The sequence below is a fragment of the Martinezella multihospitum genome (assembly GCF_900094585.1).
In the GTDB taxonomy this organism is placed as follows: Bacteria; Pseudomonadota; Alphaproteobacteria; order Rhizobiales; family Rhizobiaceae; genus Rhizobium; species Rhizobium multihospitium.
Genome location: NZ_FMAG01000002.1, coordinates 640,713 through 752,200 on the forward strand (window position 1 = coordinate 640,713; position 111,488 = coordinate 752,200).

Annotated in this window: 113 protein-coding genes and 1 tRNA gene (2 of these 114 cut by a window edge); 50 read left to right on the forward strand and 64 right to left on the reverse strand. The window is 60.0% G+C overall.

The window, feature by feature from the left end; all coding sequences use genetic code 11:
- A protein-coding gene (locus tag GA0061103_RS09950) for a lysylphosphatidylglycerol synthase domain-containing protein (protein WP_092710338.1) crosses the window boundary here: on the forward strand, positions 1-563 show its 3' portion. 406 nt of this gene lie to the left of the window's left edge; only the last 563 of its 969 coding nucleotides appear in the window; its start codon lies beyond the left edge, outside the window; it ends in the stop codon at positions 561-563.
- Positions 564-579: 16 nt separating this feature from the next.
- Here GA0061103_RS09950 and GA0061103_RS09955 read toward each other — a convergent pair whose 3' ends face one another.
- Genes GA0061103_RS09955 through GA0061103_RS09970 form a run of 4 tightly spaced genes read right to left on the reverse strand, consistent with a single transcriptional unit; the run spans position 580 to position 2,962 of the window.
- A complete protein-coding gene (locus GA0061103_RS09955; RefSeq protein ID WP_167376572.1) occupies positions 580-1,824 on the reverse strand; it encodes an RNA polymerase sigma factor in 1,245 nt (414 codons plus the stop codon).
- 10 nt (positions 1,825-1,834) lie between these two features.
- Positions 1,835-2,212: a YciI family protein gene (locus GA0061103_RS09960; protein WP_092710346.1), complete on the reverse strand. Its 378-nt coding sequence runs from the start codon at positions 2,210-2,212 to the stop codon at positions 1,835-1,837.
- 17 nt (positions 2,213-2,229) lie between these two features.
- A complete protein-coding gene (locus tag GA0061103_RS09965; protein ID WP_092710348.1) occupies positions 2,230-2,592 on the reverse strand; it encodes a YciI family protein in 363 nt (120 codons plus the stop codon).
- A gap of 10 nt (positions 2,593-2,602) precedes the next feature.
- On the reverse strand, positions 2,603-2,962 hold the full coding sequence (locus GA0061103_RS09970; protein WP_092710350.1) for a YciI family protein: 360 nt from the start codon (positions 2,960-2,962) through the stop codon (positions 2,603-2,605).
- Between the two features lie 156 nt (positions 2,963-3,118).
- Here GA0061103_RS09970 and GA0061103_RS09975 point away from each other — a divergent pair, with 156 nt between their 5' ends.
- Complete coding sequence (locus GA0061103_RS09975) at positions 3,119-3,349, forward strand: hypothetical protein (RefSeq protein ID WP_092710352.1); 231 nt, start codon at positions 3,119-3,121, stop codon at positions 3,347-3,349.
- Positions 3,350-3,365: 16 nt separating this feature from the next.
- On the opposite strand, the gene GA0061103_RS09980 is transcribed toward GA0061103_RS09975, so the two are convergent.
- The 4 genes from GA0061103_RS09980 to GA0061103_RS09990 form a co-directional block, all read right to left on the reverse strand.
- Positions 3,366-3,692 (reverse strand): hypothetical protein, encoded by a 327-nt coding sequence (locus GA0061103_RS09980; protein ID WP_092710355.1) that lies wholly within the window; start codon positions 3,690-3,692, stop codon positions 3,366-3,368.
- 41 nt (positions 3,693-3,733) lie between these two features.
- Entirely contained in the window at positions 3,734-5,236 is a 1,503-nt protein-coding gene (locus GA0061103_RS09985) for an AMP nucleosidase (RefSeq protein WP_092710357.1), read from the reverse strand.
- Positions 5,237-5,354: 118 nt separating this feature from the next.
- Positions 5,355-5,531 carry a hypothetical protein gene (locus tag GA0061103_RS35015; protein WP_167376563.1) on the reverse strand — a complete coding sequence of 59 codons (177 nt, stop codon included), beginning with the start codon at positions 5,529-5,531 and terminating at the stop codon, positions 5,355-5,357.
- Positions 5,532-5,734: 203 nt separating this feature from the next.
- The gene (locus tag GA0061103_RS09990) at positions 5,735-6,073 is read right to left on the reverse strand and encodes a DUF2147 domain-containing protein (protein ID WP_092710360.1); all 339 of its coding nucleotides are present in this window, start codon (positions 6,071-6,073) and stop codon (positions 5,735-5,737) included.
- 464 nt (positions 6,074-6,537) lie between these two features.
- Between GA0061103_RS09990 and GA0061103_RS09995 the strand changes: the two genes are divergently transcribed.
- Complete coding sequence (locus GA0061103_RS09995) at positions 6,538-6,801, forward strand: sel1 repeat family protein (protein ID WP_092710362.1); 264 nt, start codon at positions 6,538-6,540, stop codon at positions 6,799-6,801.
- 214 nt (positions 6,802-7,015) lie between these two features.
- On the opposite strand, the gene GA0061103_RS10000 is transcribed toward GA0061103_RS09995, so the two are convergent.
- Positions 7,016-8,128 carry a pyridoxal phosphate-dependent aminotransferase gene (locus GA0061103_RS10000; RefSeq protein WP_092710365.1) on the reverse strand — a complete coding sequence of 371 codons (1,113 nt, stop codon included), beginning with the start codon at positions 8,126-8,128 and terminating at the stop codon, positions 7,016-7,018.
- Between the two features lie 178 nt (positions 8,129-8,306).
- Here GA0061103_RS10000 and purN point away from each other — a divergent pair, with 178 nt between their 5' ends.
- Positions 8,307-8,906, forward strand: a complete 600-nt coding sequence (gene purN, locus GA0061103_RS10005) for a phosphoribosylglycinamide formyltransferase (protein WP_092710368.1) — start codon at positions 8,307-8,309, stop codon at positions 8,904-8,906.
- A gap of 127 nt (positions 8,907-9,033) precedes the next feature.
- On the opposite strand, the gene GA0061103_RS10010 is transcribed toward purN, so the two are convergent.
- Complete coding sequence (locus GA0061103_RS10010; protein WP_092710371.1) at positions 9,034-9,786, reverse strand: SDR family oxidoreductase; 753 nt, start codon at positions 9,784-9,786, stop codon at positions 9,034-9,036.
- Between the two features lie 97 nt (positions 9,787-9,883).
- Between GA0061103_RS10010 and GA0061103_RS10015 the strand changes: the two genes are divergently transcribed.
- Positions 9,884-10,792, forward strand: a complete 909-nt coding sequence (locus tag GA0061103_RS10015; protein ID WP_092710373.1) for an AraC family transcriptional regulator — start codon at positions 9,884-9,886, stop codon at positions 10,790-10,792.
- Between the two features lie 16 nt (positions 10,793-10,808).
- Here GA0061103_RS10015 and GA0061103_RS10020 read toward each other — a convergent pair whose 3' ends face one another.
- A complete protein-coding gene (locus GA0061103_RS10020; RefSeq protein WP_208603504.1) occupies positions 10,809-11,207 on the reverse strand; it encodes a PilZ domain-containing protein in 399 nt (132 codons plus the stop codon).
- A gap of 310 nt (positions 11,208-11,517) precedes the next feature.
- On the opposite strand from GA0061103_RS10020, the gene GA0061103_RS10025 reads away from it, so the two are divergent.
- Both GA0061103_RS10025 and GA0061103_RS10030 read left to right on the forward strand, forming a co-directional pair.
- Entirely contained in the window at positions 11,518-11,952 is a 435-nt protein-coding gene (locus tag GA0061103_RS10025) for a glyoxalase superfamily protein (RefSeq protein WP_092710378.1), read from the forward strand.
- 64 nt (positions 11,953-12,016) lie between these two features.
- Entirely contained in the window at positions 12,017-13,384 is a 1,368-nt protein-coding gene (locus tag GA0061103_RS10030) for an MATE family efflux transporter (protein WP_092710381.1), read from the forward strand.
- Between the two features lie 244 nt (positions 13,385-13,628).
- Here the strand turns inward: GA0061103_RS10030 and iolB are convergent, their stop codons facing one another.
- From iolB to GA0061103_RS10055, 5 genes are all read right to left on the reverse strand, one after another.
- Positions 13,629-14,426, reverse strand: coding sequence for a 5-deoxy-glucuronate isomerase (iolB, locus tag GA0061103_RS10035; RefSeq protein WP_092710384.1), 798 nt, complete (start codon positions 14,424-14,426; stop codon positions 13,629-13,631).
- 74 nt (positions 14,427-14,500) lie between these two features.
- Entirely contained in the window at positions 14,501-15,418 is a 918-nt protein-coding gene (iolE, locus tag GA0061103_RS10040; RefSeq protein WP_092710386.1) for a myo-inosose-2 dehydratase, read from the reverse strand.
- A gap of 67 nt (positions 15,419-15,485) precedes the next feature.
- Positions 15,486-17,336 (reverse strand): 3D-(3,5/4)-trihydroxycyclohexane-1,2-dione acylhydrolase (decyclizing), encoded by a 1,851-nt coding sequence (iolD, locus tag GA0061103_RS10045; protein ID WP_092710389.1) that lies wholly within the window; start codon positions 17,334-17,336, stop codon positions 15,486-15,488.
- A 126-nt stretch (positions 17,337-17,462) separates the two neighbouring features.
- A complete protein-coding gene (locus tag GA0061103_RS10050) occupies positions 17,463-19,397 on the reverse strand; it encodes a bifunctional 5-dehydro-2-deoxygluconokinase/5-dehydro-2-deoxyphosphogluconate aldolase (RefSeq protein ID WP_092710391.1) in 1,935 nt (644 codons plus the stop codon).
- 179 nt (positions 19,398-19,576) lie between these two features.
- Entirely contained in the window at positions 19,577-20,449 is an 873-nt protein-coding gene (locus GA0061103_RS10055; RefSeq protein WP_092710394.1) for a MurR/RpiR family transcriptional regulator, read from the reverse strand.
- 233 nt (positions 20,450-20,682) lie between these two features.
- Here GA0061103_RS10055 and GA0061103_RS10060 point away from each other — a divergent pair, with 233 nt between their 5' ends.
- From GA0061103_RS10060 to GA0061103_RS10070, 3 genes are all read left to right on the forward strand, one after another.
- The gene (locus tag GA0061103_RS10060; RefSeq protein WP_092710396.1) at positions 20,683-21,801 is read left to right on the forward strand and encodes a Gfo/Idh/MocA family protein; all 1,119 of its coding nucleotides are present in this window, start codon (positions 20,683-20,685) and stop codon (positions 21,799-21,801) included.
- A 144-nt stretch (positions 21,802-21,945) separates the two neighbouring features.
- Positions 21,946-23,163 carry an NAD(P)/FAD-dependent oxidoreductase gene (locus GA0061103_RS10065; protein ID WP_092710399.1) on the forward strand — a complete coding sequence of 406 codons (1,218 nt, stop codon included), beginning with the start codon at positions 21,946-21,948 and terminating at the stop codon, positions 23,161-23,163.
- A gap of 129 nt (positions 23,164-23,292) precedes the next feature.
- Positions 23,293-23,382 (forward strand) — tRNA-Ser (locus GA0061103_RS10070).
- Between the two features lie 68 nt (positions 23,383-23,450).
- Here GA0061103_RS10070 and GA0061103_RS10075 read toward each other — a convergent pair.
- On the reverse strand, positions 23,451-24,365 hold the full coding sequence (locus GA0061103_RS10075; protein ID WP_092710401.1) for a LysR family transcriptional regulator: 915 nt from the start codon (positions 24,363-24,365) through the stop codon (positions 23,451-23,453).
- A 119-nt stretch (positions 24,366-24,484) separates the two neighbouring features.
- On the opposite strand from GA0061103_RS10075, the gene GA0061103_RS10080 reads away from it, so the two are divergent.
- From GA0061103_RS10080 to GA0061103_RS10095, 4 genes are all read left to right on the forward strand, one after another.
- Complete coding sequence (locus GA0061103_RS10080) at positions 24,485-25,213, forward strand: SDR family oxidoreductase (protein ID WP_092710404.1); 729 nt, start codon at positions 24,485-24,487, stop codon at positions 25,211-25,213.
- A 68-nt stretch (positions 25,214-25,281) separates the two neighbouring features.
- Positions 25,282-25,533 (forward strand): Atu4866 domain-containing protein, encoded by a 252-nt coding sequence (locus GA0061103_RS10085; protein ID WP_245304736.1) that lies wholly within the window; start codon positions 25,282-25,284, stop codon positions 25,531-25,533.
- 542 nt (positions 25,534-26,075) lie between these two features.
- Positions 26,076-27,137: a porin gene (locus GA0061103_RS10090; protein ID WP_092710407.1), complete on the forward strand. Its 1,062-nt coding sequence runs from the start codon at positions 26,076-26,078 to the stop codon at positions 27,135-27,137.
- Between the two features lie 448 nt (positions 27,138-27,585).
- A complete protein-coding gene (locus GA0061103_RS10095; protein ID WP_092710409.1) occupies positions 27,586-28,680 on the forward strand; it encodes a porin in 1,095 nt (364 codons plus the stop codon).
- A 126-nt stretch (positions 28,681-28,806) separates the two neighbouring features.
- Here the strand turns inward: GA0061103_RS10095 and GA0061103_RS10100 are convergent, their stop codons facing one another.
- Both GA0061103_RS10100 and GA0061103_RS10105 read right to left on the reverse strand, forming a co-directional pair.
- Complete coding sequence (locus tag GA0061103_RS10100; protein ID WP_092710412.1) at positions 28,807-29,700, reverse strand: alpha/beta fold hydrolase; 894 nt, start codon at positions 29,698-29,700, stop codon at positions 28,807-28,809.
- A gap of 126 nt (positions 29,701-29,826) precedes the next feature.
- Positions 29,827-31,764, reverse strand: coding sequence for a lytic transglycosylase domain-containing protein (locus GA0061103_RS10105; RefSeq protein WP_425349489.1), 1,938 nt, complete (start codon positions 31,762-31,764; stop codon positions 29,827-29,829).
- Between the two features lie 331 nt (positions 31,765-32,095).
- Between GA0061103_RS10105 and dapA the strand changes: the two genes are divergently transcribed.
- On the forward strand, positions 32,096-32,980 hold the full coding sequence (dapA, locus tag GA0061103_RS10110; RefSeq protein ID WP_092710419.1) for a 4-hydroxy-tetrahydrodipicolinate synthase: 885 nt from the start codon (positions 32,096-32,098) through the stop codon (positions 32,978-32,980).
- Between the two features lie 133 nt (positions 32,981-33,113).
- The gene (smpB, locus tag GA0061103_RS10115) at positions 33,114-33,593 is read left to right on the forward strand and encodes an SsrA-binding protein SmpB (protein ID WP_047627242.1); all 480 of its coding nucleotides are present in this window, start codon (positions 33,114-33,116) and stop codon (positions 33,591-33,593) included.
- A 166-nt stretch (positions 33,594-33,759) separates the two neighbouring features.
- On the opposite strand, the gene GA0061103_RS10120 is transcribed toward smpB, so the two are convergent.
- Entirely contained in the window at positions 33,760-34,344 is a 585-nt protein-coding gene (locus tag GA0061103_RS10120) for a LabA-like NYN domain-containing protein (protein WP_092710422.1), read from the reverse strand.
- A 311-nt stretch (positions 34,345-34,655) separates the two neighbouring features.
- On the opposite strand from GA0061103_RS10120, the gene rpoZ reads away from it, so the two are divergent.
- The 11 genes from rpoZ (at position 34,656) to recO (ending at position 44,012) form a co-directional block, all read left to right on the forward strand.
- Complete coding sequence (gene rpoZ / locus GA0061103_RS10125; protein WP_075852112.1) at positions 34,656-35,054, forward strand: DNA-directed RNA polymerase subunit omega; 399 nt, start codon at positions 34,656-34,658, stop codon at positions 35,052-35,054.
- Positions 35,055-35,154: 100 nt separating this feature from the next.
- Positions 35,155-37,377 carry a RelA/SpoT family protein gene (locus tag GA0061103_RS10130; RefSeq protein WP_092710425.1) on the forward strand — a complete coding sequence of 741 codons (2,223 nt, stop codon included), beginning with the start codon at positions 35,155-35,157 and terminating at the stop codon, positions 37,375-37,377.
- 192 nt (positions 37,378-37,569) lie between these two features.
- The gene (locus tag GA0061103_RS10135; RefSeq protein ID WP_015339295.1) at positions 37,570-37,719 is read left to right on the forward strand and encodes a DUF3563 family protein; all 150 of its coding nucleotides are present in this window, start codon (positions 37,570-37,572) and stop codon (positions 37,717-37,719) included.
- A gap of 221 nt (positions 37,720-37,940) precedes the next feature.
- Entirely contained in the window at positions 37,941-38,528 is a 588-nt protein-coding gene (locus GA0061103_RS10140; protein WP_092710427.1) for a DUF2062 domain-containing protein, read from the forward strand.
- 39 nt (positions 38,529-38,567) lie between these two features.
- On the forward strand, positions 38,568-38,972 hold the full coding sequence (gene acpS / locus GA0061103_RS10145) for a holo-ACP synthase (RefSeq protein ID WP_015339297.1): 405 nt from the start codon (positions 38,568-38,570) through the stop codon (positions 38,970-38,972).
- 114 nt (positions 38,973-39,086) lie between these two features.
- The gene (lepB, locus tag GA0061103_RS10150) at positions 39,087-39,833 is read left to right on the forward strand and encodes a signal peptidase I (RefSeq protein WP_092710430.1); all 747 of its coding nucleotides are present in this window, start codon (positions 39,087-39,089) and stop codon (positions 39,831-39,833) included.
- A complete protein-coding gene (gene rnc / locus GA0061103_RS10155) occupies positions 39,830-40,549 on the forward strand; it encodes a ribonuclease III (RefSeq protein ID WP_092710433.1) in 720 nt (239 codons plus the stop codon). The genes lepB and rnc overlap by 4 nt, the downstream gene beginning before the upstream one ends.
- Positions 40,550-40,686: 137 nt before the next feature.
- Complete coding sequence (gene era / locus GA0061103_RS10160) at positions 40,687-41,631, forward strand: GTPase Era (RefSeq protein WP_092710435.1); 945 nt, start codon at positions 40,687-40,689, stop codon at positions 41,629-41,631.
- An 85-nt stretch (positions 41,632-41,716) separates the two neighbouring features.
- Complete coding sequence (locus GA0061103_RS10165; RefSeq protein WP_092710438.1) at positions 41,717-42,472, forward strand: Crp/Fnr family transcriptional regulator; 756 nt, start codon at positions 41,717-41,719, stop codon at positions 42,470-42,472.
- Positions 42,473-42,664: 192 nt separating this feature from the next.
- Positions 42,665-43,174, forward strand: coding sequence for a response regulator (locus GA0061103_RS10170; protein WP_245304717.1), 510 nt, complete (start codon positions 42,665-42,667; stop codon positions 43,172-43,174).
- Between the two features lie 58 nt (positions 43,175-43,232).
- Positions 43,233-44,012 (forward strand): DNA repair protein RecO, encoded by a 780-nt coding sequence (gene recO, locus GA0061103_RS10175; RefSeq protein WP_092710443.1) that lies wholly within the window; start codon positions 43,233-43,235, stop codon positions 44,010-44,012.
- 28 nt (positions 44,013-44,040) lie between these two features.
- On the opposite strand, the gene GA0061103_RS10180 is transcribed toward recO, so the two are convergent.
- From GA0061103_RS10180 to GA0061103_RS10190, 3 genes are all read right to left on the reverse strand, one after another.
- Positions 44,041-44,889 (reverse strand): MOSC domain-containing protein, encoded by an 849-nt coding sequence (locus tag GA0061103_RS10180; protein ID WP_092710445.1) that lies wholly within the window; start codon positions 44,887-44,889, stop codon positions 44,041-44,043.
- Positions 44,890-44,898: 9 nt separating this feature from the next.
- Entirely contained in the window at positions 44,899-45,552 is a 654-nt protein-coding gene (locus GA0061103_RS10185) for an HD domain-containing protein (protein WP_425349484.1), read from the reverse strand.
- A gap of 70 nt (positions 45,553-45,622) precedes the next feature.
- Positions 45,623-48,382 (reverse strand): DUF2339 domain-containing protein, encoded by a 2,760-nt coding sequence (locus GA0061103_RS10190; RefSeq protein ID WP_092711238.1) that lies wholly within the window; start codon positions 48,380-48,382, stop codon positions 45,623-45,625.
- Between the two features lie 294 nt (positions 48,383-48,676).
- Between GA0061103_RS10190 and GA0061103_RS10195 the strand changes: the two genes are divergently transcribed.
- The 3 genes from GA0061103_RS10195 to GA0061103_RS10205 all read left to right on the forward strand — a co-directional run bounded on the left by GA0061103_RS10195 (position 48,677) and on the right by GA0061103_RS10205 (position 50,577).
- The gene (locus GA0061103_RS10195; RefSeq protein ID WP_092710448.1) at positions 48,677-49,015 is read left to right on the forward strand and encodes a hypothetical protein; all 339 of its coding nucleotides are present in this window, start codon (positions 48,677-48,679) and stop codon (positions 49,013-49,015) included.
- Between the two features lie 146 nt (positions 49,016-49,161).
- Complete coding sequence (locus GA0061103_RS10200; protein WP_092710450.1) at positions 49,162-49,674, forward strand: superoxide dismutase family protein; 513 nt, start codon at positions 49,162-49,164, stop codon at positions 49,672-49,674.
- 270 nt (positions 49,675-49,944) lie between these two features.
- A complete protein-coding gene (locus GA0061103_RS10205) occupies positions 49,945-50,577 on the forward strand; it encodes an EF-hand domain-containing protein (protein WP_245304719.1) in 633 nt (210 codons plus the stop codon).
- A 57-nt stretch (positions 50,578-50,634) separates the two neighbouring features.
- Here GA0061103_RS10205 and GA0061103_RS10210 read toward each other — a convergent pair whose 3' ends face one another.
- The 7 genes from GA0061103_RS10210 to GA0061103_RS10240 all read right to left on the reverse strand — a co-directional run bounded on the left by GA0061103_RS10210 (position 50,635) and on the right by GA0061103_RS10240 (position 54,777).
- Positions 50,635-51,168, reverse strand: coding sequence for a tyrosine phosphatase family protein (locus tag GA0061103_RS10210; protein ID WP_092710456.1), 534 nt, complete (start codon positions 51,166-51,168; stop codon positions 50,635-50,637).
- Positions 51,165-51,782 carry a YfbR-like 5'-deoxynucleotidase gene (locus GA0061103_RS10215; RefSeq protein ID WP_092710458.1) on the reverse strand — a complete coding sequence of 206 codons (618 nt, stop codon included), beginning with the start codon at positions 51,780-51,782 and terminating at the stop codon, positions 51,165-51,167. Before GA0061103_RS10215 ends, GA0061103_RS10210 begins: the two co-directional genes overlap by 4 nt.
- Complete coding sequence (gene ygfZ / locus GA0061103_RS10220) at positions 51,779-52,618, reverse strand: CAF17-like 4Fe-4S cluster assembly/insertion protein YgfZ (protein WP_092710461.1); 840 nt, start codon at positions 52,616-52,618, stop codon at positions 51,779-51,781. Before ygfZ ends, GA0061103_RS10215 begins: the two co-directional genes overlap by 4 nt.
- Positions 52,619-52,691: 73 nt before the next feature.
- A complete protein-coding gene (locus GA0061103_RS10225) occupies positions 52,692-53,450 on the reverse strand; it encodes a hypothetical protein (RefSeq protein WP_092710464.1) in 759 nt (252 codons plus the stop codon).
- A gap of 16 nt (positions 53,451-53,466) precedes the next feature.
- Positions 53,467-53,724 (reverse strand): hypothetical protein, encoded by a 258-nt coding sequence (locus GA0061103_RS10230; RefSeq protein WP_034507811.1) that lies wholly within the window; start codon positions 53,722-53,724, stop codon positions 53,467-53,469.
- Between the two features lie 104 nt (positions 53,725-53,828).
- Positions 53,829-54,263: a TIGR02301 family protein gene (locus GA0061103_RS10235; protein ID WP_092711240.1), complete on the reverse strand. Its 435-nt coding sequence runs from the start codon at positions 54,261-54,263 to the stop codon at positions 53,829-53,831.
- A gap of 94 nt (positions 54,264-54,357) precedes the next feature.
- On the reverse strand, positions 54,358-54,777 hold the full coding sequence (locus GA0061103_RS10240; protein WP_092710467.1) for an NUDIX hydrolase: 420 nt from the start codon (positions 54,775-54,777) through the stop codon (positions 54,358-54,360).
- Between the two features lie 164 nt (positions 54,778-54,941).
- Here GA0061103_RS10240 and GA0061103_RS10245 point away from each other — a divergent pair, with 164 nt between their 5' ends.
- Together GA0061103_RS10245 and GA0061103_RS10250 are read left to right on the forward strand one after the other, a co-directional pair.
- On the forward strand, positions 54,942-55,262 hold the full coding sequence (locus tag GA0061103_RS10245; protein ID WP_092710470.1) for a YnfA family protein: 321 nt from the start codon (positions 54,942-54,944) through the stop codon (positions 55,260-55,262).
- Positions 55,263-55,305: 43 nt separating this feature from the next.
- A complete protein-coding gene (locus GA0061103_RS10250) occupies positions 55,306-56,070 on the forward strand; it encodes an SOS response-associated peptidase (RefSeq protein ID WP_092710472.1) in 765 nt (254 codons plus the stop codon).
- Between the two features lie 76 nt (positions 56,071-56,146).
- Here the strand turns inward: GA0061103_RS10250 and GA0061103_RS35020 are convergent, their stop codons facing one another.
- The 6 genes from GA0061103_RS35020 to GA0061103_RS10275 form a co-directional block, all read right to left on the reverse strand.
- Entirely contained in the window at positions 56,147-56,287 is a 141-nt protein-coding gene (locus tag GA0061103_RS35020; RefSeq protein ID WP_015339320.1) for a hypothetical protein, read from the reverse strand.
- Between the two features lie 327 nt (positions 56,288-56,614).
- Complete coding sequence (gene pssA / locus GA0061103_RS10255; RefSeq protein ID WP_075852135.1) at positions 56,615-57,475, reverse strand: CDP-diacylglycerol--serine O-phosphatidyltransferase; 861 nt, start codon at positions 57,473-57,475, stop codon at positions 56,615-56,617.
- 20 nt (positions 57,476-57,495) lie between these two features.
- A complete protein-coding gene (locus tag GA0061103_RS10260; RefSeq protein ID WP_092710475.1) occupies positions 57,496-58,194 on the reverse strand; it encodes a phosphatidylserine decarboxylase in 699 nt (232 codons plus the stop codon).
- 306 nt (positions 58,195-58,500) lie between these two features.
- Positions 58,501-59,199: an acid phosphatase gene (locus GA0061103_RS10265; RefSeq protein ID WP_092710478.1), complete on the reverse strand. Its 699-nt coding sequence runs from the start codon at positions 59,197-59,199 to the stop codon at positions 58,501-58,503.
- 132 nt (positions 59,200-59,331) lie between these two features.
- On the reverse strand, positions 59,332-61,218 hold the full coding sequence (locus GA0061103_RS10270; RefSeq protein WP_092710480.1) for an ABCB family ABC transporter ATP-binding protein/permease: 1,887 nt from the start codon (positions 61,216-61,218) through the stop codon (positions 59,332-59,334).
- A 205-nt stretch (positions 61,219-61,423) separates the two neighbouring features.
- Positions 61,424-63,490, reverse strand: a complete 2,067-nt coding sequence (locus GA0061103_RS10275) for a LysM peptidoglycan-binding domain-containing protein (RefSeq protein ID WP_092711242.1) — start codon at positions 63,488-63,490, stop codon at positions 61,424-61,426.
- A gap of 155 nt (positions 63,491-63,645) precedes the next feature.
- Here GA0061103_RS10275 and GA0061103_RS10280 point away from each other — a divergent pair, with 155 nt between their 5' ends.
- On the forward strand, positions 63,646-64,269 hold the full coding sequence (locus tag GA0061103_RS10280) for an LOG family protein (RefSeq protein ID WP_092711244.1): 624 nt from the start codon (positions 63,646-63,648) through the stop codon (positions 64,267-64,269).
- A gap of 128 nt (positions 64,270-64,397) precedes the next feature.
- Here the strand turns inward: GA0061103_RS10280 and rarD are convergent, their stop codons facing one another.
- The 12 genes from rarD to radA all read right to left on the reverse strand — a co-directional run bounded on the left by rarD (position 64,398) and on the right by radA (position 76,443).
- Positions 64,398-65,309 carry an EamA family transporter RarD gene (gene rarD / locus GA0061103_RS10285; protein ID WP_092710483.1) on the reverse strand — a complete coding sequence of 304 codons (912 nt, stop codon included), beginning with the start codon at positions 65,307-65,309 and terminating at the stop codon, positions 64,398-64,400.
- 108 nt (positions 65,310-65,417) lie between these two features.
- Positions 65,418-67,034 carry a citramalate synthase gene (gene cimA, locus GA0061103_RS10290; protein WP_092710486.1) on the reverse strand — a complete coding sequence of 539 codons (1,617 nt, stop codon included), beginning with the start codon at positions 67,032-67,034 and terminating at the stop codon, positions 65,418-65,420.
- 182 nt (positions 67,035-67,216) lie between these two features.
- Positions 67,217-68,176 (reverse strand): prolyl aminopeptidase, encoded by a 960-nt coding sequence (pip, locus tag GA0061103_RS10295; RefSeq protein WP_092710489.1) that lies wholly within the window; start codon positions 68,174-68,176, stop codon positions 67,217-67,219.
- Entirely contained in the window at positions 68,173-68,649 is a 477-nt protein-coding gene (locus tag GA0061103_RS10300; protein WP_092710491.1) for a GFA family protein, read from the reverse strand. The genes pip and GA0061103_RS10300 overlap by 4 nt, the downstream gene beginning before the upstream one ends.
- Positions 68,642-69,133 (reverse strand): GFA family protein, encoded by a 492-nt coding sequence (locus GA0061103_RS10305; RefSeq protein ID WP_092710493.1) that lies wholly within the window; start codon positions 69,131-69,133, stop codon positions 68,642-68,644. The genes GA0061103_RS10300 and GA0061103_RS10305 overlap by 8 nt, the downstream gene beginning before the upstream one ends.
- Positions 69,124-69,612 (reverse strand): GFA family protein, encoded by a 489-nt coding sequence (locus GA0061103_RS10310; RefSeq protein WP_092710495.1) that lies wholly within the window; start codon positions 69,610-69,612, stop codon positions 69,124-69,126. Before GA0061103_RS10310 ends, GA0061103_RS10305 begins: the two co-directional genes overlap by 10 nt.
- Positions 69,609-69,929, reverse strand: a complete 321-nt coding sequence (locus GA0061103_RS10315) for an endonuclease domain-containing protein (protein ID WP_245304737.1) — start codon at positions 69,927-69,929, stop codon at positions 69,609-69,611. Before GA0061103_RS10315 ends, GA0061103_RS10310 begins: the two co-directional genes overlap by 4 nt.
- Positions 69,930-70,177: 248 nt before the next feature.
- Positions 70,178-71,644 (reverse strand): cysteine--tRNA ligase, encoded by a 1,467-nt coding sequence (cysS, locus tag GA0061103_RS10320; RefSeq protein ID WP_092710499.1) that lies wholly within the window; start codon positions 71,642-71,644, stop codon positions 70,178-70,180.
- 224 nt (positions 71,645-71,868) lie between these two features.
- Positions 71,869-72,609: an SDR family NAD(P)-dependent oxidoreductase gene (locus GA0061103_RS10325; protein ID WP_092710502.1), complete on the reverse strand. Its 741-nt coding sequence runs from the start codon at positions 72,607-72,609 to the stop codon at positions 71,869-71,871.
- Positions 72,610-72,678: 69 nt separating this feature from the next.
- Positions 72,679-74,163 carry an amidophosphoribosyltransferase gene (purF, locus tag GA0061103_RS10330; RefSeq protein ID WP_092710505.1) on the reverse strand — a complete coding sequence of 495 codons (1,485 nt, stop codon included), beginning with the start codon at positions 74,161-74,163 and terminating at the stop codon, positions 72,679-72,681.
- A 164-nt stretch (positions 74,164-74,327) separates the two neighbouring features.
- The gene (locus GA0061103_RS10335; RefSeq protein WP_092710507.1) at positions 74,328-74,948 is read right to left on the reverse strand and encodes a CvpA family protein; all 621 of its coding nucleotides are present in this window, start codon (positions 74,946-74,948) and stop codon (positions 74,328-74,330) included.
- A gap of 91 nt (positions 74,949-75,039) precedes the next feature.
- Positions 75,040-76,443 carry a DNA repair protein RadA gene (gene radA, locus GA0061103_RS10340; protein WP_092710510.1) on the reverse strand — a complete coding sequence of 468 codons (1,404 nt, stop codon included), beginning with the start codon at positions 76,441-76,443 and terminating at the stop codon, positions 75,040-75,042.
- A gap of 151 nt (positions 76,444-76,594) precedes the next feature.
- Between radA and GA0061103_RS10345 the strand changes: the two genes are divergently transcribed.
- Positions 76,595-77,230: a LysE family translocator gene (locus GA0061103_RS10345; protein ID WP_092710512.1), complete on the forward strand. Its 636-nt coding sequence runs from the start codon at positions 76,595-76,597 to the stop codon at positions 77,228-77,230.
- A 21-nt stretch (positions 77,231-77,251) separates the two neighbouring features.
- Here the strand turns inward: GA0061103_RS10345 and alr are convergent, their stop codons facing one another.
- A complete protein-coding gene (gene alr / locus GA0061103_RS10350) occupies positions 77,252-78,415 on the reverse strand; it encodes an alanine racemase (RefSeq protein ID WP_092710515.1) in 1,164 nt (387 codons plus the stop codon).
- 112 nt (positions 78,416-78,527) lie between these two features.
- Positions 78,528-80,024, reverse strand: coding sequence for a replicative DNA helicase (locus GA0061103_RS10355; protein WP_092710517.1), 1,497 nt, complete (start codon positions 80,022-80,024; stop codon positions 78,528-78,530).
- Positions 80,025-80,373: 349 nt separating this feature from the next.
- Between GA0061103_RS10355 and GA0061103_RS10360 the strand changes: the two genes are divergently transcribed.
- From GA0061103_RS10360 to GA0061103_RS10370, 3 genes are read left to right on the forward strand one after another with little or no spacing between them, the layout of a single operon-like run.
- A complete protein-coding gene (locus tag GA0061103_RS10360; RefSeq protein ID WP_092710521.1) occupies positions 80,374-80,817 on the forward strand; it encodes a MarR family winged helix-turn-helix transcriptional regulator in 444 nt (147 codons plus the stop codon).
- 8 nt (positions 80,818-80,825) lie between these two features.
- Positions 80,826-82,472, forward strand: a complete 1,647-nt coding sequence (locus GA0061103_RS10365; protein ID WP_092710524.1) for an MFS transporter — start codon at positions 80,826-80,828, stop codon at positions 82,470-82,472.
- Between the two features lie 17 nt (positions 82,473-82,489).
- Positions 82,490-83,557: an HlyD family secretion protein gene (locus GA0061103_RS10370; RefSeq protein ID WP_092710528.1), complete on the forward strand. Its 1,068-nt coding sequence runs from the start codon at positions 82,490-82,492 to the stop codon at positions 83,555-83,557.
- A 283-nt stretch (positions 83,558-83,840) separates the two neighbouring features.
- On the opposite strand, the gene rplI is transcribed toward GA0061103_RS10370, so the two are convergent.
- From rplI to rpsF, 4 genes are all read right to left on the reverse strand, one after another.
- A complete protein-coding gene (gene rplI / locus GA0061103_RS10375) occupies positions 83,841-84,419 on the reverse strand; it encodes a 50S ribosomal protein L9 (RefSeq protein ID WP_092710531.1) in 579 nt (192 codons plus the stop codon).
- Between the two features lie 20 nt (positions 84,420-84,439).
- Positions 84,440-85,417: a DUF2232 domain-containing protein gene (locus GA0061103_RS10380; RefSeq protein WP_092710535.1), complete on the reverse strand. Its 978-nt coding sequence runs from the start codon at positions 85,415-85,417 to the stop codon at positions 84,440-84,442.
- Positions 85,418-85,581: 164 nt separating this feature from the next.
- Positions 85,582-85,830 (reverse strand): 30S ribosomal protein S18, encoded by a 249-nt coding sequence (gene rpsR, locus GA0061103_RS10385; RefSeq protein WP_004122103.1) that lies wholly within the window; start codon positions 85,828-85,830, stop codon positions 85,582-85,584.
- Positions 85,831-85,842: 12 nt separating this feature from the next.
- Positions 85,843-86,289 (reverse strand): 30S ribosomal protein S6, encoded by a 447-nt coding sequence (gene rpsF, locus GA0061103_RS10390; RefSeq protein ID WP_015339354.1) that lies wholly within the window; start codon positions 86,287-86,289, stop codon positions 85,843-85,845.
- Positions 86,290-86,680: 391 nt separating this feature from the next.
- On the opposite strand from rpsF, the gene GA0061103_RS10395 reads away from it, so the two are divergent.
- Together GA0061103_RS10395 and GA0061103_RS10400 are read left to right on the forward strand one after the other, a co-directional pair.
- Positions 86,681-87,427, forward strand: a complete 747-nt coding sequence (locus tag GA0061103_RS10395; RefSeq protein ID WP_092710538.1) for a histidine phosphatase family protein — start codon at positions 86,681-86,683, stop codon at positions 87,425-87,427.
- A gap of 197 nt (positions 87,428-87,624) precedes the next feature.
- On the forward strand, positions 87,625-88,773 hold the full coding sequence (locus GA0061103_RS10400; protein WP_208603505.1) for a hypothetical protein: 1,149 nt from the start codon (positions 87,625-87,627) through the stop codon (positions 88,771-88,773).
- A 49-nt stretch (positions 88,774-88,822) separates the two neighbouring features.
- Here the strand turns inward: GA0061103_RS10400 and GA0061103_RS10405 are convergent, their stop codons facing one another.
- Positions 88,823-89,866, reverse strand: coding sequence for an aldo/keto reductase (locus GA0061103_RS10405; RefSeq protein WP_092710541.1), 1,044 nt, complete (start codon positions 89,864-89,866; stop codon positions 88,823-88,825).
- Positions 89,867-90,061: 195 nt separating this feature from the next.
- On the opposite strand from GA0061103_RS10405, the gene fabD reads away from it, so the two are divergent.
- From fabD to gmk, 7 genes are all read left to right on the forward strand, one after another.
- A complete protein-coding gene (fabD, locus tag GA0061103_RS10410) occupies positions 90,062-91,006 on the forward strand; it encodes an ACP S-malonyltransferase (protein WP_092710544.1) in 945 nt (314 codons plus the stop codon).
- Between the two features lie 25 nt (positions 91,007-91,031).
- Positions 91,032-91,769, forward strand: coding sequence for a 3-oxoacyl-[acyl-carrier-protein] reductase (gene fabG / locus GA0061103_RS10415; RefSeq protein WP_092710547.1), 738 nt, complete (start codon positions 91,032-91,034; stop codon positions 91,767-91,769).
- A 286-nt stretch (positions 91,770-92,055) separates the two neighbouring features.
- Complete coding sequence (locus tag GA0061103_RS10420) at positions 92,056-92,292, forward strand: acyl carrier protein (RefSeq protein ID WP_004122114.1); 237 nt, start codon at positions 92,056-92,058, stop codon at positions 92,290-92,292.
- A gap of 114 nt (positions 92,293-92,406) precedes the next feature.
- A complete protein-coding gene (fabF, locus tag GA0061103_RS10425; RefSeq protein ID WP_092710550.1) occupies positions 92,407-93,669 on the forward strand; it encodes a beta-ketoacyl-ACP synthase II in 1,263 nt (420 codons plus the stop codon).
- A gap of 213 nt (positions 93,670-93,882) precedes the next feature.
- On the forward strand, positions 93,883-95,097 hold the full coding sequence (gene mltG / locus GA0061103_RS10430; RefSeq protein WP_092710553.1) for an endolytic transglycosylase MltG: 1,215 nt from the start codon (positions 93,883-93,885) through the stop codon (positions 95,095-95,097).
- 110 nt (positions 95,098-95,207) lie between these two features.
- Positions 95,208-96,095, forward strand: a complete 888-nt coding sequence (locus tag GA0061103_RS10435) for a YicC/YloC family endoribonuclease (RefSeq protein ID WP_092710555.1) — start codon at positions 95,208-95,210, stop codon at positions 96,093-96,095.
- Between the two features lie 3 nt (positions 96,096-96,098).
- Entirely contained in the window at positions 96,099-96,761 is a 663-nt protein-coding gene (gene gmk / locus GA0061103_RS10440) for a guanylate kinase (RefSeq protein WP_092710558.1), read from the forward strand.
- Between the two features lie 2 nt (positions 96,762-96,763).
- Here the strand turns inward: gmk and rsmA are convergent, their stop codons facing one another.
- The 7 genes from rsmA to GA0061103_RS10475 form a co-directional block, all read right to left on the reverse strand.
- Positions 96,764-97,591: a 16S rRNA (adenine(1518)-N(6)/adenine(1519)-N(6))-dimethyltransferase RsmA gene (gene rsmA / locus GA0061103_RS10445; RefSeq protein ID WP_092710561.1), complete on the reverse strand. Its 828-nt coding sequence runs from the start codon at positions 97,589-97,591 to the stop codon at positions 96,764-96,766.
- Positions 97,591-98,625, reverse strand: coding sequence for a 4-hydroxythreonine-4-phosphate dehydrogenase PdxA (gene pdxA / locus GA0061103_RS10450; RefSeq protein WP_092710563.1), 1,035 nt, complete (start codon positions 98,623-98,625; stop codon positions 97,591-97,593). Before pdxA ends, rsmA begins: the two co-directional genes overlap by 1 nt.
- A gap of 6 nt (positions 98,626-98,631) precedes the next feature.
- On the reverse strand, positions 98,632-99,576 hold the full coding sequence (locus GA0061103_RS10455; protein WP_092710566.1) for a SurA N-terminal domain-containing protein: 945 nt from the start codon (positions 99,574-99,576) through the stop codon (positions 98,632-98,634).
- A gap of 208 nt (positions 99,577-99,784) precedes the next feature.
- Positions 99,785-102,178, reverse strand: a complete 2,394-nt coding sequence (locus GA0061103_RS10460; protein ID WP_092710569.1) for an LPS-assembly protein LptD — start codon at positions 102,176-102,178, stop codon at positions 99,785-99,787.
- Positions 102,179-103,264, reverse strand: a complete 1,086-nt coding sequence (gene lptG, locus GA0061103_RS10465; protein ID WP_092710572.1) for an LPS export ABC transporter permease LptG — start codon at positions 103,262-103,264, stop codon at positions 102,179-102,181. It abuts the gene before it with no gap.
- A complete protein-coding gene (gene lptF / locus GA0061103_RS10470) occupies positions 103,261-104,439 on the reverse strand; it encodes an LPS export ABC transporter permease LptF (RefSeq protein WP_092710575.1) in 1,179 nt (392 codons plus the stop codon). Before lptF ends, lptG begins: the two co-directional genes overlap by 4 nt.
- A 102-nt stretch (positions 104,440-104,541) precedes the next feature.
- Positions 104,542-105,324, reverse strand: a complete 783-nt coding sequence (locus GA0061103_RS10475; protein WP_092710578.1) for a phosphatase PAP2 family protein — start codon at positions 105,322-105,324, stop codon at positions 104,542-104,544.
- A gap of 217 nt (positions 105,325-105,541) precedes the next feature.
- Here GA0061103_RS10475 and GA0061103_RS10480 point away from each other — a divergent pair, with 217 nt between their 5' ends.
- The gene (locus GA0061103_RS10480) at positions 105,542-107,038 is read left to right on the forward strand and encodes a leucyl aminopeptidase (RefSeq protein ID WP_092710581.1); all 1,497 of its coding nucleotides are present in this window, start codon (positions 105,542-105,544) and stop codon (positions 107,036-107,038) included.
- A 32-nt stretch (positions 107,039-107,070) separates the two neighbouring features.
- Positions 107,071-107,520: a DNA polymerase III subunit chi gene (locus GA0061103_RS10485; protein ID WP_092710584.1), complete on the forward strand. Its 450-nt coding sequence runs from the start codon at positions 107,071-107,073 to the stop codon at positions 107,518-107,520.
- A gap of 27 nt (positions 107,521-107,547) precedes the next feature.
- Here the strand turns inward: GA0061103_RS10485 and GA0061103_RS10490 are convergent, their stop codons facing one another.
- Complete coding sequence (locus GA0061103_RS10490) at positions 107,548-108,093, reverse strand: GrpB family protein (RefSeq protein WP_092710587.1); 546 nt, start codon at positions 108,091-108,093, stop codon at positions 107,548-107,550.
- Positions 108,094-108,168: 75 nt separating this feature from the next.
- Complete coding sequence (locus GA0061103_RS10495) at positions 108,169-109,092, reverse strand: Gfo/Idh/MocA family protein (protein ID WP_092710590.1); 924 nt, start codon at positions 109,090-109,092, stop codon at positions 108,169-108,171.
- 229 nt (positions 109,093-109,321) lie between these two features.
- Between GA0061103_RS10495 and GA0061103_RS10500 the strand changes: the two genes are divergently transcribed.
- Both GA0061103_RS10500 and GA0061103_RS10505 read left to right on the forward strand, forming a co-directional pair.
- A complete protein-coding gene (locus GA0061103_RS10500; protein ID WP_092711246.1) occupies positions 109,322-109,897 on the forward strand; it encodes a TRAP transporter small permease subunit in 576 nt (191 codons plus the stop codon).
- A protein-coding gene (locus GA0061103_RS10505; RefSeq protein WP_092710593.1) for a TRAP transporter large permease crosses the window boundary here: on the forward strand, positions 109,897-111,488 show its 5' portion. The gene runs 178 nt beyond the window's last position; only the first 1,592 of its 1,770 coding nucleotides appear in the window; it begins with the start codon at positions 109,897-109,899; its stop codon lies off the right edge, out of view. Before GA0061103_RS10500 ends, GA0061103_RS10505 begins: the two co-directional genes overlap by 1 nt.

A 111,488-nucleotide genomic window follows, 5' to 3' on the forward strand; every position in this document is an offset into this window, starting at 1 on the left:
ACCTGCACGCGCTGTTGGCCGCCGCCGGTGTCGGCCTTGCACTTGCCTCGCCCTATCACGTCCTGGCCTGGATCGCATGGGCCGCCTTTCTGCTGCTACCCGTCGTGGGCTTTGCCTCCCGCCGGCCGCTGATCCGCCTTGCCGCCCGCATCCTGCCGAAGAAGGCGCAAGGGCTGGTGCACGAGCTGGAACGTGGCTTGCCGGTCGACGCCAGTGCCTTTGCGCGTGCCTGGCTGACGACCATCGTCAACTGGCTGGTCAAGGTCATGGTTCTTGCCTGGGCGCTCGGCCTCATGAACGTCACGCCGCTATCAGCAAGTTTTGGCGGTGCGCTTGGCGGCGAGCTATCCTCCGTGCTGCCCGTGCATGCGCCTGGGGGTGTCGGCACCTATCCGGCCGGCATCACCGCCGGCGCCATGGCCTTCGGCGCTTCGAGTGCGAAGGAAGCAATCGAAAATCTCGCGCAGGCGAGCATCAATGCTCACCTGCTGATCGTGGTGTCGGCGCTGACGGGAACCGCGATCGGATTGCTGGTCTCGCGCAAGCGCGTGACTGCGCCCTGAAAGATCGCGCCGCGCTTCAATGCCGGGTCGTCTTATCGTCCAGCTCGGCCAGTCGCTTGCGCAGGAAGGCTTGCTCCGGTGCCTGCTGGCAGAGCGAAAGCGCCGTTTTATAGGATAGCCGCGCCTCGTTCGTCCGACCAAGTTGGCGCAGGAAATCGGCTTTCGCCGCATGGGTCAGATGATACCGCGCCATGCGTTCTTCCCCCAGTAACCCGTCGACGATGGACAATGCTGCCGCGGGGCCGTCGCGCATGGAGATAGCCACCGCCCGATTGAGTTCGATCACCGGAGATGGGCTTGCGATCAGCAGCAGATCGTAGAGCATCACCAGCTGCCGCCAGTCGGTGTCGTCGGCGGTCACGGCGCGCGCATGTTCCGCCGCGATCGCGGCCTGCAGGGCATAGCTGCCGACGCTCTCTGCGGACATGGCCCGCGCCGACAGTGTTAGGCCCTCGCGTATCTGGCCATGATCCCACAGCGCACGATCCTGCTCGACGAGCAGCACCAGATCACCTGATGCGTCGGTGCGGGCAAGTCGCCGCGAATCCTGCAGCAGCATGATTGCCAGCAACCCCTCGACTTCCGAATCCGGCAATAGCTGCAGCAACAGCCTGCCGAGCCGAATGGCCTCCGCGGCAAGATCGGCGCGCACGATCGCAGAGCCTGACGATGCCGAATAGCCCTCGTTGAAGACGAGGTAGATGACATGCAGCACCTGCGCCAGCCGTTCCGGCAGCTCGGTCTTGTCAGGCACTTCGTAAGGAATATTGGCAGCGCGTATGCGGTTCTTGGCGCGGACGATGCGTTGGGCAACGGTCGGCGGCGGGATCAGGAAGGCATGGGCGATCTCTTCCGTCGTCAGGCCGCAGACCTCGCGCAACGCCATCGCCATGCGTGCCTCGGCGGGAATTTGGGGATGACAGCAGGTGAAGATCAGCCGCAGCATGTCGTCTTCGATCTCTTCATGTTCGGCGATCTCCATCGCCTCTCCCTCCGGATAAAGGCTCTCGGCAATATCGGAGCGGGCGGTGTCGAATCGCGCCCGTCGCCTGATATGGTCGATGGCGCGAAAGCGTCCGGCGGAGACGAGCCAGGCATAGGGATTGGCCGGGATCGTCTCGTCAGTCCATTGCTGAGCCGCAGCCGCAAAGGCATCGTGAAGGGCCTCTTCGGCCCGGTCGAAATCGCCGAGCAGACGGATCAGCGTAGCCAGCACGCGGCGCGAATGGCTGCGATAAATACCTTCTATGGTCTGGTTCAGCGACACGGTGTCAGGATGTCTCCGCCAGGTCTCCTCGAAGCGTCAGGATACGCACTGGGCGGATTTCAATCGCACCGTAACGCGCGGAGGGAATACGCTTGGCGATCTCGGTTGCTCCTTCGAGGTCGGGCGCTTCGATGAGATAGAAGCCGGCCAGATGCTCCTTCGTCTCAACGAATGGTCCGTCCGTCACCGAAAATGTCTTGCCATCAGGGCGGATGACGATCGATTTGTCCCGAAGTGCCAGCGCATCCGAAACGATCATGGTGCCGTCCTCCCGCAAGCCCTCGTCGAAGACGAAATGCTCGCCGATCAGATGGTTCATCTCGTTCGGCGTCAATCGTCCGTCGACATCGACTGTTGTGTAGATCAGGCATAGAAACCGCATGTCTTGTCCTCTCGCTGCTATTCGTTCGGAAAGCGGATGTCGAAGGCCGCACGAACCTCGATCATGCCGTAGCGGGCAACGGGGAAGGTGGCGGCAATTTCGGTCGCTTCCTTCATGTCGCGCGCTTCGATCAGCACGAAGCCGCCGAGATGCTCTTTCATTTCAGTGAAAGGGCCGTCCGTCACGGCGGTTTCGCCCTTGCGCACGCGAACTGTTTTCGCAGTCTCCGGTTCGCGCAGGGCATTGGCGACGATGAGGTGGCCGCTCTCGCGCAGCCGGTTGTCGTTGTCGACGGAATCCTGCGTCAGCTTTCGTCCTTCTTCTTCGGAAAGCTTGGCGATCTCTGATGTCTCGAACCAGACCTGGCAAAGAAACTTCATCTGAATCTCCTCAAACGTCCGGGCCGAAGTTATGGATTGGCCGCACTTCGATGGCGCCGAGCTTGGCGAGCGGGATGCCGGCGGCGACGCGGATCGCATCGTTCAGGTCCTTGGCCTCGATCAGGATGAAGCCGCCGAGATATTCTTTGGTTTCGATGAAGGGGCCGTCGGTGACCGCCGTCTCGCCATTGCGGACCCGCACCGTCACCGCCGATTTTGGCGATTGCAACGCTTCGGCTTGGATCATATTGCCGCTCGCCATCAGATCGCGGTCATAGCCGAGCGAATCCGCATCGAGCTTATGCTTTTCTTCCTTGGTCATGAGGTCGAGCCTCGTGCCATCGAACCAGACCTGGCAGAGATATTTCATCGCAGCGTCTCCTCTCTCAATTTGCTGACAGCCATAGACGAGCGGCCTAAGTGCAAATCGACATCCCGATCCGCAACATGACAAAATTTCTTGAGGTTGTCGAAAAAGCCCGAGCCCGGTCGACCAGTTCCGTCAACACCATAAGGAGAGACGGAAATGTACAGTCTGGAAGCCGCAATCGTGCATTACTGGCAAAAGAAGACGCTGTCGGAAGAGGAGCTGCTCGACGCAGCCGATGTCGGCAGGGTCGTGTTTCGCACCTGGATCGGCATGGCGGGCTTTGCTCTGTTGATCCTGTGCCTGAGCTGGGCTGGAGAGCCCTCTGGTCATCCGGAATTGACGGCAAGCCAAAATGCAGACCGCTCTATGCCTATGTCTGAGAACTAGGAAATAGAGGCTCGCGTCAAAAACGTTCCACAAAATCCGCGATGGCGTCATGAAACCTGGACACTTGATCGGCCGATGCGTCTTTTTCCGGCCAAATCGCGATCAGCGCCTCAAGATTTGTCTTGATCGCGCGGAAGGTGTCCAGAGCCTCCTGCTCACTGCCGGTAAAAACAGTGTGAGCCATATTGCCGTAAAGGCCACAGGTAATGGCAAACGGCACACGATCACACCTCTCAAGTGTGACACGCGCGCCATCGCCATGTTCTTCGTCCAAAAGAATGATGCCGCCTTCCGAACCTTGGTGGCCAATTGTCGAGCCGCCATCAAAGTTCGTCCACGTCACCTGTTTTCCTCGGTCAATTGCGACAACAGCCTATCGATACGTCACTGGAACGCCGTTTCGAAGAAGCTGCGCAGCTTGCGCGAATGCAGCGCTTCGGGCGGCATGGCGGCCAGCTTCTGGATGGCGCGGATGCCGATCTGCAGATGCTGGTTTACCTGGGTGCGATAGAAAGCCGTCGCCATGCCCGGTAGCTTCAACTCGCCATGCAGCGGCTTGTCCGAAACGCAGAGCAGCGTGCCGTAGGGAACGCGGAAACGGAAGCCGTTGGCGGCGATCGTTGCCGATTCCATGTCGAGCGCGACGGCGCGGGCCTGGGACAGTCGCTTGACCGGGCCTGCCTGATCGCGCAGTTCCCAGTTGCGGTTGTCGATGGTGCCGACCGTGCCCGTGCGCATGATGCGCTTCAGCTCGAAGCCTTCATAACCGGTGATTTCGGCAACGGCCGCTTCAAGCGCCACCTGCACTTCGGCGAGCGCCGGGATCGGCACCCAGACCGGCAGGTCGTCGTCGAGAACGTGATCTTCGCGCATATAGGCATGGGCGAGCACATAATCGCCGAGCCGCTGGCTGTTGCGCAGGCCGGCGCAATGGCCGAGCATCAGCCAGGCATGCGGGCGAAGCACGGCGACGTGGTCGGTGATCGTCTTGGCGTTGGAGGGACCGACGCCGATATTGATCATGGTGATGCCGGCGTGCCCTTTCTTCTTCAGATGGTAGGCCGGCATCTGCGGCAGGCGCGGCGGCGTGGTGTCGCCTTCGGGCTGGCTGGAACCGGCCTTGGTGATGATGTTGCCGGGTTCGACGAATTCGGTATAGCCGTCACCGCCGCTCGCCATCAGGTCGCGCGCCCACTTGCAGAATTCGTCGATATAGAACTGGTAGTTCGTGAACAGCACGAAATTCTGGAAGTGCGCGGCGCTCGTCGCCGTGTAGTGGACGAGGCGGGCGAGCGAATAGTCGATGCGCTGCGCGGTGAAGGGCGCGAGCGGCGAGGGCTCGCCCGGCGGCGGGATATATTCGCCGTTGGCGATCTCGTCGTCGGTGGTGTTCAAGTCCGGCGTATCGAAGAGATCGCGCAGCGGAATGTCTTCGAAAATACTGGCGGTTGCTTCCACATGGGCGCCTTCGCCGAAGGCGAAATGGATCGGGATGGGCGTCGTTGATTCCGATACGACGACCGGAACATTATGGCTGCGCATCAGGAGCGTCAGCTGTTCCTTGAGATAGTGCTTGAAGAGCTGCGGGCGGGTAATCGTCGTCGTATAGACGCCGGGCGCCGTGACATGGCCGTAGGAGAGGCGCGAGTCGACATGGCCGAAGCTGGTGGTCTCGATGCTGACCTGCGGATAGAAGGCGCGGTAGCGAGCCGTGATCGGTGCGCCCTTGGCAAGCTTGGTGAAATTGTCGATCAGGAACGCGGTGTTGCGATCGTAAAGCTCCGTCAGCGCTTCGACGGCCTTGCCTGGATCATCGAAAGTCCGCGGCTGGAACGGGCTGGGGGAGGAGATGTCGAGGGGTGAAAAGGGAGAGATTCTGTTGCTCATGAGCCATTATAGAGTGTCGTTGGTTACAAGCAAACGACGTTGCAACAGGCGGCCCGGATTCTCGCAGCTATTTTTAGGGCTGTCCACGGGCCTGCGCGAGGATCGCGCGCAGGCGTTTTTATTGCACCGTCGTGCAGTAAGGCGCACCGGTCTGCACGCAGGTGAAGCTTGCGCCGAAATGCGATTGTGCGCCGCTGCGGCCGCCATGCTCGACCGCAACCGAGAAGCTGAATGCGAAGATCGCGGCAAACAGCATGATAACAACGAAGCGCCGCGCGATGATGATCGAGTCCATGTTCCTGGCCTGCCCGTGCCCTATACTGGACACTGTTTTGCCATGGTCAGGCTGAACAGGTGCTGAGATACCGGTTCATCTAGCGTTCATAAATATTACCGGGTTCGAAAAAACGTCTGCAGCTTCCGCAGGCAAATAAAAAAGGCCCGCCGGCCGAGTGGCGGGCAGGCGCTGTAGTCTTTCTGGAATAGGTAAAAGCCGCTTTAGAGTTTCGTCCAGGTCTGCGATTTGCAGAATATCTTCAGCACGCAGCCTTGCATCTTGATCTTATTGCCGCTGACGGTGCCGGAGCCGCTATAGGTCTTGTCTTCCGAGGGATCGGTGAGCTCACCCGTATAGCTGTCGCCCTTGCCCTGCATCTTGCCGATCTGCTTGCCGGCATATTTGCCTGTCTTCAGCGTCACGCAGTAACTGTCGCCGCAAGGCGCGATGGCAGCGGTATCGCCGGCAACGGTTTTCCAGTTGCCGACGATCGGCTCTTCGGCAAAAGCGGCATTCGCGCTCAATAGCATTGCAGCAGCAAGAATGGTGGCACGGATCATGATCTTATTCCTCCCCCAAGGCGCCATCCGGCTCCATGGCCGGGAACGCCGCGAGATTATCTAACGCGAACGTAAAGGTAAATATGGTTTCCGGAGCCAAAATCCCCGTTTTGTCAGGCATCCGCACGCCGTCGAAACACGACATCGAATTCAACTGCGCTCTTTTTGTGGTGAAGAAAGAGTTTAAATCCAAATTCTAACGAAAGGTAAAGCCTGCCCGAAAATCCTTAATTTGCAAGGGAAGCGATGTTTAACAAAATCCCAAGTTTACCAAGCATTTGCACTTTGTTTGCATCGAATTAATCATGCATTTTAGGCGTTTTTTGAAAGCCGTCTGCGATAGTGAAGCCATCAAACGAGCGGGGCAAACCCGCCGACCGGAAGAACCGGAAAGCCGCGAATGACGGCAAGGTTCGGACGGAAAACAGGGCAGATACGAACAGAAGTAAACAGGGATAATAACAATGGCACGCTTCGAAACGCCGATGTCTGGAAATGCCATGATGGGTGGTAACAGCGCCGATGCCCTTTGCGAACTGGGCGTGAACTACGCGACCGGCAGGGGCTGCAATGCAGACCTCGTTGCCGCCCACAAATGGTTGAATATCGCCGCCATCCGTGGCAGCGAGCGCGCCGCCGAGCTTCGTGCCGACGTCGCCGCAACCTTGACCAAGATGCAGCTCGCGACCGCGCTTCGCGCCGCCCGCGAGTGGATGACTACGCACTGAAGCGGGCCAAACCGAATACGACGTACTGACCTCGAAGGAGGGGATGTCGGCGGACGAGGGAGAGGCGAGCCGCCGAACGATGAAAACCGCGACCGGCCGGGACAAGGCAGGCGCGGTTTCGTCGTTTCACAGCAATTCCAGGAAAAGTGCGTAGCGGTTTTCCGTCCGGAATTGCGTAAGAAAATCAATGCTGAATATTTTCAGGGCACGCCGATCAGCCAATCGCCTTCAGCACCTGAGGCAAGGCTTCGGCGAGCAGGTCGAGATCCTGCTGAGGCCCCACGCTGACACGGATACAGCGATTGAGCGGTGCCACGCCCGGCATGCGGATGAAGACGCCGTGCTGGATCAGCCCGTCGACGATCGCGCGGGCATAGGTGCCGTCGCGGCCGCAATCGATGGCGACGAAGTTGGTGGCGGAGGCGAGCGGCAGCAGGCCATTGTCCCGGGCGATGACGCCGATCTCCTCGCGTGCAGCCCGGATCTTGCCGACCACTTCGGCAAGATAGGCCTGGTCCTTGAGGGCGGCGAGGGCGGCCACTGTCGCAAGCCTGTTCATGCCGAAATGATTGCGGATCTTGTCGAAGGTCAGCACGGTCTCCGGCGCGCCGATGACATAGCCGACGCGGGCGCCGGCAAGGCCATAGGCTTTGGAGAAAGTGCGGGTGCGCAGTACATTCGGCAGGTCGATCAGGGCCGAGATATCAGGCAGCGAGCTGGCAGGCCCGGTCTCGCTATAGGCTTCGTCGAGGATCAGCAGGCAGTTGTCAGGCAATGCACGAGCAAAGGCGACGATCTTGTCGGCCTCCCACCAGCTGCCCATCGGATTGTCGGGATTGGCGAAATAGACAAGTGGTGCGTTCTCGCGCTTTACAGCCTCAAGCAGCCCATCGAGGTCCTCACGGTCATCGACATAGGGCACGGTAACGAGGCGGCCGCCGAAGCCGGCGACATGGAAATTGAAGGTGGGATAGCCGCCGAGCGAGGTGACGACGGGCGTGCCTGGCTCGATGACCATGCGCGCGATCAGGCCCAGCAGGCTATCGATGCCTTCGCCAACCGCGATACTGGCCGGTTGAACGCCAAGATGCGCCGCCAACGCCTGCTTCAGCTCGTAATTTTCCGGATCGTTGTACATCCAGATGTCGCCGGCCCGCTCGCGCATGGCCGCGATGACGGAGGGTGCCGGCCCGAAGCCGTTTTCATTGGCGCCGATACGCGCTTTGACCGAGAGCCCGCGCTGACGCTCCAGCGCTTCGGGGCCGACGAAAGGAACGGTGGAGGGCAGGGCGCTGAGCAGCGGCGTGAAGCGCGAAAAGGCGGACATGCTGGCTTTGTTTCCCGAATTCGATTGCAGGGTGCGGCAGAATAGGCGCTTGGCGGGTGGTTGCAAGGGTGGAAAGACGCGGCCTTCGGATTGCGTCGTCGCAATATTGAAAATCCTTGTCAGTTGTCCTTAAAGGGAGTCTCGGTCGTCGCGATAGCATCGATTAACGAGGCCTCTGATGGATAAGCTCGCAATAGCGTTCCTTGCATCAAACAATGGAACCTCATTTCGGACGGTCAACGAGGCCATTCGAGCGAACACAATGAACGCTGCTGCCGTCGTGCTGGTTAGCAATAGGGCTTCGTCGGCAGCGCTAGCCTATGCTGAGGCCAACGGTATTCCCTCGTTTCATATTCCGACGAAGGACAGGGAAGCTGATGCGGACAAACAGCTTCGCGACACGCTGGTCGCCTATGGCGCTGAAATCGTTGTCTTATCTGGCTATCTCAAGAAACTTGGCCCGCTTACGCTCGCTGCGTTTGATGGGCGAATATTGAATGTTCATCCGGGGTTGCTACCCAAATACGGCGGATTGGGAATGTATGGGCGAAGAGTTCACCAAGCCGTACTCGACAATCGAGAGACAGAAACAGGCGCAACAATCCACCTCGTAGACGGAGAGTATGACCACGGAAGAACTGTGGCCACAACGACTGTTCAAATCCATCCCGACGATAACGTACCTTCGCTGGAACAACGAGTCATGGTTGCAGAATGCAATCTTTTCACCGATCTCATACGCCGCATATCAATGGGTGAACTACGCCTGCCGTTATGAAATGAGACGTTCGCAAAGGCCCGAACGCAGCCACCGGCCGCGCTCCCGGGGCCGACGGCTGCGTGTTCCCTCTAATGCACGGTCGAAGTCGGAACGGCAACAGCTTGTTGGCTGCCACCGATTCCGGTTACAAACCTGCCTCAGCCATCCAGAGTTCAGCATCCGCACCGCCCGGAATTCGCAACGGGGCGGATGGATCGGTGGCTGCCCGCCACACTGCCTTCGCTACGTCGGGAGCATAGGTAACGGGACCGGTGTCGTCCTGTACATTCTTTATGAATTGCTGGATCAGGGGCGCATAATCCGGATCGTCCAGACCACGCAAATGTGGACGCGCATTCTCCCCAAAGCGAGTTTCCGGCGACCGGCCTGGCAGGACAATATGCACCCGTACGCCAAATGGCTCCATCTCGACCGATAGGGACTCGGTGAAGGCGTTCACCGCTGCCTTGCTGGCCCGGTAGATCCCAATCACCGGCAGAGTCTTGACCGTCACCGTAGAGGTGACGTTGACGATGACGCCGGCCCGACGTTGACGCATCTGGGGCAATACGGCCTGAACCATTGCCAATGTGCCGATCGTATTTGTCTGGAACAGCGACTGCACCGTATCCGGCGCAGTCAGCTCGATTGGTGAGGGCGCTCCGAAACCGGCATTGTTGACCAATACGTCTATCGGACCGGCAGCCTTCACGGCATCCGCGATGCTTGCCGGATTGGTGACGTCGAGGGCGAGAATACGCAAGCGTTCGGAAACCGGTAGCAGCTCGGGTTTGGGCGTGCGCATTGTCGCGATGACGTCCCACCCTCGTTCAAAAAACAGTTTCGCAGTCTCCAGGCCGAAGCCAGACGAGCAACCAGTAATCAATATCGTGGACATGAGCCTCTCCAAACAAAAGGAATGATGCCATGGTAGTGACCGAGCGAGAGACTTTATATATGCTATAGTCTCCATTTCTTTAGCGTTAGTCCTGACTATGACCGTCGATCCCCTTGCCGAAATCGTCACGCTGCTGCAGCCGGCCGCACGCTCTTCGAAGCTGGTGGAATGCGCCGGCGCCTGGCGAATTCATCGCGAGGCCACAGGCGAGCCATTCTACTGCGCAATCCTTGAGGGGCGTTGCCGCGTAACGTTTGGAGGACAGCAGCCTTTCATCCTCCGAGCCGGCGATTTCGTGCTCGTGCCGGCCATGCGCGACCTTGTCAACGAGAGCGTCGACGCACCGGCCGGTCTGTCCGCCATGGTTCCAACGCAGTTGAGTGGCGGCCATTTCCGTGTCGGTCGCCTCGAAGGGCCGGCGGATCTGCGCATGCGCATAGGGCATTGCAGCTTCGGCGCGCCGGATGCGGCCTTGCTCGTTTCCCTCTTGCCTGATGTAGTTATCGTTCGTGCCGAGCCCCGACTCGCGACGCTGATGCAATTGGTCGGTGAGGAAACGCGCGAGCGCCGCCCGGCGCGCGAACTCGTGCTGGAACGGCTGCTGGAGGTGTTGTTGATCGAGGCATTGCGATCCGGCACGGAAACAACCGTCACGTCGAGCTTGAGTCGCGGTCTTGCCGATGAACGCCTAGCCGCAGCACTTCACGCGATACATGCGCGTCCTGCGCATCCTTGGACTGTCGCGGATCTTGCGACCGAAGCGGCCCTGTCCCGATCGGCTTTCTTTGCGCGCTTCAGCCGCGTCGTTGGCCTGCCGCCAATGGAATATCTATTGGCTTGGCGCATGGCTCTTGCAAAGCAGCTATTGCGCAGCCGCGAATTGGGGATGGATCAGGTAGCTGAACGCGTTGGCTACGGATCGGCAAGCACTTTCAGCGTCGCCTTTGCGCGATACGCAGGCATGCCGCCTGCACGATATGCCCGCGGGAACGTGCGAAGCGATTGAGGACGTGAAGCCGAATTTATACCGGCCGCCTTTTGCCGCGCGCAGCCATTGCCTCGGCATTGCCGATCATGAAATCGGCGCGTACGACGCGGCGCAGGGTTTCCGGTTCGATCAGGTTGATGAAGCGGACATGGACGCGGTTGTCGTTGCGGCTGACTTCGGCGCAGGCGATGCGATAGGCAAGGCCGAGGATGTTCAGATAATAATGGGTCGGCAGCCCCACAGTCGTGGCGACGGTGAAACTCGCGCCGCCGCGCGAGATATCGGTAATCTCGGCACTGCGCACGGAAATTCCGGTCAGACAGGGACGAACCGCCACGAGACGCGCCGGCCTCTGGACGTAGAACCGTTCCCAGCTGCGTTCGTAGACTTCGGATTTGACTTTCGCCAGATGCGTTGCGCGAAGCATTGTCATTCCCTGTTGAAGAACAGACCGAATTCATCTCGGTTACTCTACGAACCTTGCACGGAGGTTTTGCAGAAGCGTCAATTGCATCGGTAGAATTTTAACGGGTTCGCCTTTTGTGCCGATTTGACTGCATCTTGACAGCGGGATCGGCTTCGATCATACGAAGGCTCGGTTCGAGGCGCCTGCCGCTCGCGGATGAAAATCCAAGGTGAAGTCCTCGCTGTTTTAGGTCACGGCCACTTGAGGCATGCTGACTGACGGTAATGCGAGCTCCGTTTCACGGTCGTAATTGCGTGCCTTAGCAAAGGCTGATCCTATGACGACGTATCCGTCCATAGATGAACTGAAGGCTCAGGCCCGGCGTCTGCGCCAGGCGATGGCCGAGCGTGGCGACGACATGAGCCACTCGACGGCGCTGGAGCTGATCGCCAAGCAACACGGGCTGCGTGATTGGAACACGCTGTCGGCGCTTGCCGCAAAACCGAATGACGGGCCGGATGCGCCCTTCGATGTCGGCTCCGCCGTGCGCGGACGCTATCTGAACAAGCCCTTCACGGGCAAAGTGATAGCGATGTCGGCAAAGTCAGGCGGGCTCTACAGGATAACGATCCATTTCGACGAACCGGTCGATGTGGTGGAATTCGAGAGCTTCTCGGCGTTTCGCCAGCGCATCAACGCTCAGGTCGATGCCGACGGCATTTCGCCGCGCAGGACATCGAATGGCCTGCCGCATCTGGTTCTCGACATCTGACTTCATCCTTCATCATTAGGTCTCTATCTTCGCCGCTTGCGAGCGATTCCGTCCGGATACCACCATGGCGCACACGAACGAAAACAACATGTTCCTCACCGGCTGGCTGCCTGGCATCTTTGCCAAGACCGCCGCGCCGATCATCATCATCACCACCGTCAGCGGCCTCTTTGCCGTCGTAGACGCCTATTTTCTTGGCGTCTATGTCGGCGCCGAAGCTCTCTCGGCGGTCAGCCTCATCTTCCCCGCGCTCATGCTGCTGATTGCGCTGCAGACGCTGGTTTCGAACGGCATGGCGAGCATTCTCGCCCGCCGCCTCGGCGCCGGAAATCGCGATGGTGCGAGATCGGTGTTCACCGGCGCCCATACACTGGCGCTCGCCGTCGTGGTGGCAATCAACCTCGTCTACTGGCTCGCAGCCCGGCAATTCATTGCCGTGGCTGCGGCAGGAAATGTCGATGTCGCCCGCAGTGCCGAAGCCTTCATGGGCGTCATGGTTGCCTTCGCGCCGATCAGCTTCTTCCTCTCGCTGCACCTCGACGGGCTGCGCTGCGAAGGAAAGCTCGGCTTCATGACGCTGGTGACGCTTGCCTCGACGCTGCTCAACATCCTGGCGAACTGGCTGCTGATGGCCGTCTTTCATTGGGGTGTCGTCGGCTCGGCCGGCGGGTCGATCCTGGCGCAGTTCATCTGCCTGGCGATCGTCGTCATCTACCGCCTGCGTCGCCCCGGCGGCCTTCGGGTCGACATGGCGCTGCATGTTCACGAGTGGCGCGGCATCTTTGCCTTCGGCGCGCCGATGAGCCTCGGCTTCATCGGCATCTCGCTAAGTTCGGCGGCGATCCTCTTCAACGTGTCGATCTGGCATCAGGGCGATTATGTGGCGACCGTTGGCGCCTACGGGATCGTTACTCGTGTCATGACCTTCGCCTATCTGCCGCTTCTGGGCTTGAGCATCGCGCTGCAGACCATATCGGGCCACAATCACGGTGCCGCGCTTCCTGCCCGCGTCGGCCACAGCGTTGTCATCGCCCTGATCTCGGCTCTGGCCTATTGCGCGGCGGTTGAAGTGATCGTCGAGCTGCTGGCAGGGCATCTAGGCTCGATCTTCGTTGCCGATCCGCTGATCGTCGCCGAGGTCGGCCGCATTCTGCCCTGGACGATCGGCGCCTATTTCCTCTTCGGGCAGGCGATCATCCTGTCGTCCTATTTCCAGTCGATCGGCGATGCCAAGCGCGGCGCGATCTTCGGTCTGTCACGATCCTATCTGTTCACCCTGCCGCTGACATTCCTGCTGCCGCTTGTCTTCGGCGAACGGGGGATCTGGATGACACCCATCTTTGCGGAAGCAGGGATGATCCTGCTCACCTGGCTGGTGCTGGCGCGCAATGCCAGGGATCGGAAATGGCGCTACGGCCTGCTGCCAGCGTGAAATGAAAAAGGCCGCGCTTTCAGGCGCGGCCTTTTGTTGGTGGGAAGCTCGCGGGCCATCCTCGCCCTTCGAGGCTTCGCTCCTCAGGGTGAGGATGGAGCGCACATCGTCGCGTAAAACAGCTTCCTGTCGGATGAGGCGAGTTCAATGTGTCGTCTTGTGCAGGAAACTAGCCCTCATGGTGAGGTGGCCCAAAGGGCCGTCTCGAACCACGAGGGCGGGTGATTAAGAACCCGACACCTCTTCAGGATTTGAGCAGCCATTCGTGCTCGACGGCATTGTGGAATTTCCAGATGCGCTTCGGGCCGGCCATCACGTTGAGATAGTAGAGATCGTAGCCGTGGCAAGCGGCGCAGGGGTGATATCCCTTCGGCACCAGCGTCACGTCGCCATCCTCCAGCACCATGACTTCGTCGAGCGAACGGTCGTCGGTATAGACGCGCTGGAAGCCAAAACCCTGCGGCGGGTTGAGGCGGTGATAGTAGGTTTCCTCCAGGAAGCTTTCGTTCGGCAGATTGTCCTGATCGTGCTTGTGCGGAGGGTAGGAGGAGGTATGTCCGCCCGGCGTGATTACTTCAACGACCAGCAACGAATGCGCCGCACCATCGTCTTCCGGCATGATGTTGTTGACGTAGCGGACATTGGTGCCCTTGCCGCGTGTCAGCGCCGGGTGCGTGCCTGGCGGAATCGCGCGCGCTTCATAGGAGCCGCCACCCGGTGCCGAGCAAACGGCCAGCTCCAGATCGGTCTCGGCGATTACCGACCAGCTTGAACCAGCCGGAATATAGAGCGCATGCGGCGCGCCCTCAAAAGGGCTCATCCGACCACCGAGCAAGCCGAAATCCTTCGCACCCGCCTTGGCGCTTCCCTTGCCGCTGACCCAGACGAGGCAGACTTCGCGATCACCGGTCTCGGCCGAAGCCGTCTCGCCCGGCTTCAGGCGATGGAGATCGAAGCCGACATAGGTCCAGCCGGCGCTTTCTGGCGTGACATGGGTGACGCGGCCATGGGAGCCGTCAGGTTTGACCTTGAGATTTGGCATGGGTCTGTTCCTCCATTGCTTGGAAAGACACCCCTCGTGATCCTTCGATGGGACGGAGGGGCGCTCATCTCTGGCTATCCCTTGGGAAAGCCTTCGGTTTCCACCGTGTAACCCGCTGCTGTCATGACGCGCATCAGCTCGGCATGACCGATCTCGGCCATTTTCTGCGGCGGTGCCTTGCGCGGATCCTGCTCGGCCTCGACCACGAACCAGCCTTCATAACCGTAACCGGCGAAGCGCTTGACGATCGCACCGAAATCGAGCGAGCCGTCGCCCGGCACCGTGAACGCGCCGAGCGCAACGGCATCGAGGAAGGACTGTCGGCTGCGATCCAGCCCATCGACGACCGATTTGCGGATGTCCTTGACGTGGACATGGTTGATACGGGCGTGGTGGTTGTCGATGGCGCGCAGCACGTCGCCGCCGGCAAAGGCGAGGTGGCCGGCATCGAGCAGCAGCGGAATGCCGGCGCCGGAATTGCGCATGAAGGCATCAAGCTCCGGCTCGGTCTCGACGACGGCCGCCATGTGATGATGATAGGAGAGCGGCATGCCCTGTTCGGCGCACCATTCGCCGAATTCGGTCACGCGGCGGGCATAGGCCTTCATCTCGTCATCCGAAAGGCGCGGCTTGGTGGCGAGCGGCTTGGAACGATCGCCCTGGATCGAGCGGCCGACTTCGCCATAGACGATGCAAGGCGCGTTGACGGCCTTGAACAGCTCGATCATCGGCGCGATGCGATCCTTGTTGGCGGCGAGCTCTTCGTTGACCAGCGTGCCCGAGAACCAGCCGCCGCAGAGCGTCACGTCGGCGGCGCGCAGGATCGGCAGCATCTCGTCGGGGTTGCTCGGGAAGCGCCGGCCCTGTTCCATGCCGGTGAAGCCCGCGCCGCGCGATTGCCGCAGGCATTCTTCCAGCGATACGTCGTCGCTGAGCTCAGGAAGGTCGTCGTTCCACCAGGCGATGGGCGACATGCCGAGTTTGGCCTTCATCAATGGTCTCCTTGAAAATTGGGATGGAGGAGCGTTTCAGCTCCTCCGGAAAAGTGTCGGAAATCGATCAGCCAATGCGTTGGGCGGCGCGGGCTTTTTCATAGGCGGCGCGGGCCTTGTTGACTTCGGCGCGCGGGCTGACCTCTGGAACGGCAACGTCCCACCAGTGGCCGCCTTCGTCCGTGGTGATCAGCGGGTCGGTGTCGATGACGATGACCGAGCTGCGGTCGTTCTTCTTCGAGGCTTCGATCGCCTGTTCCAGCTCGGTGATGGAGGAAACCTTGACCGCAATCGCGCCCATGCTGGCCGCATGCGCCCGGAAGTCGATCTCGGGCATCACTTCGAACCGCGAGTCCTTCAGGAGGTTGTTGAAGTTCGCGCCGCCGGTTACCATCTGCAGGCGGTTGATGCAGCCGTAGCCGCGATTGTCGAGCAGGACGACGGTGATCTTCAGGCCGAGCATGACCGAGGTTGCCAGTTCGGAATTCAGCATCATGTAGGAGCCGTCGCCGACCATGACGACGACGTCCTTTTCCGGATGAGCCATCTTTGCGCCGAGGCCGCCTGCGATCTCGTAGCCCATGCAGGAGAAGCCGTATTCCATGTGATAGCTGCCGGGCACCGTCGCCGGCCAGAGCTTGTGCATCTCGCCGGGCAAGCCGCCGGCGGCGCAAAGCACGATGGTCTTCTCGCCGCCGATGGTCCGCGTAACCGCACCGATCACCTGGGCGTCAGAGGGCAGGGCGGCGTTGGTGGTCGCCATTGCCCGAGCGGCAGCTTCCATCCAGATCTTCTTTTCCTGCGCTGCCCTCTCGGCAAGCGCTGCCGGAGCGCGCCAGCCCACCAGACCGGCGTCGAGTGCCTTTAGACCTTCTCGAGCATCCGTCACCAGTGGGTGACTATTGTGCTTGAGCGCGTCGTAGGCTGCGATATTAAGGCCGATCATCGCCAGCTTCTCATTCTTGAACAGCGCCCAGGAGCCGGTGGTAAAATCCTGGCAGCGCGTGCCGACGGCGATCACCAGATCGGTGTCCTCGGCAATGGCGTTGGCGGCCGAGGTGCCTGTCACGCCGACCGAGCCGAGCGCCAGGGGATGCCTTTCGTCGATGGCCGACTTGCCGGCCTGCGTGACGACAACCGGAATGCCATGTGCTTCGGCAAAAGCAGTCAGTTCTTTGGCGGCCTGCGAATAGAGCACACCGCCGCCCGCCAGAATGACCGGCTTTTCCGAGCGGCGGATCAATGCGATCGCGTTGGCCAGTTCGTCGGCATCCGGTTGCGGGCGGCGCTGGGTCCAGACATGCTCTTCGAAGAAGCTTTCGGGATAATCATAGGCTTCGGCCTGTACGTCCTGGCAGAGCGAAAGCGTCACCGGGCCGCAATCAAGGGGATCGGTCAGCACCTGCATGGCGCGCTTCAGCGCCGATATGATCTGCTCGGGCCGGGTGATGCGGTCGAAATAGCGCGAGACGGGACGGAAAGCGTCATTGGCCGAAACGGTGCCGTCGCCGAAATCCTCGATCTGCTGCAGCACCGGATCGGGCGCGCGGTTGGCAAAGACGTCGCCGGGCAGGAAGAGGACAGGGATGCGATTGACATGCGCCACGCCAGCGGCCGTCACCATGTTGAGCGCGCCGGGGCCGATGGAGGTGGTGCAGGCCATGAAACGCTGACGGAAGCTCGCCTTGGCATAGGCGATGGCGGCGTGGGCCATGCCCTGCTCGTTGTGAGCACGGAAGGTCGGCAGTTCCTCGCGCACCTGATAGAGCGCTTCGCCGATGCCGGCGACGTTGCCGTGACCGAAGATCGCCCAGACACCGCCGAAGATAGGCTGCTTCTGCCCGTCGATGATGGTCATCTGCTTCTTGAGGAAATGCGCGACGGCCTGTGCCATCGTCAATCGGATCGTCTTGCCCATCGGGCGCCTCCCAAATGCTAGAGCAATTCCAGGAAAGGTGCGTAGCGGTTTTCCATCCGGAATTGCCAGAAAACAAAGAGATAGAACGGTTCAACGCTTCGTGAAAAGCTGAACCGCCCTAGAATTTCACAGGCCGCGGGTTTTGAGCCACGCTGCCGTCAGTTGCCGGAAGCGGCTGGCCATGTCGGCAATCGCTTCCTCGTCATTCATACCACCCGAGAGCCACGCGCGAGCCGCATCGGAGAAGATGGTCCGCCCAACGGCGAAGCCCTTGACCGAGGGGGCCGCCAGCGTCGCTTCAAAGCTGCGGATCAGTTCCTCCGCCGGCGCCTCCAGGCCCAGCAACACGATACCGCGGCACCATTGATCATTTTTGGCGATCACGGCATCGATTTTTTTCCAGGCAGCCGCCGATTCCTGCGGCTCAAGCTTCCACCAGTCCGGCTTGATGCCGAGCGCATAGAGCTCTTCCATCGCCGTCGGGATCGTGTCGTCGGTCAGCGGGCCGTTCTTGCTGGCGATGATCTCGACCAGCAGTTCGCGGCCGACCTTGCGCGCGGCTTCGAACAGCGTCCGCAGCTTCTCCTGCTGCTCCGCCTTCAGCTCCTTCGGATCGTCCGGATGGTAGAAGCACAGGCATTTGATGCAATGATGCAGCGGCCATTCGACGAGCTGGGAGCCGATGTCCTGGCTGAACTCGAATTTCAGCGGCTTCGATCCCGGCAATTCGACCGGGCGTCCGATCCAGGAGAAGTTCTTGGTTGCAGCATCGAAGAAGGCATCGCGCCCGAAGCGCTCGTCGATCAGCATGCCATAGCCGGGGCGACCATCGGCCACTCGCGCCGCCGCCTCGACGGCCAGCCGCTTGAAGGCGACGATCTTGTCGTGGCCAAGGCCCAGCTCGTCGCAGACGCTGACGAGCTGCGAGCGGTGGTCGATGGCGAGAGCCATCAGCAGCGGGATTTCGTCGTCGCGGCGGGTCGTCGCCCAATGAATGTGGTTGATTGCTTCGTCTTTGCGCAGCGCCCGGTGCTTGCTGCCCGTCTTCAGGAAGAAATCGAGCTCCGTCCAGGTCGGATATTCCGGCGAGCAGAGCAGGCGGGAGACGGCAAAGGCGCCGCAGGCATTCGCCCAGGTGGCGCAGGTCTTCAAGGGCTCGCCGCGCAGATAGCCGCGCAGGAAGCCGGACATGAAGGCATCGCCAGCACCGAGAACGTTGAAGACCTCGATCGGGAAACCTTGGCCGACGATACCGGCTTCAAGGTCGTCCGAAATCGGACCTTCATAGACGATACATCCCATGGCGCCGCGCTTCAGCACGATGACGGCCGAGGAGAGGCGGCGGATTTCCTTCAGCGCGCCGAGCACATCGTCTGCGCCGGAAGCGATCATGATCTCTTCTTCCGTGCCGACGATCAGATCGCAATCCGGCAGCGTTTCCTTCATCTTCGAGGACACGCGATCCGACTTTACATAGCGCTCGAAACCTTCGGCGTGGCCGGCAAGGCCCCAGAGGTTCGGGCGATAATCGATATCGAAGATCACCTTGCGGCCATTCGCCTTGGCGATGCGGATCGCCTTGCGCTGGGCTGCTTCGGTATTCGGTTTGGAAAAATGCGTGCCGGAGACCAGGACGGCGCCCGAAGACTTGATGAAGCCTTCGTCGATATCGTCTTCGTTCAGCGCCATGTCGGCGCAATCTGATCGATAGAAGATCATCGGCGAGACGCCTTCGGCCTCGACCGCCAGCAGTACCAGCGCCGTCAGGCGCTCCTTGTCCGTCTTGATCCCGTCGACCGCCACGCCTTCGCGGGCCGACTGCTCGCGGATGAAACGGCCCATCTGCTCGTCGCCGACGCGGGTGATGAGGCCGGATTTCAGGCCGAGCCGCGCCGTGCCGATGGCGATATTGGCCGGGCAGCCGCCAACCGACTTGGCGAAGGAGGCGATGTCTTCGAGCTTCGAGCCGATCTGCTGACCATAAAGGTCGACGGAGGAGCGGCCGATGGTGATCACATCGAGTTTTGCTTCCGGCTCTGCGCCAGGATTGTCGTGTGCCATGATGTCCTCCCGTCAGGGCATGACCTCTTCTGCTTTTCAGCCTGCGCCGAGATCATGCGTTATTGAAAGTGCCGGTGTTCGTTTCGTCCCGGTTGCCATGGATCGGACGACCATCTCCCGCGGCCGTGATCCTGGCTGTAGTGAAACATTGGTTCCGAGATTTTGTCAATTCGGAATGTTTATTCCATTTTCGTTTTATCTGCTTTTGTTACAGCTTTTCGCCGGCGCTCGGCGATGGCGACCGGAAAGGCCATGATCAGCGCCATCGATGCCGACAGCGAGCGGAAGCCCGCAAAATCGGCCTCCGCAACTTCGAACCAGTGGGTCGCGCAGGCGGTAAGTGGGGAAAAGGCCGAATCGGTAATGGCGATGACGGGCACGTTGCGCGCCGCCAGATCCTGCGCCTGCGCCAGGCTGTCGGCGGCGTAGGGCGAGAAGCTTGCGGCGATCGCTGCGTCCCTCTCCGTGGCGAAACGGGCGATCTCACCGTCGATGCCGTTCGGCGAGGCGACTATCTGGTGGCGGATATTCAGCTTGGAGAAGGCATAGCTCATGTGCGCCGTCAGCGGATAGGAGCGACGCTTGGCGATGAGATAGATCGTTTCTGCAGCGGCAAGCACATCGACTGCTTTGGCGAAAGTATCCGTCTCGATGGTTGCTGCGAGTTTATTGATGGACTGGCTTGCCGCAGACAGGAAGCCGGAGAGGATGCCGGCCTCTTCATCTTTTATGCCAGACTGCTCGAGCGTGACGAGTCGCTCCTCGTAGCTAAGCGTGCGATCGCGCAGCCTTTCGCGGAAGATGCTCTGTAAGTCTGAGAACCCCTCATAGCCGAGGTGATGAGCAAGGCGTACTAGTGTGGACGGTTGAACTTCAGCCGCTGTCGCAATGCTGGCCGTTGTGCCGAAGGCGATTTCATCGGGATTGCCGAGTGCGAAGGCGGCTACCTGTGCGAGGCGCTTAGGCATGGCGTTCTTGCGCTCGATAATGATGCTGCGCAGACTTTCGAAGTCGCGCGGCACCCTGGTTTGCGTCTCGATATTGTTGTCCATGCGGCGTCCTTCAGCTTCCCCAACACCATCAATGAAACAAATGTTCCATATTCGCAACGATACCGGATTTTGAATAATTCAGCACGAATAATTTTAACACAATGATTTTAAACGAATAAATATGAATTCTGCGTTCTGGAAGAGATTTTGCTCGCGAGGCCATGCTTGTCAAAACGGTCTAAATATTCCAAAAATCCCGCAACTTCGGGAGCGGATTTGAGGAGGAAGGGCAAATGAAGCCATTGGGCGTTGGATTGATCGGCACCGGTTATATGGGCAAATGCCATGCACTGGCATGGAACGCGGTCAAGACTGTATTCGGTGATGTCGCGCGGCCGCGCCTGGTGCATCTGGCCGAAGCCAATGCCGATCTGGCAAAGGCGCGAGGCGACGAATTCGGCTTTGAAAAGGCAACGGCCGACTGGCGCGACCTCATTTCAGACCCGGATGTCGACGTCGTCTCGGTCACAACCCCCAACCAGTTCCATCCGGAAATGGCGATTGCTGCCCTCGAAGCCGGCAAGCATGTCTGGTGCGAAAAGCCGATGGCGCCATCCTATGGTGATGCCGAGCGCATGCTGGCTGCTGCCAAGGCCTCGGGCAAAGTCGCCATCCTTGGTTACAATTATATCCAGAACCCGGTGATGCGGCATATCAAGTCGCTGATTGCTGAAGGCGCGATCGGCACCGTCAACCATGTTCGCGTCGAGATGGACGAGGACTTCATGGCCGATCCGAACGGCCTGTTCTATTGGAAGAGCGAGCTCGCCTCCGGTTACGGCGCTTTGGACGATTTCGCCGTGCATCCGCTTTCGCTGCTCTGGTTCCTGTTCGGCCATGTCGAAGCCGTCATCACCGACATGGTGAAGCCCTATGCCGAACGGCCGTTGAAGGGTGGCGGCAGCCGCGCTGTCGAAAACCACGATCTTGCCAATGTGCTGATGCGCCTCGGCGGCGGCATTTCCGCCGTGCTGATGGCCAATCGCTCGGCCTGGGGTCGCAAGGGGCGGATTGTCCTGCAGATCTTCGGCTCCAAGGGCTCGATCTCCTATGACCAGGAGCGCATGAACGAATTCGAACTCTATCAGGCCGAAGGCAGGGAGAGCGAACAGGGCTTTCGCAAGGTGCTGGCCGCACCCGCCCACAAACCCTATGACCGGTTCATCCCGGCGCCTGGCCACGGCCTCGGCTTCAACGATCTGAAGATCATCGAATGCCGCGAGCTGATCCGCGCAATATCAGGCGAGGCTGCGTCAGTCGTGGCTTTCAAAGATGGTCTGCGCATCGAGGAAACGGTGCATGCCATGGCGCGATCCTTCCATGAACGCCGCTGGGTGGAAATATCAAGCTGAGCCCGTCGGCCTAACTTTCTCCCGATCCGGGGCGCAGGGTCAGCCGTGATTGACGCTTGCGGATACAGGCGTTACCCCTGAAGTCCATAGGCAGCCTTCCGCGCAGCGCGGAAGGAGCGCCATAATAACAATGGAGTACGGATCGTGACGGGCAGATTGGTCATTGTCGGGGCTGGGCAGGCGGGTTTCGCGCTTGCGGCCAAGTTGCGCGGGCTGGGTGATTCGCGGCCGATCACTATCGTTGGCGCGGAGGAGAACCTTCCCTATCAGCGCCCGCCTTTGACCAAGAAGTATCTGCTCGGCGAAATGAGCTTCGATCGCCTGCTGTTCCGTCCCGAACATTGGTATGCCGACAACAATGTCGAGATCCGCGTGTCAACCTGGGTCGAGCAGATCGACCGCGCCGCAAAGCAGATCGTCATGCAGGACGGCTCCAGACTGGATTACGAGACGCTGGCGCTGGCGACAGGCTCAACTCCCCGCCGTCTGCCGCCCTCCGTCGGCGGCGCGCTAGAAGGCGTTTATCTCGCCCGTGACAAGCGCGATGCCGATCTTCTTGCCGGCGAAATGCGCCCCGGCCGCCGGGTACTCATCATCGGCGGCGGCTATATCGGGCTTGAGGCCGCTGCTGTCGCGCGCCATCGAGGGCTCGAAGTAACCCTCATCGAGATGGGTGACAGGATATTGCAGCGTGTGGCGGCCAAGGAAACGGCCGACATTTTCAGAGCCATCCACAGGCAACATGATGTCGTCATTCGCGAGAATACGGGATTGAAGCAACTTGTCGGCCGCAACGGCCACGTCGCCGCCGCGGAACTGTCTGACGGATCTACGATCGATGTCGATTTCGTCGTCGTCGGCATCGGCGTCGCGCCGAATGACAGGCTCGCCAAGGAAGCGGGCCTTGAGGTCGGCAATGGCATCACCGTCGATTCGTTTGCCCGAACCTCCGATCCCGCGATCTTCGCCATGGGCGATTGTGTAGAGTTGCCGTGGGAAGGCGGACGCATCCGCCTCGAATCGGTCCAGAACGCCGTCGACCAGGCGGAAGCCGCGGCCGCGATCATCGCTGGCGGTGAAAAGGCCTATGATCCGAAGCCATGGTTCTGGTCGGACCAATATGATGTGAAGCTGCAGATTGCTGGTTTCAATCTTGGTTACGACGAGACATTGCTGCGGCCGGGCGCCCGCGACGGGGCGGCTTCCATATGGTATTTCAAGCAGGGCCGTTTCATCGCGGTCGACGCCATAAACGATGCAAAGGCCTATGTTACCGGCAAGAAGCTGCTGGAGACCGACGCCAATCCGTCCAAGGAGATTCTTGCCGACCCGGCTGCCGATTTGAAGCAGCTGTTGGCCTGATATGAATCTTCTCGTCGGCCGGACCATGCTTCGGCCGGCAATCGCCTATTGTTGAATCATGGAAAGAAGGTACGCAAAGGCGAAAAAGCGCTTGCGTCGATAAATGAATGGCCCTATCAGGGCCGCACCGGAGAGGTGGCCGAGTGGTCGAAGGCGCTCCCCTGCTAAGGGAGTATACCAGAAATGGTATCGTGGGTTCGAATCCCATCTTCTCCGCCATTTCGGCTCAATGCCCTCATCTGCAGATGATAGATGAATTCGGAGCCGCCAAATCCCAACGCAAGATTCTATCGGGAATTCCGGCCTGCGAAGCCTTCATAGCGCTTCAGATATGCTATGAGCGCGCGCAGCTTGGGAGCCATGTTCCGTCGATTGGGATAGTAGAGGTAGAAGCCAGGGAAATAGGGGCAATATTTCTCGAGGATCGGCATTAGCTCGTTCCTCCCGATGAAGGGGCGAAAGCTTTCCTCCATCCCGAATGTGATTCCCGCTCCGGCGACGGCCAGCTTGATCATCACGCCCATGTCATTCGTCGTCACCTCCGGCGCGACCTCCATCCGGAATTCCTTGCCCTCGTCCGCAAACTCCCAGCGGTAGGGGACCGCCTTCGGCGAGGGACGCCAACCTATGCATCGATGCACGGAGAGCTCTTTCGGATGTGTGGGGATGCCGAATCGGTCGCGATAGGCCGGGGAGCAGACGGCCAATTGCCGTTCTTCACCGGCGACGGGTACGGCAATCATGTCCTGCTCGATGACTTCGCCAAGCCGGACGCCGGCGTCATAGCCTTCCGATACGATGTCGAATTCCTCATCGGTGACGGTGATGTCGAGCTGGATCTCGGGGTTGGCGGCAGCGAAGCTCGCGAGAAAATCGCCGGCGAGAAATCGCTCTGCGATCGAGGAAACGGCGAGCCGCAATTGACCGCGGGGGCGCATCCGCAATGCGTCCGTCTTTTCCATCGCGGCGCGTATGTCCGATACCGCCGGCTCCACGTCCGCATAAAGCCGTTCGCCAGCCTCCGTCAGACTGACGCTGCGGGTTGTGCGCTGCAGCAGCGCGATGCCCATGCTCTCTTCCAAGCGCCGGATTGTCTGGCTGACCGCCGAGCGGGTGACGCCCAGCCTGTCGGCGGCGGCGCGAAAATTGCGCTCCTGGGCGACGAGAATAAAGACGGAGAGAGCGTTGAGATCAGGCCACATTGGTAAATACTGCTTTCCAAGCTGTCACAGAATGTATGTCTTATCACGACAATGAAGCTCTGTATCCTCCTCGTAGCCGGTTCCAGAAGAGAACCGTTCACATAGCAAGGAGTGATCGCATGCCTATCGATAAAGTCATTCTCATCACGGGTGCCTCCAGCGGCATCGGTGCGGGCATCGCCCGCGAACTCGCCTCCGCCGGCGCAAGGGTCATGCTGGGCGCCAGGCGCGTCGACAGATTGGAAGCATTGGCGGCCGAGATCCGGGAAAAGGGCGGCACGGTAATGACCCGCCGGCTCGATGTAACCGACAGGGCTGACGTTGCTGCCTTTGCAGAGGTGGCACGCCTGGCCTGGGGCGGCGTCGATGTGATCGTCAACAATGCCGGCATCATGCCGCTTTCCCTGATGACTTCGATGAAGGTCGAGGAATGGGACAGAATGGTCGACGTCAACATCAAGGGCGTACTTCATGGCATTGCGGCCGTTCTGCCGGAGATGACGGCGCGTGGCGCCGGCCACATTATCAATATCGCTTCGATCGGCGCGCTCGCGGTCTCTCCGACTGCCGCCGTTTATTGCGCGACCAAATATGCCGTTCGGGCAATCTCCGACGGGCTGCGGCAGGAATGCCGCGATATCCGCGTCACCTGCATCCATCCGGGCGTTGTCGAGAGCGAGCTGGCCGATACGATCACCGACCCGATAGCCGCCGAAGCGATGAGGTCCTATCGGGCCGTTGCGCTGACGCCGGATGCCATCGGTCGGGCGGTACGCTTCGCCGTCGAACAGCCCAAAGATGTCGATGTCAATGAGATCGTCGTTCGCCCGACGCGGGCGGCACATTGATTCGCGGTCTCTTTGTTCTCACCCTGGCCGGCGTCGTATTCGCGCCGCCAGCACTTTCCGAGGATCAAATCGAAATGAAGCAACCGATACACACTTACGTCGGCATGTGGACAACGGCCGAGAATCATATCCGTCATGAACTCCTGCCAAACGGCCGATATATCGAAGCGCGGGGAAGTCGTGAGCGTGCCTATCAGGGGCGCTACGCGGTGACGGGTGATCATATCGACTATTGGGACGATACCGGTTTCACCGCCGATGGCAATTTCATCGATGGCGTGCTCCATCACGCCGGAATGGTGCTCTATCGAAGGAAATGATGGTGTAAGGCGATATTTGGCCATTGGCGGCATGGTCTTGTTCGATGCCTGCTCGCCGCAGTCGAATCGGCCATCTCAGGGAATCACCCGCGTCCTTGCGTCGTTTTGGGACGTGGGCCGAGCCCACCAACGGCTATTGATCCCGGGTAGGCCGGCGAGGCAAGCGTCATACAGAGCTTACCAAACTCAGCAAAATCCGGCAGTTAGCCACGGAAAGGCCATTCGGGTGCCTCTTTCCAATGAGCTGCGACCATTTTTGCTGCGCACGTAAGTGCCGGTAGATTAAGGAGTTTCTTAATGAAGTCTAAATAATTGCGGCCGCCGTGTTGCTGACTTGTGTCCTTTCGGCAACAGGGCTTGCGGAAGGCTTACGCAAATCCCCCCTTCCGCGAAAATGTCGATTGCGTGACAGTGCACGTCTTGTATTTTCACTCTCGGAAGCGAGGGCGATTGATCGTCCACTTCTTGAAACACGAGGATGGGACAGGGAATACCTTCGGGTAGTTCTCATTCTCGATATAAAACTTTGACTGGAGGTCAATATGAACATCAAGAGCCTTCTTCTCGGCTCCGCTGCTGCTCTGGCAGCAGTATCCGGCGCTCACGCGGCTGACGCTATCGTTGCCGCTGAGCCGGAGCCGCTTGAGTACGTTCGCATTTGCGACGCATACGGTGCAGGCTACTTCTTTATTCCGGGCACCGAAACCTGCCTCAAGATCGGCGGTAAGGTTCGTACCGAAGGCAAGTGGTACGACGCCTATAATCCGGACAGCCACAACGGCACGCTCTGGCACACTCGTGCTGAACTGCAGCTGCAGACGGCAACCGACACCGAATACGGCCCGCTGAAGACCAACACCGAGCTGCGTTGGGACTGGAATGACGGCGGCTCTACGGCGACCAACCTGCTGCACGCCAGCATCAGCCTCGGCGGCTTCACCGTTGGTAAGGAAGATTCTCAGTTCAACGTCTTCACCGGTTATGCCGGCGACGTCATCAACGACGACGTGGTCTACGACGGCCCGTACGAACTGAACCAGATCACCTACAACTACGACGCCGGCAACGGCTTCACGGCTGTGATCTCGGTTGAAGACAGCAACTCTGGCTCTGGTGCTACGGGTGCAAACGGCGAAGACAGCACGAACCACTATCTGCCTGACGTCGTTGCCGGTGCTGGCTTCAAGTCTGGCGCATGGTCCTTCAAGGTCGTCGGTGGTTACGACTCGATCGTCGAAGAAGGTGCTATCAAGGCTCGCGTAGACGCCGACTTCGGCGCATTCTCGGCCTTCTTGATGGGCGGCTGGAACACAGATGGCGACAAGCTCAACAAGTACGCCGGTGCAAACGGCGCCGGTCCGGCTTCCGGTATCGGCTGGGGCGACTGGGCTGTCTGGGGTGGCGTTGGCGTTCCGGTCAACGAAAAGCTGAAGTGGAACCTCCAGCTCGCTTACACCGACTCCAAGATTTTTGCCGCTACCACGAACGTCAAGTGGAACCCGGTCAAGAACCTGCTCATCGAGCCGGAAGTCTCCTACACCAACTGGGACTCCATCAATCAGGACCAGTGGGCTGGTATCCTCCGCTTCGAGCGCACTTTCTAATCTGATCTGACCTCGGTCATTTGAGATTGTTCACTACGGTGACGGAAAGCCCGGCCAATGGCCGGGCTTTCTCTATTTGAGAATATAGACAAATTAGAATGCAGTCTTGAGAGTGCCCTGTATTCTTTTCCAGTCAGGGCGATCCATAGGTTGTATGTATTATCGAAGTAATCTTAAGTAGTTTCAAGCTGCCGACGTGTCGGCAATGTGACGGTTTTGCGACGTGTTTTTTGTGCAACGCACCTTTTGAAACCGCCGTCACAATTGTTCATAGTTTATCTCTGATATTGCTCTGAAAAAAACGATCTGTAGGTTCCAAATCGGAAGCGAGACTTAGCGTCTTGGTTCTCCCAGATCAGGGGTCAACTTTAAAACCGGGTGGGGTAGGGCACGTCGATTTTCTCGACGTGAATTCTCATACCTAATCGATATTGGAACTGGAGTTACTATGAACATCAAGAGCCTTCTTCTCGGCTCCGCTGCTGCGCTGGCAGCAGTATCCGGTGCTCATGCTGCCGACGCAATCGTCGCTGCTGAGCCCGAGCCGCTGGAATACGTCCGCATCTGCGATGCCTATGGCGCTGGCTACTTCTTCATCCCGGGCACCGAAACCTGCCTCAAGATCGGCGGCATGGTCCGTACCGAAGGCGGCTGGTACAACGCCTACAATCCGGGTCCCGGCGGCGATCGTGGCACCTACTGGCACACCCGCGCTCAGCTGAGCGTCGACACCGCGACCGACACCGAATACGGTCCGCTGAAGACCAACACCGTCTACCGTTTCGACTGGAACGACGGCAACGCCACCACCACCAAGCTGCTCTGGGCTAACATCAGCCTCGGCGGTTTCCTGGTTGGTAAGCAGGACTCGCAGTACAACCTGTACGCAGGCTACGCCGGCGACGTCATCAACGACGACGTGATCTATGACGGCCCGTACGAACTCAACCAGTTGACCTACAACTATGACGCCGGCAACGGCTTCACGGCTGTCGTCTCGCTCGAAGACTCCAACTCCGGTTCGGATTCATCTTCCTACGGCGGCGCTTGGGTTCAGTCCAAGGCTAACCACTACGCTCCGAACGCTGTTGCCGGTGTTGGCTACAAGGCTGGCGGCTTCGGCTTCAAGGTCGTCGGCGGTTACGACTCGATCGTCGAAGAAGGCGCTGTCAAGGCTCGTATCGATGCCGACTTCGGCTTCATGACGGCCTTCTTGATGGGCGGCTGGAACACCGACGGCAAGAAGCTGAACCAGTATGCCGGTTCGAACCTGAACGCATCTGCTTGCCCGGCTGGCCGTGGCGATCTTTGCGGCTGGGGCGACTGGGCTGTCTGGGGCGGCGTTGGCGTTCCGATCAACGAAAAGCTGAAGTGGAACCTCCAGCTCGCCTACACCGACTCGAAGATCTTCGAAGCCACGACGAACCTCAAGTTCACGCCGGTCAAGGGCTTCCTCATCGAGCCGGAAGTTACCTACACCAACTTCGATTCTGTGAACCAGGATCAGTGGGCTGGTATCCTGCGCTTCCAGCGCAGCTTCTAATTCGGTTCGCCGAAAAGAGTTTGACAGATCTTCCGATCAGACCTCCGATCGGAAGAGGAAAGGCCCGGTCTCCCAACCGGGCCTTTTGCTTTGGGCCGATGTCGAACAGTGCGCGGGTGCCTGTTGTCAAAACCCTGAGATGAAATGCCGGATGGCATCCGGAATATCGCCCAAATGTAAAATCGGGGCATGTCCTTGCCCTCTCGCGATCTTGATGGCCATTCCCGGATGGCGGTTTGCCATCTCGTCCGTTGAGGTCTGTGTCAGAAGCTTCGAATTTTCCCCGCGAATCACCATCAGTGGAATATCTTGAAACGCTTGGAATTGCGGCCAGAGATCTGGAATCGGCGCTTCCAGGTCGAGTGCCTGCATCTGCGCCGCGATGGCGGGATCGCAATCTGCAACCGGCTTGCCGTCACGTAAGATATAGATGGCCCGCGCCATGTCCTGCCAATCCTCTTCGTCAAGCGCGCCAAAGGCGCTGCCATGGTTTTCCCGAAGGATCTCGATCGCCTCGTCCCAATTGGCAGGTTTCTTGTCCCGGTTGAGATAGTCGCGGATATCCGCCAATCCGATCTTATCGAGGACTGGACCGATATCGTTGAGAATCACCGCCCTGAGGATATCCGGCCGGCGGGTTGCGAGCATGTGGAGAACCAGTCCGCCGCGCGACGTGCCGATGAAGATGGCCCGATGAATTCCGAGCGCAGCGCAAACCGTGAGGACATCTTGCCCTTCCACGATGAGATTGTAGTGGGATTTGTCCTCATCCCATTCGGATGCCCCGCGTCCGCGGGCATCGAGCGTGATCACTCTGCGCGGGGCTACCGGGTCCTGTGACAGAAGCAGCGCCAGCTGATGAAAGTCCCGCGAGTTGCGCGTCAGACCGGGCAGGCAGAAGACGGGTGTTCTGGCCTTCGTGGTCGTCTCGTCGCCGGCATAGTCCCTCACATGGAGCTTCAGGCCATCGTCCGCTGCGATCGTTCTGGCAAGAAAACCGCTTTCGTCGTCGCTGCGCATGCGCCATCCCTCGTACTTTGGCCGTCACGAGGGATGTAACGTCATTTCCGTAGCCTACACAACTGCGGTTATTGGCTGAAGCATATCGCTGAAGGCCGTGTGGCGGCATTGCGATCGTGATGGGCCTTAGCCGCGGCCGTCGACCAGATCGTGTACGATGTCGGCCTTCTGTCCCAGCCGCGCCTTGTAGACCTGATAGTTTTCCATCACGCGCTGGACGTAGTTGCGCGTCTCGGGGAAGGGGATGCGCTCGATCCAGTCGATCACATCGTCGAGCGACTTGCCGCGCGGGTCGCCATAGCGGCTGATCCATTCCGGCACCTTGTTCGGTCCTGCATTGTAGGCAATGAAAGTCAGGATGTAGGAGCCGCCGAAGGTGTCGATCTGCTCGCCGAGATAATGGGCGCCGAGCGTGGCGTTGTAGCCGGCATCCTGTGTCAGCTTGTCGGCGGAATAGGCCATGCCGTGCCGGCCGGCAACGGCCTTTGCCGTCTTCGGTAGCAGCTGCAGCAGGCCGCGGGCATTGGCAGAGGAGACTGCGGCCGGGTTGAAGGCGCTCTCCTGCCGGGCAATGGCATAGGCGAGCGCTTTGCCGGAGCCCGAAATATTGGCATTGTCCGGAATGACGCCGATCGGGAAGGCGAGCGCTGCGACGTCGATGCCGCGTCCATAGGCGATCTTGCCGATCTGCAGCGAAAGCTGGTGATTGCCGGAACGCTCCGCGCGGGCAGCTAGCATGGCGACTTCGCCGGGGCTATCCAGCTGTTTTGCCAGGGCACGATAGAGCGCGTCGGCACGCCATCCGTGTCCTGCCGCCTCGAGCCGCGAAATCGCCTGTACCGCCTCGCGGCCCTGGAAGCGCTGGCGATCCGTGGCCGAAGGCGAGGGATAGGTGACGTTGAGTGTGCGGCGGCCAAGCTTCTCGGCGGCAAGCTGCCCGTAGAAGGTGCTCGGATAGGAGGCGGCTTTCGCGTAGAAATCGGCAGCCTTGCCCGGTCCACCCGCCTCGGCGGCGCGGCCGAGCCAATACCAGCCGCGCGATTGCGAGATCGGCCCGTTCGAGACCTGCAGGATCTTTCGGAAATGGGCCGACGCGTTTGCGCCGTCCTGCAGGCCGCGCAGAGCGTACCAGCCGGCATGGAACTCGGCCTCGCCGACATCCTGCGGGGTTTCTGCGACGCTGGCGTCGACGACGCGATAGGCAGCCTTGAACTCGCCCTGATCCACCAGGCCGCGGCTGACGATGCGCTGCTCGGCCCACCATGCGCCGGGACTGACAAGCGCGCTGCGGTCTTGCGGCATCTGTGCCAGAAGATTGGCGGCATCGTCATATTTGTTCTGGCGACGCAGGTTTTCGATCCGCATGAAGAGATAGGCGGGGTCCTTGCGCCATTGCGTGTCGATGGCTGCGATCAGCGCGTCGGCTTTCGGCGAGCGATCATTGACCGCCGCCCAGGCCTTGTAGAGCGATTGCGCTCTGCCGAGATCACCGAAGCGTTTGGCCTGCGCGGTCCGATCGCGGTAAAGCAGATAATCCATGCGTGCCTTGTGATCGGCGGGCGAAAGCAGGCTGGGGAATTCCGCAAGGATCTTGTCCTCGAGAGGCTTGTCCAATGGCTCATCGCGCCAGATCTTGCGGATCAGCTTTCCGGCCTGTGCCGACGCACCGCGCGCCATAAAAGCACGCGAGAGGATGATGCTGCCCTCCACGGTCTCCGGCTGCGAGTTGCCGAAGGCGGCAAGGACTTGATCCGTTGCTGGATTTTCTGTGTAGAGCGCCCGCTCGGAATTGGCGCGCAGGCTGCCGAGCCCTGGCCAGCCGACAAGCTCGCGGGCGGCAGCGGCAATTTCGCCAGAGGGAATCCCCGGCTGGCCCGACGTGGCGATCGCCCAGGTCAGGATATGGCGGTCAAGCGTGCCTTCGCTCATGCCGTTACGGATAGCAAGCGCCTGCATCGGGTTCTTGTTGGAAAGGGCGTCGAGGCCTGCTTTGAGGTCGCCGCTGATGGGCGCGATAGCGCCGCCGCGCGGGATCGCAGCCGTGCTCATAGGGTCCGGCGCCATGGCGATATAGGCGTTGGCGCTCGTCGGTATCTGCTGGCCGGGAAGCTGCGAGGCAACCGCGCCCCAGGCGACCGCCAAGCCCACGGCGGTCCATATCATGATAGGTCTCTTCATCCGGCTACTCACAAAACAAACAGGCCCCTTCCATTTGCCAAATGCTATATTAACGAAACCTTACCGGTGGTCCGAATTTCAATCAATTATGATATCGGAAACTGCCCTTAACCATTCAAAGCGCGCTTGTCGCCGTCAAGCCGGCGCTTTATGGTGCGCGGATTCATAACCATGGATTGCGGCTGAAGCATGAATGCCGCGCCGCTAGGAGACTTGCATGTTCCAGGGATCCATTCCCGCTCTCGTTACGCCCTTTACTGACGCCGGCAAGGTGGACGAGACATCCTTCGCCTCGCATGTCGATTGGCAGATAAAAGAGGGCAGCAAGGGACTGGTGCCCGTTGGAACGACGGGTGAATCTCCCACCCTCTCGCATGACGAACACAAGCGCGTAGTCGAGCTCTGCATCGAAATCGCCAACAAGCGCGTTCCGGTGATGGCAGGCGCTGGCTCGAACAACACGCGCGAGGCGGTCGAGCTGGCACAGCACGCCGAGAAGGTCGGCGCCAATGCGGTTCTGGTCGTCACACCCTATTACAACAAGCCGACGCAGAAGGGCCTTTATGCGCATTTCGCCGCCGTGGCGGAAGCGGTGAAGCTGCCGATCTATATCTACAACATTCCGGGCCGTTCGGTTGTCGATATGACGCCTGAGACGATGGGTGCGCTTGCCAAGGCCTACGCAAATATCGTCGGTGTGAAGGATGCGACCGGCAAGATCGAGCGCGTCTCCGAGCAGCGCATCAGCTGCGGCCGCGATTTCCGCCAGCTTTCCGGCGAGGATGCAACGGCGCTCGGCTTCAACGCCCATGGCGGCGTCGGCTGCATCTCGGTCACGGCCAATGTCGCGCCGCGCCTGTGTGCGGAATTCCAGGCGGCGACGCTTGCAGGCGATTATGCCAAGGCTCTCGAATATCAGGATCGCCTGATGCCGCTGCACAAGGCGATCTTCCTGGAGCCCGGTCTCTGCGGCGCCAAGTATGGTCTTTCCCGTCTTGGCCGCATGAGCCGCAACGTGCGTTCGCCGCTCCTGTCGACCCTGGAACCAGGCACGGAGGCTGCGATCGATGCGGCCATGCGCCATGCCGGCCTCCTGAACTAACGGCTCACAGGCACGCTGCCGAAACTCTGCAAGACCGCTCTCTTCACAAGGAGGGCGGTCTCGCTTATTTAGGGGACAGGAACTTGGCACGCCTTCGGCCGCTGCCGAATGAGGCAAGAAAAGAAGAAGAATCATGGCACCCAAAGGCAGCCAGCGCGTGGTGAACAGGGTCGTGGCGGAAAACCGCAAGGCTCGCTTCAACTACGAGATCATCGATACTTATGAGGCAGGGCTCGTGCTGATGGGCACGGAGGTCAAGTCGCTGCGTGAGGGCAAGGCGAATATCGCCGAATCCTACGCGTCGGATGAAGGCGACGAGATCTGGCTGATCAACTCCTATCTGCCGGAGTACCTGCAGGCAAACCGCTTCAATCACGAGCCGCGCCGCCGCCGTAAGCTATTGCTTTCCAGCCGCGAAATCGGCCGGCTGCGTTCGGCGATCAATCGCGAGGGCATGACTCTGGTGCCGTTGAAAATCTATTTCAACGACCGCGGCCGCGCCAAGCTGGAACTGGCCCTCGCCAAGGGTAAGAAGCTGCATGACAAGCGCGAATCCGAGAAGGAACGCGATTGGAACAGGCAGAAGAGCCGCCTGCTGAAGGACAATGGGTGAGGGTGAGGAGCGGTCGGGCAAAGCCCGAGCAATCGGTCCAGTGAATCGATTGCAGCGACGAACGCCCCTTCTACGAGCTCGGGATGCCTCAGCGAAGGGCCGGCTGCCGCGGCAAAACGAAATGGCTCCGCTGCGGCAACCCTAACTTGTCCGATGCAGTCCCAAATTATTCTTCTGTATCCGCCGGGGCGTGACTGGGCTCAGCGGTGCGCGCAGGGCGTTCCGATGCTTCGCGGCCGATTTCCGCCTTCAGCGTTACGAGGTCGATGAAATGATCGGCTTGGCGGCGCAGATCGTCGGCGATCATCGGCGGCTGGGTCGCCATGGTCGAAATCACAGAAACCTTGCGTCCGCGGCGCTGGAGGGCTTCCACCAAGGTCGTGAAGTCGCCGTCGCCGGAGAAGATCACCAGATGATCGACGGTCTCGGATTGCTCCATGGCGTCGATCGCCAGCTCGATATCCATGTTGCCCTTGATCTTGCGGCGCCCCATGGAGTCCGTGAATTCCTTGGCCGGCTTGGTGACGACCTTGTAGCCGTTGTAATCGAGCCAGTCGATCAGCGGGCGGATGGAGGAATATTCCTGATCCTCGATCAGAGCCGTGTAATAATAGGCGCGCAGCAGATATCCGCGCTTTTGAAATGCTTTCAGGAGCTTGCGGTAGTCGATATCGAAGCCGAGGCTCTTGGATGCAGCGTAGAGATTGGCGCCGTCTATAAAGAGTGCAATTTTTTCGCGTGGGTCAAACATCTCTTACATATCCACTGTTATAAAAACGTAATCACTTCATTCAAAGGCTAGCTAAAACAATGCCTTGTAAGGCGTTGCAGAATAATTCGTATTACTTTATGAATTATTCATATAATCGAGATTTAGGGCACGAAATGTGATATTCCAAGCAACCAAAGGTGGAAACAGCCGTTTGTCTAGGGGAATTTTAGCACTTTCCCAGAGGGTGCAAAGGCACTGAAACAGGAAAAACTTGAATTTGCCATCGTTTGCTTGTATCGGCGTGCTACTCCGAGACATGATGACGACATCACGACCGCAAAGGACAGGCAATGGCCCGTGTCACAGTAGAAGATTGCATTGATAAAGTAGAGAACCGGTTCGAGCTCGTGCTGCTCGCCAGCCACCGCGCCCGCCTGATTTCGCAGGGCTCCTCGATCACCATCGACCGCGACAACGATAAGAACCCGGTCGTTGCGCTGCGCGAAATTGCCGATGAGACGCTGTCGCCCGACGATCTCAAGGAAGATCTGATCCACTCGCTGCAGAAGCATGTGGAAGTGGATGAGCCCGAGCCCGATCCGGCAAGCCTGCTGGCCGCAGGTGCTTCCGCCACCAGCGAAGAGGAAGAAGACCTGCCGGAAACCGTTACTTTCGACCAGATGTCGGAAGAAGAACTTCTGGCCGGTATCGAAGGCCTGGTTCCGCCGGAAAAAAGCGACGATTACTGATCGTTGACCTTGATGCTCCGGGCAGGAGCGATATGATGGCAAGATGCGTGCGCCGGTCAGAAGACTGGCGCGCTTTTGTTTTTGCTGGAGTAGCTTTGGAATGATGCGGCAATACGAGCTTGTCGAGCGCGTGCAGAAATACAAGCCCGATGCCAACGAAGCTCTCCTCAACAAAGCCTATGTTTATGCGATGCAGAAGCATGGCCAGCAGAAACGTGCCAGCGGCGACCCCTATATTTCCCATCCTCTCGAAGTTGCTGCGATCCTGACGGATATGCGTCTGGATGAATCGACCATCGCGGTCGCGCTTCTCCATGACACGATCGAGGATACGACGGCGACGCGCGCCGAGATCGACGAGATGTTCGGCGAGGACATCGGTCGCCTGGTCGAAGGCCTGACGAAGATCAAGAAGCTCGATCTCGTCACCAAGAAGGCCAAGCAGGCCGAAAACCTGCGCAAGCTGCTGCTTGCCATTTCCGACGACGTGCGCGTGCTTCTGGTGAAGCTTGCCGACCGCCTGCACAATATGCGCACGCTCGATCACATGTCGCCGGAAAAGCGCGCCCGCATCTCCGAGGAAACGATGGAAATCTATGCGCCGCTCGCGGGCCGCATGGGCATGCAGGACATGCGCGAGGAGCTGGAGGAGCTTTCCTTCCGCCATATCAATCCGGAAGCGCATGATACCGTCACGAAGCGCCTGGAGGAGCTCTCACGGCGCAACGAAGGACTCGTCAAGAAGATCGAGACCGAGCTGCGCGACCTGCTCGTCGCCAACGGCCTTGCCAACGCCATGGTCAAGGGCCGGCTGAAGAAGCCCTATTCGGTCTTCCGCAAGATGCAGTCGAAGTCGCTCTCTTTCGAGCAGCTCTCCGATGTCTACGGCTTCCGCCTTCTCGTCGACGACATTCCCTCCTGCTACCGGGCGCTCGGCATCGTCCACACCCGCTGGCGTGTCGTTCCTGGCCGCTTCAAGGACTATATCTCGACGCCGAAGCAGAACGACTATCGCTCTCTGCACACGACGATCGTCGGCCCCTCCAGCCAGCGCATCGAGCTGCAGATCCGCACCAAGCGCATGCATGAAATCGCCGAGTTCGGCATCGCCGCCCATACACTTTACAAGGACGGCGCGAACGGCAATGGCGACAACGAACTCGCCTCGCGCGAAAGCAACGCCTATTCCTGGCTGCGCCATACCATCGAGGCGCTGGCCGAAGGCGACAGCCCGGAAGAGTTCCTCGAGCACACGAAGCTCGAGCTGTTTCAGGATCAGGTCTTCTGCTTCACACCCAAGGGCAAGCTGATCGCCCTACCGCGCGGCGCAACCCCGATCGACTTCGCCTATGCCGTCCACACCAATATCGGCGACACCACGGTTGGCGCCAAGATCAACGGCCGCATCATGCCGCTGGTGACGCGGCTGAACAACGGCGATGAAGTCGAGATCATCCGCTCGGGCGTGCAGGTGCCGCCGGCCGCTTGGGAAGAGATCGTCGTGACGGGCAAGGCACGCGCCGCCATTCGCCGCGCCACCCGCCTTGCCATCCGCAAGCAATATGCCGGCCTCGGCCATCGCATTCTGGAACGCACCTTCGAACGCGCCGGCAAGGTCTTCTCGCGCGATGCTCTGAAGCCCGCCCTGCATCGCCTCGGCCAGAAGGATGTCGAGGATGCGATTGCCGCGGTCGGGCGAGGGGAGATGTCGTCGCTCGATGTTTTGCGCGCCGTCTACCCCGATCATCAGGATGAACGCGTGACCGTGAAGCCTGCCGGCGACGAGGGCTGGTTCAACGTCCGCAGCGCCTCGGGCATGATCTTCAAGATCCCCGGCAAGAACAAGGCCGAGGTTTCCGACGGCGCCGATCTCGATGCGCCGCCGATCCGCGGCATCTCCTCGAATGTCGAGGTGCATTTCGCGCCGACCGGCGCCGTTCCGGGCGACCGTATCGTCGGCATCATGGAAAAGGGCAAGGGGATTACCATATATCCGATCCAGTCGCCGGTCCTGCAGCGGTTCGACGACGAGCCGGAACGCTGGATCGATGTGCGCTGGGATCTGGACGAGGCCAACAAGTCCCGTTTTGCCGCACGCATCCTGATCAATGCCCTCAACGAGCCGGGTACACTGGCGAAGGTGGCGCAGACCGTTGCGGACGTGGACGTCAATATCCGCGTGCTCAACACCGTTCGGGTTGCAGCCGACTTCACCGAGATGGCCCTCGACGTCGAAGTCTGGGATCTGCGCCAGCTCAACCAGTTGCTGGTACAGCTCAAGGAGCTGGACTGCATCGCGACCGTAAAGCGCCTCTATGAGTAATATTCGCTGCCCATAGCCATCGATCCGGGCAGGCTGCATATTTTGTGATCATTTTATGACCAAAATCGAGCGGCTTTCCGGATCGCTATGCGCTGAACGCATGGCTGTGTGTATTTTCGAGCGGTGGTAATTAACCTTTATCGCGCCTATCTTCTGGTCATCGAAGAAACGAAACTGAGATGAGAAAAGACAATGTTTAGCCCGATCAAGAAAATCGCCCGTGCCCTGCGTGTTCCGAGTGTTGAAGAACGCGAAATGGCTTACCTGAATGGTTCGCATGACCGTTTTGACCTTGAGTATCGGCAGCGTCAGGTCGACCGCGGTCTGTTCCGCACGCGTTAATCGCTATTAATACTTAAAAGACCAGGAGGGGCGCGTCGTTGTTGCGCCCTTGGAGCATCCCGATCTTGCGGGATTGCTTTCGGCAAATGAAGCGAGCGTCCATTTTCTGCGTCCAGCGCCGATGACGTTCCAAAAAAGAGCCGTACTTTCGGTTCTTAATCAGTGCATGATACGTTCGGCCGCTCTTGTCACGACGGCCCCCATTGCACTAGATAAGCCGCATGCTGTTTCGTCGCCGAAAACCACTGACATTCAAGGAAAAGTTGCGAGAGCACCTTTGGCCCCGCAAGGGTTTTGTCCGCTCGTTCCAATATTTCGGTAAGCGCCTCGTTCGCCTCGCCGCGTCGCCGCATTCGGTTGCGGCCGGCTTTGCAGCGGGCATCGTCGTGTCCTGGACGCCGTTCATCGGTGTGCATTTCGTCATGGCGATCGTCATTGCCTATCTCGTCGGCGGCAATGTCATTGCCTCCGCGCTCGGCTGTCTGGCTGCCGGCAATCCGATTACCTACCCCTTCATCTGGGCTTTGACCTGGGAGATCGGTCATCTGATTCTGGCGCGTGACAGCGGCGGCCAGGGCGGCAGCATCGATCTGCCCGCGCTGTGGCACAAGGGCGATCTCACGCAAATCTGGGATCCGGTTTTGAAGCCGATGCTGATCGGCGGCATTCCGCCTGCCATTGTCACGGGCGTAATCGTCTATGCGCTTACCTATTATGGTGTGAAGACCTTCAAGACGCGCCGCAAGGAGCGCCTGATGGAACGTGCCCGCGAGCGGCTGGCACTCGCCGAAAACGCATCGAGCGTCTGACGTGCCTGACCTCGTCCGGACCGCCAGGAGGGCCTTCCCATGATCATCGGCATAGGCAGCGATCTTATCGACATCCGCCGGGTCGAGAAGACGATCGAACGTTTCGGCGCCCGGTTCACCGAGCGCTGCTTTACCGATATCGAGCGCGCCAAGTCCGAGCGCCGCAAGAACAAGGCGGCCTCCTACGCCAAGCGCTTTGCCGCCAAGGAAGCCTGCTCCAAGGCTTTGGGCACCGGGTTGGCCCAGGGTGTCTTCTGGCGCGACATGGGTGTCGTCAATCTGCCAAGCGGCAAGCCGACGATGCAATTGACCGGCGGTGCCGCCGAAAGAGTGGCGGCCATGCTGCCGCCAAATCATCGCGCCGCCATTCATTTGACCATAACGGATGATTTTCCTCTTGCTCAGGCTTTTGTGATCATCGAAGCGCTACCGATGGATGCCTGAATCACGACTGTATGTCGCTTTTGGCATCCGCGCCATTGCCGCGATGATGTGAAGCGAGTAGACAGTGCCTGAATGCAAGTGCGCCGGTGGGGTGCGAAAAAGGAATAAGACTGCGTGTCCGAGAAAGCCGTAAAACAGCAGAACGCCCTGTGGGAGAACATCAAGGTCATCGTTCAGGCTCTTGTCCTGGCCATGATCATCCGCACGTTTCTCTTTCAGCCATTCACCATCCCGTCAGGCTCGATGATGCCGACGCTTCTTGTCGGCGATTACATCTTCGTCAACAAGTTCGCCTACGGCTATTCCAAGTATTCAATGCCGTTCTCGCCGGATCTGTTCAGCGGCCGCATCCTGGGCAGCGAGCCGAAGCGCGGCGACGTCGTGGTCTTCCGCTTCCCGCCGAATCCGGATGTCGACTACATCAAGCGCGTGATCGGCCTGCCTGGTGATCGCATCCAGGTCAAGAACGACATCCTCTACATCAACGGTCAGGCCGTTCCGCGCGAGCCGCATGGCACCTTTTCGTCGGACTACAGCCAGGAGCCGGGCAACAACATCGCCGTCTACAGCGAGCGCTTGCCGGATACCGGCAAGGTCTATGACACGCTGGATCTCTCGCCGAATTCCCGTGGCGACAACACTCAGGAATATGTCGTTCCGCCGGGCCATTATTTCATGATGGGCGACAATCGTGACAATTCCGACGATAGCCGTTTCGATGTCGGCTATGTCCCTGCTGAGAATCTGATCGGCCGCGCCAGCATCATCTTCTTCTCGCTGGGTCACGACACCTCGTTCCGTGAAGTCTGGAAATGGCCGACCAACATGCGTTGGGACCGTATTTTCAAGGTTGTCGAATGACGAAGGCGCAGACGCTCTCCCAGGCGGATCGTGCCAGGCTTGAGGCCGCTATAGGCCACGAATTCGCCGAAAAGGAGCGTCTCGACCGCGCGCTGACTCATGCCAGCGCGCGTACGCACAAGACGGGCAACTATGAACGGCTGGAATTTCTCGGCGACCGTGTACTCGGCCTGTGCATCGCAGAATTGCTCTTCAAGACCTTCGGCGCGGCGACGGAAGGCGAGCTTTCGGTACGTCTCAACCAGCTGGTGAGTGCAGAGACCTGTGCCGAAGTCGCCGATGAGATGGAGCTGCATCTTTACATCCGCACTGGCGCCGACGTGAAGAAGCTGACGGGAAAGCGCATGCTGAACGTGCGTGCCGATGTCGTCGAAAGCCTGATTGCCGCGCTCTATCTGGATGGCGGGCTCGAAGTCGCCCGCGCGTTCATCCTGCGATTTTGGGAGCGTCGCGCCATCCGGCCGGAGGGTGCAAGGCGCGATGCCAAGACGGAATTGCAGGAATGGGCGCATGCGAAATTCGGCGTCACCCCGGTCTACAGGGTTGATGATCGCAGCGGACCGGATCATGATCCACGCTTCACCGTGACGGTGGAAGTGAAGGGAACGACGCCCGAGACGGGAATAGAACGCTCCAAGCGCGCGGCCGAGCAGGTGGCCGCAACGCGGATCCTGGAGCGTGAAGGTGTATGGCAGCCTCAATTGACTGAGACCTAACTGCTAGAGCATGATTCCGAAAAGTGTCAGGGGATTTCGGACGACATCATGCTCTACTTCTTTGAGTTTAGAGCGGACCCAGATTTTAGGCCGGTTCGACCTAAAATCTGGGTCCGCTCTAGGGAATGACGGAAAAAATGAGCAATCAGCAGGATACGCCCGCCGAAGACGGCGCGGTTGAACATATCGGCCCGACGCATTCGGGCTTCGTGGCCCTCATCGGCCCCACCAATGCCGGCAAGTCGACGCTGGTCAACCGGCTCGTAGGCGCCAAGGTTTCGATCGTCAGCCACAAGGTGCAGACGACGCGCGCGATCGTGCGCGGCATCGCCATTCACAACAACGCGCAGATCGTCTTCATGGACACGCCCGGCATCTTCAAGCCGCGCCGCCGGCTTGATCGCGCAATGGTGACGTCTGCCTGGGGCGGAGCCAAGGATGCCGACCTCATCATGCTGCTGATCGACAGCGAGCGCGGCTTGCGCGGCGATGCCGAGGCCATTCTGGAAGGTTTGAAGGACGTTTCCCAGCCGAAGATCCTGGTCTTGAACAAGATCGACCGCGTCCGCCGCGAGGATCTGCTGGCGCTTGCCGCCGCCGCTAACGAGAAGATCGCCTTCGAACAGACCTTCATGATCTCGGCGGAGAACGGCTCCGGCTGCGACGACGTGATGGATTATCTGGCAAAGACCTTGCCGGAAGGTCCCTGGTACTATCCCGAGGATCAGATTTCGGACTTGCCGATGCGCCAGCTCGCCGCGGAAATCACGCGCGAAAAGCTGTTCCTGCGCCTGCACCAGGAGCTTCCCTATTCCTCGCACGTCGAGACGGAGAAGTGGGAAGAGCGCAAGGACGGCTCGGTGCGCATCGAGCAGGTGATCTATGTGGAGCGCGACAGCCAGAAGAAGATTGCGCTCGGCAAGGGTGGCGAAACGATCAAGGCGATCTCGACTGCGTCGCGCAAGGAGCTCTCCGAAATTCTGGAGCAGCCCGTGCACCTGTTCCTCTTCATCAAGGTCCGTGAGAACTGGGGAGACGACCCCGAGCGTTTCCGGGAAATGGGGCTCGACTTCCCGCATTGATGGAACTTTGCTTCCCTGAGCGCTTTATATTGCAGTGGTTTATCAGGCATATGGCTCATGCCGCTGCAACTTGAGGGAGCGTTTCATGGCGAAGGCAGCTGCGACTGTGCATGGACAACGCACGCCCTGCCAGCAATGTCCGCTAAGATCCCTGCCGCATTTTCGCGAATTTGACCGCGACGAGCTGAATTTCGTCAGCGGCTTCAAGAAGGGCGAACTTCTTGTCGACGCCGGTGCCACGATTTTCCTCGAAGGCGCGCATAGCGCCCACCTTTTCACCATCCTCTCGGGCTGGGGCTTCCGCTACAAGACGCTGGAGGATGGGCGCCGCCAGATCCTGAATTATGTGATGCCTGGCGACCTCATCGGATTGCAGGGTTCGATCATGGGCGAGATGCAACACTCGACAGAGGCGCTTTCGCCGATATCGCTTTGCGTTTTCGAGCGCACGGAATTGATGACGCTCTACAATTCCCACCCTTCGCTGGCCTATGATCTGACCTGGATCGCCTCGCGTGAGGAGCGGATACTGGATGAACATCTTCTAAGCATAGGCCGCCGCTCTGCACTCGAGCGCGCAGCCTATCTGATCGCGTATCTGCATCAGCGCGCCCGTGCTCTCCGCTTGTTCAACGGCAGCAAGACCATCCCGATCCGGCAGCAGCACGTCGCCGACACGCTTGGTCTTTCGGTGGTCCATACCAACAAAACATTGAAAAAGTTGGCGGCGCGGAAGCTGCTGTTCTGGCATGAGCGAGGCTGTGAGGTTTTGGACGGCGAAGGGCTTGCTGAGCTTGCCGGTTGGGACGGCCTTGATTCGGTCAGGCGCCCCTTCATTTGAGGGCAGCTCTTTGCGCAAACAACATGTCTTTTTTAAATGCTGACAACAACTGTATCAGCATAGATTATTGTCATCGTCACTTTTCCACCAGTTTCACCTTTTACTAACCCCGGCGGCAAAAGCGATTGGAGCATGGTGACGAGCCCATAGTACCGCAGTGCAAAAAGTGCGAAGCGGATTGGAGGCGAAGTCATGTCACAAGAGACTGAGCCAAAACGGATGGGCAAAACCATCCATTCAAGACGGGCCGATGATTGGCGCCGGAGGGATAGATGCGGGACTTTTTACGGGGTGCGCCAACTGGCGCGTACGTGCAAGGATGGCGCTGATATGACGTTTCAGCGCGTCCTTATACTGGAAGATAATCTTATCATTGCCATGGAGGCGGAGGAAATTCTTCACCTCGTCGGAATTCAACAGATTGAGATTGCTTCGAATCTGGAACAGGCGGTCAACGCCGTTCATTCGGAACATTATGATTTTGCAATGCTCGACGTGAATCTTGGGGAGTCGACCAGTTTCGGCTTTGCCCGATTGCTGATGGAACGCGGCATTTCCTTCGGCTTCGTCAGCGGCTATTCCGATACACTCGATTTTCCGGCAGATCTGCGGCATGTGCCGCTTTTGAACAAGCCTTTCGACGAGCAATCCATGCGCCTCTTCGTAGAGAAGCTGGCCGGCAGCTCCCCGCTCGCTATGTGACAGCGGCAGCCATTTGTCCTAAACTCGAATCGCAAAAATCTTTCGGGGCAACCGGCTGATGCAGTGGCAGGACCATGCGATCATTCTAGGCGTCAAACGTCTCGGCGAGACCAGCGTCGTTGCCGAAGTGATGACGCGTACCCGCGGCCGCCATATGGGATTGGTGCGATCCGGCCGCTCGCGCGCCATGCAGCCGGTGCTGCAGGCCGGCAATCTCGTCGAAGTCACCTGGCGGGCGAGACTGCATGAGCATCTCGGCGAATTTCGCATGGAGCCGGTTACGCTCAGAGCTGCGCGGCTTATGGAAACCGCCACCGCTGTCTATGGCGTGCAGGCGATGGCCGCACTGCTGCGGTTGCTGCCGGAGCGCGATCCGCACCCGCATCTCTACGATGCGCTCGATGTCATCCTTGAAAACCTGCAGAATCCCGCCGACGCCGGCGAACTCTTCGTGCGCTTCGAGCTTGCCGTGCTGAACGATCTTGGTTTTGGCCTCGATTTGACGGAATGCGCGGCAACCGGCGTGCGTGAGGATCTGGCTTTCGTTTCGCCGAAGTCCGGGCGTGCCGTTTGCCGGGCAGCCGGCATGCCCTGGGCAGACAAGATGTTGGCGCTGCCGCCGTTTCTCTCAACGGGCGCTGTGGTCGCTGCGGATCGGGAAAGCCTTTCTGCCGCCTTCCGCCTCACCGGCTTCTTCCTGCATCGGCACGTCTACGAGCCGCGCGGCATAGAGATCGCGGCGGCGCGCAACGGCTTCATGCAAGCCGCGCTGAAGGCGGTTGCCGTCGCTTCCCTGGATGACGATCTGGCATCGCCGGGTCTCGCCGTCAAAGGCTGAGCGGCGAGACGCCCGCAACGGGGTTATTCTAGCGCCGCTTGAGCGCCCAGCCTTCCGGCCGTTCCTCTAGTACCGTGACGGTATCACCAATCTTCACCGTGCCTTCGCCGCGCGGTACGGCGTTCCAGCCGAAGAGCGGGCCGGGGACGCGCCGGTCGGCGGACATGCGGATGCGGCCCATGGCGGGTATCGGGTTCGGCACGTCGCGCGAGCCGGTCTGCTGATCCTGCGTTGTCATGATGCAGCGCGAGCAAGGCTTGACGAGATCGAGGCGGATGCCGCCGATCTCGATGGCGGCCCAGCGGTCCTCCGGCCATTCCTCGTCGATATCGATGACGATATTCGGGCGGAAGCGCTCCATGCCGATTGCGCCTTCGCCGTGAGCGGCAAGGTTGGCGTTGAGCGCCTTCAGCGAGCCGGTCGTCGTGACGAGGATCTGGTATCCGTCGGCAAATGTGACCGGCGTGTCCTCTCCCGCCCATTCCGGGCTGGCAATGCGCTTGGCAAGCCTGTCGAAGAAGACCATCTTGACCTCGCGATCCAGCCAGGCCGACAGGGCCTTGTTGGTTTCCTCATCCGCGACGGACGCATTGACGGCTGATTTCCAGACGACGATGTCCATGCGGTTGTCGGGGTGCGGCGGCGGCACGATGATATCGGGCTTGCCCTCCATCTTCAGGCGCAGATAGGAGGGTGCTGGCTGGATATCGATCCGCGCCAATGCCTGTAATTCGCGCTGGGTAATGAAGTTGCCCGAGGGATCGACCAGCATGGCGCGGCGATCTCCCGCCAGCCCGAAGGCATCGATGGCTGCCGACGGAATGGCGATGCCGCGCGCGCTCTTGAGGGGATAGATGAAAAGATCGCTGACGCGCATGGATAGCCCTCAAATTTCGTCGATGAACATTGCCAGCACGGTTTTCAGCCGGTCGTGCCGTGCTTCGGCAAACCTGGCCCCGGTCTCGGTCTGGAATCCATCCGCCAGTTTGAACAGCTTTGTCTCGAAATGGTCAATGGCGAAGCGCTTGTCGTCAAGCGGCCGCTCTGCCGCAAGCGGATCGAAGGGATCGTAGAGGCCGGAGCCGAGACGTCCCGCAATGTAGAAGCAGCGAGCCGCGCCGACCATGCCGATCGCATCCAGCCGGTCGGCATCCTGCAGGATCTTCGCTTCCAGCGTTTCCGGCGGCAGGTTGGCGGAGAAACTATGCGTGGTGATCGCATGCGCCGTCGCCGCAATATCTTCGTCCGCCCAGCCGAGCTGCCGCAGAATGCCCGAGGCCTTTTCAGCAGCGAGCCGCGACGCCTGCGCGCGATGCGGCGAATTCTTTTCGACGGCAACGCAATCATGCAGCAGCACGGCAGCGGCGAGAATCCGGGCATTGCCGCCTTCTTCGGCCTGGATGGCCATGGCATTGCGGAAGACGCGCAGGATATGGGCAATATCGTGCGAACCGTCATCGCCATCGGCGGCGTGGGGGATGAGATCCGCAGCCAGTGCTTCGAACGGGGCAAAGGCCCGCGCCATCTTGTCGGTGTCCATAGTCGCACTTGCTCCGGGATGATCAGTCGGCAGGTTCTTTCCTCCTACCGGGCGAATGGATTCGCCGCAATCACTCCGTCGCTTTCTTGCGCGTCAGGATCTTTTGGTAGAACAGCCCGATGCCGATCAGCACGGCGCCGAGGCCAATGAAGGACAGCGCCCGCAGAAAGCCTTCGAGGTTCGCCATATCGATGAGGAAGGCCTTGACGACGGCGATGAAGACCAGCACCGCCGAGGCGATGCGCAGGCTCCGGGCTTCGAAGCGGGCGCCGAGCCCCAGAAGCGCGATGCCGATCAGCAACCAGACGACCGAGTAGGAATAGAGCTCGCCCTGGATGAAACCGTTCCAGAAGGGAATGTACTCGCCCTGCCAGAAGCGGCGCACCGACAAGGTTGCCCATGCAAAAGCCATGACGGCCGCCGCGACGGCCAGCATGCTGACATAGGGCAGGGGGCGTCGGTTGCGGGCAAAGAGCGCCAATCCGCCATAGGCGATCGCTGGCAGAAAATAGGCAAGCAGCAGCAGATTGAAGAGCGGGATACCACCCGTGCTCTCGCCCGTCATGAACGGATTCAGCCCCAGCAGATGCAGGGTGAGGATCATGAAGACCGAAATGACACCGAGCGCCATGCCACCGTAACGGAAGACAGGGCTCGCGGCGCTCAGATCGAGCGCCATCAGCGTCGCGGAGGCACCGATCGCCAGCAGCGTGTAGATCGACTGTTCGCCGAGCGTCGGAACCGCATCATTAAGCACGCCGCCATTCATGGCATGGCGCACGAGGATGGCAATGGTCAGCAGCACGAGGAAACAGGCGAGCGCCTGCAGGGCATTGCGCAGCCGCAGGCTCGGCGAATGGCGCGTGATGAAGGCGGCTAGGACGGCAAGGGCGGCCGGAATGCCGTAGCCGGCAAGCAGCATGTTGAAGACCGGCGTCGTGCCAAGCTCGGCCGGGTCGACGATCGTCGGCTGCCAGGTGATGCGCCCCATGGCGATGACCAGCGCGGCAACCATGGCCCACGGCAGAACGAGCCAATTGCGCAGACGTCCCGCCAGCAGATAGGCGATGCCGAGAACCGGCAGCAGGATCGTCGCGGTGGCATGATGCGCAAGCGTATGCAGGGCGAAGACGGCGGCGGCAAAAGAGCCGGCGGCGAGGATGTTCGTCGGCAGGTTCAGCCCTTCGCCGTCGCTGCGGTTCTGCCATTCTGCAAGCGCGATCAGCGCAAGGGCCAGCCCGATGCCGTAGAGCCCGTGCAGCCAGTCGAGCGTCCAGTTGCCGAAGTTGACGAAGCTGATCGTGGCGATCGCCAGCGGCGTGGTGGCCATGACAAGGCTCCAAAGCGCGGCATAGGGTTTTTCTTGGCCAGCAAAGCGCCTGAGGAAAAAGGCACCGATCAGTACGAAGAGGGCGCCGAGGCCGAGCACTTCATAGAGCACCGTGCTCTGTAGGCTGGCGGTTCCATCCGTACTTGCGGATTCGAGCCCGGCGATCCAGTTGGTCAGAATGCCGGACGCGCCGACGACGGCGACAAGCGCCGACAGGATCGTCGCCCAGGCCGCATGCAGGCGACCGGCGCCGAAGGCCGCGACCGCCGCAACGATCGCCGCAAACATGAATGTGGCGTCGACAATGGGGTATCCATGTTGAAGACTGTAGTTGACGAGGCAGAGAGACACCGTAAGCGCGCCAACCGCTGCCGTCAGCGTCATGCCGAGCGGCTGCCGGGCAAGAAATGCAGCCCATCCCATGTCGGCGCCGGGCCGCGGAGGTGCGTCTTCGGTGGGCACGGTTGCAATGTCTTCCTTCGCCGTCTCGGAGATCGGATAGCGCCCCGGCCAGAGGAAGATGGTGCCGCCGATCATCGCCAACATGGCAAGCGTAACCGGCGCCAGATCGACGGCCGGGCTGAAGGTGATGTAGAGCAGAGGCCAGAGACTCAGCAGCCCGTTCGCGAGGGACGGGGCGATTAACCAGCGGCGCAGGCGCGACGCCAATAGGGTCGCAAGCCAGGTCAGGACGAGATAGCCGAAGAGAATCCAGGGCCTTGGCGCGGTCGAAGCGATCAGGGCAGGGGTTGCCATCGACGCCAGCAAACCAAGGCCGGCAAGCGCCTGTCCATGCAATAGCGATAGCCCGAGTGTGGCGAGCGAGATCAGTGCGAGAAGAATGAAGGCGGTCGTGGGGCCGATGAATTCGTAGATGGCATGTGCGGCATAGGTGGAGCCGAACAGTGCGACGACGCCGGCTGCCGTCAGCACGCCGGGGATCATCGCATTCTGGAAGGCATTGTTCAGAACCGGCGCGGCGCGACGGCGGATCACTTCGCCTGCGGCAATCAGGACAAGGCCGAAGAGTGCAGCAAGAACAAGCCGGACGCCGGGGCTGAGAAGACCGCTCTCGATCGAATATTTGACCATGAAGATGCCGCCGAGCGCCAAAGCAATGCCGCCGACCCAGACGGCCCAGCGTGCGCCGATCGTGCTCTCCAGGCTTTCCTTGGTCTGCGTGGATGTCTGGCTGGCAAGAGGGGCGGCCTTTTCCTCGACCGTATCCGCGACATTGTTTGCGGCGAGGGCCGGCTGCTCGATACCGGACGTCGAAGTGTGTTCGATCGCCACTTTCGGCTCGTCTTCGATAGGCTGTTCAGCAGCAAGAGCCATCGAATCTGTCACGGGAACCGATTCGGCCGCATCCGCCGTCAGCACCTTGCCCGCGAGAGCATTTTGCAGCTCCTGAACGCGCGCTTCCAGCTGCTTTATCCTTAGGTTGTGGCCTCGCAGTACCAGGATGCCGACGACCAGGATGACGAGCGGTAACAATTCCATCATGTCTTCTCCATGGGCGATCCGCCGTAGCATATACGAAAGCGCTCGCCGGGTAAGATTAGATAGTCAGATTCCCCTATGATTCCAGTGGATTATACCGAATTGCCTCATAATGGATTGCGAAGGAAACATTAGGAAATTCAGATTTACCACTTGGGAACTATGGTTAATACTCATTAACAATTTGTCTTTACCGGCAACGCGAAGCAGCTTAAAAGCGATTCATAGTCCAACTCTGAATGTATTGCGTACAAACGACGTCGCATGAGGCGGCTCCTACCTCAGGAGGTTTGTATGTCCCATGTTTCTTCCGTATCCAACAGCTCCTACCCGTATCGTGGCACGCTTTCGCGTCTCGATTCGAATGGCGACGGTCTTTTAAGCCAAGAAGAACGCTCGGTGGACGAACGCCCCGGCATTCTCGAGGCCAACAATACCGACGCTACTGCCGATGGTTCGAACAGTGCGTTGAGCGGCCTGATTGCTAAGCTCATGCAGTTGCCGAGCGCCGATACCGCTTCCACGGCCAAGTCACCGGAATCCAATGTCGGCTTCGACCTTGATCTGATGTCGCCGATGGATGCCTATAACAGCACATACGGCCAGTATGACGTCGGCAGCATAGCGGCCTGACGCGCACTTTCATCCGATGTAAGGCGGCCGCCGGGATGTCGGCAAGCCGCCTTATCATTTTGATTAGGGTCATTTTTTCCACTCGCCGGAACCCTCATGCCTGCCATGCGTTGGGCAATTGCCACGCAGAACAGGGAGGGTGTTCCATGAAGCGGATCATGATCGTTGCAATTCTCGCTCTTGCAGCAGCGACGCCTGCGGCAGCGCAAACCCAAAGTCAGAATACCGCCACTGCTGATTTCGTCGGCCTCGACGGCAAGCAGGCCGGCCGGGCGACGTTGACCGAGGGCAAAAAGGGCGTGCTGATCGAGATGGAAGTGTCCGGCATGCCCGCCAATCGCTGGGTCGCCTTCCATATCCATGAAAATAGCCGTTGCGACCATACGCACGGCTTCGAGTCCGCCGGTGGTCATTTCAATCCCACCAAGGCGGAGCACGGCTTTCTGGCCGCCAACGGGCCGCATGCCGGCGATATGCCCAACCAGTATGTCGATCAGGATGGCAAGCTGCGCGCCCAGGTCTTCAACGGCATGGTGTCGCTGAACGGCAAGAACGGCATCCGCGGCCGCACGCTGATGATCCATGCCGACTCGGATGATTACCGCAGCCAGCCCGTCGGCGGCGCCGGCAAGCGCCTGGCATGTGCCGTCATTCAATAGGAAAGCAGCCAATAGAGGCTCGAAAATGATTCGAGCATTGAGCCGGTGGAAATTCAAGCAACGGTTGTTCCGGTCGCGTAAGCGCCCACCGGCAATATGATTCGATGGCTGTCAATTATGGTTAATGGTGAATTAACACCAATCTCAATCCGCGAGGCAAAACGGCCTATCCTGTTTGCAGATGACTAAGCGTGCCGGGGTCTTTCAACCACGCGATGGCATTTGCCGTAGGAGATTTGGATGAGCGGGGTTTCTTCAATTGGAAGCAGCATGACGGCTGCCTCGTACAGTCCCCTGGATAAGAATCAGGATGGTGTCGTGGATGCTCAGGAGCTGGAGGCGGCGGCGCAATCCGGCCTCCTGTCGGCGAGCATTGTCAACGACGAGAATGGCGACAGCAGCAGCGATCCGAGCGCCACGGACGTCTTTTCCGGCAATCTGGCGTCGATGCTGTTGCAGATGCAGCAGAACACCCAGTCAAGCAGCTCCACGTCAGGGGACGGCTCTTCCAGCGAATCCCCCATGGACCAGCTGTTTGCCAGCCTCGACACCAATCAGGACGGCACGATTTCGCAGGACGAGTTCGTCGCCGGGCGTCCGAAGGACATGAGCCAAAGCGATGCAGAAGCCTTGTTCAAGAGCCTGGATACACAAAACGCCGGCTCCCTGACCAAGGATCAGTTCGCCGAGGGCCTCGATGCTCTGAAATCGTCGGATGTTTCCGCCGCCGATATGCTGTCTCTGGAGCCGAGTACGAGCGACAGCAATCCAACGGATGCCGCGACGCTTGCCAAGGATCAGGCGCTGGACGTCTTGCTGAACAACATGCAGGAACCGTCGTCGCTTTATCAGAACACCTATGGCCAGTATGATCCGGACCAAACGGATGGCGTCGCCGTGTGATCGCGGTGGTTCATTGCTGTGAAACGAGCGGAGATTGCGAAACGCGATCTCCGTTTTTTATGCGCCAGTGCTCAAGGCGGCCAAGGGCAGCATGAAAGGCGCATTGCCGTCAGTATCTGCGCCACGGCCGATCTCTTTGACTGCGGCAACGAGACGCCCCCGGCGCCCGAGCATGTCATCGCCGATGGCGACCAGCCGGGCATTCGGCGTGGCGAATGGCGAACTCGCGCGCAACCGATGCGCAAGCGCCAGATCGTCTTCTTCCGGGTGAACGACCAAAGCCGCGATCAGTGCTGCCGCTGGCGAGCGCGAGACGCCCATCCAGCAATGGATGAGCAAAGGCGCGCTTCGATCCCAACCGGTCGCGAAATCGATGATGGCGCGGACATGCGTCTCCTGCGGGGCGACGAGATCGCCGGTCCCGGCAAAGTTGATGTCGTTCATGTTGAGCAGCAGATGCCGATCCGCCTTGATGACGGCAGGCCGATGAAAATTCTGCTCCTTGGCCATCAGGCTGATCATTTCGCGCGCGCCATGGCGAACGGCCATTTCGGCGATGCGCGCCAGCGGCGATATGACGATCGCGGTCACGCGCCGATCCTCATGGCAGCACGCTCCGCCTCGATCGTCTCGAAGCGCTTGAGGAACAGCCGTTGTGCCTCGATCGCCGGCACGGGATCGATCGGCAGCATCTCGCGTGTGATATCGCGCGGCTGGCCGAAGAATTTGCGGGCTTCATCGGGCGTGAAGCCGGCAAGCAGCGTCGCCTCGAAGTAGGCGGAGATCGTATCGGCCTTCTTGATCTTTTCCTTGAGCTTTGGCGCGCAATGCGGGGGCAGGGTGAAGCGTCGGTAGATCGCCGCTTCGAGCCGCTTCTCCACGACCTTGTAATCGCCGCCGACGACGGACTTGAACGGCGAGATCATGTCGCCGATCACATATTCCGGCGCATCATGCAGCAAGGCGGCAAGCAGTTCGTCCGGCGTTGCCGGATTGAGGTGGCGAAAGATTGCCTCCACGACAAGGCTGTGCTGTGCCACCGAAAAGGCGTGATCGCCGGAGGTCTGCCCGTTCCAGCGGGCGACACGGGCAAGCCCGTGCGCGATGTCGCCGATCTCGACATCGAGCGGCGATGGGTCGAGCAGGTCGAGCCGGCGCCCGGATAGCATGCGCTGCCAGGCGCGCGTCGCCTTGGCGGATATCATGCCGACGCCTCATCGGCGCTGGTGGGGAAGGAGAGGCCGGACCAGGCTGGAAGAGAGACGGTGATGTCGACACCGCCAGCTTTTATCGGAGCCTCTTCGGCAATGGCTTCGCCGGCCCGGTCGATGCGGACGATGGCAAGGCCCATATTGCCGGCGGTTGAGCCGAGCGTGCCGATCGGCTTGCTGCCGACAGTCAATTCCGTGCCGGAGGGCGGCAATTCGGCGCTGCCGTTGACGATGACGACCCGCCTGCGTGCCGTGCCGCGATGGTGCATGCGGGATATCACTTCCTGGCCGATATAGCAGCCCTTGCGGAAGCCCAGGCCGCCGTTCAGATCCATCAGCACATCGTGCGGGAACGCGTCCTGCAACGCGAAATCACGGCCGGAAACGGTGATGCCATTGGCGATCCGCAGCGCGTCATAAAGCGTCTCGGGATCGCTGCCATGTTCACCGGGCGTCCGCGTCAGGAGAATTCCAGCCTTGGCGAAGCGGCTGTCTCTTGGTCCATCCGTTGAGGCATCTCCCCATGCGACCGTGACGCCCTGTGCGTCCTCCGCGGCGAAATCGACTTTGGCACGCAAGCGATACATCGTGAGCCGCTTGAGCAGGCCTTCCCGCTGCGCCGTGTCGGTTTCAACCAGAAAGCCGGGGCCATCCCGCCAGATCATGAAGTCGAACAGGATCTTGCCTTGCGGCGTCAGCAGCGCGCCGGGGCGCGCCTCGTCGGCGCCAAGCGAGGCGAGATCGGTGGTGATGAGATTGTGCAGGAACGTCTCCGCCTCCGCGCCGGTGATGCGGATGAAGGAGCGCTCTCTCAGGAATACGGCTGGCATGATTGTTCCGCTGATTTGGCCTATCACGCAGAGGTAGGGCCTTCGGCGGGGAACCGCAAGTGCCCCGGCAGGATCATTCGCCCGAGGTGAAGAATTTCCAGCGGCCGTCCGGCGTGATGCCGACGCGATAGAAATTATAGCCGCCAAATTCCAGCATGTCGGCATAGTCGCCGGCCGTCACGATGCGCATTAGATCGACCTTCTCCGGCGTGGAGAGCGTCTTGATGTCCTTCTCGGCGAAATAGGGCCAGACATAGACTTCGTCAGGAGTTCCCTGACCGACATGGGCAAAGCCGGTCGACATGATATCGAGGAGAATGGACAGGATCTCGATGCCGTCGGGATCGCCTGAAAGGTCATGCAGGGTCTTGATAGGATCTTCGCCGGGGTCGTCGGCGGTGACCTGCGTCTGCTTGAGCCCGCCGCCGACATTCATCAGCGGGCGCAGGCGCTCGAGATCGCCGGAAGCAGCAGCTTCCACGATCGCGGTGCGCAGCTTCTTTACGGGCTCCGGTGCCTTGTCGATATCGTAAAGGAATTCGACCGATTTGTTCGTGTTCGAAGTATCGCCGCTGCTCTGGCCGGCCTGCTTGTTGATCAGCGGATCGGGCATTGGCAGCGCGTTATTGGCGGGCGCTTCCAGCGCCTGTTCGATCGGTTTCTCGTTCTTTTTCGGAGTGGACTGTGCTGCGTCTTTCGCCTGGGGGGGCGGCGGGTTGAGCTGGGAAAAGGCATTGGCCGGTAGCGGCAAGGCGGTGCTGCCCAAAAGCAGGGTTACGGCAGCGAACGAGGCAATGGAACAGGTGAGCGCACTGCCTGGAAAGATACGCATTAGCAATCTCTGAGTGTTATTGCAGGGTACGGTTCGGAGAGAATTCACCAGCGAGCATGCGTTCACGCAGCGATTCGAGCAAGGCTTCGGCGCCCTGTTCCCCTTGAATCCGGATCGTCTCGCGAATGGCGTGGGCGATGGCTGCGTCGGCGATGATTTCGGGCTCGATGCCATCTGCCATGCCGTCGGCCCAAGCTTCATTCTGGTATTCCAGCGCTGCCTGCATCTTTTCATGAACGATCATGTCGTCGATTTCGTTCAGGCTGGTTTCCATTGTTTCTTTCCTCGAGACGTTCATGTCCTTACCACTTGCTTAATAACTCTATCAGCCTTTTCCCAAAACGACACGGCTCGCTATGAAAAGAGGTTAATAAATCGTCAATTTCCAAAGCGTGCGGTGATTTCTGTCGCCAGTGTTGCACCTTCGTTACGGTATCGCTCTTCCGCGACGCGGGCCTGCGGCGTGCAATTCGTGTAAACCGATGCAAAGGACCGATATCCACGGTTGAAGGCCGCAGTGAGCCTTTCTTTTCGTTTCGGCTCGCTCTTGGTCTCCGTGTCGAGCAAGTGCTGCATGTCGCCGCGCCATCCGTCTTCCCGCGTCGGGCTGCACAGATTGCGCAAATAGTCGATCGAGCCGAGAATTTCGGAGAGCCGGGAGAGCTGCTCGTCATAGGGCGCAGGCTGCTCGGTATTCGCATTATCGGCCGCCTGTGCCGGTGGCGCGCTTGCTGCCGGCTGTGCCGCAGCGGGAAAGGCTACGGCAAGCGCGATGCAGATCAGAAGCGGTCGGCCAAGGCTGTTATGAATCATGTAACCATGTTGACCGGACAAGCATGACGGGAACAAGGCGGGGCAGGTGGTTTCCACGCCGATATTGCTCAGCATCGTTAATTTCGGCGCCGAGCTATGCGTTTGCTGCAGCAAGTCGTTCCACGCATTCGAGCACGCTGGCCGGGACGGGCAGCGTGCGCACCTCCTCCAGCGTGTACCAGCCAATGGCAGCTGCATCGTCGGCGGCTTCGGCAACCGCATCCACATCGGCATCCACAAGGAAGACCGAGAGCAGGAAGTGGCTCGTCAGGGTTCCGTCTGCCGCGTGGGAGCGCAGGTCGTAGGTCTCGAACAGGCGGGGATTGCGGGCTGATATGCCTGTTTCCTCCTTGAACTCGCGCAGTGCCGCGTCGGCCGGCGTCTCTCCTTCTTCGGCCCGCCCTCCCGGAAAGGCGTACATATCGGCGGACGGCGGATTGCTGCGCAACACCAGCAGGAAGCGACCGTTGCGTTCGAGAATGGCGGAGGAAGCAGGGCGAGGATTGGAGGTCATGGATCGCTTTGCATTCGGACAGGAAGATCGACGCGCGATGGCAACGAGCCATCTGCGACCAATTTCTACAGGAAACGGCGCTTGCTGTCCCGCGGGAAAGCCCCTTAACTCGCTCGCGGCCAAGGCAACGATTCTTAATGTGCCGAATACGGGGACGATCGGGGATGATCTACGGGCTATATGCTTTGGCGGCTCTCGCCGAAATAGCGGGCTGCTTTGCGTTCTGGGCGTGGTTGCGTCTGTCGAAGCCCGTCTGGTGGCTCGCACCTGGCCTTGTCTCGCTGGCGCTCTTTGCCTGGCTGCTGGCGCTGGTGCCGAACGAGGCGGCCGGGCGCACTTTTGCTGCCTATGGCGGCGTCTATATCGTTGCCTCCATTCTGTGGCTCTGGCTCGCCGAAGGGCGGCTGCCGGATCGATGGGATATTTCGGGTGCCGTCATCTGCCTCGTCGGGGCGGCGATCATTCTCCTCGGACCACGCGGCTGACCTTAGGCTTGACCCGGCGCCTTGCGGGTGCAACACAGGCCTCATGTGCGGACGTTTCGCTTTGACATCGACAGCAGACCAGGTGGGCGAAGCGCTCGGCGTCCTGCTGAATGACGGTTTTCCCGCGCGCTACAATATCGCGCCGACGCAGCCGATCCTTGTCGTCATATCGGGCGACAGGCAGCGACCAGGCAGCAATTTGCCGGATCGTCGCGCCTTGCTCGTGCGCTGGGGCTTCATGCCCGATTGGGTGAAGGACCCCAAGGATTTCCCGCTGCTGATCAATGCACGGGCGGAAACGGCGATCGGCAAGGCCTCCTTCCGCGCGGCCATGCGCCATCGCCGCATCCTCATCCCGGCATCCGGCTTCTACGAATGGCATCGGCCGCCGAAGGAAAGCGGCGAGAAGCCGCAAGCCTACTGGATTCGCCCTCGCAGGGGCGGTGTCATCGCGTTTGCCGGGCTTATGGAAACCTGGTCGTCGGCCGACGGTTCGGAAGTCGATACGGGTGCGATCCTGACGACTGCGGCAAACAGCGCCATTCGATCTATCCATGACCGAATGCCCGTCGTCATCAAGCCGGAGGATTTTGCCCGCTGGCTCGATTGCAAGACGCAGGAACCGCGCGACGTTCTCGATCTGATGAAGCCGGTCCAGGAGGATTTCTTCGAGGCGATCCCGGTTTCGGATCGTGTCAACAAGGTTGCCAATATGGGACCGGAGGTGCAGACACCCGTAACGCTCGATCCTGTCAGGAAGCCGCCGAAGAAGGCGGATCCGGAAGATGGCCAGCTAAGCCTTCTCTGAGCGGCCGCCATTTTAGCGGCCAGTGACCGGAAATGCTGCCTGCCGGTATTGGTCGGCTGTGGGCAGAACTATATTCTCAGGCGATCTTCTTCTTGAGAGGCTTTGTCTTCAGCATCAGATGCGCTGCAAGAACGGCTTTCAGGCCCAGCGGACGATAATGCTTGCTGGGATCGATCTTTGCCTGCGGTTGTGCCGGCTGGTCTTTCTTCTGCGTCATGTTTCACTCCTCACCATGCTCCCCCGGAGCATTTTTCGATTCACAGTCGAGTAGTGCTTTTTGTCGTAAATCATGACAAATCGAAGGCGTTTGCCAATCAGCTTTTGTAAACAACGACCATATTTCGAGAGATTAGCGCCGAAACCTCGTGTAGAATCCGCACTGCCGCAATGTTCGAATCTGCGGAAATATCGCGCGGATCTGGCTTCCCATTAGGCCGATGAGCGATCGTCATGTCTCTGATTGATAAGGGAGACTTACAGACTAGCGGTTGCAGCGCGGCGACGCCGTCAAAGGGCCATTGCGCAGCGGTTTGATATGCCGGTCCTAGATATGCCGGCCGATGTCGTCGTTGGAATCGTCGACATTGGGATCGGCGGGACCGTTGATGGTGTAGGTGCCGTATTTCTTCGCCCACGAGCGTGCGCCGAAGGGCAGGGACAGCAAATAGATGACGACGGTCACGACCATGACATGCCACGTATAGCTCATCAGCAGCGCAACATAGACGACAAGGCCGAGCATGATCGGCAGCACCAGGTCGCGCCTTACGCCGTTGCCTTCCGATTTGCCGGACCATACGGGCAGGCGGCTGACCAGCAGGAAGCCGATGAGAACCGTGTAGGCTGCACCCCATAAGGCGAAGGTGCGGTCCGGCGTCAGCCCGAGAAAGCCGAGATAGACCGGCAGCAGCACCAGCATTGCGCCGGCAGGCGCCGGTACGCCGACGAAATATTCCGATTGCCAGGAGGCCTTGTGCTCGCGCTCGGCCATGACGTTGAAGCGGGCGAGCCGCAGGCCGGCGGCGATCGTGTAGATCAGCGCCGCGATCCAGCCGAGCGAGCGGGCCTGATCGAGCAGGAAGACATAGACGACGAGTGCCGGCGCGACGCCGAAATTGACGATATCGGCGAGCGAATCCATCTGCGCGCCGAACTTCGAGGTGGCCTTCATCAGGCGCGCGACGCGCCCGTCGATGCCATCGAGGAAGGCTGCGACCAGCACGGCTGCAACGGCGAGCTCGTAGCGGCTTTCGAAAGCGAGGCGAATGCCCGTCAGGCCCGAGCAGATCGCCAGCACGGTGATCATGTTCGGCACGATCAGCCGCAACGGAATTTCCCGGAGACGCGGCCCGCGCGCTTCGTCGTTAGGCCCATGCGGCTCGAAAGGCGGAAAAGGCGTCTTCATCTCGCTCGTGTTCCTACGGTTCAGCTGCGGCGGCTAAGGGTTGCGCCCTTGGCCGAGCCGAATTCGGCAATGACGGTTTCACCGGCAATCGCCCGCTGGCCGACTGCAACGCGCGGCGAAGCACCTTCCGGCAGGAAGACATCGAGGCGCGAGCCGAAGCGGATGAGGCCGATGCGCTCGCCGGCATCCAGCGGCTCGTTCGGATGGACGAAGCAAAGAATGCGGCGGGCAACGAGGCCGGCGATCTGCACGACGCCGATCTCGCCATGCTTGGTTTCGATCACGAGGCCGTTGCGCTCGTTCTGTTCGCTGGCCTTGTCGAGTTCGGCATTGAGGAAGCTGCCTTGGCGATAGGCGACGTTGGTGATGCGGCCGCGCATCGGCGAACGGTTCACGTGGCAATCGAAGACGTTCATGAAGACCGAGATACGCAGCATCGGCTGGCTGCCGAGATTGAGTTCGGCCGGCGGCGTCACCATCTGCACGCTTGAAACCTTGCCGTCGGCAGGCGATATCGCCAGATCATCGTCCTGCGGCGTCATACGCTCGGGATCGCGGAAGAAATAGGCGCACCATAAAGTCAGGATCAGACCGATCCAGAAGAGCGGCTTGAAGATCCAGCCCAGTACCAGCGACGCAACGAAGAAGCCTGCAATGAAGGGATAGCCCTCTTTGTGTACGGGAACGATGACGTTGCGTACGCTGTTCATCAAGCTCATCTACGGCCTACTCCGTTAGGGCGCCCTCACCAGGAACCGGGCTCCGGTTCTTCGGCAAGGTCATGCCAGTCAAAAGAATGAGAACAAGATAAGCGGTCTTGCTCTGAATACCAGTCGAGCGTGACTACAGGCAAAACCTGTCATGGGCAATGCTTTCGCACGCTCGTCCTCAACGCAATCCGCATCGAGCAAGATGCCAATGTTCCCCTGACTTGAAAAGTGTTGCCTGTGGAAACCCGTGCAGGACGCAATGAAAAGGCCGCCGATGATGGCGGCCTCCTATGTTCTGCGTCGGCCGATCGGAAATCAGAGGCCGAGAGCGGCGCGCAGTTCCGCCTTGGCGCCTTCGTATTCGGCCTTGTAATCGTCATGCGTCATGATTGTTTCAGCGATGACGGTGCCCGCAATGCGGCCGGCTTCGATGTCGGAAGCGTAATGGATGCCGCCGACGACGCGGTTGTGGCCGTATTCCCAGGCGCGGGCCATGATGACGGCGCGCTTCTCCGGCACCATGTTCGCAAGCACGATGCCCATCAGCGTGCCGAGCGTGGTATGGCCCGACGGATAGGAGCCGGACTTTGAAAGGGGCACGATCGGCTTGACCAGATCGCTGTAGAGATGCGGCCGCGGACGCTTCCAGACATCCTTGGCCGGATCGACGACAGCGCCTTCGGTCTCAACGATACGATCGAAGAAGGCAGAAAACTTCGGCAGGTTTTCCTTGGTGAATTTCGGATTGTCGATGACGTCGGAGAAGCGCCAGACGTTCTCTTCGGCATCGGCCACGGCGCGAGCCGCCATTTCCGGCGTGCGGGTCACCTGGATCGTCAGGATTTCGCCGAGTTCCGCCTTCATCTGTGCGGAATCATTGGCGGGCGGAGGCGGCAGCAGATCGAGGAGATTGATCTCCTTGGCATCGCTGAACGGCTTGGCATCTTCGGCGAAAACCGGCGAGGCAAGGCCGACGACGAGCAATAGGCTTAAAGCTTTGGCAAAAGTACGCATTTTCGGGGCTCCGTTGAAAAGACCCTCGTACCTAGCAAGCTGCTATCTCAGGCTCGTGACAGCCATCGGTGCATAAGTGCTGCGCCCAATGCCTGCAATGGGGCACAGAACGCGGCGCTCCTGCGGGCTTTCTCAGCTTGCCGGCGCCAATCGGTCGACAACGCCCAGGTCGTCGTTCTCGCGTACCTGCTTCAGATGCTCCTCGGCCTGCGTCGCCTCGCGCTGGCGGTTCCACATGGACGCATAAAGCCCATTCTGCGCCAGAAGCTCAGCATGTGTGCCACGCTCGGCGATGACGCCGCTTTTCAGCACGATGATCTCATCTGCGCCGATGACGGTCGACAGACGATGCGCGATGACAAGCGTCGTGCGGTTCTTGGAGACGACATCGAGGGCAGCCTGTATTTCGCGCTCGGTCGTCGTATCGAGCGCCGAGGTCGCCTCGTCGAGGATGAGCACAGGCGGCGATTTGAGAACGGTGCGCGCGATCGCGACACGCTGTTTCTCGCCACCCGACAATTTGAGGCCGCGTTCGCCGACTTTGGTCTCGAAGCCCTCGGGCAGGGTGCGGATAAATTCGCTGATCTGGGCGATCTCGGCCGCTCCGGTCACTTCCGCCTCGCTCGCACCCGGCCGGCCGTAGCGGATATTGTAGGCGATCGTGTCGTTGAAGAGCACGGTATCCTGCGGCACCATGCCGATGACCTTACGCAGGCTTTTCTGCGTGACGGTGCGCAGATCCTGGTCGTCGATGGTGATCGTGCCGCTCTGCACATCATAGAAGCGATAGAGCAGTCGTGACAGCGTCGATTTTCCGGCGCCTGAAGGACCGACCACAGCGACCGTCTTGCCGGCAGGCACCTCGAAGGAAATGCCCTTCAGGATCGGCCGTGCCGGATCATAGGCGAAATGCACGTCCCTGAACGAGATCGCGCCATTGCCGATGATGAGCTCCTTGGCATCGGGAGCGTCGACGACTTCGGGCTTGACCTCCAGCAGATCGAACATTTCCTCGATGTCGGTGAGGCCCTGACGTATTTCGCGATAGACGAAGCCGATGAAGTTCAGTGGTACCGAAAGCTGCAGCAGCATCGCATTGATGAAGACGAAGTCGCCCACTGTATGATGCCCGTTGAGGACGGACCAGCCGGACATGACCATCATGACAGTCGTGCCGAGGCCGAAGATCACGCCCTGGCCGAAGTTCAGCCATCCGAGCGATGTCCAGACACCCGTCGCAGCCTTTTCATAGCGCGCCATCGACTGATCGAAGCGCTTTGCCTCCATCTCCTCGTTGCCGAAATATTTGACGGTTTCGAAGTTGAGGAGCGAATCGATCGCCTTCGTGTTGGCGTCCGTGTCGCTGTCGTTCATCGTCCGGCGGATGGAGATGCGCCAATCGCTCGCCTTCACCGTGAACCAGATGTAGAGCCAGACCGTGACGGCAGTCACGGCGAGATAGGAAAAGCCATAGCCGCGCCAGAAGATGATGGCGGTCAGCAGGAATTCGATGAAGGTCGGAAATGTGTTGAGGATCGTGAAGCGGACGATCGTCTCGATGCCCTTGGTGCCGCGTTCGATGATGCGCGAGAGACCACCGGTCTTGCGCTCCAGATGAAACCGCAGCGACAGCTCGTGCATGTGCACGAAGGTCCGGTAGGCGAGCTGGCGAACCGCATATTGGCCGACGCTGGCAAACAGCGCGTCGCGCAGCTGGTTGAGGCCGAGCTGGATCAGGCGAGTTGCATTCGTCGCGATGATCAAGGCGATGGCGCCGACCATGAAAGCCGGCAGAATGCCTTGCATGTCGAGCTTGCCGTTCAGCGCATCGACGGACCATTTGAAGAAATAGGGGACCAGCAGCAGGAAGAATTTCGAGACCAGCAGGAAGACGGTTGCCCAGACCACCCGCATCTTCAGATCCATGCGCCCGCTCGGCCACATATAAGGCCAGAGATTGACGATCGTGCTCAATGGATTGCTGGAATCCGCCGATATGGTTTTCTTTTGGCCTGCCATGTCCGTCTCCGGCGAATGATTGGGCAGTCGGGCGTGGCAGCGTTTGCACAGCCGACTGGCAAGCCTTCACAGCCAAGACATGGCCATTACGCGAAGGCTATAGGAGTCGGGCGACGCTTATACTATTTTTATGCCGTATAAAAGCAGCGGCCAGGCGCTGATAAGCCTGGCCGCTGCCAATGTTCACGATGGGCTGTAGTTGCCACTAGAGATGCTCGCCCGAAAGCCGCTTGCGGTGAAGCTCCTCGGCATTCGGCAATGCGTCCTTCGGCAGGCCGAAGACCTGTCCCGGCAAGATCCGGTCCGGATTGTTGATCTTGTCCTCATTGGCCAGATAGATCGTCGTATAGCGCACGCCCGCACCGTAGATGCGGCGCGAGATCTGCCACAGCGTGTCGCCGCGACGGATGATGACAGCATTGGTGTCCTGCGACAGCGGCGCCTGTTCAAGCGTCTTCGGGCCGCTGCTGTTGGATGAGACCTCTGTGTTCGGCTGTGCTGGTGCCGTCTGAGCAGGCTCCGTGATAACGGCGATCATCTGTTCGAGCTGAGGCAGCGCCGTGCCGACCGACTTCGGGTCCTTCGGCAGGGCGACGAGAGCAGCAAGCGCCTTGGCGGCCGCGCTGGAAGCATCGGCTGCAGCCTTCTTCAGCGCAGCACTGGCGTTGATGGTCGGCCGGAATTCCGACAGCGACTTGAGCGCGATTTCCGTGCCGGAGCGGGCGGCTGCGAGCTGTTCCGTATCCGGCTGCTTGCCGTCGGTGAAGAGGCCCTTGAGCAGCGCAAAAGCCTTGCCGGCGCCTTCCTTGAGCTTGGCAAGCTCGCCCTCGTCGAGCGGCACCATGTTTGCCGTGGTCGCTTGCGCCTGACCATTGGCGGCGGCGGGCGTCTGCGCCGCGACCGTCACCTGATTGCCCTCGGGGCGCGTGAAGTTGACGCTGGTGCGCACGACGACTTTCCCGGCTCCATCGAGCATGTCGACGCGGATCTTGTGATCGCCGACGGCAAGAGGCATGGGTCCGTCTACGACAAAGTGACCGTCCGCACCCGCGACGTTCTCACCGATGAGCCTGTCATCGGCATAGGCGCGGACCTTGGCATTCGGCTTCGTGGTGCCGGCAACGAAGATATGGTCGTTTTCGATCTCGACGGCGTTGACCATCACATCCGGGCCTGCATCCGTCTTTGCGCCCGGCGACGTTGTTGCACCGGCTGCGGGGTTGGCGGATGCCACCGCCGTCCCATCCTGTTGCGGCTTGGCATCTGTCGTGGCTGCCGGCTTATCTGTTGCGTTGTTCTGTGCGTCGGCTGCGGAGGCGTCCTGTTCACCGGCGGTCACGCGGCCCTGCTTGGCGGAAGGCGCGGTAATGATGCGGCTTGCAGCGCCTGGTTTCGACACCATCGCGAGGACCTGGGTGGAATTGTCCTTCGGCACGGAGACGGTGGCAACTTCCTCGGAATTGATGGCCTTGCCGTCCTTACCGGTGGCGCGTAGCACCAATTCGTGGTCGCCAGGCGGCAGCGGATTGTCGAGTACGGCGGCAAAGTCGCCGCTCGGGCCGACATTGGTCGTCGTGACGACCTTTTCGCCGTCGACGATCTCCAGCTTGGCATTCGGCTCGGCCGAACCAGCGATAACTGTCGAGCCATCCGGCTCGACGCGTAACACGTCGAATGACGGTACGTGGGGATTGGCAGCCGCGTTGGTCTCGGGCGCCTGTTGGCCGGTCAGTGCTGCGAAAGCCTTGTCGATCGCCGCACTGGCTTCGGCGGCGTTGTCGGGGAGAGATTGGATGATGGCGAGCGCCTTGCCCGCGCCGTCCTGCGCTGTCTTCACGAGTCCGGTCGTCGTTGCGTCGAGCCCTTCGGGAAGCGCGAAGCCGACGATCGATTGCAGCGCGGTAATCGCCTTTGTCTTCGCAGCCGTGAACACATCCTGCGCCGGTGCATTGCCGTCCTTGAAGAGCGCCTTCAAATCGGCCAGCGAAGCGGTTGCCGTACCCGTCAAGTCAGTCAGCTTCTTCGCGAGGTCTGCAGTGTTGACGGCTGTCGATACGGCGTTCTGCGTGGCCTTGGTCGCGTTCTCGGCGGTCTCGCCGGCCTTCTGCGCGTTTTGGTCGATCGTATTCTTCACCGCGTTGCTGGCTTGATTGACCACATTGCCGATCGGGGTCTTGTCGCCGTTGATGCGTGGCATCACGAAAAAGACCATCAGCAAGGTCGCCACTACCAACACCAACAGAGCCAGCCAACCGGCACGGTTCTTCATCATCATTCATCTCCACGCGGCGAAGTCGTCGCAACTCCTGAAATTGCTAGCGATTTCGCCTGCTTTTACAAGCTTTCTCAGCCATTTTCGCATGTCCCGACACAAGTTTTCCTTTGAAAAATCTTGACTGAGCATCTGCAGCATAGTTGTTTGCATTCATGACCGACGATTCCACGCCAATTCGAACCATTTGCGTCTATTGCGGCTCGCGGCCGGGACGCGACCCCTCCCACATGGCTGCCGGCCGAGAACTGGGCAAAAGCATTGCCGAAAACGGCCTGCGCCTGATTTATGGCGGCGGAACGAAGGGTATCATGGGCGCTGTCGCGAGCGGCGTGCTGTCGCACGGCGGTCAGGTCACCGGCATCATTCCGGAATTTCTGGTCGATATGGAAGCGACGCGCCATTCGCTCGGTCAACTCGACGAACTCATCATAACGCCGGACATGCATACGCGCAAACACGGCATGTTCGAGCGCGCCGACGCTTTCGTGGCGCTGCCCGGCGGCATCGGCACTTTGGAAGAGATCGTCGAGATCATGACCTGGGGTCAGCTCGGCCGTCACGAAAAGCCGATGGTCTTCGCCAATATCAATGGCTTCTGGGACCCGATGATGGAGCTCATCCGCCACATGACGGAAGAGGGTTTCGTCCATACCTCCCATCGTGTCCAGCCGCTCGTCATCGACAAGGTGGCCGACATCATTCCGGCGATCCGCAAGCACGCCGCCGAGACACGCGGCGACCGTGGCGGAGAAGAGGCCGTCATCTCCAAGCTCTGAACGCTGTTCCGGCAAACTGCGCCGCGGTTTTCGGCTTAGGGCTGCGTGATGACAAGGGGATGGGGCGGTTCATGCTTCCATGATAGCTCAACCGCCGCAATCAGCGATTTGCTAACCATATCGTCCCGTTAGCGCTCTCTGCTCTGACGCAGCATCGACCAGGTGTAAAGCACGAGACCGGCCCAGATCAGCGAGAATGCAACGAGCTGTGTCGTGCCGAAAGGTTCCTTGAACAGGAAGACGGCGATCAGGAAGACCATGGTCGGCACGATGTATTGCATGATGCCGATGGTCGACATCCTCAGAAGCTTCGCGCCATTGGCGAAGATCATCAGCGGCAGTGCTGTCACGAGCCCGCAGCCGAGCAGAAGCGCGGTGTCCGAAAGGCCGGTCTGGTAAAAGTGGCCTTCGCCGCGTGCTTCCAGATAGAGGATGTAAAATGCCGCCGGGATGCAGAGCAGCAGCACCTCGATGAAAAAGCCCTGATTGGCTCCAACAGGCAGGGTCTTGCGGAAAAAGGCATAGAAGCCCCAGGAGAAGGTCAGCGACAAGGCGACCCAGGGCAGGGTGCCGGCCTTCACCGTCAGGATGATGACGGCAGCGGCTGCAAGGCAGATCGCGACGATCTGCGTCGGCGCCAGCTTTTCCTTGAGCAGGATGGCGCCGAGCGCGATGCTGAATAGCGGATTGATGAAGTAGCCGAGGGCAGCATCGAGCGAATGGCCGGCGCCGATCGCCCAGACATAGGTTCCCCAGTTGATGGTGACGAGCGCCGCCGTCAGCGACGCCATGGCGATTGTTCGTGGATTGCGAAACGCAGCCTTGATGTCGCCCAGGCGGCCAAGCGCCAGCAGCACGATGCCGGCGACGGGAACCGACCAGACGATGCGATGGGCGATGACCTCGAAAGCCGGGATATGCGCCAGCGCCTTCATATAGAGCGGCAGAACACCCCAGAAGAGATAGGCCGTCATCGCAAAGCCGAAGCCGCGGACAGCGTCGTTGTTCTTGATTTCAGGTTTGACCGCGTCGGTGGCCATGAATTTTCCCGTCTTTCACGATTATTTGAGACGGGATTACTCCAATGCATGCGACATGGCTAATTCATTTCCTTGACGGCATCGTCAAGCTTTTTGATGGGCAGCGGATCACTCCGCTGCGATCTTGCCTGCCATATGGCGGTTTTTCATCAGCTTGTAGATGACGGAATCCATCAGCGCCTGGAACGATGCGTCGATGATGTTCTCGGACACGCCGACAGTCCACCAGCGCACGCCGTCGCTATCGGTGGATTCGATCAGGACTCGGGTGATGGCCTCCGTACCGCCATTGAGGATACGCACCTTGAAGTCGGCCAATTCCAGATCGTCGATCTCGTGCTGGTATTTGCCGAAATTCTTGCGCAGCGCCAGGTCGAGCGCGTTGACCGGGCCGTCGCCCTCGGCAACCGACATGATGGTCTCACCGTCGATGATGATCTTGACCACGGCTTCCGAGACGATCTTCACCCGGCCGTGCGAATCGAAACGTCGCTCGACCATGACGCGGAAGCCATCGATTGCGAAGAATTCCGGCGTGGTGCCGAGCGTGCGGCGCGCCAGAAGTTCGAAGCTCGCATCCGCGCCTTCGTAAGCATAGCCTGTCGCTTCACGCTCCTTGACGATCTGGATCAGCTGGTCGAGCTTCGGGTCGTCCTTGCCGACCTCGATGCCGCGCCGCTTCAGGGCATTGATGAAATTCGACTTGCCGCCCTGGTCGGAGACCATGACTTTGCGGAAGTTGCCGACGCTTTCCGGCGGCACATGTTCGTAGGTGCGAGGATCCTTCAGCAGCGCTGAGGCATGGATGCCGGCCTTGGTGGCAAAGGCAGAGGCGCCGACATAGGGCGCCTGATGGTCCGGAGAGCGGTTCAGCAGCTCGTCGAAGGCATGCGAAAGGCCGGTCAAGCCCACCAGCCGCTCGGCGTCGATCGTCGTTTCGAAGCGTTCGCTGTAAGCTCTTTTCAGCGCCAGCGTGGGGATCAACGTGATCAGGTTGGCATTGCCGCAGCGCTCGCCAATGCCGTTCAGCGTGCCCTGGATCTGCCGAACGCCGGCCTCGACCGCAGCAAGCGAATTGGCGACGGCCTGGCCGGTGTCGTTGTGCGCGTGGATGCCAAGACAGTGCCCGGGAACGCCGCAGGCGATGACAGCCTCGACGATGGCGCGGACTTCCGGCGGCTGCGTGCCGCCATTGGTGTCGCAGAGCACCACCCAGCGGGCGCCGGCGTCATAGGCCGTCTTGGCGCAGGCAAGCGCATAGGTCGGGTTGGCCTTGTAGCCGTCGAAGAAATGCTCGCAATCGACAAGGGCTTCCTTGCCGGCGGCGATGGCCGCCTTGACGCTTTCGGCGATGCTTTCGAGATTCTCCTCGTTGGTACAGCCGAGCGCCACCTTGACGTGATAGTCCCAGCTCTTCGCCACGAAACAGATCGCGTCTGACTTCGCCTGCAACAGGCTCGCAAGGCCGGGATCGTTGGAGGCGGAGATGCCGGCGCGCTTTGTCATCCCAAAGGCGACGAAGGCAGCCGAAGTCGTGCGCTTCTCGTTGAAGAAAGCCGTATCGGTCGGATTGGCGCCGGGATAGCCGCCTTCGACATAGTCCAGGCCGAACTCATCCAGCATGGTCGCAATGGCAATCTTGTCCTCGACCGAGAAATCGATGCCAGGCGTCTGCTGACCATCGCGGAGCGTCGTGTCGAAGAGATAGATTTTTTCGCGTGTCATACTGTTTCCTCCGGCGAACCGGTTTGATAGTGGGGTGCCCCTCATCCGTCCCCTCTCGGTTTCGCTTTGCGAAACCGTTCGAGTCCACCTTCTCGCCGTTTACACGGGGCGAAGGGGCTTGCGAGCTTGTTCCCTTTCCCCGCGCACGGGGAGAGAACTAGGGTGAGAGGCGTTGTTCGGCATTACACTTTCCCGGCGAACTTATCGGTCGCGCGGATCAGCTGGTCCAGGATGCCAGGCTCGGACGAAGCATGGCCGGCACCCTCGATCAGATGAAACTCCGCCTTCGGCCAGGCCTTGTGCAGCGCCCAGGCATATCGTGCCGGGCAGGGCATGTCGTAGCGGCCATGGACGATGACGCCGGGAATATCCTTCAGCTTATGGGCATCGCGCAGCAGCTGGCCTTCCTCGAGCCAGCCGGCATTGACGAAGAAGTGGTTCTCGATGCGGGCAAAGGCATGCGCATATTCGGCATCCTCGAACTGGGCGCTGACGGTAGGCTCCGGCAGGAGCGTAATCGTCTCGCCTTCCCATATCGACCATGCCTTGGCAGCCTCCAGACGCGCGGCCTTTTCCGGATGTGTCAGCAGCCGATGGTAAGCGGCCATCATCTCATGACGCTCTTCCGGCGGGATCGGTGCCACGAAGCGTTCCCATTTGTCAGGGAACATCTCCGAGACGCCGAACTGATAGTACCAGTCGAGCTCGGCTCTCGTCAGCGTGTAGATGCCGCGTACCACCAGCTCGGAAACGCGCTCCGGATGCGTTTCGGAATAGGCAAGCGCCAGCGTCGAGCCCCAAGAGCCGCCGAAAACAAGCCATTTTTCCGCACCGGCCATCTCCCGTAGCCGCTCGATATCATCAACCAGATGCCAGGTCGTATTGGCGTCCAGGCCAGCATGCGGTGTCGACCGCCCGCAGCCGCGCTGATCGAATAGGGTGACATCGTAAAGCGCGCGATCGAACACGCGGCGATGGCTGGGCGAAATGCCGCCGCCCGGACCGCCATGCAGAAAGACCGCCGGCTTGGCGCCCGGCGTTCCCACGCGCTCCCAATAGATCACATGACCGTCGCCGACATCGAGATGGCCGGAGGCATAGGGTTCGATTTCCGGATAGAACGTCCGCAAGGCTTCGGTCATATCTTCAGCCCCTCGGCCGGCCAGACATCCGTATCGTGATCGGGGTGCTGGAAGGAAATGATCTGCTCCTGCCGCGAGTAGAAATCCGGATCCTTGTGGACGGGTTTTTCGAAGATCGTCTCCACCCAGGGCAGGCGCGAGGCATGATTGACCTGGATCTGCGGGGCAAGATCGTCGCGCTCGTCGAAGGCGCCGATGGCGATTTCCAGGCCGCCGGGATGACGGTAGGTCATCGGCGTGCCGCAATTCTTGCAGAAGCCGCGGTCGATGTTGACCGAGGACTGGAAATAGGTCGGCTCGCCACGTGTCCATTCAAGGCCATCGCTCGGCGCCGTCACCAGGGCGGAGAAGAAGCTGCCGAACTGCTTCTGGCACATGCGGCAATGGCAGATCGACGGGCGGCCAAGCTCGCCGCGGATGCGAAACCGCACTGCGCCGCATTGGCATCCTCCACTTCTGGTGGCTTCACTCATGGCTCTTCTCCTCTGGCCAGCTTTCGGTATCGTAATCGGGATGTTGATGATTGGAGAGCTTGATCGATATTGCACGATCTGAGCTATCCTCATCCGGCTCCATCGGCAGCGCATCGAGCGCCTGGAACCAGGGCATCTTTCCGGCGCGGTTCGATTGTGCGACGGGTTGGACCAGCGCTGGCTCATCCAATGAACCAAGTGTCACATTGATGGAATCCGTGCCGGGCACATCATAGAACAAAGGCGTACCGCAGGCGCCGCAAAAGCCACGGCGCACGAGATCGGACGAATGAAACCATGAGGACTCACCGCGCGTCAGCTCGAAATCGATACGCTTGGCGCTCCCCAGTGGCAGAGCGTAATTGCCGGATGCTTTCTGGCACATGCGGCAATGGCATAGATGCGGATAGCCGAGCGAACTGGCGGTGCGATAACGAACCGCGCCACATTGGCATCCACCGCTATGTCCCGCCGTCATCGCCATTTGTCGTTCTCCGGTGGCCATGTTGCCGTATCGCGATCAGGATGCTGATATGACACAAGTTCAAGCACGAAAGGCGCCTGTTCCGCATCCTCCTCCGTCCGGTGTCCCGGCAGCAGATGCAGCCGGTCGACGAAGCCGATCTTGGCTTCCGTGCCATATTGCACGACAGGCGGCAGTTGCGAGGGGTCGTCGAAAGCGCCGGCCGCGACTGCGATGCCATCCGGCGCCTCATAGGTGAGCGGCGTGCCACAATCCCCGCAGAAGCCGCGCTTGACGTAGTTGGACGACTGGAACACCTTCCGCTCGCCGCGTGTCCATGTGAACTCGGCGCCGCGGGTCGAAACCAGTGGCGCATAATAGGCACCGAAGGCCTTCTGGCACATGCGGCAATGACAGATGGAGGCATCCTTCAGCTCGCCCCGCACCCGGAAGCGAACCGTACCGCACTGACAGCCGCCGGTGTAGATCGAAACGGTCATGCCTTATCCTTTCCGGCGACGATGAGGATATGCATGCAGACATTGTCGATATCCTTCAGGACATCGTCGTTCCAGAAACGCAAAACAGTCCACCCGTCTGCTTCTAGTCGGCGGGTACGAACCTGATCATAGGTCTGATCGCGATCATTGCCGTGTTGGGAGCCATCGACCTCGACAATCAGCTTCTCCGTTGGGCAGGCGAAATCGACGATATAACCGGCGATAGGTAGCTGGCGGCGAAAGCCGAGGCCCATGAGGCGGTGGGCGCGCAATTCATTCCAGAGACGCAGTTCCGCGTCCGTCATGACCTTGCGCATGCGGCGGGCACTGCTTCGGGTTTTCGGCGGCACTGGAGTGTGCGGCAAGGTACCCCCCTCTGTCACTTTCGTGACATCTCCCCCACAAGGGGGGAGATTGTTAACCCGTGGCACTCGTCTGACCCAAATGGAGATTGAACCCGAGGAGACTAGGCTTCGTGTTCGCGTGCAGAAGAGCGGCAAACTCCCCCCAATCTCCCCCCTTGTGGGGGAGATGTCACGAAAGTGACAGAGGGGGGTAACAAAGCTCACCGCTTGATCTCCCAGCTCGTGATCCGCTCGCCCGTCGCCGCATCCTTGCCATCCTTGAGCTGGATACCTTGGGATGAAAGCATGTTTCGGATCTTATCGGCCTCTACGAAGTTCTTAACGCGCAACCACTCCTGCCTCTTGTGGATCTGGTCTTCGATGTCTTCCGCATTGAGTTCCGTTGATCCTTGCAGCCATTCCGAGGGGGCTAACATCAACAAGCCCAAAAACCGAGCGGATGCGAGAGCTTCCGCTGAATTCTCAGGTTTATAGAAATCCCAACCTAACTCAGAGGCGCCCAGTTCGAGCATGCCAGCCTGATCTGATGTAAACATGCGATAGAGTTCGTTAATCGCCCCAACCGTATCCAAATCGTTCGCAAGAGTTTGAACAAATGCTTGTGAAGGTTTAGAGGGTTCGACAGGGCCAACTTCAAACAGCATCCGATACCAACGCGTTAGTAGCTTCTCGGCCTCTTCCAGACGCTTGACGGAGAAGTCGATCGGTTCGCGGTAATGCGTCATCAGCATGGCAAGCCTGAGCACCTCGCCCGGCCAGGTCCGTCCGCCAAGCTTATCCGTCTCCAGCAATTCGTAGATCGTGACGAAGTTGCCTTCCGATTTCGACATCTTGCGGCCTTCGACCTGCACGAAGCCGTTGTGCATCCAGACATTGGCCATGGCATGCGTGCCATGAGCGCAACGCGACTGGGCGATTTCGTTTTCATGGTGCGGGAAGATCAGGTCCAGTCCGCCGCCGTGAATGTCGAAGACATCACCGAGATAGCGGCCGCTCATGGCCGAGCACTCGATATGCCAGCCCGGACGGCCACGGCCCCAGGGGCTTTCCCAGCCGGGCTCGTTCTCGTCCGACAGCTTCCACAGCACGAAATCGCCCGGGCTTTTCTTGTGCTCGTCGACTGCGACGCGGGCACCCGCCTGCTGCTCGTCGAGGTTGCGCTTCGAAAGCTGGCCGTAATCGGCCATCGATTTGGTATCGAACAGCACTTCGCCGGCCGCGCGATAGGCGTGGCCCTTGGCGATCAGCGTCTCGATGATCGCGATCATCTGCGCGATATTGTCGGTCGCACGCGGCTGTACCGAAGGCTCAAGGCATCCGAGCGCCGTGGTGTCTTGACGATATTGCCGCTCGGTCTTTTCCGTCACCAGCCGGATCGCCGCGTTCAGCGGCAGGCCGGGATGGTCCCGCAGCGCGCGCGCGTTGATCTTGTCGTCGAGATCGGTGATGTTGCGGACATAGGTGACATGGCTGTCGCCATACGTATACCGCAGCAGCCGGAACAGCACGTCGAAGACGATGGCCGGGCGGGCATTGCCGATATGGGCGAAGTCATAGACCGTCGGGCCGCAGACATACATGCGGACGTTGTTGCGGTCGATCGGCTGGAAATCGACCTTTTCGCGCGTCAGCGTGTTGTAGAACTTCAATTGCGGCTCGGCGGCCATGTCACTCTCCCAAGGCATAAATCCGAAAAAATACCGTCACCGGCAGGCCGGACGTTTGTCATCTTGGATTTTGGGAGACGAAAACGGCCAGGCCAGCGAAACGCTAGCGAATAATCTTCCGGCAGATAATGCAGATAACCGTTTTCATGGGCGGCTTTATCGCGCGCCGGATGAATTTGGTCAAGTAGGGAGAAGGTCTCTCTCGTAGCGGGAGAGGGAGTTTTTTATTCCGGCATCCGATAGTCGACGAGCCTGTTCTCGCGCACGACGAAAAGCTTGCCGGTTTCCGTGACGTCCGGGCCGACGAGCGGTACGATCGCCTGGGCGACGTCGCGGGGATGCGGCAGCGTATCAGGATCTTCGCCGGGCATGGCCTGGGCGCGCATAGCGGTGCGGGTGGCGCCGGGATCGACGCTGGTGATGCGCAGCGGCGTGCTTTGCGTTTCCCCGGCCCAGGTTCGCGCCAGTGCTTCGACTGCGGCCTTGGAGGCGGAATAGGGACCCCAGAAGGGACGGCAGCGATGAGCAGCGGCCGAAGAAAGGATGACGGCGCGGCCGGCATCGGAGCGCATCAGCAGCGGCTCGACCGAGCGGATCAGGCGCCAGGTGGCGGTAACGTTGATCGTCATCACCTTTTCGAAGACCTTGGCCTCGACATGGCCGATCGGCGAGATGACGCCAAGCACGCCGGCATTGGCGACGAGAATATCGAGCTTGCCCCAGCGTTCGAAAATGGAGGCGCCAAGCGCATCGATGGCATTCATGTCGGCAAGATCGAAAGGCACGAGGGTTGCCGAACCGCCGGCTGCCTTGATCGCGTCGTCCAGTTCCTCAAGTCCACCGACCGTGCGGGCGCAGGCGATGACGTGCGCGCCGGCCTTGGCCAGTTCCAGTGCCGTGAAATAGCCGATACCGCGCGACGCGCCGGTGACGAGGGCGATCTTGTCCTTGAGAGTGACGCTCATGCTGCCTTGATCCGAATGCGTGGAAAGAGAAAGGGGCAGAGCGCCCCTGTCAGCCGTTACTTGGGCTTGTCAGCCGTTGCTGGCGAGAACGGAAAGCTTGCGCACGTTGCTGGTGCTTTCCTTGTCGAGCAGACGCGTCGGATAATCACCGGTGAAGTAGTGGTCGGTGAACTGCGGCTGCGCATTGTTGCGCGGCTCGCCGCCCACGGCCCGGTAGAGCCCGTCGATGGACAGGAATTCCAGCGAATCCGCACCGATGTATTCGCACATGGCCTTCAGGCTGCTGTACTGGTTGGCAAGCAGCTTGTCGGCGTCGGGCGTGTCGATGCCGTAGAAGTCGGGATGGAAGATCATCGGGCTGGCGACGCGGATATGCACTTCGCTGGCGCCGGCATCGCGGATCATCTGTACGATCTTCACCGAAGTCGTACCGCGGACGATGGAATCGTCGACCAACACGACGCGCTTGCCCTCAATGATGGCCCGGTTGGCAGAGTGCTTGAGCTTCACGCCGAAGGCGCGAATCTGCTGCGTCGGCTCGATGAAGGTGCGGCCGACATAATGGTTGCGGATGATGCCGAGTTCGAAGGGAATGCCGCTCGCCTGCGCATAGCCGATGGCTGCCGGCGTGCCGCCATCCGGCACCGGCACGACGACGTCGGCGGCGACGGGCGCTTCCTGGGCGAGGTTGATGCCCATGTTCTTGCGGGCGACATAGACATTGCGGCCGCCGACCACGGAATCGGGACGGGCGAAATAGACGTATTCGAACAGGCAGAGCCGCTCGGGCTGCGAAACTTCCGGCTTGCGGGCGTCAATGGTGATCGAGCCGTCGGGCTGGATCTCGCAGATGATGACTTCGCCGTTTTCGACGTCGCGAACGTATTTCGCGCCGATGATGTCGAGCGCACAGGTTTCCGAGCAGAAGATCGGCTTGCCGTCGAGTTCGCCCATGACCAGCGGCCGGATGCCGATCGGGTCGCGCGCGGCGATCAGCTTCGTGCGCGTCATGGCGAGCATGGAATAGCCGCCTTCCATCTGCCTGATCGCGTCGATGAAGCGATCGGAGGAGGAGGGATGCTTGGAGCGGGCGATGAGATGCAGGACGACTTCAGTGTCCGAGGTCGACTGACAGATGGCGCCGTCGGCGATCAGCTGCCGGCGCATGGTCAGGCCGTTGGTGAAATTGCCGTTGTGGGCAATGGCGATGCCGCCGACTTCCAGCTCGGCAAACAGCGGCTGAACGTTGCGCAAAATGGTTTCGCCGGTAGTCGAGTATCGTACATGGCCGATCGAGCGATCGCCGGGGAGGCGGGCGAGGGTGGCCGGATCGGTGTAGTGATCGCCGACGAGACCCATCCGCCGCTCCGAATGGAAGCGCTGACCATCGAAGGAGACGATGCCGGCCGCTTCCTGACCGCGATGCTGCAGGGCGTGCAGGCCGAGCGCCGTCAGCGTTGCCGCATCCGGATGTCCCAGGATGCCGAAGACGCCGCATTCTTCATGCAGCGTATCGCCGTCGATATCGTCCTCGAAGGAAACGGAATGGTTCATGGCTGCGGGCCTTTGCTCTCAACGTGGGCGGATCGGGGCGGCGTCACGAGTGACCATTAAAATAGCTCAAAATCCGGCCGGAAAAAATATCGGGCCGGATCTTCTATTGTCACGCCGCTCAAATGGCGATTCTCGGGCGGCAGGTCAAGCCTGTAAACGCACCGTCAATTGTTTGTCTGCGGCGCAGGCGCATCATCCGAGGGTGCGGTATCGTTCGGCGCGGCGTTGTCGCCAGTTCCTTGCTGCTGCTGTTGCTGCTGGTTCGGCGCGATCTTGTTGAGGATCTCGGCCGGCAACCTTGCCTGAATATCCTGAGGAAGCGCTGCGGTCAGCTTCTCGACCATCGAATCAAGGAATGGCTTCGACTTGGCGTTGTTGACCCAATCCGGGCGGGCGGCCGGAGCCACCAGCCAGTTCCAGAAGGCGACGACGACAACCATCAGCAGCAGGCCGCGGGCCGCGCCGAAGAGGAAGCCGAGCGTCCGGTCGAGCGCGCCGATGCGGCTGTCGATGATGAAATCGGCAATCCGAATGGTGATGAAGGAGATGATGATGAGTGCCAGCAGGAAGATGACGGCGGCAGACGCGATCGTGGCGATCTTGGTGTCGGCCTTGTATTGCAGGGCATAGGGAACGAGCAGCGGATAAAGATAATAGGCGGCGACTGCGGAGCCGCCCCAGCTGACGATCGAGAGAATTTCGCGCGAAAAGCCGCGAACCATGGCCAGAACGGCGGAGAAGAGAAGAACGCCGATAACAATACCGTCGAAAATCGTAATGGGCATTTATAATCCACTTCAAGACTTGCCGGACCTCATGGTCGGCATCGGCCTCAATCATGAGCCTCTTCTTCGCCAAGAACGGCTGAAGTAAGGCTCAGTCTTCGTCTTCCGCGCGCTTGAGCGCGCCCTTCGAACCAGCAATGCGCGCCACCAGATCCGGCAGGCTGTCGATCTCGCTCCAGCGTCCGCCGTTGACCTTTGGCAGATCGGCGGAAGCGGCAGGCAGGACGGCCGCGGAAAACCCCAGCTTCTCGGCTTCCTTGAGGCGCTGGGACGTGTGCGCAACCGGCCGGACGGCGCCCGACAGGCTGACTTCGCCGAAATAGACGCAATCGGCGGGCAGAGCAAGACCAGCCAAGGAGGAAACCAGTGCAGAAGCGACCGCAAGGTCCGCTGCCGGCTCGGAAATGCGGTAACCGCCGGCAATATTGAGGTAAACATCGTGCTGGCCGAGCCTGACGCCGCAATGCGCCTCCAGAACGGCGAGAATCATCGACAGCCGCGCCGAGTCCCAGCCGACGATGGCGCGGCGTGGCGTGCCAAGCGATGTCGGTGCGACCAGCGCCTGCACTTCCACCAGCACCGGACGCGTGCCCTCAATGCCGGCAAAGACGGCCGCACCGGGCGATTTTTCGTTGCGCTCTCCGAGGAAGAGTTCGGACGGGTTCGGCACGTCGCGCAGGCCCGCATCGGACATTTCGAACACGCCGATCTCGTCGGTGGGGCCGAAGCGGTTCTTCACCGTGCGCAGGATGCGGTAATGATGGCCGCGATCGCCTTCGAAATAGAGGACGGCATCGACCATATGCTCGACGACGCGCGGCCCGGCGATCTGACCGTCCTTGGTGACGTGGCCGACCAATACCATGGCCGTGCCAGTCTGCTTGGCGAAACGGATCATCGCCTGCACGCCGGTGCGCACCTGCGTGACCGTGCCGGGCGCGGACTCGGCAAGCTCGCTCCACAGCGTCTGGATGGAATCGATGATGACGAGATCCGGCCGCTTGCCTTCCGCGAGCGTCGCCAGAATATCCTCGACATTGGTTTCGGCGGCGAGCATGACTTCGGTATCGGCCGCCTTCAGCCGCTGGGCACGCAAGCGCACCTGCGCCACGGCTTCTTCACCCGATACATAGACGATCTTGTGTCCTTGCCGGGCGAGGGCGGCGGCAGCCTGCATCAGCAGCGTCGACTTGCCGATGCCGGGATCGCCGCCGACGAGAACAGCCGAGCCCCGCACGAAGCCGCCGCCGGTGGCGCGATCGAGCTCGGATATGCCGGTATGGATGCGCGGCGCTTCTTCGATCTCACCCGAAAGCGAAGTCAACGCGACCGGCTTTCCCTTCCTCGGCGTCTTGGCCGGTCCGCCGCCGATCCCGCCCATCGGATCTTCCTCGACGATGGTATTCCATGCGCCGCAACTGTCGCACTTGCCCACCCAGCGATTGTGGACGGTACCGCAGTTCTGGCAGATGAATTGTGTACGGGCTTTAGCCATCGGATGCTGTTCTCAAAGTTCGAATGCTCGCTTTTCGCAGCGAATCGCTTGGGCTGTCAGATAATGTCTTTCCCGGCCTATCAAAACTAATGATTTCCGTATCAACGGCGATCGTGTCAGCTTTTATGCCGGGTTTTATGGATGATGATCGATGTTTGACTATTCGCTTGCGCACTGGATCGGGTTTCTGTCAGCTGCAATTCTCCTCAATCTGTCGCCGGGGCCGGATATCGCCTTCATCCTCGGTCACACGATCAGAAGCGGCATGCGCTCGGGCTTCGCAGCGCTATTCGGCATCTGGAGCGGTGCGTGCCTGCATGTGCTGATGGCGGCCGCCGGCCTGTCGGCGATCCTCGCCGCTTCGGCGCTGGCTTTCTCGACGGTCAAATGGGTCGGTGCCGCCTATTTGATCTGGCTCGGCATCCAGGCGCTGCGCTCGAAAGGCGACGGCGCGTGGATCAAGGAGGCGGGCAAGAGCCTGTCCTTTGGCCGCATCTATCGGCAGGGAATCATGGTCTCGCTGCTCAATCCGAAGGTCGCGATCTTCTTCCTGGCTTTCCTGCCGCAATTCGTCGTCGAAGGTGCCGGCCCGGTCTGGGCGCAGCTTCTGTTGCATGGCAGCCTGATCATCGTCGTCGCCGCCTTCATCGAGCCGCCGCTGATCCTGCTCGGCGGCCGCCTGAGCGAAGCGCTCAGACGCAATCGCAGCTTCGGTCTGTGGCTCGACCGCGGTCTCGGCACGCTGTTCGTCGCCCTTGGCGTCCGGCTGGCGATCAGCGCCCGCTAAATATTTCGAGGAGTAGCTGGGCTATTCCTCGGTCTCTTCCGAGATATACCGTCGCTCGTGCCGCAGACCCATGCTTGTCAGCATCTCATAGCCGATCGTGCCTGCGGCCTTTGCGGCCTCGTCGACCGAGATGTTGTTGCCGAAGAGTTCGACGTAATCGCCGGCGCGGGCCAGGTTTTCCGGCAGGTCGGTCACGTCGAAAATGGTGAGGTCCATGGTGATGCGGCCGGCAACAGGCACCTTGTGCCCGGCAATGAAGCCATGGCCGCCGGCAATGCCGGTCTGGCGCAGCGGCACGCCGGCGCTCGACTGGCTGCGCATGTAGCCGTCTGCATAACCTGCAGAGACGATCGCCAGCCGGCTGTCGCGGGTCAAATGCAGCGCGCGGCCGTATCCCACGGTCTCGCCGGCCTTGACGGCGCGTGTCTGGATAATCCGCGCTTCGGCCGTTGCCACCGGCCGCATCGGATTGGCCATGCCGGGAACGGCTTCGCCGCCATAGGTCGCGATGCCGGGGCGGGTGAGATCGAAATGATAGTCCGATCCGAGGAAGATGCCGGCTGAATTGGCGAGGCTGGCTTCGATGCCCTCGAAAGCAGTGCTAACCTTACGGAAGGCCTCAAGCTGCTGCCTGTTCATCGCATTGGATGGGTCGTCGCCGCAGGCAAGATGGCTCATGACGAGAACCGGCGCGAAGCTTGCCGGGCGCGAGACGTCATCGGCGAGCGCGATCGCATCGTCCATCGGTAGGCCGAGCCTGTTGAAGCCGGTGTCGACCTGCAGCGCGCAGGGATAATCGCCATAATCAGACAGAACCGACATCCAGAAAGTGAGTTGCTCTTCGGAAGCGATGACCGGTACGAGGTCGTTTTCGAAAAACCGACGCTCCATGCCCGGCCAGATGCCGCTCAAGACGAAGATGCGCGCCTCGGGGGCGTAGAGCCGTAGGGTCGCGCCTTCATCCGCGGTGGCGACGAAGAAATCGCGCGCGCCTGCCGAATAAAGCGTTTCGCCGACATCCTCGATCCCGAGCCCATAGGCATCGGCCTTGACGACCGCCGAGGTCCGCGCCTTGCCCGAACGATGGGCCAGGTCGCGCCAGTTTTCGACGAGCGCGCCAAGGTCGACCGTCAGCCGCAGACCGGCGAAAGCAAAGGCATCATCGTCATCGAAATTGTCTGTCATGGAACCGCCTGAACAAGAAAATGGCCGGAGATGATTTGGCTCCGGCCAGGATACTGGTCATCAATGAAAAGAAAAAGTGTTGCGGCGCACGGATGCACCGCAAAGCGCCTTCTCAATGTTCCTCGTATTGAAGGAACGAGGAGTCGGCGAGATCGGCAAAGCGGGTGAATTCCGACTGGAAGGCGAGCTTCACCGTGCCCGTCGGCCCGTGGCGCTGCTTGGCGATGATCACGTCGGCCGTACCCTTCACCCGGTCGAACAGGGCTTCCCATTCCGCATATTTCGGGTCGTTCGGGTCGCGCGGCTCCTGGTTCTTCACATAATATTCCTCGCGGAACACGAAGAGCACGACGTCGGCGTCCTGTTCGATCGAGCCGGATTCGCGCAGGTCCGAAAGCTGCGGACGCTTGTCGTCGCGGCTTTCGACCGCACGTGAGAGCTGCGAGAGCGCGATGATCGGAACGTTGAGCTCCTTGCCGAGCGCCTTCAAGCCGGTAGTGATCTGAGTGATTTCCTGGACGCGGTTCTCGTTTGATTTGCCCGAGCCGGTCATGAGCTGGACGTAGTCGACCACCAGAACGTCGAGGCCGCGCTGACGCTTCAGCCGCCGCGCCCGCGCTGACAGCTGGGCAATCGAGATGCCGCCCGTCTGGTCGATATAGAGCGGTACCTTCTGCATCATCATCGAGCAGGCCACCAGCTTCTCGAAATCGGCGTCGTTGATGTCGCCGCGGCGGATCTTTGACGATGAGACCTCCGTCTGCTCGGAGATGATACGGGTAGCGAGCTGTTCGGACGACATTTCCAGCGAGTAGAAGCCGACGACGCCGCCGTTCTTGGCTTTGGTCGAACCATCCGCCTGCACTTCGCCCTCGAAGGCAGCCGCGATATTATAGGCAATGTTGGTGGCAAGCGAGGTCTTGCCCATGCCGGGACGGCCGGCAAGGACGATCAAGTCGGAGCGCTGCAGGCCACCCATCTTGCTGTCGAGCGAATGAATGCCCGTGGAGATGCCGGAGAGGCCGCCGTCGCGCTCCTTGGCGACTGCCGCCATGTCGATCGCCAGCGCCACGGCATCGTTGAAGGACTGGAAACCGCCGTCGTAGCGGCCATTTTCCGCAAGTTCGAACAGCCGGCGCTCGGTATCTTCGATCTGCGTCTGCGGCGGCATGTCGAGCGGCGCGTCATAGGCGATGTTGACCATGTCTTCGCCGATGGTGATCAGCGCGCGGCGCAGCGCCAGATCGTAGATGGCGCGGCCGTAGTCTTCCGCATTGATGATCGACACGGCTTCGACGGCGAGACGCGCGAGATACTGCGCGACCGTCATGTCCCCGACCTTTTCGTCCGCCGGCACGAAGCTCTTGATCGTTACCGGGTTGGCGGTCTTGCCCATGCGGATGATGTCGCCGGCCACCTCGAAGATCTTCCGGTGCAGCGGCTCGTAGAGATGGATCGGCTTCAGGAAGTCGGAGACGCGGTAATAGGCATCGTTGTTGACGAGGATGGCGCCGAGCAGAGCCTGTTCCGCCTCAATGTTATTGGGCGCTTCGCGATAATGCTGGTCGGCGGGAGCAATGGCGGCGAGCTTTCGCGCAGCTTCGTTCATTTTCCATCTCTTCATGCTTTAGGGTGTCGACTGGTTTGCGACGATCCGATGTCATGGTCAACCGTGCAAATGGGCGTCCACCCGGAGTGGAGCAAATAGGCTCGGCCTATCAACGTTTTTCCACTCGTCCACAGGGACAGATTTCCGCCACGTAAAAAATCTCTTGTGGCCACTTTGCAACGAAAGGATCGACACACGAATCACATATGCAAACCATCCGTGGGGAATATTTTAGCCGGGTCTTTCGCCGTGTACATCAATTGTTGCGGCTATCATGCTTGAAAAGCTGGGAAAATCCGGGTATTCCCTTTGAATTAGGGTAGGATGCTAATAGTATAAAGTTGCAATAATGCCAGGTGCGCCATCAAGACAAGAACTTTTCGACGACCTTTCTGCGTTCAATCGCAAGCTGAGGGCGGCTTTTGACGCCCTCGTTCGCGAACACGGCATGACTCTCTCCCGCGCAAGGGTTTTTCGCAAGCTCTCCCGCCGGGACGGAATCAACCAGAGGGAGCTTGCCGACGAGCTGGAGCTGGAAACGCCGACGCTCGTGCGCATCCTCGATGCGATGGAGGCGCAGAACTTCATCGAGCGCCGCGCCGCGGTATCCGATCGCCGCGCCAAGCAGATCTTCATGACGGAATCCGGAAAAGTCGTAGCTGCCGAGGTCGAGGCTCTTGCCACCGGTGTACGCGCGGATATCTTGGAGGGGATTTCGGACGAGGATGTCGGCATGGCGCTGAAGGTTATTCGTGCCATGACTGCCAATCTACAGAATATCGGCAAATCATGAGGTAGTGCATGAGCGGTGAGCCTGGTCCGGTCGCCAATGCGGAAGCCAACGCCGTCCCACCCGCTCCACCGCCTATGCCGGGCTGGAAAGTGCCGCTCTATATTGCGGCATCCGTCATGTTTTTCCTGACCCAGGGTCTGGGTCTCAATCTTGCCTTTGCCAATCTTACGCAGATCCAGGGAACCATTGCGGCGACAACCACAGAGTCGGCGTGGCTCTCTGCCGCTTATATGGCACCCAATGTCAGCCTCGCCATCGCGCTGGTGAAGATCCGCCTCCAATATGGCGTGCGCAATTTCGCCGAGGTCAGCATTCTCGGCTTCGTACTCGCCTCGCTGCTCAATCTCTTCGTCTCCGATCTTCATTCGGCGATCGTCGTCCGCTTCCTGAGCGGGATTGCCGGCGCGCCGCTATCGACGCTCGGCTTCCTCTATATGCTGGAGGCTTTCGAGCCGGCGAAGAAGATGACGATCGGCGTCAGCCTGGCGATGATGAACACGCTGCTTGCTGCCCCCATCACCCGCCTCGTATCGCCCTCGCTGCTGGATTATGGCGAATGGCGCGGCCTCTACACGCTGGAGATGGCATTGGCGCTGCTGGTCATGCCGATCATCTATCTGTTGCCGCTGACGCCGCCGCCGCGCGTCAAGGTCATCGTCCTGGGCGATATCTTCAGCTATCTTCTTGTCGCGATCGGTTTCGGCTGTCTGGCGGTCGCCCTGTCGGTCGGGCGCCTCTATTGGTGGCTGGAGGTGCCGTGGCTCGGGGTCGTCTTGGCGATTGCCGTTGCGTCCCTGACCGTTGCGATCGTCGTCGAGTTAAGACGCTCGACGCCTTTGATCGACGTTCGCTGGCTGCTTCGGCCGGAAATTCTGCATCTGACGGCGATCCTTCTGATCTTCCGCATCATTGCCGCCGAGCAGACCTCGGTCATCATGACTTTCTACCAGAATGCCGTCGGACTGCTCTACGATCAGCTCTCCATGCTGTATTGGATCATCCTCGCTTTCTCGATCATCGGCGGTCTCATCTGCACCGTGTTCATGAGCTATGGCTTCAGCTGGCAGATCCAGTTCGTCGCGCTCATCCTGATGGGCGTGGGCGCGCTGATGGATTCGCAGGTGACGAACCTGACCCGTCCCGAGCAGATGTATCTCAGCCAGGCGCTGGTCGCGGCCGGCGCGGCTCTCTTTTTGCCGCCATCCATGTCAGTGGGTTTCAAGGAGGCTATATCCAAAGGGCCGCCTTATCTCGTGACCTTCTTCGTCGTCTTCACCTTCACGCAAAGCATCGGCGGCCTCGTCGGCTCGGCCTTCTACGGCACGCTGATCACCATCCGCGAGAAGTTCCATTCGGCTGTCCTGACCGAGCGCGTGCTGCTGACCGATCCGCATGTGGCCGAACGCGTCAGCCAGCTTTCATCCTCCTATGGCAAAGTCATTGGTGACAGCGCGCTTCTGAAGGGAGAGGGGATGGCGCTGCTCGGCGCGCAGGTCAGCCGCGAGGCCAACATGCTTGCCTATGGAGACGCGTTCTTCGTCGCCGCCGTGATCGCCTTCCTTTCTCTTGCCGGCCTGTCCATCCATGTTCTCTTCCGCTTCGTCAGGGCTCGCCTGGCCGACGATCGGCGGGAGGTCGCGACATCTAACCCATGAGGATATGAAATAGCTCCATGTCGAGGCTCGTTCGCTCCCCAATCGAAGTCATCGCCGTTCTCGCCGGTGTCGGCGGCGTCATGCTGGTGCTCTACGCCTGGCATCTGCCGCCGTTCAAGACCGCGGTCGAGACCACAGACGATGCCTATGTCAAAGGCTATGTCACGACCATCAGCCCGCAGGTCAGCGGCTATATCACCGATGTGCCGATCAAGGACTACAAGCTCGTCAAAGAGGGCGATGTGCTCGCCCAGATCGATAATCGCATCTATAAACAGAAGGTGGCGCAGGCGCACGCAACGCTGGATGGACAGAAGGCCGCACTCGCCAATTCGCAGCAGCAGGAGCAGGCTGCCAAGGCCGGCATCGTCTCCAGCCAGGCGCAGATCGACAGCGCCAATGCTGCGCTGAAGCGTGCCCAGCTTGCCTTCGATCGCGTCACGACACTGGTCTCCAGAGGTGTCTCGACCACGAGCGATTCCGAACAGGCGCAGGCGACGCTGCAGCAGGCAGAGGCATCGGTCAATCAGGCAAAGGCAGCTCTCGATGTCTCCCAGCAGAACCTGACGACGATCATCGTCAACCGTGCCTCGCTGGAAGCGGGTGTCAGCGGTGCGGAAGCGGCGGTGCAGCTTGCCGATATCGATCTCGACAATACGACCATCAGGGCGCCGCAGGACGGCCGCGTTGGCGAAATCGGCGTGCGTCTTGGCCAATATGTGACGCCCGGCACGCAGCTGATGAACCTCGTGCCGAAGGACGTCTGGGTCATTGCCAATTTCAAGGAAACGCAGCTTGACGGCATGAAGCTCGATCAGCCCGCCACGATCTCCGTGGATGCGCTCGGGCATCGCGAGATCAAAGGCCGCATCCAGCGCTTTTCTCCGGCCGCAGGCTCGGAATTTGCCGTCATCAAGCCCGACAACGCCACAGGCAATTTCACCAAGGTGGCCCAGCGTCTCGGTGTCAGGGTCAAGATCGAGGATGGGCAGCCTCTGGCGGATCAGCTGGCGCCCGGCATGTCCGTCGTCGTTTCGATCGACAAGGATTCGGCTCCATTGCCGGAGATCAAGAATAACGACTGACCCAGGCGTTTGCCTCATCTTTTGCAGGCAGGAGAAGGCGTCATCATCGCTCATCATCCGCCCTCGTGGTTCGAGACGGCCCTTGGGCCTCCTCAGCATGAGGGCTAATCTCTTGCGCAAGATAGAACATGTTGACCCCGTGCCATGCCAGGGCGCACTCCATCCTCCCCTTGAGGCACGAAGCCTCGAAGGGCGAGGATGGCCCTGGTGTTTCGGCCAACAAAAAAAGCCTGGGTCCCAAGACCCAGGCTTCATCATTCGCACTATTGCGAAAGCTTGAAGATCAAGCTTCTTCGTCGCCGTCGCGGTCAGCTTCCGGATCGAAGAAGTCTTCCGGACGCAGGGCGTCTTCGTCAACGCCGTAGATGGCGTCGGCGGAGGTGAGGGTTTCACCCTTGGCCTGACGCTCGGCTTCTTCGGCGGAACGAGCAACGTTCAGCTGGACGTGGATTTCGACTTCGGCGTGAAGTGCGATGGCAACGTCGTGCAGGCCGATGGACTTGATCGGCGTGTTCAGGTGAACCTGGCTGCGGCCGATGTTGAAGCCTTCTGCGGCCAGGATTTCGACAACGTCACGGGCAGCAACCGAACCGTAGAGCTGGCCGGTTTCGCCAGCCGAGCGGACGACGATGAAGGACTTGCCGCCGAGAACGTCGGCAACCTTCTGTGCTTCGCTCTTGCGCTCGAGGTTACGGGCTTCGAGCGTTGCGCGCTCGGCTTCGAAACGAGCTTTGTTGGCGGCGTTGGCGCGCAGCGCCTTGCCGAGCGGCAGCAGGTAGTTACGGGCAAAGCCGTCGCGAACCTTGACGGTTTCGCCCATCTGGCCGAGCTTGGAGATGCGTTCGAGGAGAATGACTTCCATTTTCGTTGTTCCTTTCGATATCAGATTTTCGTGTCTTGTTTGGGTGTGTCGGCATTCTTGTTCGGGGTGAGCGATATCGCCTTGCGGGTATCGTAAAGGCCGAGAACGAGAATGATGAAGAGCGGCAGCGTCAGCAGGAAGGTCATCAGGTAGCAGATGATCAGCACCGGCAGGCGCCAATCCTTGCCGCGTGTCCGGTAATGCAGCGATGCAAAGCCGGAAACGATGAAGCCCGCGCCGAAGGCACCGAGCACGGCGGCGGCGATGAGGCCGAGGACGCCACCGAAGAAGATCGCGACGATCGCCGCGAGAAAAACGAAGATTGCATTGCGATTCATGCGCAGCGCCGAGGGAATGTCCTCGCGCGGACGCAGATTGTGGCTCGAAGCCGCGACGATGCGGGTCGCCACATAATAGGCGGCCAGCAGCATCATGACCCAGATCATGCCCCAGGCGATCGGGATCATATAGAGCATCAGCGACTTCATCTTCGCGATCGCAACCGGATTGAGCTGAAGATCGGGAGACTGCTGGTTCACCGCGGTGATGTAGGCGTCGACGACTTGGCTCACCAGATCGGCACCGTAGCCCATGACTGCGCCGGCGACGATGATGACGACGGCAGCGAGACCGCACAGGTGCAGCATGATGTCGGAGAGCGGATACCAGGCCATCAGATTGTCCGGGCCTCCGAGTTCGGAGGCGGGACGCGCCAGATTGGCGAGATGGCTGAGCCATGCCGGGATCAGCGTCAAAAGGACGACGAACAGCCCGAAATAGACCGACTGCGTGATCGTACCGACGATGCCGGCTGCCACGACGGCAACGATGACGGCCATATTGCCCCAGCCGAGGCCGACGATCAGAATCGGCAGAGCGGAAAGCGCACCGAACAGGATGAACAGCAATGGCTGCACCGTCGCGCCATACACGAGTAGGGCGGCGGTCAGACCGGCGAGCGCGCCGATGCCAAGCTCTTTTGCGTTCAACTTTTTCACGTCGCTGTCCTGCTTCGTATCGAGCAGTTAGAGGATGCCTTCGCCACGCGGGCCTGAAAGCTTATCCCCAACATGGGGTTTCAAGGTTCCGATCCGCGCCCATCGCGAAAGGGAGAAGGGAAGGCATCGCTGCCTTCCCCTAATTCATCTGGCGTCGGTCGCTATTAAGCGACGACGTAGGGCAGTAGGCCGAGGAAACGGGCGCGCTTGATCGCCTGGGCGAGTTCGCGCTGCTTCTTCTGGGAAACGGCCGTGATACGGGACGGAACGATCTTGCCGCGCTCGGAAATGTAGCGCTGCAGGAGACGAACGTCCTTGTAGTCGATGCGCGGCGCATTGGCGCCCGAGAACGGGCAGGTCTTGCGGCGGCGATGGAACGGACGGCGGACCGGTGCGGAGGAAACTTCAGACATTCTCAAATCTCCTTATACGCGGTCTTCGCGCGGACGGCGCGGACGGTCTTCGCGGTCACCACGATCCGGGCGCGGACCACGATCGCCGAAGCTGCGCTCCGGGCGGTCGCCATCGCGGCGCGGACGGTCGTCACGGTCGCGCTTCTGCATCATGGCAGACGGGCCATCTTCGTGCTTCTCGACAGCGATCGTCATGTAACGCAGGACGTCTTCGCTGATGCGCATCTGGCGTTCCATTTCCTGGATCGCAGCGGCCGGAGCATCGATGTCCATCAGGGCGTAGTGAGCCTTGCGGTTCTTCTTGATGCGATAGGTGAGGGACTTGAGGCCCCAGTTCTCGATACGCCCGACTTTACCGCCATGAGCTTCGATGACACCCTTGTACTGTTCTACGAGGGCGTCGACCTGCTGAGCGGAAATATCCTGCCGGGCAAGGAATACATGTTCGTAAAGAGCCATGGATAGCTTTGCCTTTCTTGCGTTGGTCTGAACCCGATATTCGGCGGCTAAGCCTCAACGACTGCTCCTGAGAGGGTAAACCCAAGCAAGAAAAGCGTTTCCGAGACGGTCGAGAGCGGAGACACGGGAGGCTGGAACGCTTCCGTTCCGAACGATTCCCCTCGCGGAAAACCGGCCCTCCGTTCAGCCACCAGCCAAAAGACCGGGTTGCGAACAGGGCGGCTTATACGGATTTTTCTCCGAAAGGCAAGGGTACAGGCGAAATTATGCCGTGTTGCCCGTGAGCGGCGTTGATGCTCGGGCCAAATCGTGAGCTCCCGTCCGCCGCAGCGTTGCACCCGCCGCGCTCTCCCATATGATGAGATGCGAATTGCAGCAACAGGGATGGTTCATGCGCATTTTTCTCGTTCGACACGGCGAATCCCTCGGCAATATCGATGACCGGGCCTATCGGCAGTTCGGCGATCACAATGTGCCGCTGACCGAATGGGGGCATCGGCAGGTGCTGCGGGCGGGCCAGGCGATGGCGGCCTATCTGAAAGGGCTGCCGAGTGCTGAACGGCGCAAGCTGAATGTCTGGTATTCGCCTTTCCTGCGGACACGGCAAAGCAAGGATGCACTGCTCGAGGTTCTGCCGGCCGACCTGATCGACGATGTCAGGGAGGATTATCTGTTGCGCGAACAGGATTTCGGCCTCTTCACCGAAATCTACGACCATGCCGAACAGAAACGGAAATTTCCCGACGAATTCGAGAAATGGGCGAGGCTGCGCAACAACAACGGCAAGTTCTATGCACGTCCGCCGGATGGCGAGAGCCGCGCCGACGTCGCCCAGCGCGTTCGATTGTTTCTGCAGACCGTCATGCACGACGCCGAAAACGGCAAGAACAACGTCATCATCGTCGGCCACGGCGTCACCAACCGGGCCTTCGAGATGAACTTCCTGCACCATCCGGTCGATTGGTTCGAGCAATCGGACAATCCGGGAAATGCCGATGTCACCTTGATCGCGGGGCGGAGTGCGCAAGGCTATAGCTCGATCCTGCTTCACAAATCCGTGGACAGGGTGAAAGGGCAGGAGGAGTTGAAGGAGGCTTATGGTTCGGGATTAGTGATTACGCCGAAGGCACAGCAATAGACCGCTTGCCATCGGTCTGGGTTTCCCTCGCAGCTTTATAAGTCTGTTTCCGCCGCCGCCGTGAGGCCAAACCTTTCGAACATGCGCTGCAATCATGACTTGTGAAGCGACTGGACCTGTGGAATTCATGGCTTGGCTGAGACGGGGGTTGGGCTGTGGGGATACTAAGGAAGAATTTTGCTTTGGGGAGCGTTGCTTTGGGCCTTGCCCTTCTCGGTGAGGATGCTGCAGCACAGTTGAGCTACGACGTTCGAACCGCAGATGACGGAATTACCTATATCACGGTGAACGGCAGCTTCGAGGCCGACGATGATTTGAGCTTGTTCCGCAATAAGGCTGTTTCTAGCCATGCTATTTACGTCGGCTTCGACAGCGGCGGTGGAAATGTATACAAGGCATTGGAACTCGGTCGGCTGATTAGATCTCTGGGGCTAAGCACTCTCGCTGTAAGAAGCGCCGAATGCTCTTCGGCTTGTTCCTTGTCATTTCTTGGCGGAGTAGGCCGTTTTGCCGAACCAGGCTCGATCGGCGTTCACAAGTCTTCATTCGCGGATACAAAGGGAATGAATGTCGAGGACGCCGTTGCAGCCGTTCAGCGGCAGACCGCCGACGTGATTACTTATATGAACGAGATGGGTGTCGATCCAGGCTTGCTGCAACTCACGCTCAAGTACGACAGCAACGATATGCGCTATCTGTCCTCAAGCGAAATGACACAGTTTCGGGTAACGACTGTGTCATACCAGGAGCTTCAGGAGTTCGAGGCAAAGTCGTTGTCTAACAAGGTTCCGCCGGCAAGTGCTGAAGCGCGTAAGGCCGCTCAGCCACTGAGCGAGGATTCGCCGCTTCTGCAAATTCCGATCCCAAGAAACGGCATTGTTCAAGACGACACTGGCGAGGTCCTGCTCAAGACCAGTCGGGACATGAGCGCCAAGACGATTGCCGCTTTTCCGAATGGGAGCGAGTTGACGATCAAGAAGAGCATCGGCGACTGGTATCGTGTGTCGATCGGCAAAAAATCCGGCTATATGCGTCAGACGTCGGTGTGGGTGCGCGAGTTCGAAGAAAATCGCTTTGGCAAACAATATATTGAAATAACCGTCGATCCGTTGTTGAAGACAGCTCTGCAGTTGGCCAGGGAGTCAAACCCTCCCATGGCGATCCATTTGACTGCACAGGGCCGTTATGCCGTGACCATTAAAGACACATACGATAAAAATATCACCCCGCTGGTATATCAGCACCTTATGGGGAGTAAAAAAATCCCCCTCAGTGCCATTATCACCCACGGCAACAACTACGTTCGCGAAATCTGCTGTAGCGCTTCCACCATAACGGCCGAATAAGCGGGCGGGCTTGTCCGCTTATTCGCTTTGAATCCTACCGGCAGGTTCCTCACATCGGCATCGGATATTTCCGGTGCACCTGCTCGATCTCGGCCAATGCCTCTGCGGGCAGCGTCACATAGGCTGAAGCCACATCGGTCTCGAGCTGCGCCATCGTCGTGGCACCGATGATGACGGAAGCCATGAAGGGCTTGGCGAGGCAGTAGGCGAGCGCCAGCTTCGACGGATCGATGCCGTATTTGGCGGCGATTTCCAGATAGGCCTTGACCGGCGGTTCCTGCAGCGGCTGCAGGCGGCCGCCGATGTCTTGGTTGATCGAGCCGCGCGAGCCGGCCGGGCGGGCGCCGCCGACATATTTGCCGGTGAGGATGCCGCCGGCGAGCGGCGAATAGGCGAGCAGACCGACATCTTCGTGATGCGACAGTTCGGCCAGATCGAGGTCGAAATGCCGGTAGAGCAGATTATATTCGTTCTGCGTGGTGGCGACGCGCGGCAGGCCCCTCTGCTCTGCAATCGTCAGATATTTCTGGATGCCCCAGGTCGTCTCGTTCGAGAGGCCGACGGCGCGGATCTTGCCGGCCTTCACCAGCTCGCCCATCGTCTCCAGGATCTCGGTGATATCGGCGATAGCCTTCTCGCGATCCTGGTTGAAGGGATTGTAGCGCCAGTTCTGACGGAAATGGAAATGGCCGCGGTTCGGCCAGTGGACCTGATAGAGGTCGATATAGTCGGTCTTCAGCCGCTTCAGGCTGGCATCAACAGCCGCGTTGATATTGGCAGCATCCGGACCTTGTCCGCCGCGCAGATATTCGCGGCCCGGGCCGGCAACCTTGGTGGCGAGCACGACATCCTTACGTTTGCCGGTCTTCTCGAACCAGGTGCCGATATATTCCTCGGTGCGGCCCTGCGTTTCCGGCCCCACAGGCGTCGTCGGATACATTTCGGCGGTGTCGAAGAAATTAATGCCCTTTTGGATCGCATAATCCATCTGTTCATGGGCTTCGGCTTCGCTGTTCTGCGTGCCCCAGGTCATCGTGCCCAGGCAGATCTGCGAAACGGAAATATCGGTGCGGCCTAAATTCTTATATTTCATGGGAAAACCTTGGGGAATGGGAGAAAGCCAAAATGAATGAGGTCGCGAGAATTTAGGCCTGATCTGAGCGAGCGCAAGAAAAAAATCATTGCGCTTCGCGGGTGCAAAAGCCTGTGGCTGCGGGGCTTGCGCTATTGACTCCGCCGCAAACAATGTCATTGGGAAGCGAAACGACCCCTAAAAGGACGCTTTATAATGACTGTTGCTTTCACATTTCCAGGCCAGGGCAGCCAAGCTGTCGGCATGGGCAAGGACCTTGCCGACAATTTCGTCGAGGCGCGCGCCGTCTTCGAGGAAGTCGATGAAGCGCTCGGTGAAAAGCTCTCCGACGTCATCTTCAACGGCCCGGAAGACAGACTGACGCTGACGGCCAATGCGCAGCCGGCGCTGATGGCCGTCTCGCTCGCCGTCATCCGCGTGCTGCAGGCTCGCGGCCTCGATCTCAAGAGCAAGATCTCCTATGTCGCCGGCCATTCGCTCGGCGAATATTCCGCACTCTGTGCCGCCGGCACCTTCTCGCTTGCCGATACCGCGCGTCTGCTGCGCATTCGCGGCAACGCCATGCAGGCGGCCGTTCCGGTCGGCGTCGGCGCTATGGCTGCGATCATCGGTCTTGAACATGCTGACGTCATCGCCGTCTGCGCCGAGGCTTCCGAGCTCGGCGCCTGCCAGATCGCCAACGACAATGGTGGCGGCCAGATTGTTATCTCCGGCGAGAAAGCCCCGGTCGAAAAGGCTGCCGAGCTTGCGACCGCCAAGGGCGCCAAGCGTGCCATCCTGCTTCCGGTCTCCGCACCCTTCCACTCCACATTGATGGCACCGGCCGCAGAAGCGATGCGCGAAGCGCTTGCCGGCGTTGCCAAGGCCAACCCGGTCGTTCCAGTCATCACCAATGTCAAGGCTGCTCCGGTCACGGATGCGGATGAGATCGCCAGGCTGCTGGTCGAACAGGTCACCGGCCAGGTCCGCTGGCGCGAGACGGTGGAATGGTTTGCCGCCAACAACGTGACAACATTGTATGAAATTGGCGCCGGCAAGGTGCTGACGGGCCTTGCTCGTCGCATCGACAAGACGGTCAACAGCATCGCCGTCAACAATGCTGCCGATATCGACACGGCGCTTGCAGCATTGCTCGGCTGACATATTCAAGGAACGAGGGACGCACATGCTTGATTTGACCGGCCGCAAGGCCCTGGTAACCGGCGCATCCGGCGGCATCGGTGAAGAAATTGCCCGGCTCCTGCACAAGCAGGGCGCCATTGTCGGCCTGCACGGCACGCGCGTCGAAAAGCTGGAGGCGCTGGCCTCCGAGCTCGGCGATCGCGTCAAGATCTTCCCGGCCAACCTGTCGGACCGCGACGAAGTGAAGGCACTCGGCGCCAAGGCCGAAGAAGAACTCGGCGGCGTCGACATTCTCGTCAACAATGCCGGCATCACCAAGGACGGCCTCTTCGTGCGCATGAGCGACGAGGACTGGGACGCCGTGCTGGAAGTCAACCTCACTGCCGTCTTCCGCCTGACGCGCGAGCTGACCCATCCGATGATGCGCCGCCGCTACGGCCGCATCATCAACATCACCTCCGTCGTCGGCGTGACGGGCAATCCGGGTCAGGCGAACTATTGCGCCTCCAAGGCTGGCATGATCGGCTTCACTAAGTCGCTGGCGCAGGAAATCGCCACCCGCAACGTCACGGTCAACTGCGTTGCGCCGGGCTTTATCGAAAGCGCAATGACCGGCAAGCTGAACGACAAGCAGAAGGAAGCCATCATGGGGGCGATCCCCATGAAGCGCATGGGCACGGGTCAGGAAGTCGCTTCCGCCGTCGCTTATCTCGCTTCCTCGGAAGCCAGCTACGTCACGGGCCAGACGATCCATGTCAACGGTGGCATGGCGATGATCTAAAGGAATTGCTGTTGGGGGGAACTTTCCCGCCAATAGCATGTTGAGCAACCCGGAGCCGGCTATTTTCTGGCTTTGCGACGGACTTAAACCGTGTTAAGCGGGCCATGACTGTGAACAGTCGTCCGGAAAATTCAGGCGGACTGGGCCACATTCAAGGCGCTGGACCGGATCTCAATGCCGGGTTGAACGGGTTTGCCAGCGGCGTCGGAACAGATGCTGCAGGTTTGAATTAGGGTAGGGATGTCACAAGGCATTCTCATCAGGACATAAGGTCGAGGAAACCGACATGAGCGATATCGCAGAACGCGTAAAGAAAATTGTTGTTGATCATCTTGGCGTTGACGCCGACAAGGTTGTTGAAAGCGCAAGCTTCATCGACGATCTGGGTGCGGACTCGCTCGACACCGTCGAACTGGTCATGGCCTTCGAAGAAGAATTCGGCGTTGAAATCCCGGACGACGCTGCTGACTCGATCCTGACGGTCGGCGACGCGGTAAAGTTCATTGAGAAGGCTCAGGCCTAATCTTTCGCGCTTTTTGACGGGGCGGGCTGAAGAGTCCGCCCTATTTCGTCCGGTGAAGCCGGCCGAAGCATATTTATACGCATATCATCATAAAAAGACGGGGGTCTGCGGGCGATGAGACGTGTCGTTATCACGGGTACCGGCATGGTATCACCTTTGGGCTGTGGCACTGAGGTGTCTTGGACGCGTTTGCTTGCTGGGCACAACGGTGCACGCCTCGTGACTGAATTCGAGGTCGAAGACCTCGCGGCAAAGATTGCCTGCCGCATTCCCGTCGGCGACGGTACCGATGGCACTTTCAATGCTGACGATTGGATGGAGCCGAAGGAACAGCGCAAGGTCGATCCCTTCATCATCTATGGCATGGCGGCCGCTGATATGGCGCTGGCCGATGCCCACTGGCACCCGGAAACGGATGAGGATCAGATCGCCACGGGTGTCATGATCGGCTCGGGCATTGGCGGCCTCGAAGGCATCGTCGAAGCCGGCTACACGCTGCGCGACAAGGGGCCACGCCGCATCTCACCCTTCTTCATCCCCGGCCGCCTCATCAATCTCGTTTCGGGTCAGGTTTCGATCCGCCACAAGTTGCGCGGCCCGAACCATGCGGTCGTCACCGCATGCTCGACCGGTGCGCATGCAATCGGCGATGCCGCCCGGCTGATTATGCTCGGCGATGCTGATGTGATGGTCGCAGGCGGTGCCGAAGCCCCGGTTTGCCGTATCTCGCTTGCGGGCTTTGCGGCCTGCAAGGCGCTGTCGACGGACTTCAACGATACGCCGCAGAAGGCCTCGCGCCCCTATGACCGCGACCGTGACGGCTTCGTCATGGGCGAGGGCGCCGGCATCGTCGTTCTCGAAGAACTGGAGCACGCCAAGGCGCGCGGTGCCAAGATCTACGCCGAAGTCGTCGGCTACGGCCTCTCGGGCGACGCCCATCATATCACCGCTCCGTCCGAGGATGGCGAGGGCGCTTTCCGCTGCATGACATCAGCGCTGAAGCGCGCCGGCCTGACGCCTGCCGATATCGACTACATCAATGCCCATGGCACATCGACCATGGCCGATACGATCGAACTCGGCGCTGTCGAGCGGCTGGTCGGCGATGCCGCGTCGAGGATTTCCATGTCGTCCACCAAGTCGGCGACGGGCCATCTTCTTGGTGCTGCCGGCGCCATCGAGGCGATCTTTGCGACGCTCGCCATTCGCGACAATATCGCCCCGCCGACGCTGAACCTCGACAATCCGGAGCGCGAGACCGCCATCGATCTCGTTCCGCACAAGGCCCGCAAGCGCGAAATCAACGTCGCGCTGTCGAACTCCTTCGGCTTCGGCGGCACGAATGCGTCGCTTGTCCTGCGCCGCTATGAGGCTTAATAACAACGCGTAACTGTTGGGGCGAGGGTGCCTTGCGGCAATCTCGCCCGCATCCTTGATTGTTGCTGCGCCTTCGTCTTTCTCGGGAATATGGTGCGGGAACGCCTGATCGGTCGAAGTCGGAGCCTGGAGCTCCGCCTTATCTTCTGAACCTGCTTTTTGCCGCATTGCTTGGCCAAAGAGCAGGCAATGACAAAAGGGAAGGGATTGCCGGTGAGCGATACGAACCAGAGCAACGGAACTCCGAACGGGCAGAAGGGGCCGATTATCCCGAAATCGGCGAATGAAGCCCTGCGTCCGGAGCGTGTTCCGGATCCGCCGAAGCGTTCGCGCAAAGCCCGCAGCCAGATGGTCATCTTCCTGAACTTCCTGATGACGCTTGCGGTTTTCGTCGCCGTTGCCGCCATCGGCGGCGCCTATTACGCATTTTCGATCTATCAGGGTCCCGGTCCTCTGACGACCAACACCAATTTCATCGTGCGCAATGGTGCTGGCCTCAGCGAGATCGCCAACCGTCTGGAATCCAATAACATCATCACGGATCAGCGCATCTTCCGCTGGCTGACGGCCACCTATCTTCATGACGGTGAAACGCTCCGCGCCGGCGAATACGAAATCAAGGCCGGCGCTTCCATGAAGGACATCATGGAACTGCTGAAGTCCGGCAAGTCGATCCTCTATTCGGTTACTTTGCCGGAAGGGCTTACGGTGCGGCAGATGTTCAACAAGCTGCAGGCCGATGTCGTGCTGGAGGGCGATCTGCCGTCGGCCTTGCCGCCGGAAGGCAGCCTGAGACCGGACACCTATAAGTTCACGCGCGGCACCAAGCGTACCGAAATCATTCAGCAGATGGCGGCGGCACAGGCCAAGCTGGTCGATCAGATCTGGGAGAAGCGCGATTCAAGCGTTCAGCTGGCGAACAAGCAGGATTTCATCACGCTGGCTTCTATCGTGGAGAAGGAAACCGGCCTGGCGGATGAACGTGCCCATGTCGCTTCCGTCTTCCTGAACCGGTTGGGCAAGGGCATGCGCCTGCAGTCCGACCCCACGGTCATCTATGGCCTCTTCGGTGGTGAAGGGAAGCCGTCCGATCGCCCGATCTATCAGTCCGACCTGAAGAAGGACACCCCTTATAATACCTATCTCATCAAGGGCTTGCCGCCGACGCCGATCGCAAATCCGGGCAAGGATGCTCTGGAGGCCGTCGCCAACCCCTGGAAGACGCAGGACCTGTATTTCGTCGCTGACGGCACAGGCGGACATGTCTTTGCCGCGACGCTGGACGAGCACAATGCCAATGTCAGGCGCTGGCGCAAGCTCGTCGCCGAAAAGGGTGAAGACCCCAGCACCATCGCCGTGGATGGCCAGCCCGACGACGCTGCCGTAGCCCCTGGCTCGGGCACGCAGCAGAAGAAGAAAACCAACTGATCCTCGCCGCGCCGTAGCTTCCTTAAGGAGCATGGCGCGGATTCACTTTACATTGGCCCGTAATCCGAAGATTTTCGATGGATTGGGGATAGGAACTATCGGAGGCTTGCATGGCGTTGCAGTCCATGACCGGCTTTGCCCGGCGTGAGGGAACGAGTGGTCGTGGCCGCTGGGCATGGGAACTGCGCTCGGTAAACGGCAAGGGGTTGGATATCCGCCTGCGCTTGCCGCCAGGCCTGGAGCGCCTCGAAGCGGATGTCCGCAAGTCGATTGCGGATCGGCTCTCACGCGGCAATCTTCAGGTCAACCTGTCGCTCTCGGTGGAAGAAAGCCGTATCGAGGTGGTCGTGAACCAGGATGCGCTGACGGCGGTCCTGGCGCTGCGCGATCAGCTTGCTGGTATCGTCGATCCCGCCCCGCTGCGGCTGGAAAGCCTGATGGCTGTGCGCGGCCTGGTGGAATTCAAGGAAGCCGAGGAAGACGAGGACGCCGTCGCCGCGCGCGACGCCGATATCATGACCGGCCTCGAGGCGGCGCTGGGCGATCTCCGCGACATGCGCCGGCAGGAAGGCGATGCACTCGGCAAGGTTCTGCTTGGCCATGTCGCGACGATCGAGACGCTGACATCAACGGTCGAGCGCGATCCCTCCCGTTCCCCGCAGGAAATTGCTGCGAGGCTGGCGACGCAGGTTTCGATGCTCCTGGACGGCTCTACGGGCCTCGACCGTGACCGGCTCCATGCCGAAGCTGCCCTTCTTGCCACCAAGGCCGATCTGCGCGAGGAAATCGATCGCCTGAAGGCGCATGTGGCGGCTGCGCGCGATCTTATGTCCAAGGGCGGCCCTGTCGGCCGCAAGCTCGATTTTCTTGCACAGGAATTTAACCGGGAATCGAATACCATTTGTTCGAAATCGAATGCAGCGGCCGTGACTGCCGCCGGCATCGAGCTGAAGGTAGTCATCGACCAGTTCCGCGAACAGGTCCAGAATTTGGAGTAGGCCATGAAGCCGGCGACATCCACATCCATTCCGATCGCCCGCCGGGGGCTGATGCTTGCCATCTCCTCGCCCTCGGGCGCCGGCAAATCGACGATCGCGCGCACATTGCTCGATAAGGACAAGCAGGTCAGCCTGTCGGTCAGTGTTACCACTCGACAGCGTCGCCCGAGCGAGATCGAAGGCGTGCACTATCATTTCGTCTCGCAGCGCGAATTCGAGCGTCTGCGCGATTCTGACTCCTTGCTCGAATGGGCCGAGGTGCACGGCAATTTTTACGGCACGCCGCGCGAGCCCGTTGAGACGGCGATGGCGGAAGGCCGCGACATGCTTTTCGATATCGACTGGCAGGGCGCCCAGCAGTTGCAGGAGAAAATGCCGGCCGATGTCGTCTCCATCTTCGTGCTGCCGCCGACGATGACGGAGCTGCAATCGCGTCTGCATCGGCGCGCAGAGGATTCCGAAGAGGTGATCGCCATGCGTCTCGCCAATTCCCGGGCCGAGATCGCTCACTGGCGCGAATATGACTACGTCATCGTCAATGACGACCTGAACATTGCTTTCGATGCCGTTCAGTCGATCGTCAAGGCCGAACGTCTGCGCCGCGACCGTCGGCATGGCATGTTCGACTTCGTTCGGGACTTGCTGGAAGAGACGCCGAAGCTCTGAGCTTACAGGCAATTCGCCAGCCGGCAGAATTCTTCCACAGAAAGCGTTTCGGCGCGGCGCTGCGGGTCGATATCGGCCTTCAGCAGAAGCGCTTCGCCGCCAAGCGGCTTCAGGCTCTGGCGCAGCATCTTGCGGCGTTGGCCGAAAGCGGCCTGGGTCACCTTCTCCAGCTTGTCGACGGCGCAGGGAATGGGTTTTTCCCTCGGCGTCAGATGCACCACGGTCGAGGTCACCTTCGGCGGTGGTGTGAAGGCCTGTGGAGATATGTCGAAGGCCATGTTGGCCTCGGTCCGCCAGCCGCAGAGCACGCCAAGCCGGCCATAGTGATCGTCATCCTCCTGTGCGACGATCCGCTGGCCGACTTCCTTCTGGAACATCAGGGTCAGGGATTGCCAGAAGGGCGGCCATTGAGCCGGCAGAAGCCAGTTCACCAGTAGCTGCGTCCCGACATTATAGGGCAGATTGGCGATGATCTTGACCGGCCCTTGCGGGGCAAGGGCGGCGAAATCCGTCTTCAGCGCATCGCCTTCGATCACCTCTAGCCGGCCGGGATAATGATCCGCGATTTCCGCCAGCGCCGGCAGGCAGCGCGCATCGCGCTCGACGGCGATGACCTTGGCCGCCCCGAGCGCCAGGATGGCGCGCGTGAGGCCTCCCGGTCCAGGGCCAACTTCGAAGACGGTGACGCCCTCGAGCGATCCGGCTGTGCGCGCGACCTTCTGGGTCAGATTGAGGTCGAGAAGGAAGTTCTGGCCAAGCGCCTTGCGTGCGTCGAGGCCATGACGCTGGATTACATCGCGAAGAGGCGGCAAGCCATCGAGAGCGGCCATCAGGGATTGTTTCCGGTCTTGCTGCTGATTTCACTCGCCAGCTTGAGCGCGGCGACAAGGCTGTCTTCCTTGGCAATACCTTTGCCGGCGATGCCGAAAGCCGTTCCGTGATCCGGGGATGTGCGGACAAAGGGTAAGCCGAGCGTGACATTGACGGAATCGTCGAAGCCGAGCGCCTTGGCCGGGATCAAGGCCTGATCGTGATACATGCAGATGGCAACATCGTAATGCCGGCGGGCGTCGTCATGGAACATGGTATCGGCGGGCAGGGGCCCGAATGCGTCGATGCCCTCGGAGCGGAGCCTGTCGATGGCAGGCCGGACGATTTCGTCGTCCTCCTTACCGAGCGCGCCATTCTCTCCCGCATGCGGATTGAGACCGGCAACCGCAAGGCGCGGCTTGGAGATGCCGAAACGGACGCGGAGGTCGTGATCGGTAATCCGGCAGGTTTCGGCGATCAGATCGGAGGTCAATGCTTCAGGCACCTCCTTCAGCGGAATATGGATGGTGACTGGGATCGCGCGAAGCTTCGGACCGGCAAGCAGCATGACCGGCATGACCGGCTTTCCAGTGGCGCGCGTTGCAAGGTCCGCCAGGAATTCCGTATGGCCGGGAAAGCCGAAACCGGCGTCATAAAGCACCGATTTGGCAATCGGGTTGGTGACGACTGCGGATGTCCGGCCACTCATGCTGAGGGAAACGGCCGTTTCGATAGCGGCAATCGTGCCTTTTGCGGTCGCCACATGCGGCTCGCCGGCGATGACATCCATGCCGGCTTCGATCGGCAGGATCGGCAGGATCGGCAGCGCATCGGGAAATATATTGCAGGCATTCGCCGGATCCGCGGTCGCAAGCGGTACGGTCAGGCCGAGCTGAGAAGCCCGTGCCGCAAGCACGGCGGTATCGCCGAGAAACAGGAAGGGCGGCAAATCCAGCTCGCCGCGGCGGAGCCAGGCAGCGAGCGTGATATCGGGACCTATGCCGGCCGGATCCCCCTGCGTGAGCGCGAGGGGGAGGGAAGAGCGCGGTGGCATCGTTAATCAGCGATAGACGATCTGCGCCTTGGAGCGCAGTTCGTCCATATACTTCTTATCATTCGCGCTGACGCCTTCTGCCTTGTCCTTGCCGAGATCCTCGGCACGGAACACGGCAGCCGCAGCGACGTCGTCGTTCACCTGGCGCTGTGAGCAAATGGCAACGTATTCGATGCCACGATCGGTCACGATCGGCGTGGTCGTGTTGCCGGACGCCTTCTCCAAGAGCGGCTTCCACATTTCCGGAACCTCCGGTGCAAGCACACGGCCAAGGTCCTGGACGGAGACGTCATGCATGGTTGCAGCAAAGACCTTCGCCTGGTCGCAGCCAGGGAATTTGGAGCGCGATGCTTCGGCCTCGGCCTTGCGCTGGTTCAGAATGGCGTTCCGCTTAGCGGTCGGGACGACAAAGATGATCTGCTTCAGGAAATACTCCGTCGTGACCGGCTTCGTCTTGTTTTCCGTCATGCGCGTCACGAGATCGTCGTTCGACATGCGGCTTTTTGCGCCGAAGCGCGCATTGACAACCCGCGGCCAGCTCATGGAAACGGCGATATAGGACTTGAAGTGATCGACGCCGACGCCGGCCTTTTCGAGAATCTGGCTAAGCTGCGCCGGAGTCATCTTGTTGCTGGAGGCGAAACGGCCGAAGGCGGCATCGACGTCCGTCGTCGAAACGGACATGCGCAAGCGAGAGATCTCGGCGCGCTTCAGCGTTTCGTCGACAAGCTGATCCTTGGCGAGCTTGTTCAGATCGCCTTTCTGGCGCTGCAATTTGAGGAAGGCGACGCGCTTGGCAATGTCGCCGGATGTGATCACCTGGCTATTGACAAGGACCTTCACTTCGCTTGCTGCGAAAGCAACATCGCTGCTCGGCACGGCGAAGCTCGCCATAACCAAGGCCGCGGCTCCGAACAGCAGAGCGCGCATCGGTGTCTTTCCAGAAAACATCAACTACCCCTTCCCAAAGGTATTTCCTGCCAGCATTGCGCCGTTTTGCTATGCCTGTCGCGCAATACGGCAACTTTGCGCCACATGTCTACATCAAGCGCGATGAATTGCAAAATCCTTGCGGCGAAACAATGACGCCAGCGGCGGCAAGCTGCATCAACGCAAAAGAGCCGGCGGTGAGGCCGGCTCTGCGCAGTTTCGAACCCTATCAGAACGTTGCGTCCTGAACGCTGCCGAGGTTGACGTCGCCGAGGGTGCGGAAGGTCAGGCGGGCGCCGATCGACCAGTTGCTTGCCGAGCTGGCGGTTGTATCCTTCTTGTCGAGGAACGACACGGTGAAGATCGTGCATTCGTCCTCGTAGGAAAGACCGACGCCCTGGCGGGTGATCTCGTTGCTGTTGAGATCATAGCTGACCGTGCCGAAGACCGACCAGTACTCCTTGAACTTGATCTGTGCGCGCGTCTGGATTTCGTCCTGATTGCTGGTGAAGCCATACTGCGGCTGGGCAGCAATATGCGTGTAGATCAAGGATGTCTGGAACACATCGTTCGAGAAGCCGACTGCCGTATCCCCGCGACGGAAGGCGAAATCCTTCTCGTCGAAGCGGTAGGACTGCGACAGCGAAATACCCTGCGGCGTCGTCAGGCCGAACATGGTGACATAGTCGGAACGGGTGGTTTCAAGTCCCGAATCCGAACCTACACCGGCCAGATCGTCTGTCGCAAAGGAGTTGCGTCCCGCGAGCTGATAGGACTGTCCGAAAATATGCTGCAGTTTGTAACCGCTGTCGAAGCTGGCGGTGTAGCGCCATCCGAGATTGGCACGCGTGCCGCCTTCAACGCGGTCGAAGCCCGAGAACTTGTCACGATCAAACAGGTTGGTCGCATCGAAGACAAAGCTCTGCGCATCTTCATTCGGCAACCGCCCAGCAAGCTGCTCGTCCGGGCGCACATAGATCTGAGCGATCGGCTCAAACACGTGCGTGCTGTTGCTTGTGGTGATGAGGAACGGATACTTGGCCTCGAGGCCCAGGGTTGCCATGCCACGCGCGGCATAGTCGCTGTTGTCGTAATTGCCGGAGTAGGTGTTGGCCGCCGGCCCATTCATGTCCAGGCCGTAGACGTCGCCGCGAAGTGCTGCCAGCGGCGTCAAAACCAAGCCCTGATCCGTGGTGAAGGTGCGCTGCCACTGCACCTCGGTGCTCAGACGCGTATAATCTCCGGAAAGACCGAGGTAGCGGTCATTCAGGCTGGAGTCACCAAGAGAGCTCGTGGCGTCAAGGAAGGATGTCTTGTCACGCGACAGATGCGTGAAATTCATCGTTGCCGACAGCTCGCCTCCGTAAACCGACTTCGGATCGACATAGTGGTAGTCGACGCTCGGATAGACGTATGCCTGCTGCTTCTGCGCCGTGGCGTTATTGTCTGTGTCTTGCACGTTATAGTAGAAAGCGCGCATATCGAAGAAATTGCGCTTTCCGATACCTGTCAAATAGGCCTGGTTCGTATGGGTGCTCTGGTTGAGACCATCCAGGCCATAGGTGCGCGAGAAGTTGTTATCGCTCTGCGCCATGACATCCCAGCCGAAAGTCCAGCGAGGATTGATTCTGAAATCGGCCTTGGAGCTGATCATACCGCGCGTTTTGTGCTCGGCATCGGTCGTACCCGCCGTGAAGGCGTCCGGATTCATCTGGCTGATGCCGGCAACACGCAGGGTGTGGGTACCGTTCTCGAAGCGCTGGCGGAATTCACCTTGGAGCAGCAGGCCCTGATTGGAGTAGCCCGTCGCGGTGACCGTCGCATCCATGCTCGGCGAGATGACGTAATAATAAGGAACCGTTACACCGACGCCGAGACGCTGAGAAACGCTAACCGACGGAAACAGGAAGCCGGACTTGCGCTTGACCGTATTGTCGGGAACCGTAATCCACGGAACATAGGCGATCGGCTGTCCGAACAGCTCGAAACGGGCGTGCTCAAGACGAATGGTATGCGTCTGGCCGTTCTGGACGACGCGCTGAGCCTTGACCTGCCACAGCGGCGCACGGCCCTGTTCGGAGCAGGCCATGCAAGCGGTGTAGACGCCCTTTGTCAGAATCAGCTGCGTGCCGCCGACCCGCTCGCCCTTTTCGGCGACCATGCGGGTATTGTCGGGCATTTCGATGCGCAGGGCGTTGACGAAGCCGTCGGAGAAGCTGTCGGTGACGTCCATTTTGTCACCGTACATGCGATTGCCGTCCGGGGTGATCAGCTCGACATTGCCAAGAGCCGTCATCCGCCCGGATTTCTGATTATATTCAACCTTCTGGGCGACCATTCTATAGCCGCCATAGTTGATCTGGACCGCACCCGTCGCCGTGACGATCTGCGTATCCTTGTTATAGACCAATTCGTTGGACGAAAGGACTAGCTTTGCGCCTTCCGGCACCTTCACCTTGATAGGGGAGGTTGCAGCACCGGCGCCGCCATTGTTGGTGTTGGCATTACTATTGTTGGCCTGGGCGTAAGCAACGACCGGACTCAAAATATATGCACACGCGGCCGTGCCCGTAACGAGGGCAGCCACATACTTTCTGATACTCTTGCGGTTGCCTGCCGCCACTTAGCCGTCCTCCTGATGAAGCAGGATCGTTGCTCCGAATGCCAATGCGACGATCACGGGTATCCATGCCGCCACGTAGGGAGGAACCACTCCGCTGCTCCCGAATGCCTTTACAAGCACGGTGACAACATAAAGCACGAAGCCGGAGAGGATTCCACCCAGAATCACAGAGCGCGATTGATTGAATCTACTGAATTTTAGGGACACGGTTGCCGCAATCAGAGTCATTGCCACGAGAAGGAATGGCTGTGACAGCAGCGAATGAAACTGTGTCTCAAGTGCGTTGGTCGAGATGCCGAAGGAGCGTGCGACCTTTATTCGATTAGAAAGATCATAAAAAGCAATGGTTTCCGGCTGCGCCAAACGTTGCGAGACGAAATCCTGTTTCAGATTCGTACGGACCTGTATCGAATTTTTGTGATCCGGAATTTCGCCCGGCCGCCGTTCGACGACATTGTTAAGAAGCCAGTAACCATCTTCCAACTTTGCCGAGTCCGCGTCCTGGCGGAGAACGATATTTCCCTGTGAATCGAAGTGGATAAACACCACTCCGGTCAGCGTCGTTCCGTTGTTCAGAATGGCCTTGGCGCCGATGATCGTATCGTCTTTTCCGTTGGACTGGCGCAGCCACGGAATAGAAAGTGTATTGCGATAGGACGGGTCGCCGCGCAGATCGGCTTCGATCGCTTCGGCGTGTCGCTGCCCCCATGCCGCCACCGGATTGAGCGCTAGCATGGTCATGAGGCCCACACAGAAGGCGCCCATGATGAAGGGCGTCATGAACTGCCAGACGGAGATGCCGGCGGCGCGCGCGATAACCAGCTCACGGCGGCGGTTGAGGGCGATCAGTACCGTCATGCCCACGAAGAGCGCGATGAACGGTACCGTCTGCTGCAGGATGAACGGCAGTCTGACCGCCGTCATCAGCAAGCCGATGGAGACGGTATATCCGGGCAGGCCGGCAAGCCGTCCAGCGGTCTCGCTGAAATCGACGAGATAAACGATCGAGATGACGCCGAGGAAGAACCAGAACGTCGTCACGATGTAACGCGTGAAGAAATAGCGCCCGAGCGTGCCGAAAATCATGCACCGCCCCCGTTCGAGCTGCCTGGTGCGGTCGGCATGCGGTCCTGAACTCTTTGCCGCCAGTTGCTGAGGCGGTTGCGGATCGAGACCGGCATCGTCATCTTCCGGTTCCGCAGCAAGAGTATGATCGCGATAAGCGCCGCGATGATATTGATTGCGTAGAGAACGCCGATGAATTTGGCTGAATTGTCGATCTGGTTGGCAGCGTAGAAATCTGCCCAGCGCAACGCGAAGGATAGGGTCAGCGCCGACACCATCGGATGTAGCCGAGCCTCGCGATGTGATCGCGCGTCACCGGCGATAACAAGCGATATTAGCGCAAATATTGCCGGCAGCGCCCAGTCGTTAAGGCGGCGATGCAATTCGGCGCGGTAATCGCCAGGTCTTTGCTTGTAGTCCGGATCGTTCGTGTCCGGATTGAACAGGAAACCAAGGCTGCGGTCGCTGGCACGCGCATTTGCCTGGCCGCGGCTCTGCGTCATATCCGACAGGTCGAAGGAATAGGAATCGAACTTGATGACCGAGACGCTGCCATCGGGCGTCTTGCGGTGAACCTCGCCGTCTTTCATCAGCAGCGATGTACCGCTCGGATCGACGGCGCCTTCCTTGGCATAATAGATGAGGTCAAAGGCAGGGTCGCGGGAATCAACCACGAACAGCCCCTTCAGGATTCGTCCCGACAGGCGCTGTGAGATCTGCACATAGAGCCCATCCTCGATGCGCCGGAAGTTCTTCTCTTCGATCACGGTGGACAGAAGATCGGCATAGGCCTCGGCTACCATCTGGCGGGCGGCGACACGTGCTCTCGGCTCGACGACATTGTCGACGAAAAAGGAGAACACGCTAATCGCAATGGCGAGAATCATGACCGGGCGGATGATGATGCTACGCTTCGCGCCAGCAGCTTCCATGACGGTCAGCTCAGAATCGCTGTTCATCGCCGTCAAGGTCTGCGTGATGCCGATGACCAATGCGAAAGGCAGAACGATCGGGATGATCGTCGGCAGAATGAGCGTCGCGAGCTTCGCGAACGATCCCATCGACTGGCCGCTATCGGTCACGAGATTGATGCGTTGCAGGACCTGGGTGGTCCAGATAATGGCGAGCACCGGCAGCAGCGCTACCAGGAACATCATACCGACACGCCGTACGATATATGTCTCGAATAACTTCATGCCGGCCCTTAAACGCAACAGCTGCCGAACGAGCCGACAGAGATTCACCCTCCTCTACGCTGTTTACGTTTTTTTGGCGACAACCAACTCGAAAAAAATTCGTTAATTTTCTGAGATTCTTCTGTCGTGTGTCGTTTGGGATAAAGCGAGCAGTGCGGCGAATATGACAAGCGACGAAAGCCAGCCGAGGACGGCATCGGAGAGATAGTGTCCGCCAAAGGCGACTCTAAGTGCCGGAATCAGAAGCGAAACTGCCGTGATCGGCAAGGCGGCCGCCAATCGGAACGGCTGCGGAATGATGAAGATCAGGCAGAACAGCCAGCCACCCGCTGCAGCTTCGCCCGAGATGAAGGAACAGTTGCTGACACATTTGCCGGCGAAGGATCCGGCATGCACGAAATCGAGCGTGCCGCCGAAGAGATCGGTCTGTCGTGGGCGTGGGCGCCCGGAGAAGGCTTTCAGCCACAGATTGACGATCAGCACGGGACCTAGCAGCAAGGAGCCGAGCGCAATCTTGAGATTGCGGGCTCTGAGCGCGTTGAAGGTCGCGCCGTGATCCTGCCAGCATCTGAGAAGCATCCAGAGCAGCAGGAAGGCGACGACGTAAGGTAGCTGAAAGAATATTTCCCTCAGCAGGCGCATGTGCTGATCGCCGCTATAAGGGAAGATGCCACAGATCTGGTCGGGCTTGGTGCTTCCGAGGCATTGCTGCGGTTGGAAGAACATAGTCGCGACGCCGAGATCCATCTGTGGAAAAAGTGAAAACAGACCCAACAACGCCCACCAGAGACAGAAGAGAGCGATGAAGGCATCACCTGCCGTGCGTGGCCGTAAAATCTCTGGAAAGCGATCTTCGCGATTGAAGCTGTTGAAATCTATGATCAAGGCGGCTTTCCGACAAGAATTGTGCCGCCAAGGCGGCTAAAACACCATCGCGTGCAGTCTAGTCGCACTAAATGACAGGGATTTGAAGCCGCTGACCGCCATATATCGCCTTATATAAGGAATGCTGCGCCAAGCGCTTGTATTCCTTAGTCAGACCCTGAATGATGGTTGTGCAAAGTTCTCTCACTACGACGCATATTATCTTATCGGAGCAGAAATGTCTGTGAAATTCGAGATTTCCTTCGCCAAGTCGGCTCGTCTCAGCGGCGGTCTGGCCATTCTCCTGAAAGGCACGGACAGTGAGCTGCCGGCTGGTGCCGAGAGCGCCGATCCGGCGAATGTTTTCGCCAAGGCGGCGCCGGTATCCGGCTTCAAGAGCAAAGCGCTGAGCAGTCTGGATATCATCGCGCCCGAGGCCTCGCCTGTCGACCGGATCATCGTTATCGGCGCCGGCAAAGCCAAGGACCTGACCGCGCACGACTGGCTGAAGCTCGGCGGCAGTGCAGCTGCAAAAATCCGCAACACGGAGAAGGTCGCGATCTTCCTCGATGCGTCCAACGTCGAAGTCGGACCTAAGGAAGCGGCCGATTTTGCCCTGGGCATGCTTCTGCGCGCCTACAGCTTCGATACCTACAAGACGAAGAAGGGCGATGAGGACGAGAAGGGTGCCTCCCGTAAGGCGGTGAAGGTGACGATCGTTACCCAGGAAGCGGCAGCTGCCAAGAAGCTTTATGCGACCTCCGAAGCCGTGGCCGGCGGCGTGATTCTCGCGCGCGATCTCGTCAACGAGCCGCCGAACGTTCTCGGGCCTGTCGAATTTGCGGCAAAGGCCAAGGAATTGGAGAAGCTCGGTGTCGAGATCGAGATCCTGACGGAGCGCGAAATGCGCCGGCTCGGCATGGCGGCCCTGCTGGGCGTCGCGCAAGGTTCTGCCCGGCCGCCGCGGCTGGTGGTCATGCAATGGAAGGGCGGCAAGGCGAAGGACAAACCGGTCGCCTTCATCGGCAAGGGTGTCGTCTTCGACACCGGCGGTATCTCCATCAAGCCGGCTGCCGGCATGGAGGAGATGAAGGGCGACATGGGCGGTGCGGCAGCCGTCACCGGCCTCATGCATACGCTTGCCGCGCGCGAAGCCAAGGTCAACGCCATCGGCGTCATCGGTCTTGTCGAAAACATGCCCGACGGCAATGCACAGCGCCCAGGCGATATCGTCACCTCCATGTCCGGTCAGACGATCGAGATCATCAACACCGACGCCGAGGGTCGGCTCGTTCTCTGCGATGCGCTCTGGTACACGAACGACCGCTTCAAGCCGCAGTTCATGATCAATCTGGCGACCTTGACCGGCGCCATCCTCGTCGCGCTCGGCAATCTGCAGGCCGGTCTGTTCTGCAATGACGACAAGCTGGCGGGCGAGCTGACGGCGGCAGGTCTTGCGACCGACGAGCGCCTTTGGCGCATGCCACTCGGCAGGGACTATGACAAGATGATCGACAGCAAGTTCGCCGATATGAAGAATACCGGCGGACGTCATGCCGGCTCGATCACCGCCGCCCAGTTCCTGAAGCGCTTTGTCGGTGATACGCCCTGGGCGCATCTCGATATCGCCGGCACGGCGATGGGTTCGGTCCAGGACGAGATCAACCAGTCCTGGGGTTCGGGTTACGGCGTGCGCCTGCTCGATGAGCTGGTCAAAGCCAATTACGAATCGTGACCCGTCTTGCTTTGTGAGATAGAAGAGGCGCCATGACCGACGTTCTCTTCTATCACCTGACGGAATCGAAGCTCGAAGATGCCCTGCCGCCGCTGATCGACAAGAGTGTCGAGCGCGGCTGGCAGGTCGCCGTGCAGATGCGCGAGCCGGCCCGACGCGATCTCCTGGATAGCCATCTCTGGACCTATCGCGAGGACAGCTTTCTGCCGCATGGCACCGATGAAGATGAGATGGCAAGTCGCCAGCCCGTGCTGCTGACGATTTCGCCCGACAATATAAATGATGCCACCGTGCGTTTCTTCATCGACGGCGCCGAGGCGACGGATGTCGGAGCCTATCAGCGCGTCGTTTTGATGTTCGACGGCTATGATCAGGAGCAGCTGGAAAGCGCGCGCGCCCAATGGAAACGTCTGAAAGGCGAGGGGCATAACCTCACCTACTGGCAGCAGACGCAGGATGGCCGCTGGGAAAAGAAGGCCTGACCTTTTCCTGCTTCGCGAAAAGCTGCTTTACGCGCCTTCCGCCAGGATCTTCTGGATGAATTCCTTCTTCGCCGCCGTATAGGACGCGCGATCATTGGCATATTTTGCCGCGAGTTCGATCTTCAGCGCTTCATAAGCATGCGCCAGATCCGGCTCTTTGCGCAATCGGTCGCGAAAGATGAGGAAGTTGCGCCAGGTCGGGCCACCATATTCGACCACATGCACGAGATGCGTGCGGGTGTCCCCTTCGATATCGCGGCCGAAAATATGGTCATCGGGTACGATGTGGCTGCCGGCATAGACGTAGCCGATAGAGGCCATCGGCTCGACACAGGCGAGCCCATCCTCGAAGCGCCGCACACCGACGGCTATATCGATAATTGGCTTGGCTTTTATCGCCGGGATCGAGGTGCTACCGAAATGCTGGACATCGACGGCGAGGTCGCCGAGAGCCTTGCGAATGGCGGACTCCTCCAGCAAATAGGCTTCGTGCCAGCTCTGGTTCGGGTCGGCGAGCTTGACGGACTTGTTGCCGACGCCGAGCCCATAGGATTGTTCATGCTCCGATGCCATAGGCATCTCTCCGATGAAGACGATGCGCTACGCTAGCACGTAGCGGGCCGCATTGTCTTCACCGGGAAAGGCCTATCAATCGTAAAATGCGTCGACGAATTTGCGCTTGCCGAGCATGAAGGCATCGGCGACGTGGCGCAGCGGCGAAACGTCGACATCGGAGACGTCGGCTTTGACGATCTCGGCAAAGCGGCGATAGAGCGAGGGATATTCAGCCTCGGGCGCCGAGAATTTCAGCTCGCCGTTGACGGAAAGCTTGGAGCCGCCTTCGATGAGAACCATCTGGCCGGCATCCGTCTCGGCGACAATATCCCAGCTCTGCTTGCCGGTCTGGCGCCAGTCGAATTCGGCGTGCACGGGGAGGCCGGCTCCGCTCTTGAAGTGCAGATCGGCGGCGATCGGCGAATCGCGGTTTTCCGGGAATTCGAGTGTCGCGCCGGTCAGGAAGAGCGGCGGCAGAATATGGGTGACGATCGACAGCGCATTGATGCCGGGGTCGAAGACGCCGAGCCCGCCGGCCTGCCAGATCCATTCCTGGTTCGGATGCCAGTGGCGGACATCTTCCTTCCAGATCACGTGGGCGCTTTGGATATTGGTATTAGCGAGGAAAGTCTTTGCAGCCTCCACGGCCGGCGCATAGCGCGAATGCCAGCTTGCAAAAAGCGAGACGCCCTTGGCTTTTGCCAGGTTCTCGAGATCGGCCACTTCGCTGAGCGTCGCGCCCGGCGGCTTCTCCAGGAAAACATGCTTGCCGGCCGACAGCGCCTTGTAGGCGGCTTCATAGCGGTATTGCGGCGGCATGCAGAGCGAGACCGCATCGATCGCGGGCACGGCGTCGAGCATGGCTTCGATCGTGGTGAAGGCCGGGACACCGTCGACGGTGCCGTGACGGCTCGCGGTGGCGATCAGTTCGAAATCCGGATTGTTCGCGATGGATGGAAGGTGCTGATCGCGGACGATCTTGCCGACGCCGACGATGGCGAGCTTGATGGGGGACATGGGTGTCTCTCGATTAGTATGATTATTGATGCGATCTTTAACAGAATGCCACATTCGGGCAAGGGGCGGCAAATTGCAAAGATAGGTGTTGGGTCCAATCTTGGGCCATTATGCCCAAGCGCCATCATGCTTGGAAAACGAGTGCCGGCTCTTGATTCACAGCCTGAAATCGGCACTCTTCTCTCTGCGCAGCCAAAAGATCCGGGAAGAATCGCTGTGGGGGGAAATCATGAAAACATTACTCGGCTTCAGTCGAATCGTCGACTATGTGACTGAGGTCATTGGAAAATCAGTCTCATGGCTTATTCTGGTCGCCGTCTTGGTCAGTGCCGGAAATGCGATCGTCCGTAAGGTCTTCAACACTTCATCCAATGCATGGCTGGAAGCGCAATGGTATCTGTTCGGCGCAGCCTTCATGCTCGCCGCCGCTTATACGCTGCGCCAGAACGAGCATATCCGCATCGATATCATCTATGGCTCCCTGTCGCGCCGCGTGCAGCACTGGATCGATCTGCTCGGCCACTGCCTGTTCCTGATGCCTTTCGTGCTGCTGATGGTCTATGACCTCGTGCCTTATGTCCGCACCTCCTTCCTGTCCGGAGAGGTGTCTTCCAGCGCCGGTGGCCTGATCATCTGGCCGGGCAAGGCATTGCTGCTGGCAGGCTTCTTTCTACTGGCGCTGCAGGGGATCTCCGAGATCATCAAGAAGATCGCCGTCATGCGCGGCGATATGGATGATCCGACCCCCTATGTGCCGACGCATGCGCCGCTCGATGTCGAAACCCCGGCCGGGGAGGCGCGCTGATGATCGAATTCATCGCCGTGAACATGGCGCCGGTCATGTTCGCCTCGCTCATCATTTTCCTGCTTCTGGGCTATCCCGTCGCCTTCGCGCTTGCTGCGAACGGGCTGCTGTTCTTCTGGATCGGCGTCGAGCTCGCTCCCTATTCGGGCGGCACCATCAATCTCTCATGGCCGCTCCTCAATGCTCTTCCGGATCGCTTCTGGGGCGTGATGTCGAACGACACGCTGCTTGCGATCCCGTTCTTTACCTTCATGGGCATCGTACTGGAGCGATCCGGCATGGCCGAAGATCTGCTCGACACGATCGGCCAGCTGTTCGGGCCGATCCGCGGTGGTCTTGCCTATGCGGTGATTTTCGTCGGAGCGCTGCTGGCGGCCACCACCGGCGTCGTTGCGGCTTCGGTTATCGCCATGGGGCTGATCTCCCTGCCGATCATGCTGCGTTATGGCTATGACAGACGGGTCGCCTCCGGCGTCATCGCCGCTTCGGGCACGCTGGCGCAGATCATCCCGCCGTCGCTTGTCCTGATCGTGCTCGCCGACCAGCTCGGCCGTTCTGTGGGCGACATGTATGCCGGCGCTCTTATTCCCGGCTTGGTGCTGACCGGTCTCTACATGCTCTATGTATTGATCATGACGATCGTCAAGCCGAACTCCATGCCGGCCTTGCCGAAGGAGGCCCGTTCGCTCGGCTCCGGAGTCACCTCATTGCTCGTCGCGCTGCTGATCTGCGCTGGCGTTGCCTATGCCGCCCATGTCTACCTGACGCCGGCCTACGGCGAAAATGCCGATATTCTCGGCGCAACGGTCGGCGTCGCCTTCATCTACGTGATCGCAGTGCTCGACAAGGGGATGAAACTCAACGTGATGTCCCGGCTGGCGCAGCAGGTCATCATCGTCCTTATTCCGCCGCTGGCGCTGATCTTCCTCGTTCTCGGCACGATCTTCCTCGGCATCGCGACGCCGACCGAAGGTGGCGCCATGGGGGCGGTTGGTGCGCTGGCGATGGCTGCGGCCAAAGGCAGGCTGAACATGGAGGTCGTCCGCTCGGCACTGACCTCCACGACAAGGCTTTCGGCCTTCGTGCTGTTTATCCTCATCGGTTCGCGCGTCTTTTCGCTGACCTTCTACGGCGTCAACGGCCATGTCTGGGTCGAGCATCTACTGGTGTCGCTGCCCGGCGGCGAGGTCGGCTTCCTGATCGCCGTCAACCTGCTTGTCTTCGTGCTGGCCTTCTTCCTCGATTTCTTCGAGCTCGCCTTCATCATCGTGCCGCTGCTTGCACCGGCAGCCGACAAGCTTGGCATCGATCTCATATGGTTCGGCGTGCTGCTCGGCGTCAACATGCAGACGAGCTTCATGCATCCGCCCTTCGGTTTCGCGCTGTTCTATCTCCGCTCGGTCGCTGCCCGCGTGCCCTATCTCGACAAGGTGACGGGTAAACAGATCGCGCCTGTCACGACAGGACAGATCTATTGGGGCTCCGTTCCCTTCGTCGGAATCCAGGTCCTGATGGTGGCGTTGACGATCATGTTTCCGCAGATGGTCATGCACTATAAGGGCGCGGGCACCGGCATCGATCCGAACACGAT

What these genes read in the sequence shown, in the direction of transcription:
- GA0061103_RS09960 (WP_092710346.1), bottom strand. Translation starts at nt 2,212, where the DNA reads ATGCGGTTTCTATGCCTGATCTACACAACAGTCGATGTCGACGGACGA.
- GA0061103_RS09965 (WP_092710348.1), bottom strand. Translation starts at nt 2,592, where the DNA reads ATGAAGTTTCTTTGCCAGGTCTGGTTCGAGACATCAGAGATCGCCAAG.
- GA0061103_RS09970 (WP_092710350.1), bottom strand. Translation starts at nt 2,962, where the DNA reads ATGAAATATCTCTGCCAGGTCTGGTTCGATGGCACGAGGCTCGACCTC.
- GA0061103_RS09975 (WP_092710352.1), top strand. Translation starts at nt 3,119, where the DNA reads ATGTACAGTCTGGAAGCCGCAATCGTGCATTACTGGCAAAAGAAGACG.
- GA0061103_RS09985 (WP_092710357.1), bottom strand. Translation starts at nt 5,236, where the DNA reads ATGAGCAACAGAATCTCTCCCTTTTCACCCCTCGACATCTCCTCCCCC.
- GA0061103_RS35015 (WP_167376563.1), bottom strand. Translation starts at nt 5,531, where the DNA reads ATGGACTCGATCATCATCGCGCGGCGCTTCGTTGTTATCATGCTGTTT.
- GA0061103_RS09990 (WP_092710360.1), bottom strand. Translation starts at nt 6,073, where the DNA reads ATGATCCGTGCCACCATTCTTGCTGCTGCAATGCTATTGAGCGCGAAT.
- GA0061103_RS09995 (WP_092710362.1), top strand. Translation starts at nt 6,538, where the DNA reads ATGGCACGCTTCGAAACGCCGATGTCTGGAAATGCCATGATGGGTGGT.
- GA0061103_RS10000 (WP_092710365.1), bottom strand. Translation starts at nt 8,128, where the DNA reads ATGTCCGCCTTTTCGCGCTTCACGCCGCTGCTCAGCGCCCTGCCCTCC.
- purN (WP_092710368.1), top strand. Translation starts at nt 8,307, where the DNA reads ATGGATAAGCTCGCAATAGCGTTCCTTGCATCAAACAATGGAACCTCA.
- GA0061103_RS10010 (WP_092710371.1), bottom strand. Translation starts at nt 9,786, where the DNA reads ATGTCCACGATATTGATTACTGGTTGCTCGTCTGGCTTCGGCCTGGAG.
- GA0061103_RS10015 (WP_092710373.1), top strand. Translation starts at nt 9,884, where the DNA reads ATGACCGTCGATCCCCTTGCCGAAATCGTCACGCTGCTGCAGCCGGCC.
- GA0061103_RS10020 (WP_208603504.1), bottom strand. Translation starts at nt 11,207, where the DNA reads ATGACAATGCTTCGCGCAACGCATCTGGCGAAAGTCAAATCCGAAGTC.
- GA0061103_RS10025 (WP_092710378.1), top strand. Translation starts at nt 11,518, where the DNA reads ATGACGACGTATCCGTCCATAGATGAACTGAAGGCTCAGGCCCGGCGT.
- GA0061103_RS10030 (WP_092710381.1), top strand. Translation starts at nt 12,017, where the DNA reads ATGGCGCACACGAACGAAAACAACATGTTCCTCACCGGCTGGCTGCCT.
- iolB (WP_092710384.1), bottom strand. Translation starts at nt 14,426, where the DNA reads ATGCCAAATCTCAAGGTCAAACCTGACGGCTCCCATGGCCGCGTCACC.
- iolE (WP_092710386.1), bottom strand. Translation starts at nt 15,418, where the DNA reads ATGAAGGCCAAACTCGGCATGTCGCCCATCGCCTGGTGGAACGACGAC.
- iolD (WP_092710389.1), bottom strand. Translation starts at nt 17,336, where the DNA reads ATGGGCAAGACGATCCGATTGACGATGGCACAGGCCGTCGCGCATTTC.
- GA0061103_RS10050 (WP_092710391.1), bottom strand. Translation starts at nt 19,397, where the DNA reads ATGGCACACGACAATCCTGGCGCAGAGCCGGAAGCAAAACTCGATGTG.
- GA0061103_RS10055 (WP_092710394.1), bottom strand. Translation starts at nt 20,449, where the DNA reads ATGGACAACAATATCGAGACGCAAACCAGGGTGCCGCGCGACTTCGAA.
- GA0061103_RS10060 (WP_092710396.1), top strand. Translation starts at nt 20,683, where the DNA reads ATGAAGCCATTGGGCGTTGGATTGATCGGCACCGGTTATATGGGCAAA.
- GA0061103_RS10075 (WP_092710401.1), bottom strand. Translation starts at nt 24,365, where the DNA reads ATGTGGCCTGATCTCAACGCTCTCTCCGTCTTTATTCTCGTCGCCCAG.
- GA0061103_RS10080 (WP_092710404.1), top strand. Translation starts at nt 24,485, where the DNA reads ATGCCTATCGATAAAGTCATTCTCATCACGGGTGCCTCCAGCGGCATC.
- GA0061103_RS10090 (WP_092710407.1), top strand. Translation starts at nt 26,076, where the DNA reads ATGAACATCAAGAGCCTTCTTCTCGGCTCCGCTGCTGCTCTGGCAGCA.
- GA0061103_RS10095 (WP_092710409.1), top strand. Translation starts at nt 27,586, where the DNA reads ATGAACATCAAGAGCCTTCTTCTCGGCTCCGCTGCTGCGCTGGCAGCA.
- GA0061103_RS10100 (WP_092710412.1), bottom strand. Translation starts at nt 29,700, where the DNA reads ATGCGCAGCGACGACGAAAGCGGTTTTCTTGCCAGAACGATCGCAGCG.
- GA0061103_RS10105 (WP_425349489.1), bottom strand. Translation starts at nt 31,764, where the DNA reads ATGGCGCCGGACCCTATGAGCACGGCTGCGATCCCGCGCGGCGGCGCT.
- dapA (WP_092710419.1), top strand. Translation starts at nt 32,096, where the DNA reads ATGTTCCAGGGATCCATTCCCGCTCTCGTTACGCCCTTTACTGACGCC.
- smpB (WP_047627242.1), top strand. Translation starts at nt 33,114, where the DNA reads ATGGCACCCAAAGGCAGCCAGCGCGTGGTGAACAGGGTCGTGGCGGAA.
- GA0061103_RS10120 (WP_092710422.1), bottom strand. Translation starts at nt 34,344, where the DNA reads ATGTTTGACCCACGCGAAAAAATTGCACTCTTTATAGACGGCGCCAAT.
- rpoZ (WP_075852112.1), top strand. Translation starts at nt 34,656, where the DNA reads ATGGCCCGTGTCACAGTAGAAGATTGCATTGATAAAGTAGAGAACCGG.
- GA0061103_RS10130 (WP_092710425.1), top strand. Translation starts at nt 35,155, where the DNA reads ATGATGCGGCAATACGAGCTTGTCGAGCGCGTGCAGAAATACAAGCCC.
- GA0061103_RS10135 (WP_015339295.1), top strand. Translation starts at nt 37,570, where the DNA reads ATGTTTAGCCCGATCAAGAAAATCGCCCGTGCCCTGCGTGTTCCGAGT.
- GA0061103_RS10140 (WP_092710427.1), top strand. Translation starts at nt 37,941, where the DNA reads ATGCTGTTTCGTCGCCGAAAACCACTGACATTCAAGGAAAAGTTGCGA.
- acpS (WP_015339297.1), top strand. Translation starts at nt 38,568, where the DNA reads ATGATCATCGGCATAGGCAGCGATCTTATCGACATCCGCCGGGTCGAG.
- rnc (WP_092710433.1), top strand. Translation starts at nt 39,830, where the DNA reads ATGACGAAGGCGCAGACGCTCTCCCAGGCGGATCGTGCCAGGCTTGAG.
- era (WP_092710435.1), top strand. Translation starts at nt 40,687, where the DNA reads ATGAGCAATCAGCAGGATACGCCCGCCGAAGACGGCGCGGTTGAACAT.
- GA0061103_RS10165 (WP_092710438.1), top strand. Translation starts at nt 41,717, where the DNA reads ATGGCGAAGGCAGCTGCGACTGTGCATGGACAACGCACGCCCTGCCAG.
- GA0061103_RS10170 (WP_245304717.1), top strand. Translation starts at nt 42,665, where the DNA reads ATGTCACAAGAGACTGAGCCAAAACGGATGGGCAAAACCATCCATTCA.
- recO (WP_092710443.1), top strand. Translation starts at nt 43,233, where the DNA reads ATGCAGTGGCAGGACCATGCGATCATTCTAGGCGTCAAACGTCTCGGC.
- GA0061103_RS10180 (WP_092710445.1), bottom strand. Translation starts at nt 44,889, where the DNA reads ATGCGCGTCAGCGATCTTTTCATCTATCCCCTCAAGAGCGCGCGCGGC.
- GA0061103_RS10185 (WP_425349484.1), bottom strand. Translation starts at nt 45,552, where the DNA reads ATGGACACCGACAAGATGGCGCGGGCCTTTGCCCCGTTCGAAGCACTG.
- GA0061103_RS10190 (WP_092711238.1), bottom strand. Translation starts at nt 48,382, where the DNA reads ATGGAATTGTTACCGCTCGTCATCCTGGTCGTCGGCATCCTGGTACTG.
- GA0061103_RS10195 (WP_092710448.1), top strand. Translation starts at nt 48,677, where the DNA reads ATGTCCCATGTTTCTTCCGTATCCAACAGCTCCTACCCGTATCGTGGC.
- GA0061103_RS10200 (WP_092710450.1), top strand. Translation starts at nt 49,162, where the DNA reads ATGAAGCGGATCATGATCGTTGCAATTCTCGCTCTTGCAGCAGCGACG.
- GA0061103_RS10205 (WP_245304719.1), top strand. Translation starts at nt 49,945, where the DNA reads ATGACGGCTGCCTCGTACAGTCCCCTGGATAAGAATCAGGATGGTGTC.
- GA0061103_RS10215 (WP_092710458.1), bottom strand. Translation starts at nt 51,782, where the DNA reads ATGATATCCGCCAAGGCGACGCGCGCCTGGCAGCGCATGCTATCCGGG.
- ygfZ (WP_092710461.1), bottom strand. Translation starts at nt 52,618, where the DNA reads ATGCCAGCCGTATTCCTGAGAGAGCGCTCCTTCATCCGCATCACCGGC.
- GA0061103_RS10225 (WP_092710464.1), bottom strand. Translation starts at nt 53,450, where the DNA reads ATGCGTATCTTTCCAGGCAGTGCGCTCACCTGTTCCATTGCCTCGTTC.
- GA0061103_RS10230 (WP_034507811.1), bottom strand. Translation starts at nt 53,724, where the DNA reads ATGGAAACCAGCCTGAACGAAATCGACGACATGATCGTTCATGAAAAG.
- GA0061103_RS10235 (WP_092711240.1), bottom strand. Translation starts at nt 54,263, where the DNA reads ATGATTCATAACAGCCTTGGCCGACCGCTTCTGATCTGCATCGCGCTT.
- GA0061103_RS10240 (WP_092710467.1), bottom strand. Translation starts at nt 54,777, where the DNA reads ATGACCTCCAATCCTCGCCCTGCTTCCTCCGCCATTCTCGAACGCAAC.
- GA0061103_RS10245 (WP_092710470.1), top strand. Translation starts at nt 54,942, where the DNA reads ATGATCTACGGGCTATATGCTTTGGCGGCTCTCGCCGAAATAGCGGGC.
- GA0061103_RS10250 (WP_092710472.1), top strand. Translation starts at nt 55,306, where the DNA reads ATGTGCGGACGTTTCGCTTTGACATCGACAGCAGACCAGGTGGGCGAA.
- GA0061103_RS35020 (WP_015339320.1), bottom strand. Translation starts at nt 56,287, where the DNA reads ATGACGCAGAAGAAAGACCAGCCGGCACAACCGCAGGCAAAGATCGAT.
- pssA (WP_075852135.1), bottom strand. Translation starts at nt 57,475, where the DNA reads ATGAAGACGCCTTTTCCGCCTTTCGAGCCGCATGGGCCTAACGACGAA.
- GA0061103_RS10260 (WP_092710475.1), bottom strand. Translation starts at nt 58,194, where the DNA reads ATGAGCTTGATGAACAGCGTACGCAACGTCATCGTTCCCGTACACAAA.
- GA0061103_RS10265 (WP_092710478.1), bottom strand. Translation starts at nt 59,199, where the DNA reads ATGCGTACTTTTGCCAAAGCTTTAAGCCTATTGCTCGTCGTCGGCCTT.
- GA0061103_RS10270 (WP_092710480.1), bottom strand. Translation starts at nt 61,218, where the DNA reads ATGGCAGGCCAAAAGAAAACCATATCGGCGGATTCCAGCAATCCATTG.
- GA0061103_RS10275 (WP_092711242.1), bottom strand. Translation starts at nt 63,490, where the DNA reads ATGATGAAGAACCGTGCCGGTTGGCTGGCTCTGTTGGTGTTGGTAGTG.
- GA0061103_RS10280 (WP_092711244.1), top strand. Translation starts at nt 63,646, where the DNA reads ATGACCGACGATTCCACGCCAATTCGAACCATTTGCGTCTATTGCGGC.
- rarD (WP_092710483.1), bottom strand. Translation starts at nt 65,309, where the DNA reads ATGGCCACCGACGCGGTCAAACCTGAAATCAAGAACAACGACGCTGTC.
- cimA (WP_092710486.1), bottom strand. Translation starts at nt 67,034, where the DNA reads ATGACACGCGAAAAAATCTATCTCTTCGACACGACGCTCCGCGATGGT.
- pip (WP_092710489.1), bottom strand. Translation starts at nt 68,176, where the DNA reads ATGACCGAAGCCTTGCGGACGTTCTATCCGGAAATCGAACCCTATGCC.
- GA0061103_RS10300 (WP_092710491.1), bottom strand. Translation starts at nt 68,649, where the DNA reads ATGAGTGAAGCCACCAGAAGTGGAGGATGCCAATGCGGCGCAGTGCGG.
- GA0061103_RS10305 (WP_092710493.1), bottom strand. Translation starts at nt 69,133, where the DNA reads ATGGCGATGACGGCGGGACATAGCGGTGGATGCCAATGTGGCGCGGTT.
- GA0061103_RS10310 (WP_092710495.1), bottom strand. Translation starts at nt 69,612, where the DNA reads ATGACCGTTTCGATCTACACCGGCGGCTGTCAGTGCGGTACGGTTCGC.
- GA0061103_RS10315 (WP_245304737.1), bottom strand. Translation starts at nt 69,929, where the DNA reads ATGCGCAAGGTCATGACGGACGCGGAACTGCGTCTCTGGAATGAATTG.
- cysS (WP_092710499.1), bottom strand. Translation starts at nt 71,644, where the DNA reads ATGGCCGCCGAGCCGCAATTGAAGTTCTACAACACGCTGACGCGCGAA.
- GA0061103_RS10325 (WP_092710502.1), bottom strand. Translation starts at nt 72,609, where the DNA reads ATGAGCGTCACTCTCAAGGACAAGATCGCCCTCGTCACCGGCGCGTCG.
- purF (WP_092710505.1), bottom strand. Translation starts at nt 74,163, where the DNA reads ATGAACCATTCCGTTTCCTTCGAGGACGATATCGACGGCGATACGCTG.
- GA0061103_RS10335 (WP_092710507.1), bottom strand. Translation starts at nt 74,948, where the DNA reads ATGCCCATTACGATTTTCGACGGTATTGTTATCGGCGTTCTTCTCTTC.
- radA (WP_092710510.1), bottom strand. Translation starts at nt 76,443, where the DNA reads ATGGCTAAAGCCCGTACACAATTCATCTGCCAGAACTGCGGTACCGTC.
- GA0061103_RS10345 (WP_092710512.1), top strand. Translation starts at nt 76,595, where the DNA reads ATGTTTGACTATTCGCTTGCGCACTGGATCGGGTTTCTGTCAGCTGCA.
- alr (WP_092710515.1), bottom strand. Translation starts at nt 78,415, where the DNA reads ATGACAGACAATTTCGATGACGATGATGCCTTTGCTTTCGCCGGTCTG.
- GA0061103_RS10355 (WP_092710517.1), bottom strand. Translation starts at nt 80,024, where the DNA reads ATGAACGAAGCTGCGCGAAAGCTCGCCGCCATTGCTCCCGCCGACCAG.
- GA0061103_RS10360 (WP_092710521.1), top strand. Translation starts at nt 80,374, where the DNA reads ATGCCAGGTGCGCCATCAAGACAAGAACTTTTCGACGACCTTTCTGCG.
- GA0061103_RS10365 (WP_092710524.1), top strand. Translation starts at nt 80,826, where the DNA reads ATGAGCGGTGAGCCTGGTCCGGTCGCCAATGCGGAAGCCAACGCCGTC.
- GA0061103_RS10370 (WP_092710528.1), top strand. Translation starts at nt 82,490, where the DNA reads ATGTCGAGGCTCGTTCGCTCCCCAATCGAAGTCATCGCCGTTCTCGCC.
- rplI (WP_092710531.1), bottom strand. Translation starts at nt 84,419, where the DNA reads ATGGAAGTCATTCTCCTCGAACGCATCTCCAAGCTCGGCCAGATGGGC.
- rpsR (WP_004122103.1), bottom strand. Translation starts at nt 85,830, where the DNA reads ATGTCTGAAGTTTCCTCCGCACCGGTCCGCCGTCCGTTCCATCGCCGC.
- rpsF (WP_015339354.1), bottom strand. Translation starts at nt 86,289, where the DNA reads ATGGCTCTTTACGAACATGTATTCCTTGCCCGGCAGGATATTTCCGCT.
- GA0061103_RS10395 (WP_092710538.1), top strand. Translation starts at nt 86,681, where the DNA reads ATGCGCATTTTTCTCGTTCGACACGGCGAATCCCTCGGCAATATCGAT.
- GA0061103_RS10405 (WP_092710541.1), bottom strand. Translation starts at nt 89,866, where the DNA reads ATGAAATATAAGAATTTAGGCCGCACCGATATTTCCGTTTCGCAGATC.
- fabD (WP_092710544.1), top strand. Translation starts at nt 90,062, where the DNA reads ATGACTGTTGCTTTCACATTTCCAGGCCAGGGCAGCCAAGCTGTCGGC.
- fabG (WP_092710547.1), top strand. Translation starts at nt 91,032, where the DNA reads ATGCTTGATTTGACCGGCCGCAAGGCCCTGGTAACCGGCGCATCCGGC.
- GA0061103_RS10420 (WP_004122114.1), top strand. Translation starts at nt 92,056, where the DNA reads ATGAGCGATATCGCAGAACGCGTAAAGAAAATTGTTGTTGATCATCTT.
- fabF (WP_092710550.1), top strand. Translation starts at nt 92,407, where the DNA reads ATGAGACGTGTCGTTATCACGGGTACCGGCATGGTATCACCTTTGGGC.
- GA0061103_RS10435 (WP_092710555.1), top strand. Translation starts at nt 95,208, where the DNA reads ATGGCGTTGCAGTCCATGACCGGCTTTGCCCGGCGTGAGGGAACGAGT.
- gmk (WP_092710558.1), top strand. Translation starts at nt 96,099, where the DNA reads ATGAAGCCGGCGACATCCACATCCATTCCGATCGCCCGCCGGGGGCTG.
- rsmA (WP_092710561.1), bottom strand. Translation starts at nt 97,591, where the DNA reads ATGGCCGCTCTCGATGGCTTGCCGCCTCTTCGCGATGTAATCCAGCGT.
- pdxA (WP_092710563.1), bottom strand. Translation starts at nt 98,625, where the DNA reads ATGCCACCGCGCTCTTCCCTCCCCCTCGCGCTCACGCAGGGGGATCCG.
- GA0061103_RS10455 (WP_092710566.1), bottom strand. Translation starts at nt 99,576, where the DNA reads ATGTTTTCTGGAAAGACACCGATGCGCGCTCTGCTGTTCGGAGCCGCG.
- lptG (WP_092710572.1), bottom strand. Translation starts at nt 103,264, where the DNA reads ATGATTTTCGGCACGCTCGGGCGCTATTTCTTCACGCGTTACATCGTG.
- lptF (WP_092710575.1), bottom strand. Translation starts at nt 104,439, where the DNA reads ATGAAGTTATTCGAGACATATATCGTACGGCGTGTCGGTATGATGTTC.
- GA0061103_RS10480 (WP_092710581.1), top strand. Translation starts at nt 105,542, where the DNA reads ATGTCTGTGAAATTCGAGATTTCCTTCGCCAAGTCGGCTCGTCTCAGC.
- GA0061103_RS10485 (WP_092710584.1), top strand. Translation starts at nt 107,071, where the DNA reads ATGACCGACGTTCTCTTCTATCACCTGACGGAATCGAAGCTCGAAGAT.
- GA0061103_RS10490 (WP_092710587.1), bottom strand. Translation starts at nt 108,093, where the DNA reads ATGGCATCGGAGCATGAACAATCCTATGGGCTCGGCGTCGGCAACAAG.
- GA0061103_RS10495 (WP_092710590.1), bottom strand. Translation starts at nt 109,092, where the DNA reads ATGTCCCCCATCAAGCTCGCCATCGTCGGCGTCGGCAAGATCGTCCGC.
- GA0061103_RS10500 (WP_092711246.1), top strand. Translation starts at nt 109,322, where the DNA reads ATGAAAACATTACTCGGCTTCAGTCGAATCGTCGACTATGTGACTGAG.